Below are 115343 nucleotides of genomic sequence, written 5' to 3'. Positions count from 1 at the left end.
GGCGTAATAGGTGCAAAATCCATTGAGCTTGCTTGTAATTCTTTCATCATTATCACCCTCAATGCTGACTGTGCGAATACGGAGCACTCCCGGCTGGTAATCGTGCGTCAATATACAGAGATTTATAGGTATACCCTTCATACATCGAGTTTCAGGTGTGTTGGCTTTATTACTCGCCCTATCCCTGGGCCTCGCCCCCGCAGCGTTCAAATCTGCTCCTGGGGATTCGCTGCGTTGCCGCCGTCCTGCAATTCTCGAATATTTTTTCTACCACTATTCTCAATCCGTTATGGCAAGAGAACATCGCTATTTACTTTAACCGGGCAGCCGCTTTGTAATGATCGTTGCGCCGCGATAGCAACGCGTTGTGCAATAAATGCGTCCTCTCCCGTACAGGCAATAGGCACGTTATCCATTACCGAGCGAATAAAACAGTTAATTTCTGCTAAATAAGCCTCCCGGTAACGGGAATGAAAGGTTGGCAATGGGTTGCTGGTTTGGCAGCTTTCGCTATTAAAATATTTAATTGATGAGTTATTGATATTATCGGCGTACGCCATGCCGTCGGAGCCAAAAACTTCCACCCGTTGATCATAGCCGTAAACCGCACGCCGGCTATTATCGATTAGCGCATAGCCGCCATTTTCAAAGGTGAGAATAATCGCCAGGGTATCCACGTCGCCAATATTCTGTAAAGTGGGATCGATTAACGTTGCCCCTTTCACAAAAACCTCATTGATATTATAACCCATCATAAAGCGTGCCATATCAAAGTCATGCATGGTGAAGTCAAAGATAAGGCCGCCGATTTTCTTGATCAGATCATGCGGCAGCAGATCGGGATCCCGGGAGGAAATTTTAACGATTTGCGGCTGGCCAATCTTGCCCGCACGCACCATGTCGTACAGCTCGCGGAACTGCGGATCAAACCGCCGGTTAAAGGCCAACTGTAATTTCACTCCGGCCTGTTTAACCGTACGCAATACGGCTAATGCCCCCTCTTCCTCCGTACTCATACTTAGCGGCTTTTCGCAAAATATATGCTTGCCCATCTCGGCCGCCGCCGTGATAATCTGCTCATGCGTGTCGGTGGAAGTAAAAATAAATACGGCCTCAATATCAGTTCTTGCCAAAAGTTCCCGGTAGTCTTTATAACGCACGCCGATATTCAGCATGTCAAGCCAGCCACCGATACTGTCGACAAAAAAATCAGATACGGCAATAATATCCAATTCGGGTATTTTCAGCATATTCTCTATATGCATTTTACCCACTCGCCCCAATCCGATAATACCACAACGAAGCTTTTTCATGACAACCCCTTAATTACCTATTTTAAAGTTAAACCTTAACCCTGATGTAAAAAATAAAAATATACGCAGGAATCACTCCGCGAACGTCATTCAGTTCGATACAGACTAATGGCAAAGGGAATAATTCATGTGCCCGCGTTAATCTATGCAGGTATGAATACCCCTTTGTTTTTTATAGTGGTCAGAGAGAAATCCATTCCAATAATTTTTAGCAGCAGTGCGCTACCGTGCCGACTCACAGCACGGGCGTTAATTCTCTGCCAATTACCCCGGTACCGGGAAAACGTCATGTGCTTTACGCTTAACCCGGTTTCCGGCCTACGTCTAATATTGGCGCGCCTGGCCGATGTATTCATCCAACATGCGCGCTACCGCCTGAATGCGCTCGCTGCGCGATACCCGGGCGCCGCCCACCCGCCACCAGCTCAAATATTTATGCACCATCGTTTTGGGCAACACTTTTATGTCGATCAACGTTGATACCGTCTGGCGCAGGGCATCTTCCAACGCATGGTGTAACTGTTCCCACGTAGTCACACGGTAGCTCTTGCAGCCATAGCCTTCGGCTATTTTGGCGAAATCGACCGGAATCAATCCCCCTTCCTGGCGGCCGCTCTCTTCACTGTGGAAGCGGAACTCGGTGAAAAAGCTATCCATGCCGTGTTCCATCTGCAAATTGTTGATACAGCCATTGGTCATGTTATCCAACAGGACGACCGTGATCTTTTTCCCCATCTGCACCGAGGTCACCAGTTCGGAATGGAGCATCATGAATGAACCGTCCCCGACAAACGCGTATACATCGCGCTCCGGCTGCGCGATCTTGGCACCCAACGCCGCGTTAACTTCGTAGCCCATGCAGGAATAGCCATACTCCACGTGGTAGTCATTGCCGCCACGGCTTTGCCAGACACGCTGCAGATCGCCTGGCAGGCTACCGGAAGCGGCGACGACCAAGGCATTTTCCGGCAACGAATTGTTCAATATGCCAAGTACCCGGGATTGGGTAAGGAAAGAACGGGTCAGCGCATGAAACTCCGCATATACCTGTTGCCGATCCAAATGGTCATCAATTTCAGGCACAAACTCCGCGCCGGTATATTCAACGGCGTATAACCGTTGGACTTCAGTCAGGTATTGCCTGCGGGCATCGACGATCTGTTCGCCCCAGGCCGCACGGTATTGCCGTTCTGCCAGCCCCTCTTTCAGCATATCCAGAGCGACGCGCGCATCCCCTTGCAACTGAACGCCGTCAAGTTTGAGTGCATCAAAGCGGCTAACGTTAATATTCAGGAAGCCCACGTTCGGGTGTTGGAACATCCATTTCGAACCGGTCGTGAAATCGGTATAACGGGTTCCTACGCCAATAATCAGATCTGCTTCGCGCGCCAGCAGATTGGCCGCCAGCGCACCGGTTTCGCCAATCCCGCCTACGTTCAGCGGATGTTCAGAGGCCAGAGCCCCTTTCCCGGCCTGGGTTTCCGCAATCGGTAACTGGAAGCGCTCGGCGAACTGCAACAGCGCCTGCTCCGCCTGGGAATACTTCACGCCGCCACCACAGATAATCAGCGGCCGTTGGCGCGTGGCCACCAGCGCCAACGCATCCACCAGCATCGGGGCCGTGGGCGCATGCCGCTCCAGGCGGAAAACCCGCTTGGCAAAGAAGCTTTCCGGGTAATCGTAGGCTTCCCCCTGAACGTCCTGCGGCAGGCACAGGGTTACCGCGCCGGTATCCGCCGGATCGGTCAGCACGCGCATGGCGTTGATACAGGCGCTCATCAGCTGTTCGGGCCGGCTAATGCGATCCCAGTAACGGCTCACCACCCGAAATGCGTCGTTGGTGCTCAGGCTTAGATCGTGTTCCTGTTCTATCTGCTGCAATACCGGATCCGGCTGGCGTGTGGCGTAAACGTCGCCGGGCAGCAACAGCAGTGGTATACGGTTGGCGGTCGCGGTGGCGGCCGCGGTAATCATATTGGCCGCGCCAGGCCCCACCGATGACGTACAGGCAAAAATCTGCCGGCGTAACTGCTGTTTGGCAAACCCAGTGGCAACATGCGCCATGCCCTGTTCGTTTCTTCCCTGGTGCACGCTGAGCTGCCCGCAGTCCTCTTCAAGCGCTTGCCCCAGGCCCATAACGTTGCCGTGGCCAAAAATCGCGAAAATACCTTTAACGAATTTGATTTCATGCCCATCAACTTCAATGTACTGATTATCAAGAAAGCGCACTAACGCCTGCGCCATGGTCAACCGAGTTGTTTTCATGAGTTCCACCCGCTTTTTCGCCGTTCAACGGTGCGCCTGCCAGCGCAGCACTCCGGCCCCAGAATAAAGGTTTCATAGCCGAGTGCGATTATATATCTGAACTTTTCGTTTTTTGAATTATATAGAATTAAAATTTCATTTATGGGAAGAGGATCAAAAAAATGATGAAAAAATCATCATGCGGGTGTTTCATGGATGGCCTAAGGGGTTGCAATGCAACAAAAACCACATTTACTGTCATAAAAACAACAAATTAAACAAAAACAAACGCAACCAGATGTCACTATTAGCTACGTAACGCCATTGATGAGTTTTGTGATCGCCATCAAAACAAACATGCACAAGTACGTTTCACTTATATTGAAAATGAAATAAAAAATCCTTAACATGGGTAAAAACACGCCATCTTCTGATGAGGATTTGATCAATGAACAACGTACAAAAAAAGCTGGACGTTATTTGCCTGGGGCGGATCGCGGTTGATCTGTACGGCCAGCAAATTGGCTCACGGCTCGAGGATATGGGGACGTTTGCCAAATACCTGGGGGGCTCATCTGGGAACGTCGCCTACGGCACGGCGATCCAAGGGCTGCGCTCCGGTATGCTGGCCCGGGTTGGGGATGAACACATGGGGCGTTTTATTCGCGAAGAGCTGACCCGCGCCAGCGTCGACACTCAATATCTGATCGTTGATAAACAGCGGCTCACCGCACTGGTGCTGCTAGGGATTAAGGATCAGGAGACCTTCCCGCTGATCTTCTACCGCGACAACTGCGCCGATATGGCGCTAACGCCGCAGGATATCGATGAAGATTACATCGCTTCGGCGCGCGCGCTGGCCATTACCGGTACCCACCTTTCGCACCAGAACACCCGCGCCGCCGTATTAACGGCGCTGGAATACGCGCAGAAACATGGCCTGCGCCGGGCGCTGGATATCGACTACCGGCCGGTGCTGTGGGGTTTGACCTCCCTCGGCGATGGGGAAACGCGTTATATCGCTTCCGAACAGGTCACCCGCCAGCTACAAGAGGTATTGCACCATTTTGATCTGATTGTCGGCACCGAAGAGGAGTTCCACATCGCCGGCGGCAGTACCGATACCCTGGCAGCCCTGCGCCGGGTGCGGGAACATACCGGCGCCACGTTAGTATGCAAACGTGGCGCACTGGGGTGTTCAGTATTTGAAGATGATATCCCGGCGAACTGGCAACAGGTGAAACTGCACAGCGGGGTGCGCGTGGAAGTGCTCAATGTGCTCGGCGCCGGCGATGCTTTTATGTCCTGCCTGCTACGTGGTTACATGAACGATGAAGGCTGGGAGCAAGCCTGCCGCTACGCCAACGCCTGCGGGGCGCTGGTGGTATCACGCCATGGCTGTGCGCCGGCGATGCCGACGAAAAAAGAGCTGGACGATTACCTGCTGCGCGAGCACACAATTCGCCAACCCGACAAAGACCCGCGTCTTAATCACCTGCACCGCGTCACCACGCGTAAGCAAGCGTGGCCGGAGCTGTGCGTGTTTGCTTTCGATCACCGCAAGCAGTTGGTGGATATGGCGCATGAAGTCGGCGCCAGCGAGCAGGCGATCCCGCGCCTGAAAGCGCTGTTGCTGGCAGCTGCACGGCAGGCTGCCGACCAGGCAGGATTAAAGCATAACAGCGGCATTTTGGCAGATACCACCTTCGGCCAGGCGGCGCTTAATGCAATAACCGGCCAGGGATGGTGGATCGGCCGCCCGATCGAGCTGCCAGGTTCACGCCCACTGCGCCTGGAGCATGGCGATATCGGCTCGCAACTGATCGACTGGCCGCTGGAGCACGTGGTGAAATGCCTGCTGTTTTATCACCCACAGGATAACGCCGATCTGCGCCAACAGCAGGAAGCCTTGATCGATGAGGTCTACCACGCCTGCTGCAAATCCGGCCATGAACTGCTGCTGGAAATTATTCTGCCGGCAAACGCCACCGACCAGGATGAGCGCTACTATGCCCAAATTGTCGAGCACTTTTACCAACTGGGCATTCAGCCAGACTGGTGGAAACTGCCGGCACAAAGCGCGGAAAGCTGGCATGCCATTGCCCGGCTTATCGACCAGTACGATCCCGACTGCCGCGGTATCCTGATTCTGGGCCTTGATGCGCCGGAAAGCACACTGAAGGCCGGTTTTGCCGCCGCGGCGGATGTCCCCTGGGTGAAAGGGTTTGCCGTAGGGCGCACCATCTTCGCTGAACCATCGCGCCGCTGGCTGGCGCAGCAAATCACCGACGAACAACTCATTTCCGCAGTGAAACAAAAATACCTAACGCTGATTGGCTACTGGCGGGAATTCCGCCCTGGCGCTCAACGCTAGTTCCCCGGCCGCCGTCAGCCATTTTTGTGCTGATAGCGGCTTTCCTGCCTCTTCCTCTCCCGGCCCCGTTAAACGAAAGTCAGCAACGAAAGCGTTATATTGATCTTGCGCAGAACATAACCGTATGGATGCGTTGGCAAAGGATACAAGCGCCGCGGCGGTTTGCGGCGGCGCATAGGGAGGGCGACTAACGCGGGGTGTTAAGGAAGGGCCGGGTTTTACGTGCGCCGATATCAAAAACATCGCGCGCCGCCATCTGCCAATAACCGGGATTAAACAGTTCCAGCGAACAAATGCCGTTATAGTTCATCGCCTGCAGTTCGCGGCTAAGCGCCGCCAACGGAATAACGCCGTTGCCAGGAAACAGGCGGTGGCAGTGGTCCAGGCTTTCCAGCGGCAAATCATCCGCATCATCAATATGGTAGACGAAGATTTTCTCAACCGGCACCTGACGCAATAGCGCCGGCTGTCGCCATTGATCGTGCAGATACAGATTAAATGCATCAACCACCAGGCCAACGTTTGGGCGATCGACAATGTCGATAATTTCCAGCGCCAACGGCAGGCTGCCGACACAGCAACCGACACTGCCAATCGGCTCGAAGGCTAAACGCACGCCGTACTCATCGGCATAATCGGCAAGTTCGTTCAGGCGCCGGACGGAATCGCGCACCACATCCTTAAGCGGCCAACGTTGCCCCGGACAAATCGTCGGCACCACCACCAAACAATCGCCGCCGACGCTGCTTGCGGCGGTGCATGCGAAAGCCAACGTATCGAGCTTTTCCTGCCACATGGCCGTATCACAAAAATTGATGTTTTCCAGCGAATTGTAGCCATAGGGCTGCAGATGGCTGGTCGCGAAAAACGCCGCCAGTTCGGCCAGCGAATGCTGCACCAGATAAGCGCTCAACATATCCAGGCGGATCTCAATATAGTCATAGCCATACGCTTCAGCCAGGTGAATATCCTGCTCCAGCGTCGAGCACCCCAGACAGGTTGCCTGATTAAACCCCAGTTTCATGGTCGCCTCCTTTTAACTCGCCCAGACCAGTGTGGATACGCTGCCGGGGGCAAGCTGCAGCGCCGTTTCCCATTCGCCCTCCACCACCCGGCAGGAGCGTATTTTTTCATCGCGGTTATAGATCACCAGCACGCGTCCACCGCCAGGATTAGTGAAGGCCACCTCTTCCAACGCCGCATCGTAAGCCGACGACAACACCACGCGCGCACCGGGGTGCACATAGCGGCTGAAATGGCCGATGGCGTAATAAGAATGGTTGCGCCGCAGTTGGCCTGTCTGCGTATCATATTGCAGCGGCGCTTCGCACAGATTGCCGTGATGGTTGGGCCCGCCGGCGCCGTTCAGCAACAGGTTCCAGTCGATAAAGCCGGTGCAGCCCGCCTTGAAATTGCCGATCATGTCGTGCAGATAGGTGGCGGCATGGCGGGCCTGGCTGCCGGCGCCCGTTTCCATCGGCACGCACCCCTCGGAAAACAGCAGTTTTTTATCGGGGAAGCGCCGGGCAAGATGTTGGATCTGGGAAAAGTGGTCGCCGGTGTACCAGTGGAAAGCCAGTCCATCCAGCCCCGCCTGGGCGGCTGGATCGGCAAAGGCCTGTTCCGCCCACTCCACCAAACCATCCTTATCGTGATCCCAGATATAGATCGCGACATCATCCAAACCGTGGCGCGCCAGTGCCGGGCGCAAATGCTGAAGTGCAAACTCGGTTTCCTGCGCCACGCTGTACAGGCAAGACTCCCACGGCTTGACTGCCACCGGCTCGTTCTGCACCGATAACAAACGGATCACGATGCCCATGCGGCGATATTCCAGCAGGTACTGTGCAATCATCTCCGCCCACGGCCCATATTCTTCCCGCCGCAGTTGGCCGCCGCCGTTCATGCTACCGTTGGTTTTCATAAAGGCCGGCGGGCTCCAGGGCGATGCCATCAACACCAGCGCAGGATTAACGGCCAGCGCATCGCGAATCAACGGCATCAGGTTGGCCCGATCGCGTTCGAACGCCAGCCGCCCTTGCGTAATGTCCGCTGCGCATTCAGCATAGGCATAGTTGCCCAGTGAAAAATCACAGCTTTGAATCGGTATGCGCGCCAGGCTGTAACCATGGCTCTGCGGGCCGAAATACCATTGTAATAACTGCGTTTTTTGCGCCAGCGGCATGGCGTTGTACACCACGCCGGCGCCTTCGGTGAAGCTGCCGCCAAACCCATCAATGCGTTGCTGCGGGTGCTGTGGAAAGACATTGATCGTCTGCTGGCCGTCACTATCCCGGCGGCGAAACGCCACGGGCCGCTCAACCAGGAAGCGTTGGTTTAGCAAGTCAGAGGTAATAATTCTGCCGTTCATAGGAAGGGTTCTCGGGTTAACAACAAAGAAAACAGGATGGGCATCGCGCCCATCCTTACCTGAGGTTTATTGGTAAAAGGCGGGTTTTTCCGGCAGTTCGATCAGCTCGGTATTACCAGTCTGCTGTGATTTAACGCAGGCGTCGGCGGTCACGGCGGCCAGGTAGCCATCCCAAGAGGTCGGGCCGGCCGGTGGCTGATTGGCGTTAAGGCGATCGAAGAAATCCTGGAATTCGATATCGTAAGCTTCGATAAAGCGCTGCTTCCAGTCCACCAGAATATCGGTACTGTATTTGGCCCCTTTACGCACCGCCACGCTGGCAACGGTAGGCAATTCCGCCATCCCCTTCTCGCCGGTCACATCGCAGTGAATGTCATAGCCATACTGGGAATTGACGAACACTTCCACCACGATATTGACGCCTTTGGTGGTCTCCATCACCACCACCTGCGGATCACGCAGTTTGCCATTATCGCTGGTCACCAGGCTTGACTGCCGCGGGAAGTAGACTTTGACGTTCTTGTAGTCATCGTCCAGTAACCAGTGCAGCACGTCGATTTCATGGATCAGCGTTTCATAGATCGCCTGCGGCGTTTTATATTCCGGCACCGTGCTAGCGTTGTAATGGCGGCCATGCACCATCAGCGGCAGCCCGATTTCATTGCTGTCGATGATCTGCTTGAGTTGAACATAGCCGGTGTCGTAACGGCGCATAAAACCAATCTGCACCATACGCTTGCCGGCCTTGCGCTCTGCTTCGATCACGCGCAGGCAATCTTGTGCGGTCACCGCCAGGGGTTTTTCACAAAACACATATTTATTGGCGTTGAGCGCCGCAACCGCAATATCGGCATGGCTTTCGTTAGAAGCGGTGATGACCACCACTTCCACATCGTTATCCCGGATAAGATCCTGATAGTTTTTATAGTCTTTTGCCTTTAAGCCAATGCTATCCAACGCCGCCTGGGCCCTGCCTTCAACAATATCGCAGACGGCAACCACATCCACCCCGGAAACCGTATTGGCCAGTCTTCTCAAATGATCGGAACCGATTTTACCAATACCGACAATACCTGCTTTTAATGACATGGTGATATACCTCATGTTAAATTAAAGATATTTACGCAGTAATTCATTAATATGCTTACGGCCTTTTATTGCATATTCGAGCGGGTTATAAACCTTTGGGTCCTGCTCTGCTTCAACAACGACCCATCCGTGGTATTGATGTGCAACCAAATAATCTAATACTTCTTCAAAATTAATATCCCCGTCGCCAGGGACGGTAAATAATCCATTTAAAAAAGAACCAAGAAATGATTTATGGCTGGCGCGGCAAGCCTGCAGTTGCTCATTACGAACATCTTTAAAATGTACGTGTGCAATGCGATCGAAATACTTTTTCAACAACGGCATCACTTCACCGTCGGAAACATAAATATGGCCGGTGTCATACAGCAGATGTACATATTTTGCATCAGTCCCTGCCATCAGGCGATCCACTTCCGCCAGCGTTTGCACCCCGGTTCCCATATGGTGGTGGTAGGCCAATTTGAGATGATGCATTTGCGCCACTTTGCCCAGTTCATTCAATCCCTGGCACAGCAAAGCCCATTCGTCATCACTAAAGTCCGGTTTTTCCGTATAAACGCATTTATCCGTGCCCTGAATACTGTAGGACTGCTCCGACACCACGGCCACATCCGCATTGACCGCTTCCAAAAATGCGCAATGCTTTTCAAATGCTTTCTTTGCCGCGGCTATCCCGTCACGAATAATATACGAGGAGAACCATTGGGCAGGAATTTTCATTTCCCGCAATGCCAGTTCCTTATTTAATTCATTCGGATCCTGTGGATAGCATCCGCCAACCTCCGTGCCGGAGAAACCGGCGATGCGTGCATCGCTTAAAATTTGCTTATAGGTATTTTCCTTACCTATTTCCGGAATATCATCATTGCGCCAGCCAATGGGCGCGATGGCCCACGCTATCTCTTTACCCACGCTATACATGGTGTTCCACTCCTGTTTAATAAGGATTAAATGACGTGCTGGAATTATTCCACTGGGGAATGCATTCATTCGCCGTTTCTAAGATGATTCAATTTTATTTTTTTCGGCGTAGAAAAACTTTATCTATCTTGCTGTGTTTAATCGGGGAAATATCGATTCATATCACAAAAAGACCCGCACAAGTTTACGATATTGCGTTGCCGGCACGGCCGTGCTAGCGAGGGCGTAAAAAAGGGCGAAACTATCGCCCTTTTTTAATACCTATACTCGAAATAAGTCGAGTTGCAGGACAAAAACGCAAAAGCGTTTTTGAACAGCGCTCACGCTGGCCCCGAAGGGGTGAGGCCCAAGGAGAGGCCGAGTAATAAAGCCAACGCACCTGCAACTTGAAGGCGGCCCAACAGCCGCCGACTCATGCCCGCAGATTGGCTTTGCGGTAATCTTTGCGGTACTGCCCCGGCGTTTTACCTACCTTGTTCTTAAAATAATTCTGAAAGTGGCTCAGGTTGCTAAAACCCACGCGGTAAGCAATCGACGTAATTTTTTCATGGCCCCCCTCGGCGGTGGTCAGCAGTGACTGCGCCTCGCCCAAGCGCCGCTTGATCAGGTAGTCCATCGGGGAATAACCGTAGCGTTTTTTGAACTCGTGTGAGACATAAAACGGGCTGACATTAAACCGCAGGGCCAGGGTTTCCAGCCGGATTGGCTCGTGGAAATTGAGATCGATATAGTTTTTGATACAGGCCGGCAGGCTTTCACCGCGGCGAGCGGCACGCCCATCGGGCTGCGGCAGAATATTACTGTCAATATACGCCAGGAGCACTTTCATCAGCGATTGCGCCATCACAGGGCCATTCACCGCACCGTGGTTAAGGATCATAAACGTGGCGTTCATCAACATAAAGATGGTGTCGTAATGGTGGTACAGCGGGTAGACCGGCACCACATCATCCGGGATCAGCGCATTCAGCCGCAGCCCTGGCTGGGACAGGTTATTGATGCCGCAACAGATAGTGCCGATCGGCCGATCCTTTTCCAAATATTCATCATGCACCACCTGGCTGTTATAAATCACCAGATCGCCCTGGCGCACCGGGTAGGTGCGGTTACCGATAAAGTATTCACCTTCGCCGTCAGTGATCAGAATGATCTCGACGGTTTCTGGGTGCATATGCATGAAACGGGAAAAAGGTCCGGCGTTTTCACTGACCCGGCTGGCATAGGCCAGAAAAGGTTGGGATTTGATTTCACGGCCACTCTGACAGAAACATTGACGCATCATCATTTTCCTCTGGTTTACCGGCATTCGGCATCGGCGCTGCCTGGGCGCCCCTTGCCGTAGCAAAGCGATAACCGCCCGTTACGCGGCGGTAGCCCGATCAGGCATAACGCGGTGTAGAAATAGAACTATCGTTTCATCATGCCCAAACCCGCGGCCACACTGGGTTCAGGCTATTTACTCTCCACCTCCCCCGCCATTTCGGTTGAATTTTTCTACCATTAATTTTCAAATGAAACTGATATGCAGATCATAAAAATCAGACCACGGGGAACATTTACCTTCCCCCTGAGTGGGGAAAATCGCAAACATAAAAAATAAATTAAACAAAATCAATAAATTAAAAATTAAAAGAAATATAGCGCCTGCTATATAAGCCAACTAAACCACGAAACTCGGTTTGGATCACATTAAAATAAAATTCCATAAAAAAATATTTGAAACATTTAATCCATAATTTTACAGTAAAAGCCATCGGACTGGGCCTGGCAAATACTGTCTGGCATACCTGGCCCGCAACCGGTAAGGGAAGGACAAGTCACTTCATCAGTTTATGGTTCAAAAGGTAAATACAGATGGAAACAGTCGGTAATTTTATCAATGGCAAAATCTGCCTGAGCAGCAGCAATGAAACGTTGCCCGTGACCAACCCGGCCACGGGAAAAACGATCAGGCTGGTGACTCAAAGCAGTGAACAAGAAATGCAACAGGCCATCGGCTATGCGCACCAGGCTTTTCCTGCCTGGAGTAAAACCACCCCGCTACGCCGGGCGCGCATTCTGTTTCAATTCAAGGCGCTGCTGGAACAGCATCGCGATGCTCTGGCGGAGCTGATCGTCAGCGAACATGGCAAGGTGTACTCTGACGCACAGGGTGAAATCACGCGCGGCCTGGAAGTGGTAGAATTTGCCTGTGGCATCCCACATCTGATCAAAGGTGAGTATTCCGCCAATGTGGGTTCAGGCGTAGACAGCTTCTCATTAATGCAGCCGCTCGGCGTGGTTGCAGGCATTACGCCATTTAACTTCCCGGCGATGGTGCCCATGTGGATGTTCCCCATCGCGCTGGCCTGCGGCAATACCTTTGTGCTCAAGCCGCCTGCGCCAGTGCCCTCTGCGGCGATACGCCTTGCAGAATTGCTGAAGGAAGCGGGGTTACCCGATGGCGTATTCAACGTGGTGCATTGCGGCAATGAAGCGGCCAGCCTGCTGACGCGCGATCCACGGATCCAGGCGGTCAGCTTCGTTGGCTCCTCCGGCGTGGCGGAACACATCTATAAGACGGCAAGCGCCCATGGGAAACGCGTTCAGGCTTTTGGCGCAGCCAAAAATCACGCTATCGTCATGCCGGACGCCGATCTGGACGCCACGGTCAATGCCATCATGGGAGGCGCCTTTGGCTCAGCGGGTGAGCGCTGTATGGCGCTGCCGATTGTCGTGGCCGTCGGCGACGATACCGCCGATAAGCTGATCGCCAGGCTGAAACCGCTCATCACCGCACTGCGTATCGGCCCCGGCGATCTGCGTGGTGAGCAGGAAAACGAAATGGGCCCCGTGGTTTCCCGTGCGCATCAGCAAAAAGTCGTGGGATATATCGACAAAGGGGTAAGTGAAGGCGCGACTCTGGTGATTGATGGTCGGGATTATCAGGTGGATGGTCACCCACAAGGGTTCTTTGTCGGCGGCACGCTGTTCGATCACGTCACGCCCGCCATGACCATTTATCGAGAAGAAATTTTTGGCCCGGTGTTAGGGATTGTGCGGGTAGCCGATTATGAAACCGCCATCAGCACCGTCAACGGCCATGAATTTGGCAACGGCAGCACCATTTTCACCAGCAACGGCCACTGTGCGCGGGAATTCGTGCAGGCCGTCGAAGCCGGTATGGTTGGCGTGAATATCCCGGTGCCGGTGCCAATGGCCTTCCATTCCTTTGGCGGCTGGAAGCGCTCCGTCTTCGGCGCGTTAAACGTACATGGCCCGGATGGCGTGCGTTTTTATACCCGAATGAAGACGGCGACCGTCCGCTGGCCCAGCGGCCAACAGACCGTTTCCGAATTCAGTATGCCAACGCTGGGTTAACCAGCAGATACAGAGGAGGAACGTATGGCAACTTTGCTCAGTAAATGCCCTCCCGAAGGTAAAGGGCGTATCCAAAACATTACGCCGCAAAGTGCGGGCTGGGAATACGTCGGCTTTGAGGTTTACCGCCTGAATGCCGGGCAAGAGCTGAACCTGCCCGCAGACGACCGAGAACGCTGCTTAGTCCTGGTTTCCGGCCTGGCAAGCATCGCCACTGCGGCCGGCACCTTTGAACGCATCGGCCAACGCATGAGCCCGTTTGAACGCATCCCGGCCTATTCGGTGTATTTACCCCATCATAGCCCGGCCCAGGTTACCGCCGACACGGAGCTGGAGCTGGCGGTATGCAGCGCCCCCGGTGACGGCGGCCTGCCCGTGCGTTTAATTACGCCCGATCAGGTCGGCGTGGAACTGCGGGGGAAAGGCCGTAACCGGCGGCTGGTGCACAATATCTTGCCGGATGATCGGCCGGCCGATAGCCTGCTGGTAGTCGAAGTTTATACCGATGAAGGGGACACCAGCTCCTACCCAAGCCACAAGCACGATACGCCGATTGAAGGGGTGGAAACCTACCTGGAGGAAACCTATTACCACCGTTTTGATCCGCCGCAGGGCTTCTGCCTGCAGCGCGTTTATACCGACGATCGCAGCCTGGATGTCTGTATGGCGGCCTACGATCGCGATGTGGTGCAGGTACCCAAAGGCTACCACCCGGTGGCGACCATTGCCGGCTATGATAACTACTACCTGAATGTCATGGCCGGGCCAGTGCGCCAATGGAAGTTCAGCTGGGAGAAAGATCACGCCTGGGTGAACTCTGCGGCCTACCCGCGGGGTAAATAAACAACCGTTTCATTGATAATTCCACCGGTCGGCCCATGGCTCATTCATCATGACCCATGGGCCTTTTTGCGCCGCTAGCCCGGCGAACAGTGTGTGTTCATCCACCGGGAAAGGCTGTCGCAAGTCAATGGGCTAGCGAGTTATCTGTACCAGTGGATTATCCTGCAGCGAGAACCAACAAATCAGACGGGTAGCGGAACCGATAGCGAAACCTGCTTCGCCGTGGCCCAGACACCCGCCTGATTTGTTACTTAATACGTTGTCATCAACAGGTTTCACCCGCTGGTTCAGAACGCATGCTTAACGCGGCTAAATGTTGCTCTTATACTGCTTGGCCATAACGACTTGTTCCATTTTCTCTAGTGAGATGCCTTTGGTTTCAGGGATATAGCGGCAAATAAACCAGTAGCATAGGCCGCAACATACGGCAAATACCCACATCGGGAAAGCGCCGTGGAAGGTCGAGTACAGGTACGGGTGCTCATTTATCATCGGGAAGCCCTGCGACACAACAAAATTGGCGACCCACATACAACCGACGGAAATACTCATGCCCTGCGAGCGCATACGGTTTGGGAAAATCTCCGATACCAGCACCCAGGTGCCGACACCCCACGACAGCGCATAGAACACCATGAAAAATAGCATCCCGAAGAGCGCCAGATAGCCGGTTGCCTTGGTGTATAAGGCAAATGAGGTGATCAACAGGCCAACGATGGCGCCCAGGGTACCAAAACGCATCAGCGACAGGCGCCCCATTTTATCCATGATCATCGCCCCGATGATCGAGCCGACAAGCTGTATAACACCGATCCAAATCGTCTGGAACAGGGCTTCCTGCGCATTGCCCGTCACTTCACGCAGCACCATCGGCGCGTAATACATCATCACGTTAACGCCGGTAACCTGTTGCAGCATGGCGATACAGCAACCGATCATCAGGATGTAGCGCACATTTTTATCCTTAAAGTTCAGCTTTTGTACGCTGTCTTGCTGATCGATGCTGACAGACTCTTTGATTTCCTGCAGCAGGTTCTCCGCGTGTTGCGCATTCGACATGCGGGTAAGGATCGCCAGAGCGTCTTTTTCACGCCCCACCATCACACACCAGCGTGGCGATTCGGGAATGAGAAAGACCAAGATGCAGAATAACACGCAGGGAACAACGCCGGAGGCGAACATATAACGCCACCCCATATCAATCAGCCACTCCGTGGTGGCCAGGCTGGCAATCTTATAGTTCACATAGAAGATCAGTATCTGGCCGAAGACGATGGCGAACTGTTGCATGCTCAGTGCGCGCCCACGCATATCGCGCGGCGACACCTCCGACATATACATCGGCGACACGGTTGCCGCCAGCCCAACCGCCAGCCCGCCAATAATGCGGAAGATAACGAATTGCGTGAACGTGGCGGCTATTGAGGTACCAACGGCAGAGAGGGTGAATAGCAGGGCGGAAATAATCAGCGCTTTTTTGCGCCCATAGCGTTTGGTCAGGATACTGGCGGCAAACGCCCCCACCACACACCCCAGGATGACCGAAGAGACAGCCCAGCCGGTTTCGCTGGGTGTAAGACTGAAGTAAGACGTTAAAGAACCGATAGCGCCGGAAATAACCGCCGTATCGTAACCGAACAGGATGCCGCCGAGTGCTGCGATACCACAGATACTCAATATGTACCCTGTCTTATGTTGATGTTTTGTGGATGACATAAGAACTCCAAGTGTTGGTCTTTACTTACTGCGCCCAAAACGAGGGTTAAAACAGGAACATCATGAAAAACAACAGAAAACATCATTTAGCTTTAACCCCCCAAGGTGTTTCATCAGAACAGGCTAAACATAACTTTTATTTCAAATAAGATTAATAATAAAATATTTGTTTTGTTATCAGACTCACAAACTTTAGGGAGGCCACAAAGCCATATTTTATTAACCAATTGAATTTAATAAAAATAAAACCAACAAGTTCGTAGTTAAACGATCAAGCAGCAGGACTAGGTGGCAAAATTGAGAGAGATTTATTGAATTTTAATGAAAATTAAATTCTATTTAAGTAAAAGTGGGGAAAACGGTCTGGCAAGGAAATGCACCCGAAAAAGACAGCAACCACGCATATCCGCCGGCGATAACTTACACCGCAGCGCAATGGTCAAACATGACAAACAGCGTCCCGGTTCGTTCCCTGCCTTCCATCAGTTAGCAAGGCATAAACCAGCACCAAATGCCGAGCTAAGGGAAAGCCGTAGCCAGTGGCCACAGGGTAACACCATCCAGGCTAGCGCCCACCAATCACTACCGTAGGCTGCACTTCACCACCGCCACCTTCCCAGAAACAAAATCACATTTTGGTGGTTTCGTGATCCAGATAAAAAAATATTTATTTCATAATTGATAAAAACAGATCATAGATTCCATTAAAAAAGTAAATTTATATCACCGCTACCCATCTGGGTTGCCTATACGGAGATTAATGAAAATGTCGAACGACATCAGATATAACTCTATGTACGTCTACATACTGTGCTGTGTAGCCGCACTGGGGGGCCTTATGTTCGGTTATTCAACCGGGGTAATTACCGGGGTGGTGGTACCGATACAGAAATTTTATAGCCTCAATCCAACCGAAACCGGTTGGGCCGTTTCCAGCGTGATTGTCGGCTGTATTTTTGGCGCGCTGGCCGGCGGCAAGATCGCCGATCGCTGGGGGCGCAAAACGGCGCTGTTGATCATGGCGGCGATTTTTATCGTCTCTGCGCTTGGCTCCGGGCTGGCGGAAAGCTTCACCGCCTTCTCCGTCTCGCGTATTCTTTGCGGTTTCGCTGTCGGCATGGCGGGCACCGCATCGCCCATGTATATGTCAGAGCTCTCCCCAGCAGCTATCCGCGGCAAAGCGTTGGGCATTTACAACATCTCAATCGTGCTTGGTCAGGTAATTGTTTTTATTGTGAATTTCATGATTGGCAAAGCAATGACGGAAACGCTTTTGGTAGAGCATGGCTGGCGCACGATGCTGCTCACCCAACTGGTGCCTTCTATCGCTATGCTGGTGATCACGCTGTTTCTGCCGGAATCCCCTGCCTGGTGCGCCAGGAATAACAAAGGCGAGAAAAGATCGCTTCAGGTGTTGGCGCGGGTTTATCCCGGCTACAGCGCCAGCGAAGTTCGCGGTGTATTCGACACCATGCGCAGCCAAAAAACAGAGCCAGGCGAAGCGAAAAACCTCAGCCTGCGGGCATCGCCGGTATTGAAATACATTTTAATCGTCGGCTGCTGCATCGCCGTGCTTCAGCAATTTACCGGCGTTAACGTTATGAACTATTATGCGCCGCTGGTTCTGCAAAGCAGCGGCAGTGGCCCCAACACGGTGATGTTTCAAACGATCTTTATCGCCGTATGTAACGGGGTGGGCAGCGTCATCGGCATGATCCTGTTCGATCGCCACGGCCGCTTGCCAATCATGAAAATCGGCACCATCGGATCAATCATTGGTCTACTGATCGCCTCCTATGGCTTGTATAACCATGACACCGGTTATATCACCATCTTCGGCATGCTGTTCTTTATGCTGCTGTTCGCCGCCAGTTGGAGCGTGGGTTGCTGGGTGCTCATTTCTGAAATATTCCCGGAAAGAATCAAAGGCATTGGTATGGGGCTGGCGGTTAGCCTGATGTGGATCGCCAATTTTCTTATTTCGCAGTTTTTCCCGGTTATCAACGAGAACGCCTTTTTACAGGCCCAGTTCGGCGGGGCCTTCTCGATGTGGATATTCGTGGTCTTTAACCTGGTCTGCTACATCTTCATCGCCCGTTACGTGCCTGAAACCAAAGGCGTATCGTTGGAAGATATTGAACATATCGCCACGCTTAAACTGCAACAGCTGCGCGGCAAGCACGCTACCACCGCTGAATTAAAATAGCGCTGCGTGCCGGGGCAACGCGATGATTCTAATGGATCACCGCGCTGCCCTACCGCACGTACGGGTTTGGCACAGCATCAAGCAGATTAATTAGCCAACGTTGGTCAACGCCAGGGAAACCGCCAGCGTTTGCGCCAGGCACATGGAAGCGACCTGGGAGCGGAAGCCATCCACCTGCGCCTCGCGCACCACAAAACACACGTCGCTGAAAGCGGCCAGCGGGCTAACCTGGCTGTCGGTAATCGCTATCTGGCGCGCGCCGCGCTTCGCCCCCAGCGCCACCAGTTCGATGGCTTCCTGGGCATAAGGCGAATAACTGATGGCGATCACCACATCATTAGGGCTGACCATACTCAATTGCTCAGAGAACATGCCGCCAAGACCATCGATCAGGAACGCCCGGCGTTCCAGGTGCCGCAGGGCATAGGTCAAATAGCTGGCGACGCTGAATGAACGGCGCAGGCCAATAACATAAATATTTTCCGCCTGCGAAAGCAACGCGACCGCCTGATCGAGCATTTCCGGCTTGATTTGGGCTGGAAGCTGTTGCAGCGCCTGGGTGTTCACCATGGAAAAAACGTTCAGGATCTCCGCCGGTTTTTCCGGCGCGGCGTTCCCTTCCTGTGCGGAAGTCTGGCGGAACAGGCGGGCGCGCTCCGTATAGCTGACCGTCTCTTCCATCAGGTGCTGGCGGAAAACCTGCTTCATCTCGTTGAAACCGCTGAAGCCAAAAGCATTGGCAAAGCGAATCAGCGTCGACGGAGGAACGTCGGCATGCTGGGCAATGGATGCCACCGTATCAAAAGCCACGCTGTTGCTGTTGTCTAATATATAGCGCGCGACCTGTTTAAGACGTTTGCTCAGCGTATCGTAACGGCTACGGATATCTTCCTGAAGTAAAGACAGTTGCGTTTGGTTATTCGGCATGGCGGTGCTCATGTGGAAATAAAATAAAAATTTCGCATGACAACCATTCTAGCAAATATGGGCGAATTTTCATTCGAAATTGGGCGAGTATTGACTGAATTGTGAAACGGGGCGCAGCCCGCGCAAATAAGCCAGGCTGAAGCTAACTCGGTGCCGGGCAACGCAACGGCGATCCCGGCACCAGGGCAGGCGCTTACACTCCGCCCTTTTCTTCCTGTGTTTCTTTGGCTTCGATCTGGCGATACCAGCGCGGATGGTGCTTCTTCGCCCAGCGGCGGCTGACCTTGCCTTCAATCATGCCTTTTATCGAACCTTTCACCCAAAAGGCCATGTACATATGAATCAAAATGGCATGGATCAGCACGATGCCCGCCGTGGCGTGGATCAACAGCGCAATGCGGATCCACACAATCGGGAAGAACGGCGCAAAATACGGCCGCCAGATAATCACCCCGGTGACCAGCAGCACAAAAATCATGCTCATGATGCTCCAGAACATCATCTTCTGCCCGGCATTGTATTTGCCGACGTCCGCCACCTTGTGCTCATTGCCTTTCAACACCTCGACGATGCCTTTGATCCACGGCAGATCTTCCTTTTCCGGGATGTTATGTTTTACAAAGCGGAAAAACATAAACACCAGCGCCAGGAAAATCACCACGCCGAAAAACGGGTGCAGAATGCGCCCCATCTGCGGCGTGCCGAAGGTTTCCGTCAGCCACTGCAACGTGGGGAAGAACAACGCAATCCCCGAGAGCGCCACCAGGAAGAAGCAGATCACCACCGTCCAATGACAGGCGCGATCGATGAACCGGGTGCGAACAATCATCTTGCTTTTACTCATGACCATTCTCCTCATCGTCATCCTCGGTCTCATTGTTTGGCCCAATGCCGATGTAGTGGAAAATCAGGCTGGCGAAGGTGGCGATAAAGCCTGCGGCCGCCAGGGGTTTCAACACGCCTTTCCACAGGTTGACCGGCATAGCGATCTGCGGCTCTTTGGGCAGGTTGTGATAAAGCTCCGGCCGATCGGCATGGTGCAACACGTACATCACATGGGTGCCGCCCACGCCCTGCGGGTTGTAAACGCCGGCCTGTGCATAGCCGCGCTTTTGCAGATGCGCAACGCGTTCCGCCCCCAGATCCAGCATGTCTTGTTTGCTGCCAAAGTGGATGGCGCCGGTTGGGCAGGTCTTCACACACGCCGGCTCCTGCCCCACGGTAACGCGGTCGACGCACAAGGTGCATTTATATACCCGGTGATCGTCCGGGTTCAGGCGCGGGATGTTGAACGGGCAACCGGCGATACAGTAGCCACAGCCGATACAGTGCTCAGACTGAAAATCCACAATGCCGTTGGCATACTGAATAATCGCCCCGGCTGAAGGGCAAGCCTTCAGGCAGCCCGGCTCGGCGCAGTGCATGCAGCCGTCTTTGCGGATCAGCCACTCCAGCTTGCCGTTCTGCTCGGTTTCGCTAAAGCGCATCAGCGTCCAGGATTTGGCGCTCAGATCGGCTGGGTTATCGTAAACGCCGGTGCAGTGCCCCACCTCGTCACGAATGTCGTTCCATTCCGAACAGGCCACCTGGCAAGCCTTGCAGCCAATGCAGATAGAAACGTCAATCAGCTTGGCGACTTCTTCCTTATGGGAACGGGCCTGCGGCGGCGGCGTCATCGCATTGGTGGCCGAACGTTTGATAATGTCTTGGGATTGCATGGACATAAATTCGGCTCCTTACACCTTTTCCACGTTCACTAAGAAGGCCTTATACTCCGGCGTCTGCGAGTTGGCATCGCCAACCGACGGCGTCAGGGTATTGGCCAGGAACCCCTTGCGGGTTTCGCCTTCAAAGCCCCAGTGGCAAGGAATACCGATCGTTTCCACCTCACTGCCGTTAATCAGCAGTGGCCGAATACGCTTGGTTACCACCGCTTTCGCCTTGATAAAACCGCGTTTAGACGAGATGCGAACTTCGTCGCCCTGGGCGATGCCTTTGCGGCTAGCCAGCGCTTCGCCGATCTCGATAAACTGCTCCGGCTGAACAATGGCGTTTAGCCGCGCATGTTTGGTCCAATGGCGGAACAGCTCGGTGATCGAATACGTCGTGGCGACATAGGGGAACTCCTCCGCACGCCCCATATTTTGCAAATCGTCAGCAAAAATACGCGCGGCTGGGTTGGAAACCACAGCCGGGTGCAGCGGGTTGGTGCCAATCGGCGTTTCAACCGGTTCATAGTGTTCCGGGAACGGGCCGTCGTTCATTTTATCCAGCGAGAATAAACGGCCGACGCCTTCCTGGTTCATAATAAACGGCCCGACGCCGCTGCCTGGCGCGGCCTGGCTGTAATCCGCCACGTCAAACCCCACCCATTTGGCGCCGTCCCAGCGGATGATTTCGCGTTTGGCATCCCAGGGTTTGCCCTGCGGATCCACCGATGCCCGGTTATACAGGATGCGGCGGTTGGCCGGCCATGACCAGGCCCAGCCGGGCGTGCAGCCCAGCCCGGAAGGATCGCTGTTGTCGCGGTTATCCATCTGGTTGCCTTTCTCCGTCCAGCTCCCGGCATAAATCCAGCAGAAGCTGCTGGTTGAGCCGTCCGCTTTCAACTGGGAAAACGCGCTGATCTGCTGCCCCTTTTTCACCACCACATTGCCAGCGGCGTCGGTAATATCCGCCAGGGCTTTGCCGTTGGCTTCGCGGGCGATCTCTTCCGGGGTAGGATCGGCCGGATCATGGTAATCCCAGGCCATATTCAGCACCGGTTCTGGGTTGGCGCCACCTTCCCGGCGATACATGTCGCGCAGCCGGGTAAACAGGCGGCCGATAATCTTGCCGTCGTGCAACGCCTCACCCGGCGGCTCCGCCGCCGCCCAGTGCCACTGCAGCCAACGGCCGGAGTTGGCGATCGAGCCGTCTTCTTCAGCAAAGCAAGAGGACGGCAAGCGGAACACTTCGGTCTGGATGTCCGCCGGATTAATGTCATTCATCTCACCGTGGTTCTGCCAGAAATTGGAAGATTCCGTCACCAGCGGATCGATCACCACCATGTATTTCAGCTTCGCCAGCGCCCGCGCCGATTTATTCTTATCCGGGAACGCCGCTAACGGGTTAAAACCCTGAACGATATAGCCGTTCATTTTGCCCTGGGCCATCAGCTCCGCCTGCGTTAATACGTCATACAGGCGATCCCACTTCGGCAGCCAGTCATAGCCCCACTGGTTTTGCGCGCTGGCCTTATCACCCCAAAAGCTTTTCATCATGCTGACGAAAAAGTTGGGCGTGTTGTGCCAGAAGTTGACTTCGTTCTGCCCCAGGCTGGCCGGCGTGATTTGCGTGATATAGCTCTGGTAATCGGCCTGCTTTTCAGAAGGCAACGGCATATAGCCGGGAAGGTTGGTGGAGAGCAAGCCCAGATCGGTATAGCCCTGAATGTTCGAGTGGCCACGCAGCGCATTGACCCCACCGCCGGGCATGCCGATATTGCCCAACAACAGCTGCACCATCGCCGCACAGCGGATAATCTGTGCGCCGCCGGAATGGTGCGTCCACCCCAAGGCATACAGAATGGTTGCAGTACGGTCGGGGGCGCTGGTTTCGGCCAATAACGCGCAGATTTTCAGGAAGTCGTCTTGCGGTGTGCCGCACAGACGGTTGACCAGCTCGGGCGTGTAACGGCTGACATGCTGTTTCAACAGGTTCCACACGCAGCGTGGATCGGTCAGCGTGCTATCACGCCGCGCATAGCCTTGTTCATCAAGCTGATAGAACCAGGTGTGTTTGTCATATTGCCGTTTTTCTGCGTCGTAACCGCTGAACAGCCCATCGTGGAAGGTATAATCCTCCCGCACCAGGAAACTGGCATTGGTGTAATTCTTCACGTACTCCGATTGAATTTTATTATTTTCAATCAGATAGTGAATCACGCCCAGCAGGAAAGCGGCGTCGGAGCCGGCACGGATCGGCGAATAGAGATCCGCCACGGCGGCGCTGCGGTTAAAGCGCGGATCCACCACTACCACGGTGGCGTCATTTTGCGTTTTCGCTTCTATCACCCATTTAAATCCCACCGGGTGCGCTTCCGCCGCGTTGCCGCCCATGATCAACACCAAGTTGGCATTTTTAATATCGACCCAGTTGTTGGTCATCGCACCGCGGCCAAAGGTGGGCGCCAGGGCTGAAACCGTCGGGCCATGGCACAAACGGGCCTGGCAATCGATCGCCACCATGCCGAGCGCGCGGGTGAATTTTTGATCCAGCAGCCCGGTTTCATTACTGGCGGCCGAAGAGCACAACATGCCGGTGGTCGTCCAGCGGTTGACGGTAACGTTCTGCGCATTCTTTTCAACAAAGTTGGCGTCGCGATCGTCTTTCATCAGGCGGGCGATGCGTTCAATCGCCTCCTCCCAACTGATGCGTTGCCAGCGATCGGTGCCGGGCGCGCGGTACTGCGGATAGCGCAGCCGGTTTTCACTGTGAATATAATCCAGCACCCCAGCCCCTTTCGGGCACAGTGAGCCGCGGCTCACTGGGTGATCCGGATCGCCCTCCACGTGGAAGATGCTCTCGCGCACGTTCTTGGCCCCATCCCCCATGCTATAGAGGATCACCCCGCAGCCCACTGAACAATAGGTGCAGTTGTTTCGGGTTTCTTTTGAACGCAAGAGTTTATATTGGCGCGTTTCGGCTAACGCGATTGAGGGGGTGAATCCAAGGGCGGCGACGGTTGTACCCGCCATCCCGCCGGCACAAATCCTAAAAAACTGCCTTCTGCTTACCCGCATCGGGCTCCTCCATGCTTACATTCAAATGAAGCTCATACAATGTGGGCACGTATTACCCACGTAAATTAAATGGCTAAAAGACCTTTTATTTTGTATGACAATGGTAGCACGAAGCGGGTTTTGATTTGGCGCAAATAATTACGCTATTCAAGCAAAAGGTGACTTACAGCACACCTTCATCACGATGGCGAGCAGCGGCGGGCCGAAATGAGATTAGCCAGCCCCGAGGGGCTGGCGTGCTTTATACATTGGTGGAAAGATAACGCCTGAATAACCCGGCTCAGTTCACCCCGCGGGCGGCGCGGCTGACTGCCTCGCCCAGTTGCCATACCGCCATGGCGTAGTGGGTACTGTGGTTATAGCGGGTAATCACATAGAAGTTCGGCAAGCCAAACCAATATTGATAGCTGCTGCCCATATCAAGGCGCAGCAGGCTCACCTCTTGCTCCCCGGCCAGCGGGCTCTGCGGGGTTAAACTGGCCTCACGCAGGGCGGCAACGTTATAGCGTGTCTTAAAGCCGTTTGCCAACCCTGGCGCCTGGCCGTTAGCGGCCACCGCCACGCCGGCACCCGGCTGCCAGCCATGCGCTTTAAAGTAGCTAGCCACGCTGCCGATAGCATCCACCGGATCCCACAGGTTGATATGGCCATCGCCGTTAAAATCAACCGCGTAGTTCTTGAATGACGAAGGCATAAATTGCCCATAGCCCATGGCGCCGGCATACGAGCCGCGCAGATCCAACGGATCGTCTTGCTCAGCACGGGCCATTAACAGGAATGTTTCCAGCTCGCTGCTGAAAAACTCGGCGCGGCGCGGGTAAGCAAAGGCCAGAGTCGCCAGAGCGTCGATGATGCGCGTTTTCCCCATCACGCGCCCCCAGCGGGTTTCCACCCCAATAATGCCGACGATAATTTCCGGCGGCACCCCGTATATTTGCTGGGCACGCTGCAAGGCGTCCTGATACTGGTTCCAGAACACTACGCCGTTTTGAACATTATCCGGCGTAATAAATTTGCCGCGATAGCGGAGCCACGCGCCGTTCGGGCCGGATGGCGGCAACGCCGTCGGCGCCTGCTGATCCATCAGGCGCAATACCCAATCCAGTTGCTTGGCCTGCGCCAGCACGTCGTGCAGTTGCTGGCGCTCAAAACCATGTTCCCGCACCATTTTATCGATAAAGCGTTCCGTCGCCGGATTAGCGGCGAAATCCCCGCTCAGCGGGCTAACACTATGCTCTGGCGTCAGCAGAAAGCCCTCATTTTTAGCCGCCGCCGTTTGCGGGGAGGCGATAGTTGGTTTTGGATTGCTGCTGCAGGCAGCCAGCAAGGTGATCAAAGGTAAAAGAGCAGCCAGGTGACGCATCGGATATCCATCGTAGCCATGCCAGTGAGAGTAAGCGTTATGTTAATGCATTGTTCGGTGTGAACAAACTGGATTCTGCCGCGGGCGATAAGGCCAAACCTCAACGCTAGGCTGTGTCCCGTAATAATGCGTGAGTGCCGCTGGCGGTCATTGGGCTGCGCGTCAAGGCGCAAGCCGTGCGGTTTGGCGGGCCCAAATAAACGGCGAGCAACGCAGAAGCGCAGCCCAATGGCCCCAGCCCGGAGGGTCGTGCCCCCAAAGCCCGTCCTCTGCGTTATCGGGCTTGAACATAGGCCCACTATGCCCTGCGCCCTCTGCCTTGATGACGGGCTTTGGACGCAACGACGGCACCACGACCTATTGCGGGACACAGCCTAGATAAATGAGCATTGTTGCCGCGTTAACGCCCGCCCCGCCGATTATAAAATACCGGCTGGCGCAGGCTGCTCCACCACGGCTAGCGCACGGTCCATCAGACAGGAAATGGTTAAGAAACCATCAATAAATGTGATCAAATACACAGTATTGAAATCATTCCGGCATTGAGAGTACATTAGCGCCGATCCTGCCGTGGCTCACGTTAACCTCAAGGACAAGGAAACACGGCAACAGGGTGATTTGCAGCCGCAGGCATTGTTGTTCCTGATTTGAACAACCACCGGCAGGCCGCTGATAACCCATAAAATCTCAGCACAACAATCGGGATCGTTGCTGGCGAGGAACTCCAAACGGGAGTTATTCAGTGAAATATTTTTTGCTGGGCGTGTCGTTTATGCTGGTTGCATGGGTTGGCACCTTCATGTTTATGGTCTCCTGACCGGCTAATCACCAGGCAAGGGGCATTCAGCCCCTTTCAAATGTAAAAAACCCCAAGGTTAGCCCCCTGGGGTTTTTTATTGCCGGCCGCTGGCGGCCAATTATTTCTCGGCGGCGGCCGTGCTGTGTTTCGCCCCTGGCTTGAGCAGCCCGTCTGCGCGGAACATCGCTTTAATCCCGCGCACCGCCTGGCGAATGCGATCCTGGTTTTCGATCAGCGCAAAGCGCACGTGATCGTCGCCGTAATCGCCAAAGCCGATGCCCGGCGACACGCAGACTTTCGCCTCCGCCAGCAGGCGTTTGGCGAACTCCAGCGAGCCCATGTGCGCGTAAGGTTCCGGGATTTTCGCCCACACATACATCGAGGCTTTCGGGTTTTCCACCATCCAACCGGCTTCATGCAACCCTTTCACCAACACGTTGCGCCGCTGGCGATACTGCTCGGCAATATCCAGCACGCACTGCTGGTCCCCTTCCAGGGCGGCGATGGCCGCCACCTGCAGCGGGGTGAACGTGCCGTAGTCGTGGTAACTTTTGATGCGCGTCAACGCGCTGACCAATTCCTGATTGCCCACCATAAAGCCGATGCGCCAACCCGCCATATTGTAGCTTTTCGACAGCGTGAAGAATTCCACCGCGATGTCTTTGGCGCCGGGCACCTGCATGATCGACGGGGCTTTCCAGCCGTCGTAAACGATATCGGCATAGGCCAGATCGTGGATCACCAGCACGTTATATTGCTTCGCCAACGCCACCACGCGCTCAAAGAAATCAAGCTCGACGCACTGCGCCGTTGGGTTGGACGGGAAGCCGAGGATCATCATTTTTGGGCGCGGGATCGTCTCGCGGATGGCGCGCTCCAGCTCACCAAAGAAATCGCCGCCTTCCACCAGCGGCACCGAGCGCACCTGGGCGCCGGCGATCACGGCGCCGTAAATATGGATCGGGTAGCTCGGGTTTGGCACCAGCACGGTATCGCCATGATCGAGCGTTGCCAGCATCAGGTGCGCCAGCCCTTCTTTTGAGCCGATAGTGACAATGGCTTCGCTTTCCGGATCGATCTCGACCTGATAGCGATCCTGATACCAGCGCGAAATTGCGCGGCGCAGGCGCGGGATGCCGCGTGAGGTCGAGTAGCCGTGGGTGTCGTCGCGCTGGGCCACGGTGCAGAGTTTTTCCACAATATGCGGCGGCGTTGGGCCGTCGGGGTTACCCATGCTGAAGTCGATGATGTCTTCACCACGCCGGCGCGCAGCCATCTTCAGTTCGGCGGTGATGTTGAATACGTAAGGGGGGAGACGTTCGATGCGCGTAAAACGACGCGGACTGTGATTATCAGCCATAGGTTCCTCGGGGATACGTTAGCGCCCGGACCGTCCGAGCGACGCTGGCCACCGTTTTCGTGGCCGGAAACTGAACATAACGCAGCGCGGCTGGGCTGTCGAGTCCCAGAAACATAATTTTACCTTGTCGCTTGCCGCTATGCCGGCGGCACCGTTTATGCGATCGCGCCAGCAAAACGAAAAAAGAGGAAGTTTCAAATGAAATATATCTCTTTATTTTCCTCAATAATTGCAGACAATCATTAACAGTGAGACAACAAAAACGCAACCCACTGCCGCCGCAGACATTCAACGGCAACCTAAGGAGAACATCATGTCATCCCTACAGATTGACGATATCCCCAGCGCAATAAAAACCGTTAAACAGCAGCTACGCCAGGCGCTGCCGAACTACCGCGAGGTGTTTGTGGCGCTGGAAGACAACATCCGTCAGCAGGTGGCGCAAATCCGCCGGGAACTGGCCAGCGGCGAAAACCCGGTGCCGCAGCTCAACGCCGAAGACATCCTGCAAAACCGCGTCACCGACCAGCAAAAAGCGCTGATAAAACAACGCGGCTGTTGTGCTATTCACGGCGTGTTCCCCGCGCAGCAGGCCGCGGCCTGGAACCAGGAAATCGGTGATTATCTGGCGCGCAACAACTTCGTCGAACGGCTGAAAAACGCCGCCGAAGATAACTACTTCGGCAAGCTGGCCGCCAGCAAGCCACAGATCTACGGCATTTATTGGTCAAAACCGCAGGTGGAAGCGCGCCAGCATGAGCAGATGCACGCCGTGCAGGTGTTCCTCAACAGCCTGTGGGAAACGCAAAGCAACGGCAAACAGCATTTTGATCCACAGCGCGTGGCTACCTATGCCGACCGCACGCGCCGCCGCCCGCCCAACTCCTCATCGCTGGGGCTGTCGCCGCACGTCGACAGCGGCACCATTGAGCGCTGGCTGGATGAAAACTTCCGCTACGTTTACCGCCATGTCTTTTCCGGCCACTGGCAACAGTACGATCCCTTTGCCGCGGACGGCCGTACCGAAGTGCGTGAAATCGCCTCCCCCGCGGTGTGCTCGATGTTCCGCACATTCCAGGGCTGGACGGCGCTCACGCCGCAGCGCACCCACGCCGGCACGCTGAATCTGGTGCCCATCGCCAACGCCATGGCGTATATCCTGCTACGCGCCCTGCAGGATGACGTCGCCGAGGACGATTTGTGCGACGCGGCGCCGGGACGTGCGCTGTCGATCTCGGAAAAATGGCATCCCCTTTTGCTTAGTGGGATTTCCCCAATTCCCGATCTGGAGCCTGGCGATACGGTGTTTTGGCATTGCGACGTGATCCACGCGGTGGAAAACGAGCACCATGGCGAATTCGACAGCAACGTGATGTATATCGCCGCGGCGCCGGGCTGTGCGAAAAACGACGCCTACCTGCAGCGTCAGTTGCCAAGCTTCCTGGCCGGCCGCACGCCGCCGGATTTCGCCCCTGATGATTTTGAAGTGGATTTCATCGGCCGCGCCACCGCCGATCTGCTAACGCCGCTGGGCAAAGCGCAGTTAGGTATGCAATAACCCGCGCCGTGCGGCGGTTTGCCCGCCGCACGCTCTCATATATACTCGCTTTCTCTTTTTGCTACAGCGAGAGCGCCCTGTGCACCCGTTTTTTGAAATGCTGCTTGCGGTGTTTGATCGCGCCGCCCTGATGTTGATTTGCCTGTTCTTCCTCACCCGCACCCGGCTGTTCCGCCAGCTATTGCAGAAAGAAGAACACACGCCGTTGGAACTGGCGGCGGTCACGGCCATCTTTTCGTTGTTCGCCCTGTTCAGTACCTATTCCGGCATCAACGTTGAAGGCTCGCTGGTTAACGTGCGGGTGATCGCCATCATGGCCGGCGGCATTCTGTTCGGCCCGTGGGTTGGCATCATCACCGGGGTGATCGCCGGGCTGCATCGCTATTTAATTGATATTGGCGGCATTACGTCGGTGCCCTGCCTGATCACCAGCATTATCGCGGGCATCAGCGCCGGCTATATCAACCTGAAGGTGAAAAAAGAGCAGCGCTGGCGCGCCGGGATCGTCGGCGGCATGCTGTGCGAAAGCCTGACTATGCTGCTGATTGTGCTGTGGGCAACCCCCACATCGCTCGGGCTGGATATCGTTTCCAAGATTGCGCTGCCGATGATCCTGGGCACGGTGTGTATCGGCCTGATCGTGCTGCTGGTGCAAAGCGTGGAAGATGAAAAAGAAGTGATCGCCGCCCGCCAGGCCAAGCTGGCGCTGGATATCGCACGCAAAACCCTGCCCTATTTCCGCAACGTTAACAGCGAAGCGCTGGCCACCATCTGTGAAATTATCCGCCATGACATCAAGGCCGACGCGGTGGCTATGACCGATACGCACCAGGTGCTGGCCTACGTCGGAGTTGGTCAGGAGGCCTACCCCATCGGGCGCGAAGGGCTCAGCCGCGTAACGCGCGAAAGCATCCGACACGGCAAAATCATCATCAAAAACAACCTGGAAAACCCGGCCACACCGCAGATCCACTCGCAGTTGGTGATCCCGCTGTGGGAAAAGGGCAACGTGTCCGGCGCGCTGAAAATTTACTACTGCCACGCGCACCAGATCACCAATACGCTGAAGGTCATGGCCGTCGGCCTGTCGCAAATCATCTCCACCCAGATGGAAGTTTCGCGCATTGAACACCTGCGCCAAATGGCGGATAAAGCGGAAATGCGCGCGCTGCAAAGCAAAATCAACCCCCACTTCCTGTTCAACGCGCTGAACGCCATTTCCTCGTCGATTCGCCTGAACCCGGATACCGCGCGCCAGTTGATTATCAACCTGTCGCGCTACCTGCGGTACAATCTTGAATTGAACGACGAATTTATCGATATCCGCAAAGAGCTGCACCAAATCCAGGACTATATCGCGATTGAACAGGCGCGCTTCGGCAGCAAGCTGACGGTGATTTACGACATCGATGATGATGTTTCTGTGCGCATCCCCAGCCTGCTGATCCAGCCGCTGGTAGAAAACGCCATTGTTCACGGTATCCAGCCCTGCAAAGGTAAAGGGGTGGTGGTGATCGCGGTGAAAGATCAGGGGGAATGCATCCGGATCTCGGTAAAAGATACCGGCAATGGTATTGAGCAGCAGGTGATCGACCGCGTTGCGCGCAACGAAGTGCCGGGCCATAACATCGGCCTGCTGAACGTGCACCATCGGGTTTCACTGCTGTACGGCAAGGGGCTGTGTATTCGCCGCCTGGAACCGGGCACCGAAATTGTGTTTTATGTCACCAGAAACGGCAGCAAACTGCAGACAGAAACCGCGGGGGCACAACCATGAAAGCCATTATTGTCGAAGATGAATTCCTTGCGCAGGAAGAGTTGAGCTACCTGATAAAAAAGCACAGCAATATCACCATTGAAGCCACCTTTGAAGATGGCCTCGACGTGCTGAAATACCTGCAAAACCACCAGGTGGACGCCATTTTCCTGGATATCAATATTCCCTCGCTGGACGGGGTGCTGCTGGCGCAGAACATCAGTAAATTCGCCCACCGCCCGGCGATTATTTTTATTACCGCCTACAAGGAACATGCGGTTGAAGCCTTCGAGATCGAAGCTTTTGACTACATCCTCAAACCGTACCATGAGGCACGCATCGTCACCATGCTGCAAAAGCTGGAGGCGCTGCACAGCCGGCAGGCCGCCAGCGGTGCGGAACAGGCCCTTCCGGCCGGCCGCGGCGGCCACAGCATCAACCTGGTGAAAGATGAACGCATCATCGTGACGGATATCAACGATATCTACTATGCCGCCGCCGATGAAAAGGTCACGCGGGTATATACCCGGCGTGAAGAATTCGTCATGCCAATGAACATCACCGAATTTTACAGCAGGCTGCCGGAAGAACATTTTTACCGCTGCCACCGCTCCTACTGCGTCAACTTATCGAAGATCCGCGAGATCGTTCCGTGGTTCAACAACACCTATATTCTGCGGCTGAGCGACCTGGAATTTGAGGTGCCGGTCAGCCGCAGCAAAGTGAAAGAATTCCGTAAACTAATGCGTATTTAATCCATTATCTGTGTGGCGGGCCACGGCGATCGTCGCGATCGTGGTGATGATCGTGGTCGTGATAATCCCGGTGCGGCGGGCGGTCACGCCATCCGCGCGGTGGTGGCGGTGGCGGCACGTAATAGACACGTGGCGGCGGCGCATAATAATAGCCGTCACGCGGCGGATAATGCCGGTGCCACCAGCGAGGTTCACGCCAGCGCCCCCCATCCCAGTAATAGCCACGGTTGTCACGATCGCCGATATGCAACGATATGCCTGGCACACTCACACCAATGGAGATATCCGCATGGCTGATCATTGGCCATGGCAACAGCACGGCCAGTAATAGCAATACTTTCTTCATTCAGTTGTCTCCTGCATTGCGGACACGGTCCGGTTGCAGACAACATAGTGCCGCGCCCTGCGCCGCTCTATAGGAACAATACCAATTTACGTCTTGGCGCCCCAATCTTCACATTTTGCATACAATTCACCGCCGCCGTCGCCCAATAAATTGTTGATATGTTTGATGTAGATCACATGTCAACGGCGGTATTTCGCGCCCTTTTAGGCCCCAAATCGGCACTTCATGCAGCCTCTGATGCATTTCATTCCTCTGCGGCGGCAGCTCATTCCCGAACCGGCATTCCATACCGGCGCCCCCTTTATAATAAGCCCATACCGCGGGGCTTTCGCAGGCTACCCGCCCCGAACCACCCGCCGCTATTCCGGCGCGTTATTACAGAGGAAGGAGACCGGCCGATGAGCATCAAACCGGTAAATCGTAGCTTAATCGTTTTTGGCACCATCATTTGCCAGATGGGCCTGGGCACTATCTACACCTGGAGCCTGTTCAACCAACCGCTGGTGGATAAGTTCCACTGGGGGCTGGGCGATGTGGCCACCACGTTCTCCATCACCAGCTTCTTCCTGGCGTTCTCCACGCTGTTCGCCGGCAAGCTGCAAGAACGTTTCGGCATCCGCAACCTGACCCTGGCGGCCGGTGTGCTGGTTGGCCTGGGGTTGATCGCCAGCGCCTACGTCAGCTCACTGACCATGATTTACCTGCTAGCCGGGGTGATCGTCGGCCTGGCGGTGGGGATCGCCTATATTTCCACGCTATCGAACCTGATCAAATGGTTCCCGGCCAACAAAGGGCTGATTTCAGGCATTTCGGTCGGCGCGTTCGGCTGCGGCAGCCTGCTGTTTAAATACGTAAACTCCGCGCTGATCGCCGGCGCCGGCGTGTCTGCGGCATTCTTCTACTGGGGCGCGATCATTATGGCGCTGATCGTTTTCGGCTCGCTGTGGTTGAAAGAGCCGGCCAGCACCCAGAGTGCAGCGGGCCAATCCAGCGCACCGCGCAGTGATTACAGCGTGCGCCAAATGTTGGCGACCAAAGAAGCCTATCTGCTGTTCGCTATTTTCTTTAGCGCCTGCATGAGCGGCCTGTACCTGATCGGCATTGTCAAAGACATGGGTGTGCAACTGACCGGCATGGATTTGGCCACCGCGGCCAACACCGTTTCCGCCGTGGCCATCTGCAACACCGCCGGCCGCATCATCCTGGGCACGCTGTCGGATAAAGTCGGCCGCATGCGGGTGATCAGCTTCACCATGCTGGTTACCATTCTGGCAGTGGTTGCCCTGAGCGTCTTCCACCTCAGCCATACCGCTTTCTTCCTGTGCGTGGGCGCCGTGGCCTTCTGCTTCGGCGGCAACATTACCGTTTTCCCGGCCATTATCGGTGACTTCTTCGGGATGAAAAACCACAGTAAGAACTACGGCATCATTTATCAGGGGTTTGGGCTAGGCGCCATGGCGGGTTCTTTCATCGCCAAATACTTCGGCGGCTTCCACGCCACTTTTATTGTGATTACGGCGCTGTCCATCGCCTCGCTGCTGATTACGCTGTTCATTAAGGCGCCGCACGGCAGCAGCGACAAAACGCAAAGCGGCGAACGCCCGCAGTTGGCGCAGGCTAACGCCTGATTCGAACGCGCCAAAAAAAAGGATGCGGCCAAACGGCGGCATCCTTTTTCTTTTGGGTAACGGCCAGCGGTTACAAATGCATCCCCAGCGTCTGGCGCAGGTGGGCGCCGGCGCCCAGCAACCCCGGCTGCGCATGGGTAATCATGAACACCGGAATCGGGTGGACATAATCCTTAAAGCGCCCTTTATCCTCAAATGCGGCGCGAAAGCCCGAAGCCTTAAAAAACGCCATAAAGCGCGGCACGATGCCGCCGGCAATATAAACGCCGCCGAACGTCCCGAGATTCAGCGCCAGGTTGCCGCCAAAACGCCCCATGATCACGCAAAACAGCGACAGCGCGCGGCGGCAATCGGTGCAGCTGTCTGCCAGCGCACGCTCGGTGACGTCTTTCGGCGCCAGTTTTTCCGGCAGGCGGTTGTCCGCTTTAACGATCGCCCGGTAGAGGTTCACCAGCCCCGGCCCCGAGAGCACTCGCTCGGCCGAAACATGGCCGATTTCGGCGCGCAGCACCTCGAGGATCAAATCCTCCTCTTCGCTGTTCGGCGCAAAATCCACGTGGCCGCCCTCGCCCGGCAGGCTAACCCAGCGCCGGTTGACGTGCACCAGGTGGGACACGCCAAGCCCGGTGCCGGCGCCATAGACCGCAATCGGCTTGCCCTTTTGCGGTTGGCCGCCGCCGAACTGGATCACGTCGTCATCGACCAGCATCGGAATCGCCATCGACACCGCGGTGAAATCATTGATGACTTCCAAATGATTCAGCCCCAGATTGGCCTTCATTTCCTTGATCGAAAATGCCCAGGTATGGTTGGTCATGGCCACCCAATCTTCGGTGACCGGGCAGGCAATGGCGATACAGGCATCCTGCACCGCCACGTCATGTTCTTTCAGGTATTGGCGAATAACCGCTTCCAGGCTATCAAACTCCAGGCCGGAATAGGTTTTCGCCTGGGTAATGGCACCCGTCGCCACGGTGCATAACGCCAGCCGAGCGTTGGTACCGCCGACATCCCCAACGAGGGCATAGGTCATCAGTGTGTTCTCCGCAAAGTAAATACTCCCCACACTGTAAAATCCCGCCGCGAAAACAACAATCACCATCCGCAGGCCAACCATTCAATAGCGATCTAGATCACAAAAACGGTTCAGCAAATCGCTACCCGCTGCGGATTGAAACAAATTGCGGCAAAAAAACGCCGTGGGTTTGGTTGTTAACCGTGAGACAACATTGGCACAATCGGCAGGTATTATCACTTTGCGCCGCCGGCGAATGCCGGGTGCGCACGCCGGTATTTCAACACTCCGTTGTCCGCTTAACAAGGAACCTGCATGCTGCATCCCCGTGCCTATGCCATGTTGGCGTTCGCCCTGCCCGCCGTCGTCATCGGCGCCGCCTCCAGTCTGGTTTTGATGATGTTGCTGGCCGCCACCGGCGCGCTGCGATCTCTGTTATGGCAGCATCTCCCTGCGTTGCTGCACATTGCGCCCGGCAACGCCGGCTGGCCGCTGATTATCCTGCCGGCAACCGGTATGGCGGTTGGGCTGGTTATTCGTTATCTGCCGGGCCACGCCGGGCCGGATCCGGCGGCTGAATCGTTGATCGGCCCGCCGCTGCCGCTTGGCGCGTTGCCCGGCCTGGTGCTGGCGATGGTGCTCGGCCTGGCCGGTGGCGTCAGCCTGGGGCCGGAAAACCCTATCACCGCCATTAACATCGCGCTGGCGGCCGCGCTCGGCAGCCGCCTGTTGCCCAATGTACCGAAGATGGACTGGATCATCCTCGCCGCCGCCGGCACCCTCGGCGCCCTGTTCGGCACGCCGGTGGCGGTAGCGCTGATTTTTGCGCAAACGCTGGGCAACGCCAGCGAAGCGCCGCTGTGGGAACGGTTGTTCGCCCCGCTGATGGCCGCCGCGGCCGGCGCCTTCACCGCGCAATTCTTTGCCGCCCCACAGTTCGCCTTAACGCTCGCGCCCTACGATACGCCCCGGCTGGGGGACGTTTTCAGCGGCGCGATTGTCACGCTGATCGCCGTCGCGCTTGGTATGATCGCCGTCTGGTGTTTTCCGCGCGTGCACCGCGTATTCAACACGCTGCGCAACCCGGTGCTGAGGCTGGGTTTAGCCGGCCTGGCGCTGGGAGGATTGAGCCTGGTGGGTGGCGATCTGACGCTTTTTAGCGGGATGAATGAGATACAGCGGTTGGCCGGTGACGAGAGCCTGTCAGTTCACACGTTGCTGGCGATCACCGTGGCGAAACTGGCGGCGTTAGTGATCGCCGCCGCCTGCGGCTTTCGCGGCGGGCGGATTTTCCCGGCGCTGTTCATCGGTGTGGCGCTAGGGTTGATGCTGCATGCGCACGTGCCGGCCGTGCCGGCGGCGATCACCATTTCCTGCGCCGTGATGGGGTTAGCGCTGGTAGTCACGCGTGAGGGGTGGCTAAGCCTGTTTGTCGCGCTCGCCGTGGTGCCGGATCTGCACCTGTTGCCGGTATTATGCTTGGTGATGCTGCCCGCCTGGCTGGTGCTGGCGGGCAAGCCGCTGATGCTGATTAACACGCGCCGCCCGCCCCACGACGACTAGGCCAGCGCATACTCCGCGGCGGCGTGCGCATGGATGGCGGTGGTGTCGAACACCGGCACCGCCGCATCCTGCGCCCCGACCAACAGGCCGATTTCCGTGCAGCCAAAGATAATCCCCTGCGCGCCCTGCTGTTCCAGGCGGTGAATAATCTGGCGGTATTCCTCGCGTGAAGCGTCGCGGATCTCCCCGCGGCACAGCTCATCATAAATAATGCGGTGCACAATCTCGCGGTCGGCCGCCGCCGGCGTCACCACCTCAATGCCATGTTGGTCCCGCAGGCGCCCGCGATAAAAATCCTGCTCCATGGTAAAGCGTGTGCCCAATAGCCCGACGCGGCGGATCCCTTGCTGGCGCACCTGTTGCGCAGTGGCATCGGCGATGTGGATCAACGGCAGGCCGCTGGCCTGCTCGATCACGTCCGCCACATTGTGCATGGTGTTGGTACAGATCACGATGGCCTCGGCGCCGGCGGCACGCAATGACGCAGCCGCAGCGGCCAACAGTTGGCCGGCGCCGGCCCAGTCGCCCTGGTGCTGCAGCCGCTCGATTTCCTGAAAATCCACGCTATAGAGCACGAGTTTAGCCGAATGCAAGCCGCCTAGCCGCGCCTTCACCTGTTCGTTGATCATGCGGTAATACGGGATGGTAGACTCCCAGCTCATGCCACCCAGCAAGCCCAATACTTTCATTACTCTCCCCTCGGCTCCATCGAATATACCGCCGATCTTACCTGAGGCATGCCGGGCTGACGATGCCTTATTTCGTGCCCGAGTTGATCGGTGCGCGCGCTTCGAACCAGCGCTGGCGCACGGTGTCATACAGCCAGTTGTAGAACATGGTGTACGGCAGGAAGAACAGGAAAAAGCCGATCTCCAGTATAAACGCCCGCAGCAGGGGAATATCCAGCATCCAGGCCGCGATGGGCACACCGATCAATACAAAGCCCCCTTCAAAGCCAAACGCATGCAACACCCGCACTTTCAGCGTACGCGCCACCCGGTTTACCGGCCACAGGCGATCGAACGCGGTGTTGTAGACCATGTTCCACACCATCGCGAGCGTCGACAGCATCACCGCCAACGCCCCAACCTGCAGCATCGGGCGGTTGAGCAGCCACGCGCCCAGCGGGGCGAAGATCAACAAGGCAATGGCCTCGAAGCCGACGGCATGAATAATACGCTCAATGAAAGACTTGTTTTGCAGTTGCATACATCACCTGTTTTCTGACTATTAGGGTTAAAGCCAGGTGATTATCATCGCTTTTTCGGGTAGGTTAAAAATAGGTTCCATCGATATAGTAGATAGATCATGCGTTATTCCCCCGAAGCATTACAGGCGTTTGTCGAGGCCGCCGCCCTTGGCTCGTTCTCCGCGGCGGCCCGTAAGCTGCGCAAGAGCCAGTCCACCATCAGCACCGCTATCGCCAACCTGGAAGCCGATCTGGCGCTGACGCTGTTCGATCGCCAGGGGCGCCAGCCGGTGCTGACCGCCGTTGGGCGCAAGGTGCTCAGCCAGGTGCAGGAAATCCTCGCCGCCAGCGAACGGCTTGACGCGCTAAGCATCCGGCTGGCGGGCAATGTCGAACCACGCCTGACCATCGTCTTTTCCGATACCTACCAGCCCAAGCACCATGACCGGATGATGATGAATTTCGAACAGCGCTATCAGGATATTGAACTGGAGTGCATGATCGCGGAAGACGGCGACGTGCTCGATCTGCTGCAGAGCGGCCGCGCCCATCTGGGCATGGTCGAAACGCAGAAAAACTACCCGCCGGATATCGCCTTCGCCCGTCTGCCTAACCAAACAGAAATGGGATTGTTCGTTGCCCGTCAGCACCCGCTAGCGCAGCTTTCCGCCCCCACACCAGAGCAGTTGGCCCGCACCCGCCAACTGTATCTGAATACCTATACCGGCACCGAAGCCGCCAGGCCGGGCGGGCCGGTGTGGTCGGCGCCGAGCTACCTGATGCTGCTGGAAATGGCGGAACAGGGCTTTGGCTGGGCGGTGCTGCCGCGCTGGCTGGTGCGGCAATACAGCCATGAAAAATTGACCGAGCTGCGCCCACGCGGCTGGCCGAAGATGATCTCAGTGGATGTGGTATGGTCGAAACTCACCCCGCCGGGGCCGGCGGGATATTGGTTACTGGAGCAATTGCTGGATAGCGCCTAGATCGCCGAATTGCGTGCACTCATGGAGCGCGACACCATATCCAACAGGGGTGGAATATCCATCTTCGGCAGCACCACTTCGATAAACGCTAACTGCGCACAATCCGTCGCTTCGCTCAGCGCCTGGCGCAGCTGTTGCCGATCGCTCGCGCGCAGGATCTTGCAGGGCTGCTCCCCGGCCAGCGCCTGCGGCAACTGCGCCCAGTTCCACGGCGCAATGTCGTTATAGGGTTGCTGCGGCCCGTGGATCGCCCGTTCAACCGTATAGCCGTCATTGTTGATCAGGAAGATGATCGGTTTCAGCCCGTAACGCAGCATCGATCCCAGCTCCTGGGCGGTCAACTGCGCGGAGCCATCGCCGATCAGCAGCAACACCCGGCGCTCCGGCTGCGCCATGCCGGCGCCAAACGCCGCCGGCAGCGTATAGCCAATCGAGCCCCACAGCGGCTGGACGATAAAGTGGCAGCCGGACGGCAGGTTCAGGCTCGCGGCGCCAAAGCTGGACGTGCCCTGTTCGGTCAGAACAATATCTCCCGGCCGCAGGAAATCCTGCATTTGGCACCAGAACCCTTGCTGATCCAAGCGTGGCGTGCCGGGATCCGGCAGCGGCGGGCGCGCGATCACCGGCAGTTGCCAGCGCGGCGCCAGTTCCAGCGTGAGCTGATGCAATGCCTTGATGGCGGCATGCATGGGAAGTTGGCTGAACAGCTGCCGGCCGACCCGCGCTTCAAACGGCTGAATATCGATACATTTTTCGGCCGGCAGATCGTGGCTGAAACCAGCGGTAATCGCATCGGAAAAGCGCACGCCGACGTTAATCACCACTTCGGCGCCTTCGATCGCCTGCTTCACCTGCGGCGCGCTGGGTGCGCCTGCATAAGTCCCCACGAAATAAGGATGGCGCTCATCCAACACGCTTTTGCCCATCAGCAACGTGGCGTGCGGCATATCCACCTGCTGCAGCCACTGCGCCAGCAGCGGCGCGGCGCCAAAACGTTCGGCAAGGAAATCCGCCAGCAGTGAAACCCGGCGCGCCGGCTGCAATTTTTCCCGCGCGGCGGCGATAAACGCCTGCAACGCGGCTTCACACAGGGTGGGTTGCCGCGGCGCCAGCGGCACCGGCTGAACCGCCGGCAACGGCGCTTCGGCCACGTCGCTCGGCAACAGCAGATACACCGGGCGGTGTTCAAACAGGGCGGTGGCCAACAGGCGATCGATTTCGCTCGCGGCGTTCTCCACGGTCAGGCTGGCCTGGGCCACGGTCACTTCCTGCGCCATGCGGGCAAAGTGACCAAAATCGCCATCCCCCAATGAGTGATGCACCAACTCGCCCGCGTGCTGCACCCGCAGCGACGGCGCGCCCACCACGTGGATCACCGGCAGGTACTCGGCGTAGCTGCCGGTGACGCCGTTTACCGCGCTCAACTCGCCCACGCCAAACGTGGTCAGCAACGCCGCTGCCGGCTTACAACGCGCATAGCCGTCGGCGGCATAGGCGGCGTTAAGCTCATTGGCACACCCTACCCAGGCGATATGCGGGTGCGCGACCACATGATCGAGAAACTGCAGGTTGTAATCTCCTGGTACCCCAAAAAAATGATCAATGCCTATCTCGACCAACCGGTCAAGAAGGTAGTCAGCTACCGTATAGTTATTACTCATGCGCCTCACCTGTCATCAAATAGGTTTCGGCTGCCCACGCATCTGATCCCAAGCCCGGAGGTTACGGTTTTTGCAAGACACCGCAGCGGCCACAGGCCAGCGCAGTAACAGTCATCAGTAGTAAGTATCAGAGTTCTGACGCAAATTTCGAACATTCCCGGCAAAAAGCCACTGGCAAGCAGGCGTTACATCCCTGCTCGCCCGGCAGGCAAACCGGCAACCGCATTAAAAACATTAATAATCCCAGCGTGTTCAAGCGTGATCGCGCACGCATTCCAACCCCGGTGTAAACGCATACACTCAGGCGGTTGCCGATTTAACAGGAGAGAAATGATGGTGTATCAGGCAAATGCGTTCCGTTATCAGGATATGACCTACCGCCGCTGCGGGCGCAGCGGCTTAAAGCTGCCCGCCGTTTCCCTGGGGCTATGGCACAACTTTGGCGACACCAGCCCCAACGAACAGGCGCGCAGCCTGATATGCCACGCTTTCGATCTGGGCATTACGCATTTCGATCTGGCCAATAACTACGGCCCGCCGCCCGGTTCCGCCGAACAAACGTTTGGCCGTATCCTCAACAGCGATCTGCGCCCTTACCGCGACGAGCTGATTATCTCGACCAAGGCCGGCTACACCATGTGGCCGGGGCCATACGGCGACTGGGGCGCCAAAAAATATCTGGTCGCCAGCCTGAATCAAAGCCTCAAGCGCCTGGGCGTGGAGTACGTCGATATCTTCTATCACCACCGCCCCGATCCGCACACGCCGCTGGAAGAAACCCTGGCCGCGCTGGATCTGCTGGTGCGCCAGGGCAAGGCGCTGTATATCGGGCTATCTAACTATCCGCCCGAGCAAGCGCGCCGCGCATTCCGCATTCTGCGCCAGCTTGGCACGCCCTGCGTTATCCACCAGCCCAAATACTCGATGTTTGAACGCGGCGCCGAAGCGGAGCTGCTGGGCGCGCTGCAGGAAGATGGCGTGGGGGCGATTGCTTTCTCGCCGCTGGCCGGCGGCGTATTAACCGATCGTTACCTGCAAGGGATCCCGCAGGACTCGCGCGCCGCCAGCGCCAGCCCGTTCCTGAAGCCGGAAAGCCTGAGCGCGGAAAAGCTGGAAAAGGTGCAGCGGCTCAATCTGCTGGCGCAGCAGCGCGGGCAAAAGCTGGCACAGATGGCGCTGGCCTGGGTGCTGCGCCACGCCGGTATCACCTCGGTATTGATTGGCGCCAGTAAAACCAGTCAAATTGACGATGCGATCGGCATGTTGGCCCAGCAGGGCTTCAGCGAAACAGAGCTTCGGCAGATAGATGATATTCTGTTGTAATCGATTACAACCCCACCGAACTATACGCCTGGGTACTTACTGATTTGCCGCCTTGAGGCATCCTGAATGATTTTGTTTATCCAAAATTTTATCGGCGATCATGCCTCTGGGCACGCAAATAGCATGCGAAATGATTAACATCTTGATTCTTGATGCTTTCACGTACTAAATTTTGTACTAATTCCAGTATAATTTCTCATATTTGCCAAGGAAGTCTCGTTTTTACACCCGGCGTTACATAAAATGACAGCCGAAACTCAGCCCGCCTCAAATTTGGAGCAAATATGTCCCATATTGCGCACTTTGCGTTAGCGTTGGTGGTTGTCGCGTTCCTGGCACTGGTGGTGTGCCGCGATCGTAAAAGCATCCGCATTCGCTATATCATTCAACTCTTGGTTATTGAAATCTTACTGGCTTACTTTTTCCTGCATTCGGAAGCTGGTTTGGGTTTTGTGAAAGGATTCGCAGGACTGTTCGACAAACTGCTTGGATTCGCAGCACAAGGGACGGATTTCGTGTTCGGCGGTATGGGCGATAAAGGCCTGGCCTTCTTCTTCCTGAAGGTACTTTGCCCGATCGTCTTTATTTCTGCATTAATCGGTATTCTGCAATACATCAAAGTACTGCCTTTTATCATCCGCATCATCGGTACCGTCCTCTCAAAAATTAACGGCATGGGCAAGCTGGAATCGTTTAACGCGGTAAGCTCCCTGATCCTTGGCCAGTCTGAAAACTTTATTGCCTATAAAGACATTTTGAGCAAGATGTCGGAAAAGCGCATGTACACCATGGCAGCCACCGCGATGTCGACGGTTTCCATGTCGATTGTCGGCGCCTATATGACGATGCTGGATGCCAAATTTGTCGTGGCGGCGTTGGTACTGAACATGTTCAGCACCTTTATCGTGCTTTCCCTGATCAACCCTTACGACACCAGTAAAGAAGAAGAGCTGCATCTGGGCAACCTGCACGAAGGCCAGAGCTTTTTTGAAATGCTGGGTGAATATATCCTGGCAGGTTTCAAAGTCGCGATTATCGTTGCCGCTATGCTGATCGGCTTCATTGCGTTGATCGCCGCCGTCAACGCCCTGTTCAGCGCCATCTTCGGCCTGAGCTTCCAGGAAATTCTGGGCTACGTCTTCTACCCGTTCGCCTGGGTGATGGGTATTCCGAAGCATGAAGCGCTGCAGGTCGGCAGTATCATGGCAACCAAACTGGTTTCCAACGAATTTGTCGCCATGATGGAATTGCAGAAGGTCGCGACCGAACTGTCACCACGCAGCCAGGGGATCCTCTCCGTGTTCCTGGTGTCCTTCGCCAACTTCTCGTCCATCGGTATCGTTGCCGGCGCCATCAAAGGCCTGAACGAACACCAGGGCAACGTGGTTTCCCGCTTTGGCCTGAAGCTGGTTTACGGTTCTACCCTGGTGAGCATCCTGTCGGCTTCTATCGCCGGCCTGGTTCTGGGTTAACCGCCCCCGCATCACGGATGTTGCCCCCTGCCAGGCGTTGCGCCTGCAGGGGGTTTCTTTTTAGCACGCAAAAGCCGCATTACCACACTCAACGGCCAGATGAGCCGGCGCCCCCTGCTTTAATCGCCATCTCTTCCGCGGGTATCGGCCCCCCTATCCGCCACATTCGGCATTAGCGCCGGGCCACAGTGTCCCTTAATCCGCACACTTCTCTGGGTAATGTGTTAGTGAATTCACACTCTCCAGCGTTGCTTCTACTGTCGCCCGACGGTTTTTTATATAATTTTTCAAAAATAAATCCATGGTAATTTTATGGTAAAGTCGAATGCGAATATTTTTGAGCGAAAACGGTATTTCGTGCCCGTGGGGTTGTTGTTGTTTATTCTTCTTCTTGGCTGCGGGTATTTTTTCCTGCGGGTATTTTTTTCTACCGTTTCTGACGCAGAGAGAATGCGGCTGGAAATGTATAAGGCAACCTTATATTCCACACTAGAACAATATAACTACTTGCCCTTTCTGTTATCCCAGGATCGGTTGATTCATACGCACGTCATTTACCCCAATCCAGCATCGCTGGAAACAGTGAATGTTCGTCTTGCCAGCTTCAATAAAGCATTACGCACCACCGCGCTTTTTATCGTTGATGCCAAGGGGCAAGCGATAGCCTCCAGCAACTGGCAGGAGCCAGGCAGTTACGTGGGGCAGGACTACAGTTTCCGCCCCTATTACACCCAGGCGATGGAAGGCCGGCTGGGGAAGTTTTACGGCATTGGCAGCACCACGCTGCGCCCGGGCTTTTTTCTTTCCTTCCGTATTGAACATGAGGGGCATATCGCGGGGGTCATGGTGGTAAAAATCAGCCTGAATGATATTGAGCACGCTTGGTCAGAAGGCCCGGATAATATTTATGTTTCTGATGAGCATAGCGTTATATTTTTAAGCGTGAATCCGCATTGGCGGATCAAATCGTTACATGCGCTCCCGCCTAAGGTCCTGGAGAAATTTGAAGAGACAAAGCAATATAATATTAGCGCGGTTAAAGTAGTAGAAAATTACCCCTGTTTTGATTTTCATGGTATTAAATTATTTAACCTTAATAAATCGCAGAGTTGTTTATTCCCTCGCTATTATCGGCAAACGGTGGCGATTCCGGAATTCCACTGGGAAATGGCCTCTGTCTCTTCGATGAAAAATGTCTATCTGGTAACGGCTATTGCCGCCGCGGTGATACTGATTGCCTACCTGTTTTTATTAATGCTGTTTAAATATCTACGCATGCGGATACGGGCACAAAATATTCTGGAGAAAAATAACGAATACCTGGAGCGGGAAGTCGGCGCCAGAACCCGCGCGCTGAAAGGCATTAATCAGCGATTGCTCCAGGCAATGAAGGAGCGCATTGAAGCAGAGCGTACTTTGCAGCACACGCGCAGCGAACTGGCCGAGTCCAGCAAGCTGGCGGCGCTGGGGCAAATGGCCACCGAGCTGGCCCATGAGCAGAACCAGCCGCTGGCGGCGCTCCATGCCTTAACCGACAACGCACGCAAAATGTTGGGGCGCCATATGTACGCCGAGGCGGATCAGAACCTGCGTTACATCATTACGGTGATTGAACGTATGACGCAAAACATCTCGGAAATGAAGTCTTTCGCCAGCCGCCATCGGGTACCGAAGGGCAACGCCAACGTAATAAAAGCCCTGTATAACGCGGTGGCATTGCTAAGCCATAACCTGAAAAAAAACCGCGTTGAGCGCCGTATTAATATTTCGTCGTCGTCGCTGATGGTCGGTTGCGACGGGCACGGGCTGGAGCAAATCTTCAGTAACCTGATCATTAATGCCATCGATGCGATGGAAAATCAGCCGGTCAAGCGGCTGGATATTACTATCCGGGAGCATGACGCGCAGGTGATTGTCGCCATTAAAGACACCGGCCCCGGGGTGCCGCCGGAGGTGCAAAGCCGCATCTTCGAACCGTTTTTTACCACCAAACGCCGGGGAATGGGCCTTGGGCTGGCGATTGTCAGTGAAATCGTCACCAGTTCACACGGAACCATCAGCGCGAACAATCACCCGGATGGCGGCACCGTGTTTACCCTCGTCTGGGCGGAATGGAGAGAGCAAAATGAAACAGCGTCTTCCTGATATAAAAATAATTTATGTTGAAGACAGTGATGATGTGCGCTTTGCCTGCGAACAGACGATGATGCTGGCAGGATATCAGGTCATTGCGCTGGCAAATGCGGAACAGGGGCTACAGGCAATAGAGAAAGAGCCGTATGCCATTGTCGTCACGGATGTTCGCCTTCCCGGCATATCAGGGCTGGAGCTGTTGAACCGCGCGCGGGCGCGGGACAGCGATCTGCCGGTGATTCTGATCACCGGGCATGGTGATGTGGAAATGGCCGTTGAGGCGATGCGCAACGGCGCCTACGACTTTATTGAAAAACCGTGCAGTTCGGAAAAACTGCTGGAAGTGGTGGGGCGCGCCGTTGAAAAACGGCGGCTGGTGGTGGAAAACCGCCAGCTTAAAAATACCCTGCAGCAGGAGAAAGGGCCGCTGCTGATTGGCCGCAGCCCGGTGATGAATGAGCTGCGCGATATGCTGATGCGCATTGCCGGCACCGGCGCAGATGTACTGATTCACGGTGAAACCGGGTGCGGCAAAGAGGTGGTGGCCCGCGCACTGCACCACTGGAATAATACCGCCCGCGGCCATTTTGTGGCGCTGAACTGCGCCGGTTTGCCGGAAAGCTTGTTTGAAAGCGAGATATTCGGCCACGAACAGGGAGCGTTTACCGGTGCGATGAAGCGGCGCATTGGTAAAATCGAGCATGCCGACGGCGGTACGCTGTTTCTTGACGAAATTGAAGGGATGTCGCTGGCGATGCAGGCCAAGCTGTTGCGAGTGTTGCAGGAGCGAACCCTCGAGCGGCTGGGCGCCAACCAATTGATCCCGGTGAACTGCCGGGTGGTGGCGGCTACCAAGGTCGATCTGTTGCAACTGGGCGAACAGGGGAAGTTTCGTCTCGATCTTTACTATCGGCTGAATGTGGTGACGCTGCGCATCCCGCCGCTGCGCGAACGGCGCGAAGATATCCCCGAACTGTTTTACTGGTTCGCCAGCCAGGCGGCGCAGAATTACCATCAGCCGCTGCCGGAGATTTCACCGATACTGCTGGCGTGGCTGCAGGCCCAAAGCTGGCCGGGTAATGTCCGGGAACTGAAACACACCGCCGAGCGTTTTGTGCTGGGGCTGTTGCGCCCTCCCCAGTCAGTCTCCATCAACCAGCAGGAAGAGTGCGGCCTGAACGCCTGTATTGATGCCTTCGAGAAGAAACTGATTGAGGATATGCTGCGCCAGACCGGTGGGCAGGTTAGCCTGACGGCGCGGCAGCTGATGCTGCCGCGTAAAACATTGTATGACAAACTCAATAAGCACCAGATACATCCGCAGGCGTTTCGCGCTGCGGAATCCACCGGTTAAGCGTTGGCCATCAGCGGAACGTGCAGATCGATCCCGTTCCCGGCATAGCGATCGCTGATCCACTGCCACAGCGCCGGCGGCAACGTGATGCTGGCGCTGTGCGCCGCACGCATCGCCGCTTCCGGCATGCCGGGGTAAATCACGCGTTCAATCCCCGGCTGTGGCTTGGTTTCCAGTAAATAATCAATGAAATCATTCACTTTATCCTGAGACTGTGCTTTGCCGCAGAACCGGTTCGGATCGACCAGCAGCGCAAACAAGTGGTTATGGGCCGAGCCGGTAGCGCTGTGATCCTGTGCGATGGTATCCCCGCCGGAAAGTACGCCGGCCAGCAGTTCAATCATCAACGCCAGGCCGAAGCCTTTATGCCCGCCAAACGGCAACAGGGCGCCGGCGTCGTCGGCGAACAGCACCGCCGGATCGTCGCTCGGGTGGCCACCGGCATCGATGAGCTGGCCGGGGGCGACACGCCGCCCCTGTTGTGCCAGGATCCGCGCTTTGTTAAGCGCCATACTGCTGGTGGCGAAATCCACCAGTACCGCCGGGCGCCCATCGGCCAGCGGCCAGGCAAAGCAGAATGGGTTCGTGGTCAGGCGCGCCTGTGCCCCGCCCCAAGGGGCGACCAGCGCCGCGCGCCCCGTGACATTGCTGACGGCGAACAGGCTAAGCCCGGCGTCCGTGGCCATCTGCCCATAGTGGCCGAGCCGCCCCAGATGATGGGCATGGCAGAGGGTCATCAGGCAATATCCTTCCGTGCCGGCTTTGTCGATAGCCGCGCGCATCGCCACCTTGGTGGCGTGCTGGCCAAAACCGTTACGGGCATGAAAGCGCAGCAGGCCGGCGCTTTCAGTCAGTAAATCCGGGCGGGCGTTGGTGGTGACATCCCCCCGGGCAATGTTGTCAAGGTATTTGGGCAACAGCGAGACGCCGTGGCTGCTGTAGCCGTGGCGGTCAGCTTCAATCATGTGCTCCGCAACGTCCTGCGCGATATCCGGTTCACACCCGCTCAATTCCAGCAGGCCGGCGGTTAACCAACGAATTTTCTCAATAGCGATTTCCATCTGATTATCTCCTGTTACATCAGGCCCAGAAATTTCCACCAGGTGGCGGCGAATACCAGCAGCATCAGGTAACCGGCGAGGGTCAACACCAATCCGATGCGGGTGAACTGGCGGGGGGTGAAGGTGTCGGTTCCCAAACAAACCATGTTCTGCGGCGCGTTAATCGGCAGGATGAAGCCAAAGCTGACGCTGAAGGCCAACAGGATCGTCATCCCCGCCGGGTTAACGCCGGCGCTTTCCGGCAGGCTAATCAGCAGGCTGATCAGAATAGGCAACAGAGCGGCGGTCAGCGCTGTGGCGCTGGCGAACCCCAGGTGAATGACGATCAGAAACGCCGCGAGAATCGAAAAGATGGTGAAGGCCGAGAGGGATTCCAGGCCAAATCCTTTCACCACATAGTTCGCCATCCAGGTCGCCGCCTGGGTATCCAGCAGCGTCGAACCGAGGCTAATCCCGATGCCGAACATCAACAGCGTGCCCCACTGGACGCGTTTTTCTACGTCTTTCCACTGCATCACGCCGATGCCCGGCAGCAGCATAATGGCCAGCCCGACCAGGGTGACGGAGGTGGTATCGATACTGTGCAGTTTCCCGCCGGTTGACCAGAAGACCAACAGCAGCAGCGAAATCACAATCAGCCGTTTCTCCTTACCCGTGGCCGGCCCCAGATCGGCCAGGGATTTTTTAATCGCATCGATGCCCCCTTCGACGGTTTCGGTTTCCGGCGGCAGTAATTTACGCGCCAGGAAGTAGAGAATTACCGACATAGCGATACTCCACGGCGCCCCAGCCAGCAGCCAGTCCAGCCAACTGATGGCGTGCTCGGCGCCGAGGGTTTTGTGGATAAACCCCATGGAAAGCAAGTTTTGCGCGGCGGAGGTCTGAATGCCGACGTTCCAGATACTGGTCGCCTGAGCGATGACGATCATCATGGCGGCGGCCATGCGTGAATGTTTATCCACCTTAAACGCGGCGATCACACCCATCATGATCGGCACTACGCAGGCGGTACGGGCGGTGGCGCTGGGCACCACCAGGCTAAGGACGATGGTCACGACAATCGCGCCAATCAAAATACTGCGGCTGCTGGCGCCGATTTTCGACATGGTAAAGAGTGCGATACGCCGGTCCAGGCCGGTAATGGTCATGGCGGCGGCGATGAACATTGCGGCGGCCACCAGCGCGAGCGCCGAGTTTGAGAAGCCGGACAGCGTCATTTTCAGCGCTTTTGTCGTGCCAAGCAGGACATCCGGGTTATTGATATCCGGGGCAAACCCCACCAGGAAAATGATCAGCGCCGAAATGGTGATCGCGCTGGCGGTATAGTCCATCGCTTCGCTAATCCAGACAATGATCGCGAAGACCAGAATAGCAATCATGTTTTTCCCAGCGATGGGCAAATCCGGCCCCAGAGGGAGAAGCATGATGATGGCAGCGGCAAAAACGGCAATCCATAGCCCGGGATGGGGTATGGACCATTTTTTATCCGGCATATTGGATGAAATACTGGACATAGTGACCTCGTTAATTGGAAAGAAATATTCGCTTTCCTATTGCAGGCCGTGTGCCAGATATTTTATGAATATAACCAATTGATTTTTATTTATTTAATTAAAAATCTCGCTCAAATATTGCGTGGGTTTCCGCACAGTGAAAATAAAGTGCGCCATCCGGCGCACAGGTCAAACCTGTGCCCGCTATCACCGCGTTGCAAACCAAACGCCGCCGCGTTTTCGCCAGAAAAAACAAAGGGCCAAAACGGAATGTTGGCCCTTTGGGTAGAACGTGCGCCCGTTGGCGCTTATTTGCCGGCTAAAATAGCCCCCAGCGTGCTGCCAATCTGCGCCGGATTGCGCGTCCAGGCGATGCCGGCGCGCTCAAAGGCGCGGAATTTATCTTCCGCGCCGCCGCTGCCGCCGGAGATGATCGCGCCGGCGTGGCCCATCCGTTTGCCCTTCGGCGCCGTGACGCCGGCAATGTAGCTGACCACCGGCTTGGTCATCTCATGGCGAATGAACTCTGCCGCCCGCTCTTCGGCGTTGCCGCCGATTTCGCCGATCATAATTACCGCATCGGTATCCGGGTCATCCTCAAACAGACGCAGCGCGTCAATGAAGTTGGTGCCGGGAATCGGATCGCCGCCGATGCCGATACAGGTAGACTGCCCCATGCCCAGGGCGGTGGTCTGCGCCACCGCTTCGTAGGTCAGGGTGCCGGAACGGGAGACGATACCGATACGCCCCGGCCGATGGATATTTCCGGGCATAATGCCGATTTTGCAGGCGCCCGGCGTAATGATGCCGGGGCAGTTCGGCCCGATCAGGCGCACATCCGGGTAGCAATCCAGCAGGCGCTGGGCGCGCAGCATATCCAGAGTCGGCACGCCTTCCGTGATCACCACGATCAGCTTCACGCCGGCCTCTACGGCTTCCACAATCGAATCGAACACAAACGGCGCCGGCACATAAATAACGCTGGCGTCGGCCTCCGTGGCCGCCATCGCGGCCTTCATACTGTTGAACACCGGCCGTTCCAGATGGTACTGCCCGCCCTTGCCCGGCGTGACGCCGCCGACAATCTGCGTGCCATAGGCGATAGCCTGCTCTGAGTGGAAAGTCCCGTTCTTGCCGGTGAACCCCTGAACCAAAACCCGCGTTTGTTGGTTAACTAAAATACTCATGCCACCTCCTGATTCAGCTGTTCAATAATGAGCCGCGCCGCTTCATCCAACGCACTGGCGGCCTGTACCGGCAAACCGCTGTCAGCCAACAGTTGCTGCCCGATGGCCGCGTTATTGCCAGAAAGCCGCACCACGACCGGCAGCGTGACGCGTTCCTGTTCCAGAGCATGAATAATCGCGTTGGCGATCATGTCGCAACGCACGATGCCGCCAAAAATATTGACCAGAATGCCCTTCACCCGGGCGTCCGAGCAGATCAAGCGGAAGGCTTCGGTAACCCGTTCCTGGGTAGCGCCGCCGCCGACGTCGAGGAAATTAGCCGGCTCGGCGCCGTAGAGTTTGATGATATCCATGGTGGCCATTGCCAGCCCGGCGCCGTTCACCATGCAGCCAATATTGCCGCCCAGCGAAACGTAGTTAAGCTCCAGCTCCGCGGCCTGGCGTTCCCGGGGATCTTCCTGAGTTTCATCACGCAGCGCGTCCAGTTCCGGGTGGCGGTACAGGGCGTTATCGTCCAGCGAAACTTTGGCATCGGCGCACATCAGTTCGCCGTTCTCGCGGATCACCAGCGGGTTGATTTCCAGCAGGGCGAAATCGCAGGCGTGAAATGCGCGCCAAGCATCCTCCACCAGGCGGCTGAAGGCGGCCCACTGGGCTTTTTCCAGCTGTAGCACGGCCAGCAGTTGGCGGATATGGCAAGGTTGTACGCCGGTTAGCGGATCGACGTGCACTTTGCCGATTTTCCCCGGCGTTTCCCGGGCGACCTGTTCAATCTCCACGCCGCCTTCCGGGCTGACGATAATCGTGGTCCTCTGGCTTTCGCGATCCACCACCATGCCGAAATACAGCTCCTGGCGCACCGGGTAGATATTTTCCCCCACCAATACGCCGCTCACGTACTGCCCCTGCGGCCCGCTCTGGTAAGTGACCAGATGAGAGCCAATAAGCCCTCCGGCAAAGTTTTGCGCTTCCTGCACATCACGGAAGACTTTAACCCCGCCGGCCTTGCCGCGGCCGCCGGCGTGAATTTGCGCTTTCACCACCGCGCCCTTGTCGCCATGGGCAACCTGTTGCCAGGCCTGCGCAAGCTGGCTGGCGTCGCTGATAAAGACTTCCCGCGGCACGGGAAGGCCCGCGTTGGCAAGCAGGCCCTTGGCCTGGTACTCATGAAGATTCATTCCTGTTTCTCCTGGTGCATTAAGGTGTTAGCCATGAATGGCGCGTTTATCCGCCGCCAGCGCAGCCTCGTGCAGCACTTCGCTGAGCGTGGGGTGCGCGTGCATCGTCAGTGAGAGATCCTCCGCCGAGGCCTGGAATGTCATAGCCATCGTGATCTCGTTGATCAGCTCTGAAGCCTGGGGGCCAATAATCGCGGCGCCGACCAGCCGATCGGTGTCTTCCCGCACATACAGCGTGCAGCGACCGCTATCCCGCCCCAGCGCCAGCGCCCGGCCGTTGGCGCCGAAAGGCGCGCTGCCTTTTTTGATCCCGTCCGCCAGCTGGGTTATGCCCACCCAGGCCACTTCCGGATCGGTATAAATCACCGCGGGAATCGCGGACAGATCGATCGGCACCACCGGTTGCCCGGCGATGGCGTCGGCCACCTGAATGCCTTCATGCATCGCCTTGTGCGCCAGCATCGGGCCGCGAACCAGATCGCCTATCGCCCACAGGCCCGGTTGCCCGGTGCGGCACAGCTCGTCCACGGCGATCCCGCCGCGCGCATCTTTGGTCAGTCCCAGCGCCTCGGTATCCAGTTCGCCGCTATTGGGCTCGCGCCCGACGGCAACGATCAGCTTATCAACGGTGGTTTGGTGGTCTTCGCCCCCCTGTTGCCAGTGGAGAACCAGGGCTTTACCGCGCTTCTCGACGCGCTGCAGGGCAACGCCGAATTCCATAGCCATGCCGCCGGCGGTCAGCGCTTTGCGCACTTCGCCGGAAAGGCGTTTCTCCAGCGCCGGCAGGAAAACGTCGGCCATCTCCAGCAGCGTGACCTGCGCCCCCAGCCGCTGCCAGACGGACCCCAGCTCCAGGCCAATCACGCCGGCGCCGATTACGCCGAGCCGCGCCGGGCAGCTTTTAAGCGCCAGCGCGCCGGCGTTGTCGAGAATACTGACATTGTCCACCACGACGCCGGGCAGCGCCCGCGGCCGCGAGCCCATCGCCAGTATGACGTGCCTGGCCTGTAGGGTTTGCGGTGCCGTCGGCTGGCTGAGAGAAAGCTGCCAGACGCCGTCCTGGCTGCGCTGCGGTGTGGCGCGGCCGTGAAAAAACGCGATGCTGTTGCGTTCGAATAGCAGGCGGATGCCCTGGGTCAACCGGGTTACAATGGCATTTTTACGCGCCAACATGGCCGCTACATCCAGCTTCGCTCCGCTCACGCTGATGCCGTGGGCGGCGCCTTCATGCTGTAGCGCATGGTACAGTTCGGAAGACTGGAGCAACGCTTTGGAAGGAATACAGCCCACGTTCAGACAGGTGCCACCTGGGGATGGCTCCCCCTGTGGGCTGGCGTAATCATCAATACAGGCGACCTTCAGCCCATGCTGAGCGGCGCGAATTGCCGCCACATAGCCGCCAGGGCCGGCGCCGATGACCGCCACATCGTAAAGGGTACTCATGGTGATTTCCTTTTAAAGATCCAGTAAAAAACGTTCCGGCGCTTCCAGCAGCCGACGTATCAATACCAGCGCCTGTACCGCTTCCTGTCCGTCGATAATGCGGTGGTCGTAGCTTAGGGCCAGATACATCATGGGCCGAATCACAATGGCGTCGTTCTCCACAACGGCGCGCGGGGTGATGGCGTGCATGCCCAAAATGGCGGACTGCGGCGGGTTAATGATCGGCGTGGACATCATTGAGCCGAACGTACCGCCGTTGGTGACTGAAAAGGTACCGCCCTGCAGCGCTTCAAGAGGCAGTTTGCCGGTGCGGGCCAGGGTGGCGTAATCAGCAATCTGGCGCTCAATATCGGCAATCGACATGTGCTGAGTGTCGCGCAGTACCGGCACCACCAGCCCGCGGAGGCTGCTGACGGCAATGCCGACGTCACAATAGTCGTGCCAGATAATCTCCTGCCCATCGACGCTGGCGTTGAGAATGGGAAATTCACGCAGAGCATACGTGGCGGCCTTCACGAAGAACGACATAAACCCCAGTTTTACGCCGTGTTTTTCGGCGAAGCGCTCTTTCCAGCGTTGGCGCAGCGCCATCACTGGCTGCATATTCACTTCGTTGAAGGTGGTCAGGATGGCGTTTTCGCGCTGGGAGGCGAGCAACCGTTCCGCCACGCGGGCGCGTAGCCGGGACATCGGCTCACGGCGCACGCCACGCGCCACGGGGGCTTCCACTGCCACCGGCGCGGGCGCGCTGGCTGACCTGTTTACCGCTGCGGCGGCGCGCGCCACGTCTTCTTTTAATACCCGGCCGCCGTTGCCGCTGCCGGCCACCTGTTCCGGCGCAATGCCCTGGCGCAGCGCTTCCTGACGCGCTGCCGGCATCACCGGCGGCGCGGCCGACGGTGCCGGTTCGGGGGCAGCAGGCGCCGGGGCCACATCAGCCGCCACGGCGGCAGCGGCCGTCTGCGGCTGCAGATGGGCCAGCAACTGGCCGGATGCCACGGTGGCCTCCTCCGGGCAGACAATATCGCTAAGGATGCCGTCCTGTGGGGCCGGGATCTCAAGGATCACTTTGTCAGTCTCCAGTTCAGCCAGCACTTCATCACGCTTAACTGCCTCTCCGGGCTGCTTACACCAGCGGGTCAGGGTACCTTCGGCAACGGATTCAGGAAGTTGTGGGGCGGTAATTTCAATCATTGTTCTGCTCCCGCAGTTATTTTTTTCTCCACTTCCTGCATGCCTGGGACAAACGCGTCGTTGAGGAAGTCGGTGATTTGCTGGCGATGTACTGCGCCATAGCCTGTGGCCGGTGCAGCGGCGGCCGGGCGGCCCGCATAGCGCCAGCGGCCGCCCAGGGAGAGCGCGACCAAGTGATGATGAATCTGCCGCCAGGCGCCCTGGTTTTCCGGCTCTTCCTGTAGCCATACCCAATGCTGGCAGTGGCGTAACGGCGCCAGCAAGGCGGCAAGCGCTTCGGTCGGGAACGGATAGATCTGTTCGAGGCGGATAATGGCGACGCTGTCATCCAGGCCGCGCTGCTGGCGGGCATCCAATGCGTCGTAATACACCTGGCCGCTGCAAAGGATCACCTGCCGGATCTGTTTTGCCGGCAGGTTGAGCGGATCGCCAATCACCGGGCGGAAGCTATCGTCGGTGAAACGGGCGAGCTCACTCATTGCGGCTTTGGCGCGCAACAAACGCTTGCTCATCAAAATAATCAGCGGTTTGCGCATCGGGCGTATAACCTGGCCGCGCAGCAGATGGAACATCTGGCTGGATTCGCTGGGCATCACCACCTGCATGTTGTTTTCCGCACACAGTTGGAGCCAGCGTTCCGGGCGCGCGGACGAGTGCTCCGGCCCCTGCCCGTCGTAGCCGTGAGGCAGTATGATGGTCAGCCCGCTGTAGCGCTGCCATTTGGTTTCGCCGGAACAGACGAACTGGTCGATGGCGACCTGAGCGCCATTGGCGAAATCGCCAAACTGGGCTTCCCAGATAGTCAACGCGTCTGGGGCGCTGGTGGAGTAGCCGTATTCCCAGGCCAGCAGCGCCTCTTCATTGAGCACGGAATCAATCACCTCAAAGGCCGCCTGTTGGGGGCTGATGTGTTGCAGCGGGATGTAGCTGCCGGCCTGCTGCTGATCGTGCAACACCGCATGGCGATGGCTAAAGGTGCCGCGGCCGGCATCTTCACCGGAGAGGCGAACCCGGTAGCCTTCTTCAACTAGGGAGGCCCACGCCAACGCTTCCGCCATGCCCCAGTCTACCGGCTGGTCGCCCAGGGACATCGCCCTGCGCTGCGCCAGTTGGCGTTTGACGGTGGGGTGCACGGTGAATCCAGGCGGTACGCAAGACAGCGTGTCGCCCCAACCGGCGATCCGTTCACGGGATACCTGAGTGCCAGTAATCGGGCGCCAGCCATGCTGATCGAACGTGTCCCAGCGGTGGCTGGTATCCTGCTGGCGGTTTTCCGCGGCGGGGTTATCCAGCCATTCCCGGGCCGCCGCCACCATCTCCACGGCCTGTTGCTGGCTTAGCACGCCCTGCTGAACCAGTTTATCGGCATAGCGGCTGCGCACGCCGGGATGGCTATCGACGGCCTGGTACATCTGCGGCTGCGTCAGGCGTGGCTCGTCGCTTTCGTTATGGCCGTGTCTGCGGAAACACACCAGATCGATGGCGATATCTTTATGGAAGGTCTGACGCCACTCCGCCGCCAGGTTCATAGCCCGGCAAACCGCATCCACGTCATCGCCGTTGACGTGCAGCACCGGCATGCCGGCGCCTTTGGCGATATCGGTACAGTAGCGGAATGAGCGCATATCCTGCGGCTGGGAGGTGGTAAAGCCGATCTGGTTGTTGATCACCAGATGTACCGTGCCCCCGGTGGTGTAACCGCGGGTGGCGGCCAGGGTGAAGGTGGTCTGGTTGACGCCCAGCCCACCCAACGCGGAGTCGCCGTGGATCAACAGCGCGGCAACCTGTTGGCGAGCGGCGTCGCTGCGCCGATCCTGGCGGGCCCGAACCTGGCCCTGCACCACCGGGTTGACGATCTCCAGGTGCGAGGGGTTACAGGCCAGCGACAGGTGCATGGCGCCGTGCGCCGTTTCAATATTTCTGGCGTAACCGAGATGGTATTTAACATCCCCGGAGCCGGGCAACTGCGGCTGCTTGCCTTCAAATTCGGCGTACAGCAGAGCGGGAGATTTACCCATCACGTTAACCAGGACGTTCAGCCGCCCACGGTGCGCCATACCGATCACCAATTCCTCCACTCCCAGGCGGCTTAGCTGCGCGATCAGGGCGTGAATAGCCGGAATGGTGCTTTCGCCGCCTTCCAGCGAGAAGCGCTTTTGCCCGACATAACGGGTGTGCAGGTAACGCTCAAGGGCTTCAGCACGGGTGAGAAGTTCCAGGCGCGCCAGTTTCTCGGGCGCCGTGGCCGCGGCGGGAGCCGATTGTTCTATCCGGCTCATCAGCCAATCAATTTCACCGGCATCTTCCAGATGCATCACTTCGTAACCGGTGGTGCCGCACCAGGCCGTTTGATACAGGGAAAGGATCTGATGCAGCGGCATGCTGGCCTGTTGGCCGCCAAAGGTGGCATCAAAGGCTTGCTGCATATCCGCGGCTTCCAGCCCCCAACTTTGCGGATTGAGCTGCCGGATTTGCGGGACAGGCTGCAGCCCAAGCGGATCGAGACGTGCGTGCAGGTGGCCTTTGTGACGGATCGCCTGCGTGAGCAGAGTAACGGCTATCTGTTTTTTCAGCGCCGATGCGCAAACAGGTTGTTGCGCGGCCGCGTTACTGCCAAGGGGATTGGCGCTTTCAGTTTGTGCAAAGAGTTGCTGCCAGTCTTCCGCGAACTGTTCCGGGGCATCGAGCCAGCGCCGGTATTGTTGGTCAAGAAAGCCGGCATTTTCTCCGTTAAATAGCGCCGCAGAATACAGAGAGGGTGATTCCATCTTTTTCTCCTTATGGTTATCGGGAAAAGCGAATAACACCCCTGGCTTTGCAGAATTCATACCAGAATGGAGAACTATTTAATTATTTGAAAAATAGATGATTTATTGGATTTTTATCGGGTGGATATGGCGGAAAAGGTGACAGTGGCGGGTGGGCTGAGCGGAACGAAGCACAGCCATACGCTGGCTGGGTGCTGTTTCCGCACGCGGTAGAAGGCGCTTGTGGGGTTGCCAAGGCGGGCGCGGAAACAACGGTTAATGCGCGCTGCCGTGTGTTGGCGTTGATAAAATGAAAAAAGCACCGAAGAGAGACTCATTCGGTGCTTATGTCCCGCCTGATTTCCCGTTCAGCATCAAGTCTTGCTTGAGTGAATGAACGGCGCTAATACCCAGGCCGGCTTTCTAAATTTTGGTGGAGCTAAGCGGGATCGAACCGCTGACCTCTTGCATGCCATGCAAGCGCTCTCCCAGCTGAGCTATAGCCCCACAGATGTGGTACACATTAACCGGTGTTTACGGTATCAACCAACCCTGCCTGAGAAGAAAGGTTGGTGGAGCTAGACGGGATCGAACCGTCGACCTCTTGCATGCCATGCAAGCGCTCTCCCAGCTGAGCTATAGCCCCGTTCCACAATCACTTTGTGCTGTGAACGGGGCGCATGATATGAAACCCGATAAACCATGTCAACGGCTAAATTGAATTCCACCTTCAAGCGCTGAAAAAGCCGCCAAATCAGGGCATTTAATCACAAATGCGCCGCCTGCGGCTGAGAGTGTCGGCGGCATTCAGCCGCCCAGTTTTTTGCTGGTGACGTGCTTGACGGATTGATAGGCGGCCAGCCCCCAGGGCCCCAGTTCACGGCCGATACCGCTGCCCTTGGTGCCGCCCCATGAGGTTTCGACAAACACCGCCTGCGGCGAGTTAATCCACACATGCCCCACATCCAGCGCATCAGCCACCCGCTCGGCACGCGCCGTGTCGCCGCTAACCACGGTGGCCACCAGCCCATAGTCGCAGTCGTTGGCCTGGCGGATGGCGTCGGCTTCGTCGCTAAAGCGCCGCGCGCAAATCACCGGCCCGAAAATTTCCTCCCGCCACAACCGGCTGTGCGCCGGCACGTCGGCGTAGAACGTCGGGGCAATAAACCAGCCGGGCGGCGGCAGCGCTTCCCCACCCGCCAGGCACTGCAGTTGCTCATCGCGCGCAACGGAAAAATACGCCTGCACCGTGTTCCATTGCCGCTCGCTGACCATCGGCCCCATTTCGACGTCATCAGTGTGGGGATCGCCAACCCGCAGCGCCTGCAACGCCGCCGCCAACCGGGCATATAACGCATCGGCAATCCCCTCCTGCACCAGCAGCCGCGAGGTGGCCGAGCACATTTGCCCGGCATTCCAACAGATGCCGGCGACGATCCATTCCACGGCCTGCGGCAGATCGCAATCGTCGAACACCACGATGGGCGACTTGCCGCCCAATTCCAGCGTTACCGGCAGGCAACGCTGCGCCGCAGCGTGCATCACCGCACTGCCGGTGGCGGTGCTGCCGGTAAATGACAGTTTGTCGATGCCGGGATGCTGGCACAGCGCTTGGCCGGCGTTGCCATCACCGCTGAGGATATTCAACACGCCGGGCGGCAGGCCAAGCTCATGGGCGATGACGCCATATTCCAGTTCGGCCAGCGGTGCGATTTCGGAGGTTTTCAACACCACGGTGCAGCCGGCGGCCAGCGCCGGCGCGATTTTCCAGGCGCTGGTCACCAACGGGAAATTCCAGGGCACCACCAGGCCAACCACGCCCAGCGCCTCGTAGCGCAGACGTGCCGTAAAGCCAGGTGCCGGCAGTTCAACGCCGGCGTTCTGGCGCGCGTCCAGCGTTTCAGTCAGGCCGGCATAGTAAGCAAAGGTCGCGATGGCATCATCAATGTCCACCTGTGCTTCATGGCGCGGCTTGCCGTTATTGCGCATCTGCAGCTCAACCAGCGCGGCCTGGCGCTGGCCAAGCTGCTCGGCAAAGCCACGCAACAGGCGCGCACGCTCGGCGGCCGGCGTTTGCCGCCAGGCCGGGAGCGCCGCACGGGCGGCGCGCACTGCGTTATCAATATCCTCCGTTGACGCACTGGAAACCTCGGCCAATGGCCGGCCCTGCGCCGGTTCGAATACCGTGATGGTCGGCCCACGGCCCTGGCGCCATTCGCCGTTCACATAGAGAGGATAAGTCATGGCAACAGCTCCGTAATTTCCGGGTTATTCAGGCTGGCCTGTGGCGCATAGCGCGCTGTGCGGTAAACCGCCGCCGGCTCCGGGAAGATACGCAATAAGACGAGATAGGCCAGCGCCGCCAAGCCCAGCGTCACCGGCAGGCTGATATCAATCCCCCCGGCCAGCTCGCCCAGCGGGCCGACGAATTGCCCGGGAATATTGACCAGGCACAGCCCTATCCCCGCGCTGGGGATCCAGGCGCCAAGCCCACGCCAGTTCCAGCCATGGTGAAACCAATAACGCCCACCGCGCTGACCACGGGTGAAGACCTGCAGATCGTCCGCGTGGTAGAAACCGCGGCGCTCAACCAGCCCGATAATCATGATCACCATCCACGGCGTGGTGCAGGTAACGATCAGCACGGCGAAGGTGGAAACGCTCTGCACCAGGTTAAAGGCAAAACGGCCGATAAAAATAAACAGAATGGCGGCCACGCCGATCAGCAGCGTCGCCCGCACGCGGCTAAGCAAACGGGGGAACATGCTGGACATATCAAGCCCGGTGCCGTAAAGCGCGGTGGTGCCGGTGGACATGCCGCCGATGATCGCGATCAGGCAGACCGGCAGAAAATACCAGGCAGGTGAGACCGCCAGCAGCCCGCCAACGTAGTTGTTATCCGCCAGATACTGCGGCGCGTGGGTGGCCACCACCGTGGCGGAGCACAGCCCAAACAGGAACGGGATCAGCGTGGCCAACTGCGCGGCAAACACCGCCCCCATAATCCGTGTCTTGGGGGTGCTACGCGGGATATAGCGCGACCAATCCCCCAGAAAAGCGCCGAATGAAATCGGGTTGCTCATGGTCAGCAGTACCGCGCCGATAAACGCGGCCCAGAAGCCTGGCGCACCCAACGCCACGCTGCCGCTAAAGCCGGAATCAAAGGTGCCGCTGAAGGCAAAGCACCCCAGCAGGAACATCAGGCTGGAAGCGAAGACGGCGATTTTGTTGACCCACAGCATAAAGCGAAAGCCATAGATACACACCGTTAGCACCAGCACGGCAAAAACGCCGTAGGCCAGGCCAAGCGACACATCATTTTCGGGCACGCCCAACAGGCGGCGGGCGCCGCCGATCAGGGCATCGCCCGAACTCCAGACCGAGAGCGAAAAAAACGCCACCGCCGTCAGCAGCGACAAAAAAGAGCCCACGATGCGCCCGTGAACACCAAAGTGGGCGCCGGAAGACACCGCATTGTTGGTGCCGTTAATCGCACCAAACACCCCCATCGGCGCCAGGATCAGCGCCCCCACCACGACGCCGATCAGGATAGCCATCAGGCCGGCCTGGAAAGACAGCCCGAATAGGATAGGAAAACTGCCAAGCACCGAGGTAGCAAAGGTATTGGCGCCGCCAAAGGTCAGGCGGAAAAGATCCAACGGCGTGGCGTCACGCCGATCGTCAGGTATTTGCTCGACCCCGAAGGTTTCGATGGACATGGTTGACTGTGACATAATTACCTCTGCTTGCTTCAGGGGCTGCGCCGTTATTTCAGTTGCAGGCCGACAGGTGCTCGTGGCAGGCCAGCCAGCCCTGCGGCGTGCGCCTGAACACAATGGTTTCAATCTCGTTCAACAGGCTCTCCTGCCCAGCAATCCTGATCCGGGTAGCGACGTTATGATGGAATACCGCCGCATCCCCATGCACCTGCACGTGTGCGTTGCTGGAAACGCAGCTCAGCACGCTGAAGCCCGCGTTTTGCCAGGCCGTCCACTGCGCCAAATAGGCGGTGCGGCTCAGCAACGGCGCTTCCAGGGTGTGCAGGATAAAGGTGGCGTCTTCGGTGAAGGCGGCAAAATAAGCCGGCGTGTCGTTACGGGCAAATGCCGCCACCAGGCGCTGCGCCGCGGCCTGTACCTCATTAACCTGGCTCATCGCTGCACCACGCCCGGCAGCACACAAAGCATTTCATAGAGCAGATTGGCCCCCATCTGGGCGGTCATGCCGCTGATATCATACGGCGGCGACACTTCCACCAGATCGCAGCCCACCAGTTGCAGCCCCCGGCAGCCGCGCACAATTTCCAACCCCTGTATTGAGGTCAAGCCCCCAACTTCCGGCGTGCCGGTGCCGGGCGCCCAGGCGGGATCCAGGCTGTCGATATCGTAGGAAAGGTATACCGGGCCGTCGCCCATCTGGGCGCGTATATCCGCCATCAACGGCGTCATGCTTTGGTACCAACACTGTTCAACCGGGATCAGACGGAAGCCCTGATCGACGCCCCACTGAAAGTCTTCACTGGTGTATCCCTGCGCGCGCTGGCCAATCTGCACCACGCGTTTGCAATCCAGCAGCCCTTCTTCAACGGCCCGGCGGAAGGTGGTGCCGTGGGCGATCTTCTCGCCAAACATCTCATCATTGGTGTCAGTGTGGGCATCGACGTGAATCAAGCCAACCGGGCCATGCTTTTTCGCCAGGGCGCGTAGGATCGGTAAAGTGATGGTATGGTCACCGCCCAGCGTCAGCGGGATCAGCGGCCATTTGTTAAGCTCGGTGTAGTAGTCTTCGATGATATCCACCGACTTCAGCAGGCTATAGGTATTGATCGGCACATCCCCCAGGTCCCCCACTTGCAGGGAATCGAACGGCGCGGCGCCGGTGGCCATGTTATAAGGGCGAATCATGACCGATTCGCTGCGAATATGGCGCGGCCCGTAACGTGTGCCCGCACGCTGGGAAGTGCCCAGATCCAGCGGAATACCGACAAACGCGGCGTCCAGGCCCTGCGGCCCGCTGCAATAAGGCAGGCGCATCATGGTTGCACGCCCGGCAAAACGCGGCATTTCGTTGCCGTTCTGAGGTTGGTGATATTGGTTTTCCATCGTTGCTGTCTCCCACATCAACTGTTGCCGGTCATTACCGGCCCGATTAGTAGGAAAATAGTGCGATAGATGGCGGGGATTAAAAAATAGCAGAATACAAAAAATCAGTTCAGTAATTTGAAAACTAAACGCGCCACTTATTTTTGAAAACCGGCTGATATTTATCAGAAATTATGGCGTCTTCCACAGCGGCTTTTTTGGCCCTGCAAAGCCGTTTTTAGGGCAGATAATGGCCGCAAGGACTGCCCGACAGGCATAAAAAAACCCCGCGGATGGCGCCGCAGGGCTTGTGGCACAACCACTGGCTATCAGGCTTGCGCTTCGCGCGCCGCTATAAAGGCCAGTGCCAGGTCAATACGCTGTAGTGAACGCGCCTGGCCAACGGCATGCACGGTCACGTCCACGCCCGGCGACTGGCCTGCGCCGGTTACCGCTACGCGCAGCGGCATGCCGACCTTGCCCATCCCCACGCCCAGCTCATCGGCGGTGCCCTGAATGGCGTTATGCACGTTCTCCGGCGACCAATCGGCGATCGCCGCCAGCTTGGCGCGCACCACTTCCAGCGGTTGGAGCGCAACCGGGCGCAGGTGTTTCTTCGCCGCATCGGCGTCGAATTCAGTGAAATCCTGATAGAAATAAACGCAGGAAGCGGCCATTTCCTTCAGGGTTTTACAACGTTCGCCCAGCAGCTTGACGATATCCTTCAGCTCCGGACCATTGCGGGTGTCGATCCCCAGTTGCTCAACGTGCCACGCCAGGTGCACGGCAACCTGTTCCGCCGGCAGGTGGTTAATGTAGTGGTGGTTCAGCCACTGCAGCTTTTCCGTATTGAAAGCGCTGGCTGATTTGCTGATGGCTTCCAGCGTGAAAAACGCTTTCATTTCTTCAATAGAGAAAATTTCCTGATCGCCGTAGGACCAGCCCAGGCGAACCAGATAGTTCAGCAGCGCCTCCGGCAGGTAGCCGTCGTCACGGTACTGCATCACCCCAACCGCGCCGTGGCGCTTGGAGAGCTTTTTACCGTCGTCACCCAGGATCATGGAAACGTGGGCGTATTCCGGCACCGGCGCGCCCAGCGCTTTCAGGATGTTGATCTGGCGCGGGGTGTTGTTGATATGGTCTTCGCCGCGGATCACATGGGTGATTTCCATATCCCAGTCGTCCACCACCACACAGAAGTTATAGGTTGGCGAACCGTCGGTGCGGCGGATGATCAGATCGTCCAGCTCCTGGTTGCTGAATTCGATCGGGCCACGGATTTTGTCGTTAAAGATAACCGAGCCTTCCTGCGGGTTACGGAAGCGCACCACATGCGGCTCATCAGCGTTGTGAGTGCACTGGCCGTCGCGGCAGCGGCCGTCGTAACGCGGCTTTTCGCCGTTGGCCATCTGCTGCTCGCGCAGCGCTTCCAGCCGCTCTTTAGAGCAGTAGCAGCGGTAGGCCGTGCCCTGCTCCAGCATTTGATCGATCACCGAGTTATAACGATCGAAGCGTTTGGTCTGGTAATACGGGCCTTCGTCCCAATCCAGGTTCAACCAGTTCATGCCATCCATAATCGCATCGATGGCATCCTGGGTTGAGCGCTCCAGATCGGTATCTTCAATGCGCAGCACAAACTCGCCACCCGCGTGGCGGCTGTATAACCAGGAGTAAAGCGCGGTACGGGCGCCACCGACGTGCAGGTAGCCGGTTGGGCTAGGTGCAAAACGGGTTTTGATTTTCATTGGGATCACTTGCCTTATTACGCAATGCGCGCCGACGGATGCCGACACATGCTCGGAATTGAAAAAAGTGGGCAACATTGTACCACCACGGGGCAATTCCTCAACGCCGACGCAAGGTTGCCCGCCGGAATTTCATCTAAATTCCGGCGTGATTACGCCGTTAAAGTGCAAATAATCGGCGCCGCCGGCGATAAAGTTCGCAGCCTGTCTAAATTTGCGGCGAACGGTTGAAATCATTTTAAAAAGCGTTGACTCACATTGAACTATCCCTATAATGCGACTCCAACAAGACGGGGCGATTAGCTCAGTTGGTAGAGCATCTCCTTTACACGGAGGGGGTCGGCGGTTCGAGCCCGTCATCGCCCACCATCTTGTTAAGCATTGAGTATGAGGGTGATTAGCTCAGTTGGTAGAGCATCTCCTTTACACGGAGGGGGTCGGCGGTTCGAGCCCGTCATCACCCACCATCATAACTCATGCAAACCCGGAAGCCCTGAAGTGGGTGATTAGCTCAGTTGGTAGAGCATCTCCTTTACACGGAGGGGGTCGGCGGTTCGAGCCCGTCATCACCCACCACTTCTGCGGGTCGTTAGCTCAGTTGGTAGAGCAGTTGACTTTTAATCAATTGGTCGCAGGTTCGAATCCTGCACGACCCACCAATGTAAAAAAGCGCCCTAAAGGCGCTTTTTTGCTATGCGCTGAACCCAACGTTCGAACTACGGAGCCACCTGCGGCGATAGCCCGAAGGGCGAGCAACGCGCATTATCCAGCACCCCCCCCCCATTCATCTTCCAGGGATACCTTAGGAATCCGGGGAAGTAAGGAAACCGTATCACTGGCAACAGGATACGGTTTTTTTTTCGTCTGTATGCGCCCTTCCCTGCGCTGGGGAAGCCCCCCAGATTACCGGACGAAGCAAAGAAAATAGCCTTGTTGCCCCCCTTTTCTCTGGTCTAAAGCATACAGATTAGCTTGATCGCTATTCGTTATGTTATAACATATCAAAATCAAGTGAAAAGGATAAGGAAGGCGGAGTATGAACACAGATAATCGTATTCCCGTTACCGTTCTGACCGGTTTTCTGGGATCAGGTAAAACTACGTTGCTGAACCATATTCTCAGCCAGCAGCACGGCTTACGTGTGGCCGTGATAGAGAATGAGTTTGGTGAAATCGGTATCGACGATGCGCTGGTCATCAATGCCGATGAAGAAGTTTTCGAGATGAACAATGGTTGCATCTGCTGCACGGTGCGGGGCGATCTGATCCGTATCCTGAACCGACTGATGCGACGCCGCGATAAGTTTGACCGTATCCTGATAGAAACCACCGGGATGGCAAACCCCGGGCCCGTTTCACAGACCTTTTTCATTGATGATGAAATCAGCGCCGCCCTGCGTCTTGACGGCATTATCACGGTGGTGGATGCCAGACATGCCGGGTTACATCTGGACGACAGCAGCGAACTTCGTGAGCAGATTGCCTTTGCCGATGTACTCCTGCTGAACAAGGCCGATCTGGTCACGCCCGCTGAACTCGACGAGCTGGAGACGCGCCTGCGCGGCATGAATGCTCTGGCGCGTCTCCATCGCACCGTTAATGCAGATGTGGATATCCCAACGGTTCTGGACATCGGTGGGTTTGATTTGCAGCGTGTATTGCAGGAGCGCCCGCAGTTCCTGGATCCAGAATATCCTTTCGAGTGGGCAGGTGTCTGGCATCTGCCGCCAGGCGAGGCCGAACTGCATTATGCCACTGGCCCTGATCCGTTGATTGGCGCCCTGTTCACTGCCGTACCAGGCCGTGATGAGGAGGCCTTTACGCAGCTTATCGAGCAGGCGGATAAGGCATTTGCCCGTAGCAGCCTACGGGATGAAGTGGATGAAGCACTGGCGCCATCGCACCGGGTGGTTTCGCTGCAGGTGCCGGAAACCGGCACTCAGACGATCAAACTGACGCTCCCCGAAGAGGGGGACTATGCACTGGTGACCGAACACCTGCCTGACGAATTTGATCTCGCACTGTACCGCAATGGCGTGGCGCAAAAGCCTGTCATATCCCGTGCTTTCAGCGCAGCACATAGCCATGACGAGGAAGTCACGTCCGTCGGTATTACCGTGGAAGGCGCGCTGTCGGAATATAAATTAAACAACTGGTTACGTTTGCTGTTGTCATCGCAGGGGCAGGACATCTTCCGTTCCAAGGGGATCCTGAATCTGGCAGGGAAAAACCAGCGGGTGGTTTTCCAGGGGGTGCATATGCTGATGGATGTCGACGTTGATCGTGACTGGAAAGCCGGTGAACCGCGGCGTAGCGAGCTGGTCTTTATCGGCCGCAATCTAGACCGCCAGATGCTAATTCGTGGGGTGCAGGCATGTCGGGCATGACAGGTAGCGCGGACCCCCGACAACAGTTAGTTCCAGTGTGGATTGCTCACGAACATGACTATATCAACCTGTTAGTTTGGTCACCGACGGGGCGGCTCATGGCCTGTGCCAGCGCAGACGGTGGAGTTGCGGTGTACTCCGGCGATGACGGGCGTTTGCTATGGCGGCATTCGGCACATGGATTAGGTACGACGGCACTGGCCTGGTCGCCGGACGGGCAGAGACTGGCCAGCGGAGGCCAGGACGACCATATCGTGATATGGGAGCCGGTGACCGGAGAGCCATCGGGATGCTGGCAAGCGGGCCGCGGCTGGGTGGAAAAACTGGCATGGTCATCTGATGGTGTGCTAGCCAGCATCGCCGGTAAGGAACTCAAACTGTGGAATGAACGGGGCTCGCTGCAACAGGCGTTTGAACCCGTGGGCAGTACGCTGACAGGGCTTGAATGGATGCCGGATGGCAGCCTGCTGACATCATGTTACGGTCAGGTCAGCCACTGGCATCCAGGCAAAGCAGAGCCTGTGCGGAATTATTTCTGGAAGGGATCACTACTCAGTCTGGCCGCCAGTCCGGATGGTGTGTGGATAGCCGCGGGCAGCCAGGAAGGTATCGTGCAGTTATGGGCAAAATCCGCCGAAAAATCGTGCCAGATGAGTGGCTACAACGCAAAGGTTCGCCATCTCTGCTGGAGCCATGATGGTCAGTTGTTTGCGACCAGTGGTGGCGAGGAGATACTGATCTGGGATTGCAGTGGTCAGGGGCCAGAAGGCACAGAGCCCGACTACCTGCCGGTACATCAGGGAACGATAACGGCGCTTTCATTCAGCCCCGTCAGCAAATGGATTGCCAGCGGTGCGGAGGACGGTAGCCTGTTTCTTTATGATGCGGCAAGCCGTCGGCAGTTGGCGATTCTGGTGGAAAACGAAGCAGTAAGCGCCCTGTGCTGGCATCCAGAGGGGGAATATCTGACTGCAGGTTATGCCGACGGAACGGTCAAATTGCTGCAGTTGGCCGGTCACCGTGGAGAAAAGATCAATGGAGTGAATACGGAAATCAAGAAGGAACAATGTGAAGCGCAACACCTTAAATAGCCTGATAGCCAAAGATGATTTGGCTACTGCGGAAAGTGTTCTCAGCGTCAATATCCAGTCTCTGGCGCGGCCTGGTGGCGGGGAGTTGCTTTCAGCCATTCGTTTTGAGGCCAGAGCCGGAGAATGTATGGCCGTTATCGGGCCTAACGGCAGCGGTAAAACCTCTTTACTGCGGGCGATCAGTCAGGAACTAACATCCCTGAAAGGCGAAATTCGGCTGCTGGGCCGTTCTCTGTCTGCGTTGTCCCGCCAGCAGCGGGCCAGACAGATTGCTGTCCTGGCGCAAAATGATATGCCCGATATGCGGCTGACCCTTGAGGACTATGTGGCACTCGGGCGTATTCCTCATGCGCGGGATGTACCGCGCAGTGTGCATGATGCGATTGTAACCCGGGCCATTAAAGAAACCGGATTGCAGCGGTTATGCAGGCGGTCACTGTCGGCGCTTTCCGGTGGCGAAAGACAACGGGCGGCGCTGGCACGGGTACTGGCCCAGACACCAAACCTGGTGTTACTTGATGAACCCACCAATCATCTTGATCCCCCTGGGCGGGTGGAACTGCTTTCTCTGGTGAAAAGTAAGGGGATCACGGTAGTGGCGGTACTGCACGATCTGTCACTGACGGAATCCTTTGCTGACCGGGTACTTCTCTTGTCGCAGGGACGGTCAGTGATCTATGACACCCCGGAACGGGTACTGGTATCCGAATATCTTTATCCCGTCTTTGGGTTGACCAGTTTTACCGTAGCGCATCCCGGCACAGGGAAAGCGTTGCGTATTTTTGAAGTGCCGCACTGCGCGTAAATTAATTTCTAAGAGCCCATGATGAAAAAACTGCTTGTTAGCTTGATGGCGGTGATGTCAGTTTCAGTCGCCAGTGCTGCTGATTTTCCTGTCACTATTGAAAGTTGTGGAACGCCGGTAACGTTCACTGCCCCCCCGAAAAGGGCCATTATTAACGATCTCAATCTGTCAGAAATGGCGTTCGCGCTGCATTTGCAGGATCGTATCGTCGGGCTGACCGGGATCAGTGGCTGGTACAAGATGACGCCAGAATTTAAACAGGCGATGGGCACAATCCCGGAACTGGCGCCGAAGTATCCCACCCTGGAAACATTACTGGCGGCAGAGCCTGACTTCTTTTTTGCCGGCTGGAATTACGGTATGAAAGTGGGCGGTGAAGTGACGCCAGACACACTCAGCAAATATGGCATCAGGACATTTGTGCTGAGTGAGAGCTGCGTGTTCACCGCGGCACACAAACATAAAGCCACGATGGATCTGCTGTATAACGATGTACTGACGCTGGGCAAGATTTTTGGCAAACGAGATGAAGCACAGGCACTGGTGAATGGCTGGAAAAGGACGCTGAGCGAACTCCCCAAACCGGCGCAAGGAACACGTCCGTTAAACGTCTTTGTCTATGATTCAGGCGAGGACAAGCCATTTACCAGCGGCAAATATGCGATGCCCACGGCCATTATTGAAGCTGCAGGTGGTAAAAATGCAATGGAGGCGCTGGATACCAGTTGGGGAACCACCTCCTGGGAAAATGTGGCTGCGGCTGAACCGGATTTCATCATCCTGCTGGATTATCAGACTGGCAGTGGCGCGGATGCGCTGCGCCGCTTCCTGGAAAATCATCCGTTAATGAAACTGACACCGGCGGTACAGCATCAGCGTTACCTGAAACTACAGTATGCCGAACTGACGCCGGGGCCGGCCAACGTTAACGCCGTGGAAAAACTAGCGCGGGCAATGTATCCGCTGGCGGCAAAGTAATGTCTGCGTTGTCTCGTTATCACTGGGCGATGTGGAGTGCAATAGTGGTATTGCTGGGGCTGATGTTGCTCAGTATTGCCACCGGTACGGTATCACTGCCGCTGATGCAGGTGCTGGGGGCGCTAAGGCTGGCGGACGTGCCGGTGTCTGACATGGTCAGCAGGATTGTGACGGATTTACGTGTGCCGAGGACGCTACTTGCGGTGCTGACTGGGGCGGGGCTGGCGATGGTGGGTGCGTTGTTACAGACCACCACCCGTAATGATCTGGCCGACCCTTTTTTGTTTGGGCTGTCATCCGGCGCGTCAGCGGGGGCGGTACTGGTGATCACCCGCTTTGGCGATCGGCTCGGTGCATTAACGCTTCCCGTATCGGCATTTGTTGGTGGTGTCTGTTCCGCCATCGCAGTGATGTTGCTGTTTCATTTTAAAAAGCAACGTGGGGCAGAGCATCTGGTTCTCTGCGGGCTTGCCATCTCTTTTTTGTTCGGGGCGCTGACCAGCTATCTCATTTTTTCCGGCGATCAGCGGGCGGCCAGCGCCGTGTTGTTCTGGTCGCTGGGTGGTCTGGGGTTAGCCACCTGGGATAATCTGCCCTTCGCCATGTTCAGCCTGGTTCTGCTGAACGCCTTTGTCCTGTTGCGGTGGCGTTCGCTGGATGGTGTGCTGGCCGGAGAACAAACCGCGCTGTCGCTGGGGATTAACGTCAGCCGCCTGCGAATGGAGATTTTTCTCTGTTGCGCGCTGGCAACGTCTTTTCTGGTGGCGTTAACCGGTGTGATTGGTTTCGTCGGCCTTATGGTGCCTCATGTGTGTCGGCATTTTTCGGGCGTTAAACATCTGCTGTTGCTGCCACTGTGCGGCGTATGGGGCGCGGTTCTGCTGTGTGGCGGAGACATTGTCAGCCGGACGCTCCTGGCTCCGCAGGAACTGCCCATCGGCATTATCACAGCAGGCATTGGCGGTCTGTTTGTCATTACCCTCCTCGCCAGATCCCCGTCATGAGAATGGGCCTACTATTAGGCTCCGCTTTTGGTGTTATGCTCTGTGCATTGTGTCGTGTTATTTACACGTATCTCATCACAGGCGATGAACGATGACAGCTAAAGAACGAAACACGCAGAGCGTGACAATGGCGGTGGAGCGAACCTTGCTTGCCCGGGCGCGTGAAGCTGGCATTAACCTGAGTGCCACCCTGGCTGTTGAGCTTCGCCAGCATGAAGCGAAAAAATGGCAAGAACAGAACATGGAAGCAATCGAAGCATTAAATCGTTTTCATGATGAACAGGGTTGTTTCAGCGATGAATACAGGACGTTTTAACAATGCAATTCACTGTATATGGTAATACTGGGAAAAGCGTCATTTACCCTCTATTGCTCAATGTCACGAGCGATATTATTGGGCAGTTAAACCGTCGGATAGTGATCCCTTTATTGCCTGTTGAAAAGTTTCCGGGAGGGCGCCGCCCGTTTGCAAAACATCGCTGAAAATGCACCGGATTTATCGTACCCCAGATCCGGCGCACCTGTTTTAATCAGGCAGCGAGCGTCGCCCCGCCGTCAATCACGATATCCTGCATGGTGATATGGCTGGCGAGATCAGAAGCCAAAAACAAGATCGCCTCGGTAACCTCACGCGGCTGGGCTATTTTGCCCAGCGGGATCCCCAGCTTGAACTGTTCGGGGAAGCCGTTAATGGTCTTCTGCTCGCCGCTTTCGTCCTGCCACATCCCCCGCTGCATCGGCGTATTGGTCGAACCGGGCGAAACAATATTACTGCGCACGCCATACGGCGCCATCTCCAGCCCAACGGTCTGGCACAGGCTGCGTAACGCCGCTTTGGATGCGCAATAAGCCGCCATGCCCACGCGCGGCACGTGCGCCGCATTGGACGCAATGCTGACAATGGCGCCGCGCCGCTGGCGGCGGAACACCGGCAGCGTATGGCGGAACAGGTTGAACGCGCCGCCGGCATTAACCGCCAGGCACGCCAGCCAATCCTCGCTGCTGGTTTCATCCGTCAGCCCCATGCGCAAAATGCCCGCGCCGTTGACCAGTACGTCCAGCCCATCATGTTCGGCCAGCAAACGGGCACACGTGCAATCAACCGCCGCCGCATCGGCAATGTCCAACAGCTCGGTGCGGAACGGGTAATCGTCATCGCCGAAATGGCGATCAAAGCCGATAACTTGCGCCCCGGCCTTCACAAACGCACGCGCGGTATCCAGACCGATGCCGGCGCCGGCGCCGGTCACCCAAACGCGTTTACCGCTGAAATCCCACTGGCTCATCAGGCGTTCCCCCCAGACAGTAATGCCCACCAGGCGTCGATGGTCGGATTTTTCGCCAGGGCGACAAAATCGATATCGCTGCGGATTTTGCGCCAGCGGGTTGCCAGTTCCATAATGCGCACCGAATCCAAACCGTAATCGATCAGGTTCTCATCGTTACCCATCTCTTCGCTGTCCTCATCAAGCAGCGGCAGGATCTGTTGGCGCAGCGCATCTTTGCTGGCGATGCCGGGCAACAGTTCGGCGGTGGTCACCACCCGGCCGCAGCGGCCGGCGGCATAGCGCAGCGCCATCAGATGCTCGTCACGTGAAAAGTCAGCCAATGCGTCCGCCACCATAAAGGGTTGGATATCGCGCATGAAGGCGTCCAGCGCCGTGGTCAGGCAGCCGATATGGGCATAAACACCGCAGATAATCAGCTGATCGCGGCCGGATTCCCGCAGGATCGCTTCCAACGGCGAGCGCTGAAAGGCGCTGTAGCGCCACTTGGTCAACACGGTGTCATCATCCTGCGGCGCCAGCGCCGCCACCACCGCCTGCTGATCCGGATGATCGTTCAGGCCCGGCCCCCACATATCGTTAAGCAACGCGCGATCCGCATCAGACTGCTGGGTGGGCTGCGCGGTGTAAAACACCGGGATCCCCTGCTGTTTGCAATAACGGCGCAGGTTGGCGATGTTTTCCACCACCTGTTTGATTAACGGGCTGTCTTCCCGCCAAAAGTTCAGGAAATATTGCTGCATATCATGAATCAGCAGCGCAGCTCGTTGCGGCTCAACTACCCAACCCACCTTATTCGCAGGCAATTCTTCCCGCGTCGGCAGTGCATAATCGTCAATTTTAGGAATGGCCATCACTACTCTCCTTGGGCCGTTGGCTGTTGCTGCGCTTCCAGGCTTTGGCGCAGCAGTTTTTTATCCACTTTGCCGACCGGCGTTAGCGGCAGGCTGTCTACCAGCACAATGCGGTCCGGCAACTTAAAATCGGCCACGCCCAGCTCACGCAAATGGCGGCGCAGCACCACCGGCTTCAGGGGCCGGGTAGCAATCACATAGGCACAGCTCTTTTCACCCATCAGGGCATCCGGCATAGACACCAGCGCGGCGTTGATCACATCCGGGTGGCGCAGCAGCAGGTTTTCCACCTCTTCTGCGGCAATCTTTTCCCCACCGCGGTTGATCTGGTCTTTCTGCCGCCCCTGCACCTTGATATAGCCGTCTTCGGTGATACTGATCAGATCGCCGGAGCAGTAAAAGCCGTTTTCGTCAAAGGCGCTGGCGTTGTGCTCCGGGCTTTGGTAATAACCGCGGAAGGTATACGGCCCCCGCGTCATCAGGCGGCCAACGGCCCCCGGCGGCAGCGGGTTGCCCTCATCGTCGGCGACCCACACCTCATCGCCCGGCGACATCGGTTTGCCTTGAGTGGTGAACATATGCGGTTCGTCGTCGTCCAGCAGCGTGTAGTTGACCAGCCCTTCCGCCATGCCGAAGACCTGCTGCAACTGGCAGCCGATCTCGGCGGGAATACGCGCCGCCAGCGTTTCGCTCAGCTTGGCGCCCCCCACCTGCAACAGTTGCAGGCTGGCCAATGCGGCATTGCTGCCCCACTCTTCTATCGCCTGCAGCCACAGCGTCACGGCCGGCGGCACCAGTGCGGTTACGGTGATCCGGTGCTGTTCAATCAGCCGGAAACACTGCGCCGCGTCTGGATCGCTGGCGAACACGGTTAACCCGCCCACGTAAAACACGCCCAGTACGCCCGGCGAGCTCATTGGGTAGTTGTGCGCCACCGGCAACGCGCACAGGAAGCGGGTCTGCGCGTCAAAACCACACACTTCGACGCTGCGGCGAATACTGTAGTAATAGTCGTTGTGGGTTCGGGGGATCAGTTTCGGCGTGCCGGTGCTGCCGCCGGAAAGCTGGAAAAAGGCCACCTGATCGGCGGCGGACGGTGCGGCGACAAAGCCCTGGCTGTCTTCTTCCATCCAGGCGGCAAGCGCGCGCGCATCGCCCTCGGCATGGTGTAACCCCACCACGCGCAATGACAGATGGCGGCTGCAAAAGACCGCCAGCACATCGTCATCGGCAAACAGCGGGTGGCGGCGATCGGCGATCAGCAAGCTGGGGCGAATCTGCGTGGCGTAAGCATCAAGCTCGCTGCGCTGGTGGTTGGGCAGCGCATTAACCGGCACCACGCCAATCTTCAACAGGGCAAAAAACACCACGTAAAACTCAACGTCGTTGCCCAACTGCACCAGAGCGGTATCGCCGGCTTGCACCCCACGGCGCTGCAACGCCGCCGCCAGGTTGGTGGAATACTGCGCCAGTTGGCGGTAGCTTAGGCTGCCACGGGCATCAATCAGCGCCGCCGTGTCATTTTCAGCCTGCCGATCGAGAATGTCGGTCAGCGGCAGATCAAGCCAATAACCGCACTCGCGGTAGCGGCGGGCAAACTCTTCGGGCCAGGGGGTAAAAGCAATGCTCATTATTTTTATCCTTGGTTCAAACCGAATGCACGCAGGATTGTGCTCAGTTTGACACCGGTTTCACGCCATTCGGATTCGGGCAAGGAGTCCTGCACTATGCCTGCGCCGGCAAACAACCTCACCTGCTTGCCATCCACGGTGCCGCAGCGGATGGTGACCACCCATTCACCGTCGCCGTTGGCATCACACCAACCAACGATGCCGCCGAACAGTCCACGGTCAAAGGGTTCCAACTGTTTAATCAGTTCTGCCGCCGCGGCCGTTGGCGTGCCGCACAGCGCAGGCGTTGGGTGCAACAGGCAGGCCAGCGACAGCGCGTTTTCCGTTTTATCCGCCACTTTGCCGTCAATCGGCGTTGACAGGTGCCAGAGCGTCGTGGTGCTGAGCAATTCCGGGGCGGCGGGGATATTCAGAACCTGGCTGCGTGCGGCCAGCATGCGGCGCATGCCTTCGGTCACGATCTGGTGCTCGTAGCGATCTTTTTCCGACGCCATCAGTTGTTGGCGCACCTCGCGATCGCGCTGTGGATCGGCTTCCCGCCGGGTTGAGCCCGCCAACGGGTTCGAGTAGAAGCGATCGCCCTCTTTGCGTAACAGCAATTCCGGGCTGGCCCCCAACAGCGCGCCGGTGGCCAGCGGCACGTGGAAATGAAAGCCGTGCGGGTTCTGGGTAATAATACGCGCCATCAGCGCATGCCGGTCCACCGGGTGGCGGGTTTCAATCTCCAGCAGCCGTGAAAGCACCACCTTATCCAACCGCCCGCTCTTCATTTGTGCCACCGCATCGCTGACCATCTGCATGAACACCGGCTGTGGCGGCACTTCAAGCTGGCTGGCGATTTCCGGCGCGCTGCCGTTGGCCGCTGCGGCAGCGCCAAATGCGCGTTCGCGCTCAAACCAGTGAACGTGTTGCGGCACAAACAAGGCCGAAGGCTGGTGCGTGTCGAAGGGGATAGCGCCACATAACACCGGGTTGCTAACTCCGGCTAACCGCGCTTTGGCGAATGCCTGTTGCACCGCCTGTTGAAATACACCGCCAATCTCTTCACCGCCAAACGCAGGCAAAGCCATCGCAGCCACGCAGCCTTCCGTCCTCAGGCTCCGATAGGGCGAAGAGAAAAAGAAGCCGGAGGCCAGAGGTAAAGATGCCGCCTCTGCACGCTCATCATCCCTGCTAAACGGTTCCCTATGATTGGCACCACTCATGGCTATATCCATCGGTACACCTTTATCCTTTCATCAACGAAAATCACCGATAATAATGATTATCATTTATGTTAATCGCGCGCTAAATTACCTGTCATGATTTATCATGTCAACCAACAGTAACCCCTTCTCTGCGCCTGAATTATCAGGTAAATATTAGGGTTTTCGCCTATTTCCCCGCAATGTTGCGCGATACGGAAAGCTGGCCTTGTAACCGCTCACCCGGGTGGTTTACGCGATCGCATCACCGGGCGGTGGAACAAAAAATCAACACCTATGCAACTTGCCTTTATGGCGGACACATATATTTTTTATCAGTGGTAGATATAACTCTTTAATCTAAAAGGACACATTTCGATGAACAAAATTCTGCTGCTGGCGGCGGCGCTGTTCGGTTTCCTGGCGTTCAACAGCAGCTATGCTGCCGGCCCAGCCTGGCCGCGTACCCTGCAAACCACCCACGGCAGCGTTACGCTGGATCACCCGCCGGCGCGCATCGTTTCCACCAGCGTGACCGTTACCGGCACCCTCTTGGCCATTGACGCGCCGGTGATCGCCAGCGGCGCCGCCACGCCCAATCAGCGCCTGACCGACCCACAGGGCTTTTTCCGCCAGTGGGCGGATATCGCCCGGCAGCGCGGCGTAAAACGCTTGTATATCGGCGAGCCCAACGCCGAAGCCGTTGCCGGTGAAGCGCCCGATCTGATCATCGTAGCCGCCACCGGCGGTGATTCCGCCCTGCCGATCTACGATCAGTTGAAGGCCATTGCCCCGGTGCTGGTCGTCAACTACGACGATAAAAGCTGGCAAGAATTGGCCCAGGAGCTTGGCCAGGCGACCGGGCACGAAGCACAGGCCGCCAACGTGATCGCCGCGTTCGATGCGCAAGAAAACGCGCTAAAACAGCGGATGCAATTGCCGCCCCAGCCGGTTTCCGCGCTGGTGTTCCGCAACGACGGCAAGGCGGCCAACCTGTGGACCGCCGAATCCTCACAGGGGAAACTGTTACAGCAGCTTGGCTTTACCCTGGCAACGTTGCCGCCAAAATTAAGTACCAGCACCAGCATGGGGATGCGCAAGGACATCATCCAACTGGGCGGGGAAAACCTGGCCGCCGGGCTGAATGGTCAAACGCTGATGCTGTTCGCCAACGATGAAAGCGACGCCCAACGCCTGATGGCCAACAGCCTGCTGGCGCATCTGCCGGCGGTACAGAACCAGCGGGTTTACCCACTGGGCAATGATACCTTCCGCCTGGATTATTACAGCGCCAGCAACCTGCTGACGCGGCTGGAAAAGCAGTTTACTTCCCACTGACGGTTAACGGCGACGTTTCCTCCGGCCTGTGCAGGGTAACCTGCCGCAGGCCGGTCATCGTCACTAACAGCAGCACACCCAGCAGCGCCGCCCCCAGGCCGAAACTGGTGGCGGTCATCGCCGGCAGCATAAAGGCCCCCATCGCCCCCAGCAACAGCGCGCCCAGCGCATCGCCCACCACGTTCTGCGCCGTCCACAGGCCGTTAATCCGGCCCAGGAACGCATCCGGCGTCAGGTTCTGAATCAGCCCGTATTGCAGCAACGAATTCACCGCGCTCAGGTAGCCAAATACCACTAGGCACACCAACGCCAGGCTATACCACGGCATCAGGCCGAACAGCGCAATCGCCACAAAGGCACCGATGGCGGTCAGCAGCATCATCCAGCCAGGGCGCGCCACCTGCGCCACTCGCCCGCTGGTAAAAGCGCCCAGCGCCGCGCCGAGCGGCACCGCGGAATACATAAAGCCCAGGTAGGACGCGCCGATATGCCAGCTTTCACCCACGGCGGGATAAATGACGCGCACCGCGCTGGCCATGGTCAGCAACGCCCCGATCAGCGCTACCATGCCAATCACTTTGTTTTGGAATAAGAAGGCAAAACCGCTCACCAGTGCACGTAACGGGTGTTCACGCGGCTGCGGTGGTGGCATCAATTGCGGCAGGCTAAGCAACGGCACCAGCGTCAGCAGGGTGCCCAACGCCGCCAGGCCATAGTTCCAGCTCACCCCGGCGCTGGCGATCACGACGCCGCCCACCGCCGGGGAAAGCACCGAACCAAACCGCACCGTCAGCATACTGATCGCCCCGGCCTGTACGATATTTTCTCGCCCGACCAGCGCAGGAGTGGCCGCCAACAGAGCCGTGACCCCCACAGCGCCGAAAAAACCGTCCCACACGGCGAGCAGGTAGATCACCGCCAGCGAAGGCGATGGCAAGGCGGCGTTAACGCACAGGCCGATAAAGCCAATGCCGCAGGTCGTGCGGGCAAACAGGATCAGGCGGCGGCGCTCATAGCGATCCGCCAGCACGCCGCCCATCAATAGCCCGGTAAACATCCCGCCGCCGGCGAACGTTACCGCAAGCCCCACCAGCAGCGTTGAACCGGTTAATGCCTGAATTTGCACCGGGATGGCGATCGCCATCAGGCCCAGAGCCAAAATAGAAATAAAACGCGCACAGAACACGGCGCGAAAGGCACGGTTAGTTCTCAACAGGCTAAAATCGAGCAAAATAGAGGGTTTATTTTTATTCATTGGTATTTTCACCACAAATTCCAGGTTGTGCGCCGCAATGCCATGACGCGGGCGCTGCAATCATTTGGCGACTCATGCTACCATAGACGGACACAACCAATAATGATAATAACTATCATTGATGTTCAGTTTGATAATGGGATGTCATGTTTCGGCTTACACGCAACAATACCTCTCTTCCACCTCCCCTCGCCGCGGGGTCTTACGGCATGCCCGGTTCTTCCCGTACGTTTCGCCGCCGGTTTTATGGCCTGCTATTGGCCGTTTTGGCGCTGCTGCTGGTGGCGGTGCTCAGCCTGGCGCTGGGCGCAAAATCCATCCCTTTTGATACGGTGATTCAGGCGTTGTCCGGCCAATGCAGCACGGCGGACTGCGTGATCATCACCGAATCCCGGCTGCCGCGGACGTTGGCCGGTATTTTGGCCGGCGTGGCGCTTGGGCTGGCGGGCGCATTAATGCAAACCCTCACCCGTAACCCGCTGGCGGATCCTGGGATCCTCGGCATCAACGCCGGCGCCGGCTTTGCCGTGGTCTTGGGGATCACCTTTTTTGGCGCGGTCAGCGTTGGCCACTACCTCTGGTTCGCCTTTGCCGGCGCGCTGCTGGCCTCCCTGCTGGTGGCGCTGATCGGCGCGCTGGGCGGCAGCACCATCAACCCTATCCGCCTGACGCTGGCCGGCGTGGCGCTGGCCGCGGTGCTGGAAGGGATGACCTCGGGCATTGCGCTGCTCAACCCGCTGGTGTTCGATCAACTGCGTTTCTGGCAGGCCGGTTCGCTGGATATTCAAAATATGCAGGTGGTGCGTGCCGTGGCTCTGCCCATTGTGCTTGGCACCCTGATCACGCTGTGGATGAACAAGGCGCTCAACAGCCTGAGCATGGGCAATGAACTGGCCACCGCCCTCGGCACCGGCATTGTGCGCACCCAATTGCTCGGGCTGCTGGCGATCACGCTGCTGTGCGGCAGCGCCACCGCCGCCGTGGGCCCGATTGCCTTTGTGGGCCTGATGATGCCGCACATCGCGCGCCGCCTGTCCGGTTCGGAGCTACAGTGGATGTTACCGTGGACGCTGGTGCTCACGCCGATTTTACTGCTCAGCGCCGATCTGCTCGGCCGTTTTCTGGTGCCGGGCGAACTGCGCGTTTCCGTCGTCACCGCCCTGCTCGGCTCGCCGATGCTGATTGCGCTGGTGCGCAAACGCCATCTGTTCAGGAGGGGGAGCTAATGTCGATGCTGGCTGCCCGCCTGATGATAACCAAACGCCCATTGCGCGCCTCCAGGCCCCTGCTGACCGCGCTGGTGTTGGCGCTGGCCTGTGTTGCGCTGGCGGTCTATGCGCTCGGCTCCGGCACGCTGGCGCTCAGCGCCGGCCAGGTGATTGACGCGCTGCGCGGCGAGGGCCCAGCCAATCTGCTGGTGATCGTTAACCAGTGGCGGCTGCCGCGCGTCGTCATGGCGCTGGTGCTGGGGGCGGCGCTGGGGCTGAGCGGCGCCATATTCCAGTCACTGCTGCGTAACCCGCTCGGCAGCCCGGACGTGATCGGCTTTAATACCGGCGCGTATACCGGGGTGCTGATCACCGTGGTGCTCTTCAACCAAAACGTGCTTGCCATTACCGGCGGCGCGCTGGCGGGCGGCCTGCTGACCGCCGTGCTGATTTACCTGCTGGCCTGGCGCGACGGCATGGAGGCTTTTCGGCTGATTATCGTCGGGATTGCCGTGCGGGCGTTGCTGGTGGGGGCCAATACCTGGCTCATCATCAGCGCGTCGCTGGAATCGGCCATGACCGCCGGGCTCTGGAGCGCCGGCTCGCTCAACGGCATCACCTGGGCGAAAAGCCTGCCGGTGCTGGCGATCATCGCCCTGTGCTGCCTGCTACTATCGATACTGGCGCGCCGCATGCGCCTGCTGGAAATGGGCGACGATACCGCCTGTGCCTTGGGCGTGCCGGTAGAACGGGCGCGCATGCTGCTGTTGCTGATCGGCGTGTTATTAACCGCGGCGGCGACCGCCGTGGCCGGCCCCATTTCTTTTATTGCGTTAGTCGCGCCGCAGATCGCCCGCCGCCTGTGCAACAACCGCTGCGTGCTGTTGCTGACGACGCTCACCGGCGCCCTGTTGCTGCTGGCCGCCGACGTTACCGCACAGCGGTTGTTTACGCCTTACCAACTGCCGGTGGGCGTGCTGACCGTAAGCCTGGGCGGCATTTACCTGATTTGGCTGTTAATCCGTGAGTCACGAAAAAAATGAGTGCTGATACCCTGTTGCCCGCGCCGCTGCGCGCCGAAAACCTGACGCTGAGCTACGATAAGAAAATCGTGGCGCAAAACCTGTCGGTTTCCATTCCCGAAGGCGAACTCACGGTGATCATTGGCCCCAACGCCTGCGGGAAATCCACGCTGCTGCGCACCCTGAGCCGCCTGATGCAACCGCAACAGGGCGCAGTCTGGCTCAACGGCAAGCTCATCGGCGAATACGCCACCAAAGAAGTCGCCCGCCAGCTTGGCCTGTTGCCGCAAACCTCTATCGCACCGGGTGATATCACGGTGTTTGATCTGGTGGCGCGCGGCCGTTACCCGCACCAGGGGCTGTTCAGCCGCTGGCGCCCGGAAGACCAACAGGCGGTGGAAGAAGCGATGCGCGCCACCGGCGTGGCCGAACTGGCGGAACAGGCGGTGGATACGCTCTCCGGCGGCCAGCGGCAACGGGTGTGGATCGCGATGGTGCTGGCGCAGCAAACGCCGTTGCTGCTGTTGGACGAACCCACCACCTGGCTGGACATTACTTACCAGATCGAGCTGCTGGAGCTGATGCGCCAGCTTAATCGCGACAAAGGCTACACTCTGGTGGTGGTGCTGCACGATCTGAACCATGCCTGCCGCTACGCCACGCACCTGATCGCCATGCGCGGCGGCAAAGTGGTAGCAGAGGGCGCGCCGAAAGACATCGTCACGCCGGCGTTGATTGAAGAGGTCTATGGGCTGCCGTGCGTGATTATTGACGATCCAGTTTCACACACGCCGCTGGTGGTGCCGCTGGGGAAATAACGTCGCTAAAGCAACGGGGGCCATAAAGGCCCCCGTTGTTGTTTAAGCGCCGGATACACCTTACAGCGCCCGCAACACCCGGTTCAATAACGGCCCCAGCACATTAAACGACGCCGGCGACACAATATCCACGTGTGCGCAGTCCAGTTCGTGCACCTGCAGCGCATCCACATAGCGCGCCCAGGTTTGCTGAACGTCCATACCCTCCTGCAAGGTGCGTTTGGCCACAAACAGCGTCGCCGTGCCGTGGAAACGGGCGGTACGGGTGCGGGAAAGCAGCCGCACCGAATCCGCATAGTTGGCCTCAATGTGGTCAAACATCACCGCACGGCCTGCGCCCAACGCCGGATCGAGCGTACCTTCCGACACCGCCAGGAACTGTTCACGTTCGCGCTGCACTTCCTTCAACACGTTGTCATCCAGCATAACGTCCCAGTTTTGGGTTTCCGGCGGGTAGGTATCCAACAGCCCCAGGAACGCCACCCGCTCCCCTCGCGCCTGCAGGCGCGCGGCGATCCCCTGCGCCAGCGTACCGCCCAGCGAATAGCCGATAAAATGGTACGGGCCGTGCGGCTGCACCCGCAGCACGGTGGCCAGATGCGCCTCAACCACCTGATCCATATCTTCGCTGGCCGCCAACGGCCCATCGGGACGCGGCGACTGAATGCCGACCAACGACCAGTGTTGGTCAAGATAGCGCGGCAATACGCTGAACTGCCAGGAAAAACCGGAAGCCGGATGCAGGCAGAACAGGATCGGCCCATCGGTGATCCGCAGCGGCAACACGCTGTCGAAGCCGCTACGCTCGGCCTCTTCCTGCGAACGATCTTCCGCCAGCAGTTGCGCCAGTTGCTCCACCGTCGAGGCCACCATCACCTGCCCCACCGCCACCGCTTTGCCCAGATCGCGGCGCAGTTCCGCCGCCAGGCGCATCGCCAGCAGCGAATGGCCGCCCAGGGCAAAGAAATCATCATCGGCAAAGACCTGTTGACGCTGCAACAAGCGTGCGAACACGGCGGCGATCGCCGTTTCCAGGCCCGGCGCCGGCGGCCGGCCGGCCTTGCGCGCCTGGAGCTGCGGCTGCGGCAACGCCTTGCGATCCAGCTTGCCGTTGGCGCTCAACGGCAGTTCGTCCATTTCGACCAGCGCCACCGGCACCATATGCGGCGGCAAACGCTCAGCCAACGCCGCCCGCAACGCCGCCAGATCCAACCGCACATTCGGCTGCGCCACCAGGTAACCCACCAGTTGGCGGGCATCGCCGGCAGCACCCGCCGGCGCACCCTGCAACACCAGCGCATGCGCCACCGCCTGGCGCACGCCCGGCAGCGACAGCAACGCATGATCGATATCGCTCAGCTCAATACGTTGGCCGCGGATTTTTAACTGATCGTCACTGCGGCCGAGGTATTCCACTTCGCCGCCCGGCAGCCAGCGCGCCACGTCGCCGGTGCGGTACATGCGCCCGCCGTTGCCATACGGATCGGCAACGAAGCGGCTGGCGGTCAGATCCGGCCTGCCAAGATAGCCCTGGGCCAGTTGCACGCCGGTCAGATACAGATCGCCAGCGACACCCGGCGGCACCGGCCGTAGGCGCGCGTCCAAAATACGCAGGCCGGTATTCCACACCGGCAGGCCGATCGGCACGTGACTGCCGGTCACCCGGGCCAGCGATTCGCCATAGGCCGGATACCAGGAAACATCCACCGCCGCTTCCGTCGGGCCATACAGGTTATGCAATGGCACCGCAGTGCGGCTCTGCCATTGGCGGCACAGCTCCGCCGGCAGGGCTTCGCCGCTGCAGAATACCTGCCGCAGCGAGGCGCAGTGGCCCACCGCCTGTTCAGAATCCAGCGCGGCGACAAAAGCCGCCAGCATGGAAGGCACAAAGTGCATGGTCGTGACGCGGTATTTGGCGATCAGGCCTTGCAACTGGTGCGGATCGCGGTGGGCCTCCGGCGGCGCCATCACCAACTGCGCGCCCACCATCAGCGGCCAGAAAAACTCCCACACCGATACGTCAAAACTGCACGGTGTTTTTTGCAGCACCACATCGCCGGCGCCGATGGTGTATTGATGCTGCATCCACAACAGGCGGTTGACGATCGCCTGGTGGCCGACCAATACCCCCTTCGGCCGCCCGGTGGAGCCCGAAGTGAAGATAATATAAGCCGCGTGCTGCGGCGTAGGCCCGGCGATCGTCACGCCGGCTGCGTGATCAACCGGCAGCAGCGCGGCATAAATCAGCATCTCGCCTTTGCCGGCAAACCGCGCCTGCTGCAGCGGATCGGTGACGATCAGGCGCGGGCTGGCGTCTTCCAGCATCATGCTCAGGCGTTCATCCGGGTAGCCGGTATCCAGCGGCAAATAGGCCGCCCCGGTTTCCACAATCGCCATCAGCGCCAATGAAAGGTAGACCGAACGCGGCAACGCCACCGCCACGATGTCGCCTGGGCGCACGCCCTGCGCCACCAGTTGGCGCGCCAGCGCGCGCACTTGTTCGCGCACTTCACGGTAGCTGAGTTGCAACAGCGGATCGGCCAACGCCGGGGCATCCGGGGTTTTCTGCGCCTGCTGTGCCAGCAGGCTGCTGAGGGTTTCGGCCGGCAGCGGGTGGGCGGTATCGTTAACCCGCGCCAACAGCGCATGGTCCTGCACCGTCAGCAGATCGGCCTCGCCAATCGGCAACGCAGGGCGCGCCGCAAACTGGCTGAGCAACAGCGGCAGGCGCTGCAAATGCGCCGCCAGCTCCTGGCGGGAATAACGGTCCGCACTGGCCAGCAGCTCTACCTTCAACGCGCCGTCCTGGCCGATGAACAGCGCGATTTCCAGATCCCGTACCGGCCCGGAAGCCAGATCGTGGGTAACGCCCTCAATGCCGTTAAAGTCGAGCTGGTAATCAAACATTTTAAAATTGAACACCGTGCCGTACAGCGGCTCAGCGTCGCCGACATGGCCCAGATCGCGCTGCACCTGTTCGGCGTCATAGCGCTGGTGCCGGCGCACGCTTTTCAGTTCGCGGCTGATACTTGCCGCGGCTTCACCCAGCGAGGCCTGCGGCTCAAGGTGCATTGCCATCGGCAATACGTTGATCACCGGGCCGGCGGCGCACAGCGCGGCCGAGCCAGTACGGCGCATGAAAATAAACCCTGCGCTGAAACTGGGTTGGCCACTCAGGCGCGATACCCACACGGCCAACAACGCTACCGCCATATCCGCCGCGGTCAGATGCTGCGCCTGGCCGGCCACGGCCAGCGCGGCGAACGCCGTTTTATCACACTGCAAATCCAAACGGTGAATACGCGGCGTGGGCACCGCCCCCGCCAACGGCTGTGGGCTGATGGTGGCCGCCGGCGGCAACTGGCGCGCTTTTTTCAGCCAAAAATCGGCGTCGCGTTGCCGGGCCGGCGATACCTGATAGGCCTGATACTCCGCAACCACCTCGCTAAAGGGAGTAAACGGCGCCGGCGGCAGGGCATCGCCCCGGCACAAATGGCTGTAGATCGCCGCAATGCGGCGGGCAATGGCCGTGAAGCTAAAGCCATCCACCAACATGTGGTGATAACGCTGATACCAATACCAGCGGTCATCGGCAAGCCGCATCAGCACATGGCGATACAGCGGTTTGCCGCTACTGGCGCGCAGATCGCCAGACAGATCAATCTCCATCAACGCCCGTGCGGCCGCCGGCGCGTCAGGTGAAGCGGCCAGATCGACAAACTCTGGTTCAATCAAGGCCTGCGCCGGGTCATAGATCTGTACCGGCACACCGTCACGTTCGCTAAAACGCAACCGCAGCGTATCCACTTCACTCAGCCCCTGCCCGATCGCCGCCAGCAGGCGTTCTTTATCCACAGCTCCCTGCAATTCAATATAGTGTGCAACGGCATAAGCATTGCCGTGCGGGGAAAGCTGATCGGCTACCCAAATACCAGGCTGCGCCGCCACCAACGGCAATTCACCGGCGGCCGCCTGCCCGGCAGGCAAAATAGCGTTTTCTCGCACTACGATCTCCCGTTGTTGGTTTACCTGTTCAATGCATGGCCAGACGATAGCGGCCGGATGTCCGGCCAGTGCTGCGCCAGCCATTCATCACATTGCGTACGCGTTGCCGGGCCGAACGCCACCGTCCACCCGTTTGGGATAGCGTTGGCATCGAACCACAGGCTGTATTGCGCTTCGTGGTTGCAGAGCACCAAACTGGGCTGCTGCGGATCGTCAAACGGACTCTGTTTTTCCATCTTGTTCCCCTTGCCGTGCTGAAACCTGGGAGGACATGCCGCCCTCAACCACCCGGTACTGCACCGCATGCCCGGCGCTGCGCAACAGCGCCGCCATCTGCGCGCTAAGCTGATGAACCAGCGTTTCTTTATCAAGACAGGGAATAAAGCAGTCGCTGCCGGGCGATTTTCATCTACCAGCGTAGATTCCCAGCATGTTGGCTGGCCAGTAACGCGTTGCTTGCTGACGGTGTTGCTCTATTCAAAACGCCTATCCACTGTGTAATTAGCCCCGGTGAACGGTTGGCCCACCCTGGCCGTGGGGCTTGCCGAAACAAACGGTGAGCCGGAAATACTATTGATAGTTATTTGCATTTGCAATAGTGTGTAAAGGCTCAGTAAAGCAGACCGGCATTCTGGCCGGCCTCCAACACCCAATAGAGTGCCGTTTTGCGTCTCGGCCTTTGGGATTTTGTTCCTGGCAAAATAAAAATAACCGGCTCCCCCTTCCGCTGGCGTTTAGCCACAGTCGTCGGGAGATGGCGAGTTGGTAGGAAATTCAAAATGAACCGCAAATTATCTCGTTATTCGTTAGCCACAATCATTGGGTTAGGGTTGGGCGCGCCCGCCTTTACCCAAGCCGCACAAACTAATGGCGATCCGGCCGAAACGGAAAATACCCCTTTGGCCACACAGCAAAAAAAGACCCAGGGTGAAGAAACCCTCGTGGTTACCGCCGCCCGCCAAAACCTGCAGGCGCCGGGCGTTTCCACCATCACCGCCGATGAGATCCAAAAACGCCCGCCGGCACGCGATATCAATGAGCTGATCCGCACCATGCCTGGGGTTAACCTGACGGGCAACTCCACCAGCGGCCAGCGCGGCAACAACCGGCAGATTGATATCCGCGGTATGGGCCCGGAAAACACCCTTATCCTGATCGACGGTATGCCGGCCACCAGCCGCAATTCGGTGCGCCAGGGGTGGCGCGGCGAACGCGATACCCGCGGCGATACCGCCTGGGTGCCGCCAGAAATGATCGAACGTATTGAGGTGTTGCGTGGCCCGGCCGCGGCGCGCTACGGCAACGGCGCTGCTGGTGGGGTGGTCAATATCATCACCAAAAAGCCCGGCAACGATCTGCATGGCTCGTTGAACGCCTATTACAACGTGCCGCAGCATAAAGACGAAGGCGCCACCCGCCGCACCGACTTCAGCCTCTCCGGCCCATTGAGCGACGTACTGAGCTTCCGCCTGTTCGGCGGCTACAGCAAAACCCAAGCCGACGCCTGGGATATTAACGAATCGCATAAATCCGAACGTGTGGGCACCTACAGCAGCAGCATTCCCGCCGGGCGCGAAGGTGTGGTCGACAAAAACATTGATGCGATGCTGCACTGGGACTTCGCGCACCTGCAGTCGCTGGAGTTTGAGTATTCTTATGGCCGCCAGGGCAACCGCTATGCCGGCGATACCCAGAACACCAACACCAACGCCCTGGTACAGAGCAACTACGGTAATGAAACCAACCGTATCTACCGCGAAACCTTCAGCCTGAACCACCGCGGCGCCTGGGATAACGGCATCAGCACCAATAACTATATTCGCTTCGAGCGCACCCGCAACACCCGCCTGAACGAGGGGCTGGCCGGCGGTACGGAAGGGATTTTCGACACCACTAATGAAGGCTACGGCACCACCAAGCTGGACGATTTCCTGGCGCACAGCGAAATCAGCGTGCCGTTTGAACTCGGCGTAGCGCAAACCGCCACGTTGGGTACCGAGTGGAACCAGCAGCGGATGAAAGACGGCTCGTCTATCGGCCAAGCGCTGGAAGGGACCAGAACCGGCGGCGCAATTGATGGGGTCGATAGCACCAATCGTAACCCTTACGCTTCCGCACACATCTTCTCGCTGTTCGCCGAAGACAATATCGAGCTAACCGACAGCACCATGCTAACGCCGGGCCTGCGTTACGATCTGCATTCCGAAGCCGGCAACAACTGGAGCCCGTCGCTGAACCTGTCGCAGGAACTGGGCGAGAACTTCACCCTGAAAATGGGTATCGCCCGTGCCTACAAAGCGCCGAACCTGTTCCAGAACAACACCAACTACGTGTTGTATAGCGCAGGCCAGGGCTGTGCCACCAGCGACGTCAGCACCGGCTGCTACCTGCTCGGCAACAAGGATCTGAAGGCGGAAACCAGCGTTAATAAAGAGATCGGGCTGGAGTTCCATCAAAACGGCTGGCTGGCCGGGGTGACCTACTTCCGCAACGATTACCGTAACAAGATCGAAGCCGGCAGCACCCGCATCGCCAGCAGCAGCAGCGGCACGGCGGTTTACCAGTGGGAGAACGTGCCGAAGGCGGTGGTGCAAGGGCTGGAAGGCACGCTGAACGTGCCGGTCAGCGAAACCGTCACCTGGAGCAACAACGCCACCTACATGATCGAGAACGAGAACAAAACCACCGGCGATTACCTGTCGGTGATCCCGAAGTTCACTATCAACTCGACGCTAAGCTGGCAGGCAACCGAGGCATTGTCGCTGCAATCGACCCTGACCTGGTACGGCCGGCAGAAACCGAAGAAGTACAACTATCAGGGCAAAGCGGCCGTCTGGCCTGAAACCCGTGAGGTGAGCCCTTATGCGGTCGTCGGCGCCAGCGCCACCTATGAGGTGAACAAGAACGTCAGCCTTACCGCAGGTATCGACAACCTGTTCGATAAACGCCAGTTCCGCGCCGGCAACGCGCAGAACGTGGGTAACCCACTCACCGGCGCGGTTAACATCGCCGGTGCAGGCGCGGCCACCTACAACGAACCGGGGCGCACCTTCTATATGAGCATCAATAGCCACTTCTGATGGTGGAAGGTAAGTAAAAATTCAGATGCCGGCCAAAAGGCCGGCATTTTTTTTGCCCGTCCATCGCGGCGGGAAACCTAGAAAGGTGATATCAATAACAGGGAAAGTCAGGATACGACGGGGCTAAAATGACGAACCCGCCGTGACCGGCGGGTTCAGGGATGGAAACGCAGATCAGATCATCTGGCTGAAGTTCATCTGCGCCATCAGTTTGTAGTTATCGGAGTAGTCCACAGGGATGGCAACCACCACCGGCCCCTGGATATCCATCGCTTTACGCAGCACCGGACGCAGTTCTTCCACCGACGCGACGTTAAAACCAACCGCACCGCAGGCTTCAGCATACTGTTTGAAATCAATCGGCCCAAACTCAACGCCAGATTTACGATCGTATTTTTTCACTTCCTGCATTTCGACCATGTTATAGGCGTTATCCACCCAAACGATGTGCACGATGTTGGTTTTCAGGCGTACCGCCGTTTCCAGCTCCATGCTCGACTGCATAAAGCCGCCGTCGCCCGAAATGGAAACCACTTTATCGCCCGGGCGCACCAGCGCTGCACCGATAGCCCACGGCAGCGCCACACCCATGGTTTGCTGGCCGTTGGAGATCAGTAACTGGCGGGCACGGAAGCTGTAAAGATAACGGGCAATCCAGATATGGAAGCTCCCCATATCCACACACAGCGTCACGTCATCGCTGACCACGTCCTGCAGTTCCTTCACGATACGCAGCGGGTGAATCGGCATACCGCCGCGGCGAGCCGCACGCTCGGCCAGTTCGGTGCGCTGGCGGCCGAGATCGCTGAGGATATTTTCCACTTCGCCTGGGATCTGCAACACGCTCTGGAACGATTCCGTCAGCGCATGGAGCGTGGCGCTGATGTTGCCGATCAGTTCCACATCCGGGCGGTAGCAGGTATCGATTTCCGATGGCAGCACATCGATGTGCACCAGTTTCAGGCGATGCTGGCTATTCCACATGCACGGATCGTATTCGATCGGGCCGTAACCCACGCTGACCACCAAATCCGCTTTCTGCAGCAGTTGGTCGGCAGGCTGGTTGTTGAACAGCCCCACACGGCCGGCAAAACGGGCAAAATGATTCACATCGATGGCGCCGGCCGCCTGGTAGGTCCCCACCACCGGCATTGCGGTGCGGCACAGCAGATGGCGCACCGCGTCGCTGTTTTCCGGGCGGCTGGCTTGCAGGCCAAGCAGCAGCACCGGGCATTTGGCTTCTTTAATCAGTTTCACCGCAGACTGAATGTCTTCGCCGGCGGCAGCGCCCATGCGTGGCACGCGGCAACCCGCCAGCACCGGGCCGGTGGTCGGTTCATTGACAATATCCATCGGCAGGCTGATGAAAGACGCGCCGGGGCGGCCAAACTCTGCGCTACGGAAAGCGTTAGCAATCACCTCGGAAATGGCCTCGCCCACGTGCACTTCGGCGCAGTACTTGGTGATCGGCCGCATCATGCTGACGGTATCCATGCTCTGGTGGGTTTGCTTCAGGTTATCTGCGCGTTTAACCGCACCGCCGAACGCTACTACCGCATCCCCTTCGGACGTTGCCGTCGCCAGGCCGGTCACCAGGTTGGAAGCCCCTGGCCCGGAGGTGGCCAGCGCGACGCCCGCTTTACCGGTCAAACGGCCAACCGCCGCTGCCATAAACGCCGCGTTAGCTTCGTGGCGCACCACTACGGTTTCAATTGACTGTGAGTCCACCAGTGAATCGAATACCCGGTCGATCTTCGCACCCGGTATACCAAAAACGTGTTTTACTCCCTGCGCTTCCAGGTTCTTTACCACTAAATCAGCGCCACACTGCCAATTGTTATCCGTATTTACCTTTGCCATGGTTCTCTACCTCCTAAAGAAAAAACGACTGCCAGAATTGCCATCGCAGATGGCACAGGAGTACTTAGCCTTCGGCAGCACGTATTGCACGGTCCAAATCCTCTGGGCAGAGGTCGGCGCGCAGAAAATCCGCATCTTGCGGTAACTGAAGATTAAGACGGGTGATCACCCCAAACTGCAGGCGGCCACGTTCAAGCTGGTAATCCAGCACGTGGCCGCCGCCGCTGCGATCATCGGTAACGAAATGTTCGTGGTAACCGGCTACCGTAACCCCCTGCATATAATCAGGCGAACGGAAACCGACCAACGAGCCCTGGCGCTGTTTGAATGAAAAGATAGGCTGTTCTTCGATCGCTTCCAGCATGTGTTTATAAGGCCTTTCCTGGCGGGGGACGGTGCGCGTTTCTACCGAGCTGAACTCACCGTCGATACGCAATGCGCAGAACACATTGGGGGAATCGATTTGCTCATCAATACACTGATGTAGCGCATCTTTGGTGATAGGGTGAGTAAACTCCTGCGTGACGGTGGGTTTGAAAAAGGTGACTACGGCAAACGGGGTTTTCTGATCCAAGCTGGCGGGCCGGGCGCTGCCATCGGCGCGCAGTTGGTGAATCTCCTGATCAAAGGCAATCAGTTCGCCATCAAGATGATTGAAAGTCCCCAGGCCGAAATCGCCATGTTTCAACAACTCAGCGATCGTAACGTCTCCCTCGTACACGCCGCTAAGTAAGGCACTCATCAGCGAGATCTGATAAATCTCACCTTCACCGGTGCTCACTCGTTGTTTGGCGAAGCCCTGCGCCAAATGCTGGGCACAGGAACAACCCTGGTTATGGTTCATGACTTACTCCTCCACCAGTGTGAAGCACGATGCATCACACGTTCGAAAATGCGCATCAGCTGCAATGCGCTAACTTGTCACTGCCAAAGGGCTGTCGATTGACTCGATTCAGCCTGCTGCGACAAAAAAACCGGTTGCGGCAACCGGTGACACGCGAAACCAACAAATAATTAGCAAGATTAATGAATTGCTAATCATTGCCATTTGCATAGCGTCTGATTGAACGATTTATCTGGTGTTGGAGCAGAGCGAATACCGCTGATGAAAGGCTAAACCGGCGGTCAATTTATTACAGGCACTGTAAAAACCGCGCGAGTATTCATTATTTTCTGCACGGCACAGCTGGCGTTCGGTAACCCCCGTCCACCAGATGCCTGCAAGGGTAGTCGTTTTACATTAACCAGAGAACCCTATATTCATAAGAAACGCTTTTGCATATAATGCAAAGATGAATGACGCACGCTATGCAGAACATCTGCCAATTTTTATCGAAGTTGCCCAACACGGCAGCTTCTCCGCGGCGGCCCGCAAGCTGGGTATGGTCCCCTCATCGCTGGTCCGTCATATCGATTCGCTGGAAAACCTGCTGAATGTCACCCTGTTTATCCGCTCAACGCGCGGCCTGATGCTGACCGACGCCGGCAAACTGCTGCAGGAACGCGCCACCCAGATACTGGCTGACATCATTGATATCAAAGCCGAGCTAAACTCACTGAGCGACAGCCCGCAGGGGATACTGCGCATCAGTTGCCTGCCGACCTTTGGCAAAAACTACATCCTGCCGCTGCTGCCGGAATTGGCGCACCGCTATCCACGTTTGTCCGTCGATCTTGATCTGACGGAACAGCAGACCGATCCGACGCAAGAGTTGCTGGACGCGACGATCCGCATCGGCGAGCAGAAAGACAGCGGGCTGTATGCCAGCCATATCGCCACCCAACGCTGGATGATGTGCGCCAGCCCGGCCTACATCGCCCGCCATGGGCAGCCAGCCACCCTGGCGGAACTGCCGCGCCACCGGCTGATCGCCCGATATCACCGGCAAGAGCCGACCTGCTGGGCGCAGATCCTCGATAGCTCGCTGATGAGCCAATGCAATATGGTATTACGCTGTGATGACTTCACCGCCCAGCGCCAGGCGGCGTTGCTCGGGATCGGGATCACCTTCTTGCCCAACTGGGTGGTCGGGCCGGATATCCAGGCCGGCAAGCTGCAGAAAATATTGGACGATCCGCGCGGTGAGAAACAGGGGATCTACCTGCTGCGCCCACTGGCGAAAATCTCCGCCAAGCTGGAGGCCTTTATCCACCTGCTGCAACACAGTATCGGCCAGCCGCCCAGTTGGGAATGACGTGCAACGGCGGCCCTTGCCCGCCGTTTAATACTCGCCCTGGCGTTGCCGCTGCTGGGCCAGCAGCGCCGCCTGCCGGCGCACCACCTGCCAGATCACCTCTGCCGCCGGCGTCAGGGAACGGTTTTTACGCCGCACCAGCATCAGCGCGCGGTTAATTTCCGGCTCGAGACGGCACACCTTGAGCTGCTCCCCTTCCGGCAATGGCAACGCCAGCGCCGGGAAAATGCTGATGCCGATGCCGGCGGTCACCATGGGGAAAATCGTGGCCGGATGGCCGATTTCCTGCACCACCTGCGCCTTAATCCCCTGTTGGCGAATCGCCTGGTCAATCAGCGGCCGGCTGCCGGAGGCATAGTCCTGCAACACCAGGCGGCAACCGTTTAATGCCGTCCAGTGCACCACCGCCTGGCTGGCGAACGGGTGATCGCGGCGGCACAGCAGCAAAAACGGCTCATACAGAATCGGTTCACAGTCCAGATCCACCGCCTGCACCGGATCAACCACGATACCGAAATCCACTTCAGCATTGCGGATGCTGCTCAGCACTTGCTGCTGGGCCTGATCGCGCAGCAGGATGCGAATATCCGGGTACTGCTTCTCGCCGGCAGCAATGCACTGCGGCATCAGATGGGCGGAGATGGTCTGGCTGGAAGCCACCCTAACGGTGCCGCTGCGCTGCACGCCAAAGCTGCGCACATCCAGCAACGTTGCCTGCAGCTCGTCCAACAGCCGTTCAACCTGGTGCGCCAGCCGCTGCCCGGCATCGGTCAATATCACCTCGCGCGTGGTGCGATCCAGCAAACGCACGCCGATCTCCGCCTCCAGCTCTTTCACGCTGTGGCTTACCGCCGACTGCGTCAGGCCTATCGCCTCGCCGGCGCGGCTGAAACTGCCATAGCGGGCAATGGTGACAAAGATCCGCAACTGCTTAAGGGAGTAATTCATGTTTTTTATTCATAAATGAATTAAATAAATCAATTTTATTATTATATCGCAGCGCGGGAAAATAGCCGCCATAATATTCACTGCCGAGAAGATTCGATGAGATTTTTACCCGATCGCTTTACCCTGACGCTGCTCACTACCGTGCTGCTGGCTTCGTTCCTGCCGGCGCGCGGCGAGTTTGTCGGCTGGTTGAATATCCTCACCATCGCGGCTATCGCCCTGCTGTTTTTCATGCATGGCGCCAAGCTGTCGCGCCAGGCGATCCTCGCCGGCAGCAACAACTGGCGTTTGCACCTGTGGGTGATGTTCAGCACCTTCGTCATTTTCCCGCTGCTTGGCATCCTGTTTAAATGGTGGTCGCCGGTCAACGTCAGCCCGGAACTGTATAACGGTTTCCTCTACCTGTGCATTCTGCCGGCCACGGTGCAGTCGGCTATCGCTTTCACCTCGCTGGCGGGCGGCAATGTGGCTGCCGCTGTCTGCAGCGCATCGGCCTCCAGCCTGCTGGGGATTTTCGTTTCGCCGCTGCTGGTCGGGCTATTGATGAATGTCCACGGCGACACCGGCAGCCTGCGCCAGGTGGGCACCATTGTATTGCAACTGCTGGTGCCGTTTATTGCCGGCCACCTGTCACGGCCGCTGATTGGCAACTGGATTGAACGTAACCGCAAGCTGATCGGCAAAACCGACCAAACCTCGATCCTGCTGGTGGTCTACGCCGCCTTTAGCGAAGCGGTGACGCACGGCATCTGGCACCAGGTGGGGATTGGCTCAATGGCGTTCATTGTGTTGGTCAGCCTGGTTTTACTGGCTATCGTGCTGGTGGTAAATACCTACATGGCGCGCAAGCTGGGCTTTAGCAAAGCGGATGAGATCACGATTGTATTCTGCGGCTCGAAAAAGAGCCTGGCTAACGGCATTCCGATGGCGAACATTCTGTTCCCGGCATCGGTGGTCGGGGTGATGGTGCTGCCGCTGATGGTGTTCCACCAGGTACAACTGATGACCTGCGCGGCGCTGGCCCGGCGCTACCAGAAAAAACAGCAGGCCGGCCAGGCAACGCCGGCGCCGCAAGCGGCGCCTCGCCAACGTGCGTAAAGCAACGCAGTTGGAAATAATCGGGCCGCGCCTTAACGCAGGCTGGGCCCTATAAACGGCGGCCGATGCAGAAGCGCGGCGCCACTCAACCGCGTTTTAACGGTTTGACCAGATGATCGAGCCCCTCGATTTTGATCGCCAATGTCATTTCCATCAGCATGCCGAGTTTGCCCTGCGGGAATTCGCCCTTACGGGCGAACCACAGCAGATACTCTTCCGGCAAGTCGATCAGCACCCGCCCCTGGTATTTACCAAACGGCATCACCGTATTGGCGATCTCGATCAGGTTCTCTTTTTCCATCAGTCACCTAGCAGGCGGAGCATCTCCGCTTCGTCGATCACCGCGATCCCCAGCTCCTGCGCTTTCGCCAGTTTGGAGCCGGCGGCTTCGCCGGCGATCACCAGATCGGTTTTCTTCGACACGCTGCCGCTCACTTTCGCCCCCAGCGCCGCCAGGCGATCTTTCGCCTCATCGCGGGAAAGCAGGCTGAGTGAGCCGGTCAGTACGATGGTTTTACCGGCAAACGGGCTGTCGATCTCTTCAGCCACCACCAACGCCGGCATCGGCCAGTTAATGCCGATCTCCGGGCTGAGCAGCTCGTCGATCACCTGCTGGTTATGCGCTTCGGCAAAGAAGTTAACCACATGTTTGGCCACCACTTCACCCACGTCCGCCACCTGTTTCAGCGCCTCTTCATCTGCGGCGCGCAGTTTTTCAAGCGCGCCGAAGTACGCCGCCAGGTTGGCCGCCGTCGCTTCCCCCACCTCGCGGATCCCCAACGCATACAGGAAACGGGCAAACGTGGTCTGCTTAGCCTTTTCCAGCGCGTTGACCAGGTTCACCGCCGACTTCGGCCCCATGCGATCCAAGCCGGTCAGAATGCCAGCAGACAGGCGGAACAGATCGGCCGGCGTTTTGACGTACTCTTTTTCCACCAGTTGCTCGATGATTTTGTCGCCCATGCCGTCGACGTCCATCGCGCGGCGCGAAACAAAATGCTTCAGCGCTTCTTTCCGCTGGGCGGCACAGATGAGCCCACCGGTGCAGCGCGCCACCGCTTCCCCCTCTACCCGCTCCACGTCTGAACCGCAAACCGGGCAGTGCTGCGGGAAAACAATGTCGCGCGCATCTTGCGGGCGGCGATCTTCCAGCACCCCCACCACCTGTGGGATCACATCGCCGGCCCGGCGAACGATCACCGTGTCGCCAATACGCAGCCCCAGGCGCTCTATCTCATCGGCGTTATGCAGCGTGGCATTACTGACGGTCACCCCGGCAACCAATACCGGCTCCAAACGCGCCACCGGCGTTACCGCCCCGGTGCGGCCAACCTGGAATTCCACATCACGCACGATGGTAATCTGTTCCTGCGCCGGGAATTTATACGCGGTGGCCCAGCGCGGCGCGCGGGCGACAAAGCCGAGCTGTTCTTGCAGATCGATATCGTCGATCTTCACCACCACGCCGTCGATATCGAACCCCAGATCGGCACGGGTTTGTTCCACCTGGTGATAAAAGGCCAGCACCTCGTCGCTGCCGGTACACAGCTTAACGCGATCGCTCACCGGCAGCCCCCAGGCTTTGAACTGCATCAGGCGCTGCCAGTGGCTGCGCGGCAGCTCGCCGCCTTCCAACAGCCCCACCCCATAGCAGAAAAAGGTCAGCGGGCGCGTGGCAGTGATGCGCGGATCCAACTGGCGCAGCGAGCCGGCGGCGGCATTGCGCGGGTTGGCGAACACTTTGCCGTCTTTGCGCCGCGCTTCTTCGTTCATTTTCTCAAAGCCCGCCTGTGGCATGAAGACTTCGCCACGCACTTCCAGGCGGCGGGGAATATTCGCCCCGGACAGGCGCAGCGGGATAGCGCGAATGGTGCGCACGTTGGTGGTAATGTTCTCGCCGGTGGTGCCGTCGCCGCGGGTGGCGGCACGCACCAGCACGCCGTCTTCATACAGCAGGCTGACCGCCAGGCCGTCCAGCTTCAACTCACAGCAGAAGGTCAACGGTTCACTGCTTTTAAGGCGATCCTGCACCCGCTTGTAAAACGCCAGATAGCTGTCTTCGTCAAAGACGTTGTCCAGCGACAGCATCGGAATTTCGTGCCGCACCTGTTCGAAGGCGCTCAGCGGCGCCGCCCCGACCCGCTGGGTAGGCGAATCCGGCGTGATCAGCTCGGGATGCGCCTCTTCCAGCTCGCGCAGCTCGCGCATCAGGCGATCGTATTCCGCATCCGGGATCTCCGGCGCATCAAGCACGTGATATTGATATTCATGGTGGCGCAGCGCAGTGCGCAGTTGAGTGATCTGTTCGATTATGGGTTCCATGGCTCACCATCAAAGATAAAAAACCCCCGGCGGGCGGGGGTTGATGATTAGGCGTTATTCAGCGCGCGCAACAGGCCGGTCAGGCGTTGTTTTCCAACACTTCGCGAATGCGCGCTTTATAGGTTTCCAGCTTTTGCGGGGTCATCATGCGGCGCTCATCGTCCAATACCACCCCGCCCACGTCGTCAGCAATACGCTGCGCCGACTGGAGCATCAGCTTGAAGTTCTGGTTGGCGTCACCGTAGGACGGCACCATCATAAACATGGATACGCCCGGCGTGGAGAAATCGGACATGGTGTCGGGATCAAACGAACCCGGCTTGACCATGTTCGCCAGGCTGAACAACACCGGGCCGCTGCCGGCCGGGTTCAGATGGCGGTGGAAAATGTTCATCTCGCCGAACTGGAACCCCGCCTGCAATACGCTCTGCAACAGCACTTCACCGCCAATCACGCCGCCCTGATGGGCCGCAACGTGCAGCACCAAAACGGTTTCCATGCGTTTGACCGGTTTGGCCGGCGCCTGCGGTTCAGCCGCCGGTTCAGGCTGCGGCTGGTGATGCGCAGGTTCGCTATATGGCTGGCTTGATGGCGCGCTGGCCGGCAGATCGTCAACGCGCGGCTCACGGCGCGCCGTTGCGGGCTGCTGCTGCGGTGCGTCATCGTCCTCATCGTCTTCCGCATAGGTATCCAGCAGCACGTCGTCATAATCCGGGCGGCTTGAAAGCGGTGCCGGTTTCTGCGCCGGTTGGCCTGCCGAAGCAGGTTTGGACGCAGGCACGGATTCTTCGCGGGCGGCATCGAAATGCCCCAGCTGTGGTTCACCCTGTGGATGGGCAGGGCGCACGCGCACCTCCCCTACCCCATCGTCGAGATCGTCAATTGGGGACGGTTCACGCTCTTTTTTAGCGCGTTTAGCTGGGCGATCGCGGAAAAGCGAAGAGCGTTCCTTACGGCTGGTCCAAAGACCATGTAATAACAACGCTATTATGGCGATCGCGCCAACAACGATTAATATCAGACGCAAATCCTGCATCATTGCTATCTCTGTTGTTCCAATACATTGCCACCGCGGCAAACATTCACTCATTAACTCTATTTGCCCGCGCAGACAAGTGCAAGTCCGTGCTGAACTTTATGCCAATAAAGATGATTATACTGCCTTTTTTTGCTGTTTTTTCAGCCAATGCGCCGCTAGCCAGTAGAAAATCATCCCGATATGATAGCGAAGCCTGTTCAGACAATGAGATAACTTAAGATATGTCCTATTCGCAGCAACCTGTAAAACCCACCAGCGGTATCCACTATTTTGCCGAAGGATGGCGGCTGATTTCCCGCCCTGGCCTCAAACGCTATGTCGTGATGCCGTTGTTGGTCAATATTCTGCTGATGGGCTCTGCCTTTTGGTGGTTATTTAGCCAGCTGGGCGGCTGGATCCCGCAGATAATGAGTTACGTGCCCGATTGGCTGCAGTGGCTGAGCTACGTGCTGTGGCCGCTGGCAGTGATTTCCGTGCTGCTGGTGTTCAGCTATTTATTCAGTACCCTGACCAACATCATTGCCGCCCCGTTCTGCGGCCTGTTGGCGGAGCAATTGGAAGGCCAGTTGACCGGGCACCCACTGCCGGATACCGGCGTGATGGGGTTGCTCAAGGATGTGCCGCGCATTATGGCGCGTGAATGGCGCAAGCTGATGTATTACCTGCCGCGCGCGCTGGCGCTGCTGGTGCTGTACTTTATTCCGGGCGTCGGGCAAACGCTGGCGCCGGTGCTGTGGTTCCTGTTCAGCGCCTGGATGCTGGCGATTCAATATTGCGACTATCCTTTTGATAACCACAAAATCAGCTTCGCCGACATGCGCCAGGCTTTGCGCCAACATAAGGGCGACAACCTGCAGTTCGGCGCGCTGGTCAGCCTGTTCACCATGGTGCCCATCCTTAACCTGGTGATTTTGCCGGTGGCGGTATGCGGCGCGACCGCCATGTGGGTCGATCGCTACCGCGCGCAATTCGTCCGCGGATAGCCGCGGCGGCGCTGAAGGCTTAAACAAAGGGCACCACGCGTGCCCTTCTTATTGTGCTTAAAACTTATTTCTTAAGAACATATAGATATACCAATTCTTTACTTCCCTGAACCGCACGTTAGCGTATGCTTTTCAACGTTCCCCAAAATTTCATAGAGTTAAAGGACGGGCTATGAGTAAAATATATGAAGACAATTCATTAACAATCGGCCACTCGCCGCTGGTTCGTCTGAACCGTATCGGCAATGGGCGCATTTTGGCAAAGGTTGAATCACGTAACCCGAGCTTCAGCGTCAAATGCCGCATCGGCGCTAACCTGATTTGGGATGCAGAAAAACGCGGTATCCTTACTCCTGGGAAAGAATTGGTTGAACCGACCAGCGGCAACACCGGCATTGCACTGGCATTTGTCGCCGCCGCGCGCGGCTACAAGTTGACGCTGACCATGCCGGAAACCATGAGCATTGAGCGGCGCAAGCTGCTGAAAGCGCTCGGCGCCAACCTGGTGCTGACCGAAGGCGCCAAAGGGATGAAGGGTGCTATCGCCAAAGCGGAAGAGATTGTGGCGACCGATCCGAACCGCTACATCATCCTGCAGCAGTTCAGCAACCCGGCTAACCCGGAAATCCATGAAAAAACCACCGGCCCGGAAATCTGGGAAGATACCGACGGCAACGTTGACGTCTTTATCGCTGGCGTGGGCACCGGCGGTACCCTGACCGGCGTCAGCCGCTATATCAAAAAAACCAAAGGCAAGGCCATCACCAGCGTGGCGGTGGAACCGACTGATTCCCCGGTCATCACGCAGGCGCTGGCAGGTGAAGAGATCAAACCAGGGCCACACAAAATCCAGGGCATCGGCGCCGGTTTCATCCCGGATAACCTGGATCTGGATCTGGTCGACCGCGTTGAGCGAATCACCAATGACGAAGCCATCAGCACGGCGCGCCGCCTGATGGAAGAAGAAGGCATTCTGGCGGGGATTTCCTCCGGTGCGGCCGTTGCCGCCGCGTTGAAACTCATCGAAGAGCCAGAGTTCGCTGATAAAAACATTGTGGTGATCCTCCCCTCTTCCGGTGAACGCTATTTGAGCACCGCGCTATTCGCGGATCTGTTCACCGAACAAGAACTGCAGCAGTAACCTTATTGCGCACAAAAAGTCCAAAAAGCACCTTTCGGGGTGCTTTTTTGTGGGCTGGATCAAACTTTATAGCAGTTAACGATTGATTTTATGCGCTGGCTTTAGTATTTAACCGGGCAATTATTTCGATGCGGAAAATTAATCACCCAAAAACCCAGTTTCAGGCTGAATCGATTTACTTATTTGTCGCTTCGGTATAAAACACGGCATAATGGGAAACTGATTGAAACGACGCCGAACGCCAGATTTTTTTTGATCTGAAATGTCTAACCCGTCGTTTTCTGTTGCATCAAAGCTCGCCCCTGTACCATAGTCAGGCGCTAACCAAGCAAGCTAAAGTACAGCCGATGGGCTAGACTTTAGCTCCACAACATTAATCCAAATAAGTTGGGGAAACATCAATGTTCCAGCAAGAAGTTACTATTACCGCTCCAAATGGCCTGCATACGCGCCCAGCCGCTCAGTTCGTCAAAGAAGCCAAAGGTTTCACTTCTGACATCACCGTAACCTCCAACGGCAAAAGCGCCAGCGCCAAGAGCCTGTTCAAACTGCAGACCCTGGGGCTTACTCAAGGAACGGTAGTAACAATTTCCGCAGAAGGTGAAGACGAGCAGAAAGCCGTTGAACACTTGGTAAAACTGATGGCAGAGCTTGAGTAATCAGCCCGTCTTTTTAGTTTAAACCAGTCAAGAGTAAGGTAGGGTTATGATTTCAGGCATTTTAGTATCACCGGGTATCGCTTTTGGTAAGGCTCTCTTACTAAAAGACGATGAGATTGTCATCAACCGGAAAAAAATCTCTGCTGATCAGGTAGAGCAAGAAGTCTCGCGTTTTCTGGCTGGCCGCGCCAAAGCGGCTGAGCAATTGGAAGCGATCAAGACCAAAGCTGGCGAGACCTTCGGCGAAGAGAAGGAAGCGATCTTCGAAGGCCACATCATGTTGCTGGAAGACGAAGAACTTGAGCAGGAAATCATAGCCCTCATTAAAGATGACTTGGTCTCCGCTGATGCCGCGGCTTACACCGTGGTCGAAGGCCAGGCCAAAGCACTGGAAGAACTGGACGATGAATACCTGAAAGAACGTGCCGCAGACGTACGTGATATCGGGAAACGCCTGCTGAAAAACATTCTCGGCATGGCAATCGTCGATCTGGGTTCCATTCAGGATGAAGTCATCCTGGTTGCCAGCGATCTGACCCCGTCAGAAACCGCACAGTTGAACCTGGACAAAGTGCTGGGATTCATTACCGATCTGGGTGGCCGTACGTCCCATACCTCCATCATGGCCCGCTCTCTCGAGCTGCCTGCGATTGTGGGTACCGTCAACATCACCAAACAGGTCAAAAACGGCGACTACCTGATTCTGGATGCGATTAACAACCATATCTACGTTAATCCAACCGCTGACGTCATTGATAAAATGAAGGCGGAACAGAACCAGTACGTTACCGAGAAAAACGATCTGGCCAAGCTGAAAGATCTGCCGGCCATCACGCTCGACGGCCACCAGGTTGAAGTTTGCGCCAACATCGGCACCGTGCGTGACGTAGCAGGCGCAGAGCGCAACGGCGCAGAAGGCGTCGGCTTGTATCGTACCGAATTCCTGTTCATGGACCGCGACGCACTGCCAACCGAAGACGAGCAGTTCCAGGCTTACAAAGCCGTTGCGGAAGCCATGGGCTCCCAGTCAGTGATCGTCCGTACCATGGACATCGGCGGCGACAAAGATCTGCCGTACATGAATCTGCCGAAAGAAGAAAACCCGTTCCTGGGCTGGCGTGCAATTCGTATCGCGATGGACCGTCGTGAAATCCTGCATGCTCAGCTGCGCGCAATCCTGCGTGCTTCTGCGTTCGGCAAGCTGCGCATCATGTTCCCGATGATCATCTCGGTTGAAGAAGTGCGCGATCTGAAAGGCGAGCTGGAAACCCTGAAGGGCCAGCTGCGCGAAGAAGGCAAAGCGTTTGACGAAAGCATTGAAGTCGGCGTGATGGTCGAAACGCCAGCCGCCGCCGTCATCGCTCACCACTTGGCGAAAGAAGTCGACTTCTTTAGTATTGGGACAAACGATCTAACCCAGTATACTCTGGCAGTAGATCGCGGCAATGAGCTGATTTCTCATCTCTACAACCCGATGTCCCCATCAGTGCTTGGCCTGATCAAACAGGTTATCGACGCGTCTCATGCCGAAGGCAAGTGGACCGGTATGTGCGGCGAACTGGCCGGTGATGAACGTGCTACGCTGTTGTTATTGGGCATGGGGCTGGATGAGTTCAGCATGAGTGCGATTTCAATTCCGCGCATCAAGAAAATTATTCGTAATACGAATTTCGAAGATGTGAAGGCGTTGGCCGACCAAGCTCTGGCACAGCCAACGGCGCAAGATCTGATGAACTGCGTGAGCAAATTCATTGAAGAGAAAACGCTCTGCTAAACGGCCCAAACACTGGAACGCCGCCCAATTTAATGCTTAGGAGAAGATCATGGGTTTGTTCGATAAACTGAAATCTCTGGTTTCTGATGATAAGAAAGACACGGGCACTATCGAGATCGTTGCTCCGCTTTCTGGCGAAATCGTCAACATCGAAGATGTGCCAGACGTAGTATTCGCAGAAAAAATCGTTGGTGACGGTATTGCCATCAAACCAGCCGGCAACAAAATTGTTGCACCGGTTGACGGTACTATCGGTAAAATTTTTGAAACCAACCACGCGTTCTCTATCGAATCCGACAGCGGCATTGAGCTGTTCGTGCACTTCGGTATCGATACCGTTGAACTGAAAGGCGAAGGTTTCAAACGCATCGCTGAAGAAGGCCAACGCGTCAAGAAAGGCGACGTTGTGATTGAGTTCGATCTGCCGCTGCTGGAAGAAAAAGCCAAGTCTACCCTGACGCCGGTGGTTATCTCCAACATGGATGAGATCAAAGAGCTGATCAAGCTTTCCGGCAACGTTATCGTTGGCGAAACCCCGATCATTCGCATCAAGAAGTAATTTGCGAAAGGCCATGGGGCTTGGCCCCATGCATAAAAAAGCCAGTCGTTCATCGACTGGCTTTTTTTGTTGCCCCGCCGCCAACGGCAAAACGGGGCCGGTAAAAATGGTTAACGCACGCGTTGGTTAACCGCCTTATGCCTGTTGCTGCTGCCAGCGAGGTATGCGCAAGGTAATCACTAATCCCCCCTGCTCCGCGTTGCGGGCGTCAACTTGCCCACCGTGCGCCAACACCACCTTACGGGTTATCGCCAGCCCCAGCCCATAGCCCTTGCCGGACATCGACGATTTTACCCGCACGAAGGGATCAAAAATGCTGGAAAGCTTCGATTCCTCAACGCCTGGCCCCTGATCGCTGACCTCAATCTGAAACTGCTGATCGATCCGCACCAACGCCACCGTTACCCGCTGCCCCTGCGCAGAAAAGCGCAGCGCGTTGCGCACGATATTGTCTACCGCCCGCCGCATCAGTTCCGCGTTGCCCTTCACGGTATATTCCACCGCAGAATCCGCCAGCAAGACAATTTCCACCCCGGGAATCTGCGCCTCATAACGCGCGTCGCTCACCACCGCTTCCACCAGCCCATAAAGATCGAAATACTCTTCATCCGGCAGGCTATTGTTTTCAGCACGTGACAGCGTGAGCAGCTCGCCGATCATCTTATCCATCCGGCCGGTTTCATGCTCAATCCGCTGCAAGGCATTCTCAACCCCTTCCGGGTTTTGTCGGGCAAGGCCGATCGCCAACTGCAGGCGCGCCAACGGCGAACGCAGCTCATGAGAAACATCATGCAGCAGTTGCTCACGCGCGCTGACCAACAATTCCAGGCGTTCCGCCATCGCATCAAAATCACGCGCCACTTCAGAAAGCTCATCGTGCCGCCGCCGCATAGACGGGAATAGCCGCACCGCCAGATCGCCTTGCGACACGCGATCAAACCCGCGGCGCAGTTGACGCATCGGCAGCACCAGGTTCCAGGCCAACACGGCGCTGAACAATAGCCCGCCAATGCCACCGACCAGCAGCATCGGTTCTGGAATATTCAAAAGATGGCCACGCCTTTCAGAACGGTATTGTTGGCGCAACCCTTCCAGATCGTAACGCAGCAAATAGCCGTGCTTTTCCGCCCCCTGGCCGTATTCAACGTAACGCTGCGGGGTGCGAACGGCCGGCGGCGCATCGCCCTCGGGCGCTGAAATGGGTTCAACGGCATCCGCCGGCGGGCGTTCAGCCGGCTGCACGCTAAAGAAACGCCGATCGTCATCAGGCCAATCGGCCAGCATCATATCTAACGCCGGCATACCGCCGTTGTGCAATATCGCCGCCGCCGATGTCATCTGCAGGTTCGCCATCCGCCGCGCCACTGCGTAATCCGGTGGCTCATGGCGGTTGTCATACAACGAAAACGCCACCCACAGCGCCTGGGTGATAATAATGAACGTCAGCCAAAAACCGAACAGGATCTTCCAGAATAATCGTCCGCGCATGCGCATTACCTGATGCGGTAGCCGATGCTGCGCACCGTTTCAATACTGAGCGTATTGCCCGGCAGCACGCTCAACTTCTGACGAATGTTGCTGATATGCACGTCCACGCTGCGATCATAGGCTTCACGCGGGCGGCCGAGCCCTTGCTCCGACAGTTCATCCTTCGACACCACGCGTTCGGGCGAACGCAGCAGCAGCTCCAGCAGGTTGAACTCCGAGGCCGTGAGATCAAAGCTTTTGCCACACCACTCGCTGATACGCGTTGAGGGGTTAAGCTGCAGATCGCCAAAGATAATCGGCGCGTCGCTGTCGACCTCTTCCGGCTGCTCCTCCACGCGCCGCAGCACCGCGCGCAGGCGTGCCACCAATTCGCGCGGGTAGCACGGTTTCGGCATGTAATCATCGGCGCCCATCTCCAGCCCGATGACCCTATCGATATTATCACCCTTCGCCGTCAGCATAATGATCGGTAGGCGGCTCTTTTTACGCACGTCCCGCAGCACATCAATGCCGCTCATATCAGGCAGCATGATGTCGAGGATCATCGCGGTATATTCACCGGACAGCGCTCCTTCCACCCCGGCTTTGCCGGTTAAAACGAGCGAGGCGTTAAAGCCCTCGGCCGTCAGGTACTCACGCAGCATCGTGCCCAGTTCCAGATCGTCATCGACCAACAAAATTTTCATGCTTTGCTCCTATACATATTCGCGCTATTCTCCCGACAATCTGCCTACTTCGCAGCCGGTTTTACCTTATTCTTACATATTCCTTAGCGCCACTTAACTTCTGCCGGGACGCTGGCGCGTTAAATTAGTACATAAAGACTTTTACCGTGTTCAACACAAGGAAAAAATGTTGTTATGCCACTGGCCAAACGTTCGAAACTGTACCTGATACTGTTGGTTATTGCTGTATGTGCAGCGCTGTTCAGCTACTTTATTTTATTCAGAACGCCCGACGCTCCCCGTTATATCACCGCCGTCGCGCAAACGCGCGATCTGGAGCAAACGGTGCTGGCCGATGGCACCATAGAAGCGCAAAAGCTGGTCAGCATCGGCGCCCAGGTTTCCGGGCAAATCAAAGTGCTGAGTGTTGCCCTCGGTGATAGAGTGCACAAAGGGCAACCGGTCGCTGAAATTGACGATCTCACCCAGCAGAATACCCTGCGGGATGCGCAGGCCGCGCTGAAAAACGTGCAGGCGCAACGCGCGGCCAAACATGCCGCATTACGCAATAACCAGTTGGCCTTCGAGCGCCAGCAAAAAATTCTGGCGCGCGGCCTTGGCGTACAGGCCGATTATGACAGCGCCAGAGCCACCCTGGACGCGACCCTTGCCGACATCGAAGCCCTTGATGCCCAGATAGCGCAGGCACAGATTGCGGTCAGCACCGCCCAGCTTAACCTCGGCTATACCAAAATCACCGCCCCGATGGACGGCACCATTGTGGCGATCCCGGTGGAGGAAGGCCAGACGGTCAACGCCGTGCAAAGCGCGCCCACCATCGCCAAGGTCGCCAAATTGGATACCATGACCATTAAAGCGCAGATTTCCGAGGCGGACGTCGTGAAGGTCAAAACCGGCATGCCGGTCTATTTCACCATCCTCGGCGAACCCGACAAGCGCTATCACGCCACCTTGCGTGCGGTAGAGCCGGCGCCGGACACGATCAACGACGATACATCGACATCCAGTAGCAGCAGCAGTTCCAGCAGCAGCTCATCGTCTTCCAGCAGCGCGATTTACTACAACGGCCTGTTTGACGCCGCCAACCCGGACGGCGCATTGCGTATCTCCATGACGGCACAGGTATATATTGTGCTGCAGCAGGTGAAAAATGCGGTGGTAATCCCCGCCACGGCGCTGCATGGCGATTGGATACAGGTGGTGGACAGCCAGGGCGGCATTGAACGGCGCCCGGTGAAAGTCGGCATCAACAACAACATTGACGCCCAGATTATCAGTGGTCTCCAGGCCGGCGAAAAAGTCATTATCAGCCAGTTGGGGGGAAGTACGGCAAGCAACGGCCACATGGGCCCACCGCCGATGGGGATGTAAGCATGAGCGCACAACCCCTGCTGCAACTAAGCGGCATTACCCGCCGTTTCAAGGCCGGCGAGCAAACCGTGACGGTGCTGAATAACATCAATTTGACGATCAACCGCGGCGAAATGGTGGCGATCGTCGGCGCCTCCGGCTCTGGCAAATCCACGCTGATGAACATCCTCGGCTGCCTCGATCGCCCCAGCGGCGGCGATTATCGGGTGGCCGGCCGCAGCACCGGGCAATTGGATCGCGATAGCCTGGCCGAACTGCGCCGTGAACATTTCGGCTTTATCTTCCAGCGCTATCATTTGCTGCGGGATCTCACCGCACGCGGCAACGTTGAAGTGCCCGCCATTTACGCCGGCTACGCGCGCGTAGCCCGGCAGCAACGGGCGGAGGATCTGCTAAAGCGCCTGGGGTTAGGCGATCGCCTGGATTACCACCCCGGCCAGCTTTCCGGCGGCCAACAACAACGCGTCAGCATCGCCCGGGCGCTGATTAACGGCGGCGAGGTGATCCTGGCGGATGAGCCCACCGGCGCGCTGGACAGCCGCAGCGGGCAGGAAGTGCTGTCGATCCTTAAAGATCTGCACGCCCGCGGCCACACGGTGATCCTGGTTACCCACGATATGCAGATCGCCGGCAACGCCCAGCGCATTATCGAGATACACGATGGCGAAATCGTCGCCGACCGGCAGAAAACGCCGCCGGTGACCGCCCTGCTGCCGAAAAAGCCCGACCACACCAGCAGCCCTTGGTTGGCACAGCGCGACCGTTTTCTCGAAGCGTTCAAAATGGCGTTGCTGGCGATGGCGTCGCAGCGCCTGCGTACCCTGCTGACCATGTTGGGCATTATCATCGGCATTGCCTCCGTGGTTTCCGTCGTTGCGCTGGGCAAAGGCTCACAGCAGCGTGTATTGGCCGACATCAGCGCGATGGGCACCAGCACGCTGGAGATATTCCCCGGCAAGGATTTCGGCGACATGCGCTCCGCCGCCATCCAAACCCTGCGCGCCACCGACGCCGACGCGTTGGCACAGCAGAACTACGTGCACAGCGTCACGCCAAGCCTGTCTACCTCCACCACCCTGCGCTATGGCAACCGCTCGGTCAGCGGCACGGTCAATGGCGTTGGCGAGCAGTATTTCCTGGTGCGAGGATACGATATCGACAGCGGTATGGCGTTCAACCGCACCAGTGTTGAACACCTGATGCAGGAAGTGGTGATCGATGAAAACACGCGCGATAAGCTGTTCCCTGCCGGTAAAAACCCCATTGGGGAAGTGCTCCTGCTGGGCTCCCTGCCCTGCCGGGTTATCGGTGTGGCCGCCAAAAAACAGAGCGGTTTCGGCAGCGATGAAAATCTGAATGTGTGGATCCCTTACACCACGGCGATGAAACGCATGCTCGGCCAAAGCTACCTGAAAAGCATCACGGTGCGGGTCAACGACGATATCGATCTGAGCACCGCGGAAGACGGCATTACCCGCCTGCTGACCCAGCGCCACGGCAGCAAAGACTTTTTCGTGATGAACACCGACAGCATTCGCCAGATGATCGAGAAAACCACGGCGACCCTGACCCTGCTGGTATCGATGATCGCGCTGATCTCACTGATTGTCGGCGGGATCGGCGTCATGAATATCATGCTGGTCTCGGTGACGGAACGGACGCGTGAAATCGGCGTGCGGATGGCGGTGGGCGCCCGCGCCAGCGATATCATGCAACAATTCCTGATTGAAGCGGTGCTGGTGTGCCTGCTGGGCGGCGCGCTGGGGGTGCTGCTCTCGCTGGGGATTGGCGTCTTGTTCGGCCAGTTCAGCAGCCGCTTCGGCATGGTGTATTCGCTGGGTTCGATCGTCGCGGCTTTTGTCTGTTCGACGCTGATTGGCGTAATTTTTGGCTTTTTCCCCGCCAAACGCGCCGCGGCGATGGATCCTATCCATGCGCTGGAAAGGGAATAACCCGATGATCGCGGGGCGGCGCTCATTGCTGCCCCGGTTCAGGTTTTAATTAAAGACCCCAGTGGAAAGGTAACGATCGCCGCGATCGCAGATTATCGCCACCACCAGGCTGCCAGGGTTGGCCGCCGCAATCTGCAAGGCCCCGGCCACGGCACCGCCGGAGCTGACGCCGCAAAAGATGCCTTCGCGCTGCGCCAGCAGCCGCATGGTCTGTTCCGCATCGATCTGCGCCATATCCAGCACCTGATCAACCAGTTCCGGGCGGAAGATGCGCGGCAGATAGGCTGGTGGCCAACGGCGAATACCTGGGATGTTGCTGCCTTCCGCCGGCTGCAGGCCGATAATCCTCACCGCGGGGTTTTGGCTTTTCAGGTAGCCGCCAACCCCGGTAATGGTCCCAGTGGTGCCCATGCTGGAAACGAAGTGGGTGATGCGTTGCTGCGTTTGCCGCCAGATTTCCGGCCCGGTGGTGGTGAAATGCGCATATGGGTTATCAAGGTTGTTGAACTGATCCAATACCTTACCCTGCCCCTGCTGCTGCATGTGCAGCGCCAGATCGCGCGCGCCTTCCATCCCCTGATCGCGGCTGACCAGGATCAGCTCCGCACCGTATGCGCGCATCGCCGCCTGGCGTTCGATGCTCATGTTTTCGGGCATCAGCAATTTGAGGGAATAGCCTTTGAGTGCCGCGATCATCGCCAGCGCGATGCCGGTATTGCCGCTGGTCGCTTCGATCAGCGTATCCCCCGGCGAAATCTCGCCGCGAAGTTCCGCCTGTTGGATCATCGCCAACGCGGCGCGGTCTTTGACTGAGCCGGCGGGATTGTTACCTTCCAGCTTAACCCACACTTCGCTGTTCAGCCCTGCGACCAGGCGTTGTAGTTTTACCAGCGGGGTATTCCCGATGCATTGTTCCAGCGTTGTCACTCTATCTGCCTGTATCAACCGTTTTGGACGGTTAAAATTATCAGGCGCTTTTCGCTAACGCAACAGGCTGCAACAATTGATTACCGGCGTACAGGCGCGCATTGAGGCTGCCGACAAAATAGCGACTGCCACGCTCTGGGGTGCCGTTGCCTTCCGGCAACACCACGCTGATCGGCTCCTGGTGCCAGCCGAGCGGCTGCACCACCAGTTGCCAATAGTGGCCACGCGGGCTGATTTCCAGCACCTGCACCGGCAATGGGCAGCGAACGCTGCTTTCCGTGCTGATTTCCATTTCCCACGGGCGCAGGAACAGTTCAACCGGCCCCTGGTGCATCGGTTGGAACGACAGCGGCCACTGATGGGCGCCGACAAACAGTTGCGAACCCCGGATTTCGCCGTTAAGGCGGTTAACCTCACCCATAAACTCCAGCACGAAGCGGGTGGCGGGTTCGCGCATGATATCGCTCGGCGCACCGACCTGTTCAATATTGCCCTGGCTCATCACCACGATGCGATCGGCAACTTCCATCGCCTCTTCCTGATCGTGCGTCACGAACACACTGGTGAACTTCAGCTCTTCATGCAGTTGGCGCAGCCAGCGGCGCAGCTCTTTACGCACCTGGGCATCCAGGGCGCCGAAAGGCTCATCCAACAGCAGGATCTGCGGTTCCACCGCCAGCGCACGGGCTAGCGCCACACGCTGTTTCTGCCCGCCGGACAGCTGCGAGGGGAAACGGTTGGCCAGATGGGCCAGTTGCACCATTTCCAGCAGTTGCTGCACTTTTTGTTTGATCGCCGCCGCATTGGGGCGCTCACGGCGCGGCAGCACCGTCAGGCCAAACGCCACGTTATCGAATACGGTCATATGGCGGAACAGCGCGTAGTGCTGGAACACAAAGCCAACCTGACGATCGCGCGCATGCACCCGGCTAACGTCGGTGCCGTGGAAGCTCAGCTTACCGCCGCTTTGGCTTTCCAGGCCGGCGATAATGCGCAGCAAGGTGGTTTTGCCCGAGCCGGAAGGCCCAAGCAACGCCACCATCTCACCGGAAGGAATATCGAGCGTGATATCGTTCAATACCTTGGTACGACCGAAATATTTATTGATGCTGTTAATCTCAATGCTCATTATTTGCCTCCCGATCGCGCCGTATGTTCTGGCGTTCCAACCGCCACTGCAGCGCACTCTTCAAAAATAGGGTCACGATTGCCATCACGGTCAATAACGCAGCCGCCGTAAAGGAGCCGACGGTGTTGTAATCCTGCTGCAATAACTCAACCTGCAGCGGCAAGCTGTATGTCTCACCGCGGATAGAACCAGAAACCACCGATACCGCGCCGAATTCGCCAATGGCGCGCGCGTTGGTCAGCACCACGCCGTACAGCAGCGCCCAACGGATGTTCGGCAGCGTGACGCGGCGGAACATCTGCCAGCCGGATGCGCCAAGCAACACGGCGGCTTCGTCTTCCTGGCTGCCCTGGCTAAGCATCATCGGCACCAGTTCACGCACCACAAACGGGCAGGTGACGAACACCGTGACCAGCACCATGCCCGGCCAGGCGAACATCAACTGGATATCATGCGCATCCAGCCAGCCGCCCAGCAGGCCGTTGCTGCCGTAAAACAGCAGGTAAATCAGCCCCGCCACCACCGGCGAGACGGCAAACGGAATGTCGATCAGCGTCAGCAACAGCTGGCGGCCCGGAAAGGTGAACCGCGTCACCAGCCACGCCAGCAGCGTGCCGAACACCAGGTTGACCGGCACCGTGATCAGCGCGATCAGCACCGTCAGCCAAATCGCATGCAGCATGTCCGCATCAAGCAGGTTGCGCCACATTTCGCCGGCACCCTTGGAAAAGGCCTCGGCAAAAATCGAAATCATGGGGATCACCAGCAACAGCAGCGAAAACAGCATGCCAAGGCCGATCAGAACCCATTTGCCCCAGTTGATGCCAGGGCGCTCAACGCCATTGAAGGCAGTTACATCAGCCATCAGTGCCCCCCGATGCGTTTGCCAAAGCGGCTTTGCAGCATGTTGATGCTAAACAGCAACAGCAGCGACGCCGCCAGAATCACCGAGGCGATAGCACTCGCCGCCGGGTAGTCAAATTCCTGCAACCGCACAAAAATCATCAGCGAGGTCACTTCCGTTTTCCAGGCGATGTTGCCGGCGATAAAAATCACCGCGCCGAATTCGCCCAGGCTGCGGGTGAAGGAGATCGCCGTGCCGGCCAGCAGCGCCGGCGCCACTTCCGGCAACACCACACGGCGGAAGCTCTGCCAACGGGTTGCCCCCAGGGTTTCCGCCGCTTCTTCATACTCCGGCCCCAACTCTTCCAACACCGGCTGCACGGTGCGCACCACGAACGGGATGCTGGTAAACGCCATCGCCACCGCAATCCCCAGCCAGGTAAAGGTGACCTTGATATCAAAGTGCGCCAGCCACTGCCCATACCAACCCGTGGTGGAAAACAGCCCCGCCAGCGTTAAGCCCGCCACCGCGGTGGGCAACGCAAACGGCAAATCCATCAGGCCATCAAGCAACGCACGGCCAGGGAAACGATAACGCGTCAGTATCCATGCCATCAGCATGCCGAATACGGCATTGAACAGGCTGGCAACCGTCGCCGACAGTAAGGTGACTTTGTAGGCGGCCACCACCTGCGGGCTGGTGATCACTTCCCAATATTGCGCCAGGCTCATCTGCGCCAGTTGCATCACCAACGCGCTGAGCGGCAGCAGTAAAATCAGGCAGACATAAAACAAACTGCTGCCCAGGCTAAGGCCAAATCCGGGCAATACCCGTTTACTGGTGGACGACAACAACATTACTTATGCCCTGCTGCTAACAACCGATCCAGTTCGCCGCCGGTGGCAAAATGCGTGCTCATCACCTGCGGCCAACTGCCAAACTGATCTTCCACCCGGAACAGCCGGGTGTCAGGGAACTGATTTTTTGCCGCGTCCATCGCCTTCTGGTCATACACGCGGTAGTAGAAACTGGTGATCACTTTCTGAGCCGCCGGGCTGTAGAGGTAATTCAGGTAGTCTTTGGCCGCCTGCTCGGTGCCGTTACGCTGCACGTTGCTGTCCACCCAGGCCACCGGGAACTCCGCCAGAATATCCACCGGCGGCACAATCACCTGATAGTTATCTTCACCGTACTGCTTACGGATGTTATTCACTTCGGATTCGAAGCTGATCAGCACATCCCCGAGGCCGCGTTCCACGAAGGTGGTGGTCGCGCCGCGCCCGCCGGTGTCGAACACTTCGACGTTTTTCAGGAACTGGGTCATAAACGCGCGGGTTTTGGCCGCGTCGTTGCCGTCAGCCTGGCTGGCTGCGCCCCAGGCGGCCAGATAGGTGTAACGGCCATTGCCGGAAGTTTTCGGGTTCGGGAACACCAACTTGACGTCGGTACGCACCAGATCGTCCCAGCTCTTGATGCCTTTCGGGTTGCCTTTACGCACCAGGAACGCCATGGTGGAATAAAAAGGTGAACTGTTATTCGGTAAACGCGCCTGCCAGTCGGCCGGGATCAGTTGCCCGCGATCGTGCAGAATCTGCACATCGCTCACCTGGTTGTAGGTCACCACATCCGCGCGCAGCCCCTGCAGGATCGCCAACGCCTGCTTTGACGAGCCGGCGTGCGATTGTTTGATTGTCAGCGTGTCGCCCGGATGCTGTTGGTTCCATTGTTGTTCGAACCCCGGATTCAACGCGGCAAACAGCTCACGGGAAACGTCGTAGGAGCTGTTGAGCAATTCAGCCGCAGAAACGCTACCGCTGGCCAACAATGCGGCCGCCAGCCATCCTTTCAGCATCAGATTCTTAACCCGTGTTGTTTTCATTATTCACCTTATCACTGTGTCAATCCGTCGAACTTTCGCCCTGATGATGAAAGACCCGCCCCGCTGATGGCGCCAGGCACGGCGACGGGAACAAACCTAGTGTATTTATAACTGAGTGAAGACCTGTAACGCTTTTATATACCGTTTAGTGATTTTCAAGCATGAAATGCTATAAGAGGGAAAGGCGGAGGTTTATTCGGGAAGGAATTTGCCGCCGGGCGCAAGCAAACAGCCCCGGCGGAACAGGCAATGATGCCCCGCAATCGCACGATTGCCGAGCATGGCCTGTATTACAGTGACAGCAGGCGCGTCAGCGAAGGCGCAAAATAGTAGCTGCCGCTTACCGCGCGGCTAAAGCGCAGCATCTGGTCGCGTTTACCGTCCAGATCGCCGAACATGCTCAGCAGTTGCTGTTCGATATTATGCAAACGCGCGCAGTAAGCAATAAAGTACAGGCCGTGTTTGCCGCTGGCGGTGCCGTAAGGCAGGCTCTGGCGCAGGATTTTCAGCCCTTTGCCATCCTCTTTCAGATCGACCCGGCTAACGTGGGAAGTGTCCGGGCGCTGATCGGCAGGCAACTCTTCGCTGTCGGCCTTGGTGCGACCAATGATTTGCTCTTGCTGTTCGGTCGAAAAACGCTGCCACTGGCGCAGATTGTGTTCATAGCGCTGCACCAGCACATAGCTGCCGCCTTCGTCTTCTTCACCGGCGCCAATCACCGCGACTGCCGGGCGCTTCTCACCCTGCGGGTTTTCGGTGCCGTCAATAAAGCCGCTCAGATCGCGATCTTCCACCCAGCGGAAACCGTGGGTTTCTTCTTCCACCCTGATGGCATTGCCGAAAGCCGCCAGCGCGGCCTGCGCCAGCGAAAAGTTAACGTCATGACGCAGGGATTGAATATGGATCAGCATATCGCGCTGGGTGGCCGGCGCCAGCCCTTTGCCCAGCGGGGTGAACGGTTTGAGTTCACGCGCGCCCTGGCCGCCGGAAAGATCGCGCCAAACGTCATAGCCGAAGGCGATTACCGCGCCCAGGCCCGCCTGCGGGAACTGCTGCTGCAATTCCGCCAGCGCCTGGCAAAACTGTTTGCACCCCTGGCGCAAATCGGCGAACTCGCCCTGAACCATGGCTTCCATAAAAATGCCAAAACGGCAGTGTTCCAGCAAAATGCCGCTCTGAACCTGTGTCATGTTGTTATCCTCATACCTAAACGGGCACAGGTTCGCAGTTCTGGGCTGCTCCCCTGCCAAAAAAATACGCGCTATCATAACGTATGCTGGCAGGATTGACTTGCCTGAACGCAAAGAAAAAGGCGTTAATCAATGCATTACGGGCTAACGTGGCGTTTTATTGCGCTTTGGCATGCCAGATAATCTTGCTGACGGTCCAGGTTTTCAGCGTGTCATCCGGTGGGATAATGCTCTGGGGGCCGGCCCATTTACCATCAAAGATGTAGGTCACGTAGCGGCTTTGCGGCGCCACGCACTCCACTTTACCGGCATCGTCCCCTTCCGCAGGCTTACAGGCGCCAAAGGCTTTGCCGTACATATCGCCAAACGCCGTGCCCAACTTGCTGCCCCATTCGGTGGCGATTTTACGATCCATCACGTCCACGCGTTGCACCCGGCCTTTGGCTTCGCCGGTAATGACCAGCTTCACCTCATTGCCCTCCATCGCCTGATAATAAGAGATAATCTGGCCGTTGCTGGTGGCCATGCCGCTGCGCAGGCGGTAATTATCGTTCAGGCCGTCATTGACCGCCGTTTCAGACATCGGCGTGCCGGCCGTGATACCGCCAACGCCTTTGTCGCTGACCTTCAGGCTGCTGCCGAACCAATTCCAGGGGGAAAGGCTTGACCAGGAAAAATCAGACAGCGTCGAACAGCCGGTCAGTAACAGCGGCAGCCCTAACAGCAGTGGGCGAATACTACTCATTTCATCACTCCTTAACATCGCGTGGCAAAGCTGCGGCCTTGCCGCATTCGGCGTTTTTCCGCGTGCCAGCCTCTCACAACTGCACGCCAGGCGCCATAGGTTGCGTGTTTGGAGTACAGAAATAGAGAAAAGTGCCGCAATAGGGCTCACGCTTGCGCAGCCCACGGGGCAAAACAGGCCCTCAGGCGCGGGCTACGCCACAGATAAACCAGCGCCAGCACGTCCAGCAGCGCCAATAGGATCCCCAGCCCGGCGGCATCCTCCCCCTGCTGCCACAGGCTATAGAGCACGCCGGCCAGCGCCGCCAGGCCGGCGACCAACAACACCCAATAGCTCGCCTGCCAACAACGCGGCCAGCGCTGGCGCCGCCCGCACAGCAGGAAGGCCAACACCGCCGGCAGCCCCATCAGCATGCCGAACCAAAAAGACTCGCGATCCGGGTAGAAGATGCGCAGCAGCCCTTCGCCCTGTTGGCTGGAAGCACCGGCGATCACCAGCAGGATCCAGGTACGCGCCTGTAAAATTAATATGCCCCAAAACCAGATCGGCAAACGCAAAACGCCGTGCCGATCGTAATCATCCGGGGAAAAATACCGTGGTGAAACCTTCACGCCGTATTCCTTGCTCAAGAGGCTATTACCAGTAGGCAGCGCTCCGCAGCGCCTTGGGCGCCATGGCCTATTGCGGGGCACAACCCCGTATTGCCAGATGGAGGTAAACCTGCGTTTTTTCAATCCGCAGGCTTAAGAAGCGCTTAAGATCCGTATGTTCTAATCCTTCTCAACAAACGGCCCCGACCGACGGGGTGTACGTTCACTCAAGCAAGAAGGATGCTTCATTATGACAAAATTCACTCTGGCCGCTTTACTGACTATTTTCGCCCTGCCGGCTCTGGCGCAGCAAGGGGGTTTTTCTGGCCCCGGCACACCGCAGGCGCAGCCTGCCGCCACGCAGCAGGGCGGCTTCTCCGGCCCCGGCGCAGCCCTGACCAGCGTTGATAACGTCAAATCATTGAACGACGACAGTTGGGTCACGCTGCAAGGCAACATTACCCAGCGCGTGGGGGATGAT

The 115343-nt window shown here is 57.5% G+C and carries 92 protein-coding genes, 6 tRNA genes and 1 pseudogene (2 of these 99 only partly in view); 42 read left to right on the top strand and 57 right to left on the bottom strand.

Going from position 1 to position 115343, the window contains the following annotated elements:
• The 3 genes from ACN28Q_RS19710 to iolD form a co-directional block, all read right to left on the bottom strand.
• A protein-coding gene (locus ACN28Q_RS19710) for an MFS transporter (RefSeq protein ID WP_095849111.1) crosses the window boundary here: on the bottom strand, positions 1–47 show its 5' end (the start). It extends 1183 nt beyond the left edge of the window; only the first 47 of its 1230 coding nucleotides appear in the window; its start codon is at positions 45–47; its stop codon lies beyond the left edge, outside the window.
• 240 nt (positions 48–287) lie between these two features.
• On the bottom strand, positions 288–1313 hold the full coding sequence (iolG, locus tag ACN28Q_RS19705; protein ID WP_095847892.1) for an inositol 2-dehydrogenase: 1026 nt from the start codon (positions 1311–1313) through the stop codon (positions 288–290).
• A gap of 324 nt (positions 1314–1637) precedes the next feature.
• Entirely contained in the window at positions 1638–3578 is a 1941-nt protein-coding gene (gene iolD, locus ACN28Q_RS19700; RefSeq protein ID WP_095847891.1) for a 3D-(3,5/4)-trihydroxycyclohexane-1,2-dione acylhydrolase (decyclizing), read from the bottom strand.
• Positions 3579–4005: 427 nt separating this feature from the next.
• On the opposite strand from iolD, the gene ACN28Q_RS19695 reads away from it, so the two are divergent.
• Entirely contained in the window at positions 4006–5931 is a 1926-nt protein-coding gene (locus tag ACN28Q_RS19695) for a bifunctional 5-dehydro-2-deoxygluconokinase/5-dehydro-2-deoxyphosphogluconate aldolase (protein WP_095847890.1), read from the top strand.
• 187 nt (positions 5932–6118) lie between these two features.
• Here the strand turns inward: ACN28Q_RS19695 and ACN28Q_RS19690 are convergent, their stop codons facing one another.
• From ACN28Q_RS19690 to ACN28Q_RS19670, 5 genes are all read right to left on the bottom strand, one after another.
• Positions 6119–6955 (bottom strand): sugar phosphate isomerase/epimerase family protein, encoded by an 837-nt coding sequence (locus ACN28Q_RS19690; protein WP_095847889.1) that lies wholly within the window; start codon positions 6953–6955, stop codon positions 6119–6121.
• Positions 6956–6967: 12 nt separating this feature from the next.
• A complete protein-coding gene (locus tag ACN28Q_RS19685; RefSeq protein WP_095847888.1) occupies positions 6968–8302 on the bottom strand; it encodes a glycoside hydrolase family 30 protein in 1335 nt (444 codons plus the stop codon).
• 66 nt (positions 8303–8368) lie between these two features.
• Complete coding sequence (gene iolG1 / locus ACN28Q_RS19680; RefSeq protein ID WP_095847887.1) at positions 8369–9391, bottom strand: inositol 2-dehydrogenase IolG1; 1023 nt, start codon at positions 9389–9391, stop codon at positions 8369–8371.
• A 21-nt stretch (positions 9392–9412) separates the two neighbouring features.
• Positions 9413–10315 carry a myo-inosose-2 dehydratase gene (gene iolE, locus ACN28Q_RS19675; protein WP_095847886.1) on the bottom strand — a complete coding sequence of 301 codons (903 nt, stop codon included), beginning with the start codon at positions 10313–10315 and terminating at the stop codon, positions 9413–9415.
• Between the two features lie 412 nt (positions 10316–10727).
• Positions 10728–11543 carry a helix-turn-helix transcriptional regulator gene (locus tag ACN28Q_RS19670; protein ID WP_095849110.1) on the bottom strand — a complete coding sequence of 272 codons (816 nt, stop codon included), beginning with the start codon at positions 11541–11543 and terminating at the stop codon, positions 10728–10730.
• Positions 11544–12169: 626 nt separating this feature from the next.
• Between ACN28Q_RS19670 and ACN28Q_RS19665 the strand changes: the two genes are divergently transcribed.
• Both ACN28Q_RS19665 and iolB read left to right on the top strand, forming a co-directional pair.
• Positions 12170–13675, top strand: coding sequence for a CoA-acylating methylmalonate-semialdehyde dehydrogenase (locus tag ACN28Q_RS19665; RefSeq protein ID WP_095847885.1), 1506 nt, complete (start codon positions 12170–12172; stop codon positions 13673–13675).
• A gap of 24 nt (positions 13676–13699) precedes the next feature.
• A complete protein-coding gene (gene iolB / locus ACN28Q_RS19660) occupies positions 13700–14518 on the top strand; it encodes a 5-deoxy-glucuronate isomerase (RefSeq protein WP_095847884.1) in 819 nt (272 codons plus the stop codon).
• A 309-nt stretch (positions 14519–14827) separates the two neighbouring features.
• Here the strand turns inward: iolB and ACN28Q_RS19655 are convergent, their stop codons facing one another.
• On the bottom strand, positions 14828–16234 hold the full coding sequence (locus tag ACN28Q_RS19655; RefSeq protein ID WP_095847883.1) for a sugar porter family MFS transporter: 1407 nt from the start codon (positions 16232–16234) through the stop codon (positions 14828–14830).
• Positions 16235–17000: 766 nt separating this feature from the next.
• Between ACN28Q_RS19655 and ACN28Q_RS19650 the strand changes: the two genes are divergently transcribed.
• On the top strand, positions 17001–18440 hold the full coding sequence (locus tag ACN28Q_RS19650) for a sugar porter family MFS transporter (protein ID WP_095849109.1): 1440 nt from the start codon (positions 17001–17003) through the stop codon (positions 18438–18440).
• Positions 18441–18530: 90 nt separating this feature from the next.
• Here ACN28Q_RS19650 and ACN28Q_RS19645 read toward each other — a convergent pair whose 3' ends face one another.
• The 5 genes from ACN28Q_RS19645 to mltB form a co-directional block, all read right to left on the bottom strand.
• The gene (locus tag ACN28Q_RS19645) at positions 18531–19367 is read right to left on the bottom strand and encodes a MurR/RpiR family transcriptional regulator (RefSeq protein WP_095847882.1); all 837 of its coding nucleotides are present in this window, start codon (positions 19365–19367) and stop codon (positions 18531–18533) included.
• Between the two features lie 193 nt (positions 19368–19560).
• Positions 19561–20211, bottom strand: coding sequence for a formate dehydrogenase-N subunit gamma (fdnI, locus tag ACN28Q_RS19640; protein WP_183096557.1), 651 nt, complete (start codon positions 20209–20211; stop codon positions 19561–19563).
• Positions 20204–21091 (bottom strand): formate dehydrogenase subunit beta, encoded by an 888-nt coding sequence (gene fdxH / locus ACN28Q_RS19635; protein WP_095847880.1) that lies wholly within the window; start codon positions 21089–21091, stop codon positions 20204–20206. The genes fdnI and fdxH overlap by 8 nt, the downstream gene beginning before the upstream one ends.
• Before the next feature lie 12 nt (positions 21092–21103).
• Entirely contained in the window at positions 21104–24151 is a 3048-nt protein-coding gene (fdnG, locus tag ACN28Q_RS19630; protein WP_095847879.1) for a formate dehydrogenase-N subunit alpha, read from the bottom strand.
• 280 nt (positions 24152–24431) lie between these two features.
• On the bottom strand, positions 24432–25514 hold the full coding sequence (gene mltB, locus ACN28Q_RS19625; RefSeq protein ID WP_095847878.1) for a lytic murein transglycosylase B: 1083 nt from the start codon (positions 25512–25514) through the stop codon (positions 24432–24434).
• Positions 25515–26256: 742 nt separating this feature from the next.
• On the opposite strand from mltB, the gene ypdK reads away from it, so the two are divergent.
• Complete coding sequence (ypdK, locus tag ACN28Q_RS19620) at positions 26257–26331, top strand: membrane protein YpdK (RefSeq protein WP_121525611.1); 75 nt, start codon at positions 26257–26259, stop codon at positions 26329–26331.
• A 100-nt stretch (positions 26332–26431) separates the two neighbouring features.
• Here ypdK and alaC read toward each other — a convergent pair whose 3' ends face one another.
• Entirely contained in the window at positions 26432–27673 is a 1242-nt protein-coding gene (gene alaC / locus ACN28Q_RS19615) for an alanine transaminase (protein WP_095847877.1), read from the bottom strand.
• A 313-nt stretch (positions 27674–27986) separates the two neighbouring features.
• Here alaC and ACN28Q_RS19610 point away from each other — a divergent pair, with 313 nt between their 5' ends.
• From ACN28Q_RS19610 to ACN28Q_RS19600, 3 genes are all read left to right on the top strand, one after another.
• Positions 27987–29231, top strand: coding sequence for a DUF1479 domain-containing protein (locus tag ACN28Q_RS19610; protein ID WP_095847876.1), 1245 nt, complete (start codon positions 27987–27989; stop codon positions 29229–29231).
• A 97-nt stretch (positions 29232–29328) separates the two neighbouring features.
• Positions 29329–31008, top strand: coding sequence for a sensor histidine kinase (locus tag ACN28Q_RS19605; RefSeq protein WP_095849108.1), 1680 nt, complete (start codon positions 29329–29331; stop codon positions 31006–31008).
• On the top strand, positions 31005–31742 hold the full coding sequence (locus ACN28Q_RS19600) for a LytR/AlgR family response regulator transcription factor (RefSeq protein ID WP_095847875.1): 738 nt from the start codon (positions 31005–31007) through the stop codon (positions 31740–31742). The genes ACN28Q_RS19605 and ACN28Q_RS19600 overlap by 4 nt, the downstream gene beginning before the upstream one ends.
• A 4-nt stretch (positions 31743–31746) precedes the next feature.
• Here the strand turns inward: ACN28Q_RS19600 and ACN28Q_RS19595 are convergent, their stop codons facing one another.
• Positions 31747–32088, bottom strand: a complete 342-nt coding sequence (locus ACN28Q_RS19595; protein WP_095847874.1) for a DUF2502 domain-containing protein — start codon at positions 32086–32088, stop codon at positions 31747–31749.
• Between the two features lie 398 nt (positions 32089–32486).
• Between ACN28Q_RS19595 and ACN28Q_RS19590 the strand changes: the two genes are divergently transcribed.
• Positions 32487–33716: an L-lactate MFS transporter gene (locus tag ACN28Q_RS19590; RefSeq protein ID WP_095847873.1), complete on the top strand. Its 1230-nt coding sequence runs from the start codon at positions 32487–32489 to the stop codon at positions 33714–33716.
• Between the two features lie 70 nt (positions 33717–33786).
• Here ACN28Q_RS19590 and glk read toward each other — a convergent pair whose 3' ends face one another.
• Positions 33787–34752 (bottom strand): glucokinase, encoded by a 966-nt coding sequence (gene glk / locus ACN28Q_RS19585; RefSeq protein ID WP_095849107.1) that lies wholly within the window; start codon positions 34750–34752, stop codon positions 33787–33789.
• Between the two features lie 294 nt (positions 34753–35046).
• Here glk and ACN28Q_RS19580 point away from each other — a divergent pair, with 294 nt between their 5' ends.
• Positions 35047–36294: an ion channel protein gene (locus tag ACN28Q_RS19580; RefSeq protein WP_095847872.1), complete on the top strand. Its 1248-nt coding sequence runs from the start codon at positions 35047–35049 to the stop codon at positions 36292–36294.
• Here the strand turns inward: ACN28Q_RS19580 and ACN28Q_RS19575 are convergent.
• Together ACN28Q_RS19575 and ACN28Q_RS19570 are read right to left on the bottom strand one after the other, a co-directional pair.
• Complete coding sequence (locus ACN28Q_RS19575) at positions 36291–36983, bottom strand: aspartate/glutamate racemase family protein (RefSeq protein ID WP_095847871.1); 693 nt, start codon at positions 36981–36983, stop codon at positions 36291–36293. The genes ACN28Q_RS19580 and ACN28Q_RS19575 overlap by 4 nt on opposite strands.
• 67 nt (positions 36984–37050) lie before the next feature.
• Positions 37051–37503, bottom strand: coding sequence for a multidrug/biocide efflux PACE transporter (locus ACN28Q_RS19570; RefSeq protein ID WP_095847870.1), 453 nt, complete (start codon positions 37501–37503; stop codon positions 37051–37053).
• 99 nt (positions 37504–37602) lie between these two features.
• Between ACN28Q_RS19570 and ACN28Q_RS19565 the strand changes: the two genes are divergently transcribed.
• Positions 37603–38466 (top strand): LysR family transcriptional regulator, encoded by an 864-nt coding sequence (locus tag ACN28Q_RS19565; protein WP_095847869.1) that lies wholly within the window; start codon positions 37603–37605, stop codon positions 38464–38466.
• Here the strand turns inward: ACN28Q_RS19565 and ACN28Q_RS19560 are convergent.
• Entirely contained in the window at positions 38463–40127 is a 1665-nt protein-coding gene (locus tag ACN28Q_RS19560; protein ID WP_095847868.1) for an alpha-keto acid decarboxylase family protein, read from the bottom strand. The genes ACN28Q_RS19565 and ACN28Q_RS19560 overlap by 4 nt on opposite strands.
• Before the next feature lie 333 nt (positions 40128–40460).
• Between ACN28Q_RS19560 and ACN28Q_RS19555 the strand changes: the two genes are divergently transcribed.
• The 4 genes from ACN28Q_RS19555 (at position 40461) to ACN28Q_RS19540 (ending at position 46409) form a co-directional block, all read left to right on the top strand.
• Positions 40461–41450 carry an aldo/keto reductase gene (locus ACN28Q_RS19555; RefSeq protein WP_095847867.1) on the top strand — a complete coding sequence of 330 codons (990 nt, stop codon included), beginning with the start codon at positions 40461–40463 and terminating at the stop codon, positions 41448–41450.
• Positions 41451–41734: 284 nt separating this feature from the next.
• Complete coding sequence (locus ACN28Q_RS19550; protein WP_095847866.1) at positions 41735–42922, top strand: NupC/NupG family nucleoside CNT transporter; 1188 nt, start codon at positions 41735–41737, stop codon at positions 42920–42922.
• A 312-nt stretch (positions 42923–43234) separates the two neighbouring features.
• Complete coding sequence (locus ACN28Q_RS19545) at positions 43235–45067, top strand: sensor histidine kinase (RefSeq protein ID WP_230469426.1); 1833 nt, start codon at positions 43235–43237, stop codon at positions 45065–45067.
• Positions 45048–46409, top strand: a complete 1362-nt coding sequence (locus ACN28Q_RS19540) for a sigma-54-dependent transcriptional regulator (RefSeq protein WP_095847864.1) — start codon at positions 45048–45050, stop codon at positions 46407–46409. Before ACN28Q_RS19545 ends, ACN28Q_RS19540 begins: the two co-directional genes overlap by 20 nt.
• Here the strand turns inward: ACN28Q_RS19540 and ACN28Q_RS19535 are convergent.
• From ACN28Q_RS19535 to gltX, 14 genes are all read right to left on the bottom strand, one after another.
• A complete protein-coding gene (locus tag ACN28Q_RS19535; protein WP_095847863.1) occupies positions 46406–47470 on the bottom strand; it encodes an Ldh family oxidoreductase in 1065 nt (354 codons plus the stop codon). The two genes, ACN28Q_RS19540 and ACN28Q_RS19535, sit on opposite strands and share 4 nt — an antisense overlap.
• Positions 47471–47484: 14 nt before the next feature.
• Positions 47485–48984, bottom strand: coding sequence for a DASS family sodium-coupled anion symporter (locus ACN28Q_RS19530; RefSeq protein WP_095847862.1), 1500 nt, complete (start codon positions 48982–48984; stop codon positions 47485–47487).
• A gap of 287 nt (positions 48985–49271) precedes the next feature.
• Positions 49272–50150: a succinate--CoA ligase subunit alpha gene (gene sucD, locus ACN28Q_RS19525; RefSeq protein ID WP_095847861.1), complete on the bottom strand. Its 879-nt coding sequence runs from the start codon at positions 50148–50150 to the stop codon at positions 49272–49274.
• On the bottom strand, positions 50147–51328 hold the full coding sequence (gene sucC, locus ACN28Q_RS19520) for an ADP-forming succinate--CoA ligase subunit beta (RefSeq protein ID WP_095847860.1): 1182 nt from the start codon (positions 51326–51328) through the stop codon (positions 50147–50149). Before sucC ends, sucD begins: the two co-directional genes overlap by 4 nt.
• A 27-nt stretch (positions 51329–51355) precedes the next feature.
• A complete protein-coding gene (gene lpdA, locus ACN28Q_RS19515; RefSeq protein ID WP_095847859.1) occupies positions 51356–52771 on the bottom strand; it encodes a dihydrolipoyl dehydrogenase in 1416 nt (471 codons plus the stop codon).
• Between the two features lie 12 nt (positions 52772–52783).
• Positions 52784–53965, bottom strand: a complete 1182-nt coding sequence (gene odhB / locus ACN28Q_RS19510; protein ID WP_095847858.1) for a 2-oxoglutarate dehydrogenase complex dihydrolipoyllysine-residue succinyltransferase — start codon at positions 53963–53965, stop codon at positions 52784–52786.
• Positions 53962–56733: a 2-oxoglutarate dehydrogenase E1 component gene (locus ACN28Q_RS19505; protein ID WP_230469425.1), complete on the bottom strand. Its 2772-nt coding sequence runs from the start codon at positions 56731–56733 to the stop codon at positions 53962–53964. The genes odhB and ACN28Q_RS19505 overlap by 4 nt, the downstream gene beginning before the upstream one ends.
• Before the next feature lie 410 nt (positions 56734–57143).
• Positions 57144–57219, bottom strand: a tRNA-Ala gene (locus tag ACN28Q_RS19500).
• Positions 57220–57282: 63 nt separating this feature from the next.
• Positions 57283–57358 (bottom strand) — tRNA-Ala (locus tag ACN28Q_RS19495).
• A gap of 161 nt (positions 57359–57519) precedes the next feature.
• Positions 57520–58956 (bottom strand): aldehyde dehydrogenase family protein, encoded by a 1437-nt coding sequence (locus tag ACN28Q_RS19490; protein WP_095847856.1) that lies wholly within the window; start codon positions 58954–58956, stop codon positions 57520–57522.
• Positions 58953–60446: a purine-cytosine permease family protein gene (locus ACN28Q_RS19485; RefSeq protein ID WP_095847855.1), complete on the bottom strand. Its 1494-nt coding sequence runs from the start codon at positions 60444–60446 to the stop codon at positions 58953–58955. The genes ACN28Q_RS19490 and ACN28Q_RS19485 overlap by 4 nt, the downstream gene beginning before the upstream one ends.
• 37 nt (positions 60447–60483) lie before the next feature.
• Positions 60484–60867, bottom strand: coding sequence for a YybH family protein (locus ACN28Q_RS19480; RefSeq protein ID WP_095847854.1), 384 nt, complete (start codon positions 60865–60867; stop codon positions 60484–60486).
• On the bottom strand, positions 60864–61814 hold the full coding sequence (speB, locus tag ACN28Q_RS19475; protein ID WP_095847853.1) for an agmatinase: 951 nt from the start codon (positions 61812–61814) through the stop codon (positions 60864–60866). Before speB ends, ACN28Q_RS19480 begins: the two co-directional genes overlap by 4 nt.
• A 308-nt stretch (positions 61815–62122) precedes the next feature.
• The gene (gene gltX / locus ACN28Q_RS19470) at positions 62123–63538 is read right to left on the bottom strand and encodes a glutamate--tRNA ligase (protein ID WP_095847852.1); all 1416 of its coding nucleotides are present in this window, start codon (positions 63536–63538) and stop codon (positions 62123–62125) included.
• Between the two features lie 48 nt (positions 63539–63586).
• Between gltX and ACN28Q_RS19465 the strand changes: the two genes are divergently transcribed.
• From ACN28Q_RS19465 to ACN28Q_RS19410, 12 genes and pseudogenes are all read left to right on the top strand, one after another.
• The gene (locus tag ACN28Q_RS19465; RefSeq protein WP_095847851.1) at positions 63587–63769 is read left to right on the top strand and encodes a hypothetical protein; all 183 of its coding nucleotides are present in this window, start codon (positions 63587–63589) and stop codon (positions 63767–63769) included.
• A 62-nt stretch (positions 63770–63831) separates the two neighbouring features.
• Positions 63832–63907, top strand: a tRNA-Val gene (locus ACN28Q_RS19460).
• Between the two features lie 22 nt (positions 63908–63929).
• A tRNA-Val gene (locus tag ACN28Q_RS19455) sits at positions 63930–64005 on the top strand.
• Between the two features lie 33 nt (positions 64006–64038).
• A tRNA-Val gene (locus ACN28Q_RS19450) sits at positions 64039–64114 on the top strand.
• Between the two features lie 7 nt (positions 64115–64121).
• Positions 64122–64197: transfer RNA gene (locus ACN28Q_RS19445), tRNA-Lys, on the top strand.
• A gap of 377 nt (positions 64198–64574) precedes the next feature.
• Entirely contained in the window at positions 64575–65924 is a 1350-nt protein-coding gene (locus ACN28Q_RS19440; protein ID WP_095847850.1) for a CobW family GTP-binding protein, read from the top strand.
• Positions 65912–67015, top strand: a complete 1104-nt coding sequence (locus ACN28Q_RS19435; protein WP_095847849.1) for a WD40 repeat domain-containing protein — start codon at positions 65912–65914, stop codon at positions 67013–67015. The genes ACN28Q_RS19440 and ACN28Q_RS19435 overlap by 13 nt, the downstream gene beginning before the upstream one ends.
• A complete protein-coding gene (locus ACN28Q_RS19430) occupies positions 66993–67820 on the top strand; it encodes an ABC transporter ATP-binding protein (protein ID WP_095847848.1) in 828 nt (275 codons plus the stop codon). The genes ACN28Q_RS19435 and ACN28Q_RS19430 overlap by 23 nt, the downstream gene beginning before the upstream one ends.
• Positions 67821–67841: 21 nt before the next feature.
• Positions 67842–68798 (top strand): ABC transporter substrate-binding protein, encoded by a 957-nt coding sequence (locus ACN28Q_RS19425; RefSeq protein WP_095847847.1) that lies wholly within the window; start codon positions 67842–67844, stop codon positions 68796–68798.
• On the top strand, positions 68798–69802 hold the full coding sequence (locus ACN28Q_RS19420) for a FecCD family ABC transporter permease (protein WP_095847846.1): 1005 nt from the start codon (positions 68798–68800) through the stop codon (positions 69800–69802). Before ACN28Q_RS19425 ends, ACN28Q_RS19420 begins: the two co-directional genes overlap by 1 nt.
• A 91-nt stretch (positions 69803–69893) precedes the next feature.
• Positions 69894–70118: a type II toxin-antitoxin system CcdA family antitoxin gene (locus ACN28Q_RS19415; RefSeq protein WP_095847845.1), complete on the top strand. Its 225-nt coding sequence runs from the start codon at positions 69894–69896 to the stop codon at positions 70116–70118.
• 2 nt (positions 70119–70120) lie between these two features.
• Positions 70121–70267: pseudogene (locus tag ACN28Q_RS19410) on the top strand (CcdB family protein); the annotation flags it as partial.
• A gap of 65 nt (positions 70268–70332) precedes the next feature.
• On the opposite strand, the gene dhbA reads toward ACN28Q_RS19410, so the two are convergent.
• Genes dhbA through ACN28Q_RS19390 form a run of 4 tightly spaced genes read right to left on the bottom strand, consistent with a single transcriptional unit; the run spans position 70333 to position 74790 of the window.
• Positions 70333–71088, bottom strand: coding sequence for a 2,3-dihydro-2,3-dihydroxybenzoate dehydrogenase (gene dhbA / locus ACN28Q_RS19405; RefSeq protein ID WP_183096678.1), 756 nt, complete (start codon positions 71086–71088; stop codon positions 70333–70335).
• On the bottom strand, positions 71088–71942 hold the full coding sequence (locus tag ACN28Q_RS19400) for an isochorismatase (RefSeq protein WP_095847844.1): 855 nt from the start codon (positions 71940–71942) through the stop codon (positions 71088–71090). The genes dhbA and ACN28Q_RS19400 overlap by 1 nt, the downstream gene beginning before the upstream one ends.
• 2 nt (positions 71943–71944) lie before the next feature.
• A complete protein-coding gene (locus ACN28Q_RS19395; protein ID WP_095847843.1) occupies positions 71945–73573 on the bottom strand; it encodes a (2,3-dihydroxybenzoyl)adenylate synthase in 1629 nt (542 codons plus the stop codon).
• A 5-nt stretch (positions 73574–73578) separates the two neighbouring features.
• Positions 73579–74790 carry an isochorismate synthase gene (locus ACN28Q_RS19390; RefSeq protein WP_095847842.1) on the bottom strand — a complete coding sequence of 404 codons (1212 nt, stop codon included), beginning with the start codon at positions 74788–74790 and terminating at the stop codon, positions 73579–73581.
• 345 nt (positions 74791–75135) lie between these two features.
• Here ACN28Q_RS19390 and fepB point away from each other — a divergent pair, with 345 nt between their 5' ends.
• Positions 75136–76095 carry a Fe2+-enterobactin ABC transporter substrate-binding protein gene (fepB, locus tag ACN28Q_RS19385; RefSeq protein ID WP_095847841.1) on the top strand — a complete coding sequence of 320 codons (960 nt, stop codon included), beginning with the start codon at positions 75136–75138 and terminating at the stop codon, positions 76093–76095.
• On the opposite strand, the gene entS is transcribed toward fepB, so the two are convergent.
• Positions 76082–77350 (bottom strand): enterobactin transporter EntS, encoded by a 1269-nt coding sequence (gene entS / locus ACN28Q_RS19380; RefSeq protein ID WP_095849105.1) that lies wholly within the window; start codon positions 77348–77350, stop codon positions 76082–76084. The two genes, fepB and entS, sit on opposite strands and share 14 nt — an antisense overlap.
• Before the next feature lie 146 nt (positions 77351–77496).
• Here entS and fepD point away from each other — a divergent pair, with 146 nt between their 5' ends.
• Genes fepD through ACN28Q_RS19365 form a run of 3 tightly spaced genes read left to right on the top strand, consistent with a single transcriptional unit; the run spans position 77497 to position 80398 of the window.
• A complete protein-coding gene (gene fepD / locus ACN28Q_RS19375; protein WP_095847840.1) occupies positions 77497–78576 on the top strand; it encodes a Fe(3+)-siderophore ABC transporter permease in 1080 nt (359 codons plus the stop codon).
• Positions 78576–79601 (top strand): iron-enterobactin ABC transporter permease, encoded by a 1026-nt coding sequence (fepG, locus tag ACN28Q_RS19370; protein WP_095847839.1) that lies wholly within the window; start codon positions 78576–78578, stop codon positions 79599–79601. The genes fepD and fepG overlap by 1 nt, the downstream gene beginning before the upstream one ends.
• The gene (locus tag ACN28Q_RS19365; protein ID WP_095847838.1) at positions 79598–80398 is read left to right on the top strand and encodes an ATP-binding cassette domain-containing protein; all 801 of its coding nucleotides are present in this window, start codon (positions 79598–79600) and stop codon (positions 80396–80398) included. The genes fepG and ACN28Q_RS19365 overlap by 4 nt, the downstream gene beginning before the upstream one ends.
• A gap of 60 nt (positions 80399–80458) precedes the next feature.
• On the opposite strand, the gene ACN28Q_RS19360 is transcribed toward ACN28Q_RS19365, so the two are convergent.
• Both ACN28Q_RS19360 and ACN28Q_RS19355 read right to left on the bottom strand, forming a co-directional pair.
• A complete protein-coding gene (locus tag ACN28Q_RS19360; RefSeq protein ID WP_413541192.1) occupies positions 80459–84355 on the bottom strand; it encodes an enterobactin synthase subunit F in 3897 nt (1298 codons plus the stop codon).
• Between the two features lie 68 nt (positions 84356–84423).
• A complete protein-coding gene (locus tag ACN28Q_RS19355) occupies positions 84424–84639 on the bottom strand; it encodes an MbtH family protein (RefSeq protein WP_095849104.1) in 216 nt (71 codons plus the stop codon).
• Positions 84640–85182: 543 nt separating this feature from the next.
• Between ACN28Q_RS19355 and ACN28Q_RS19350 the strand changes: the two genes are divergently transcribed.
• Positions 85183–87483: a TonB-dependent siderophore receptor gene (locus ACN28Q_RS19350; protein ID WP_095847836.1), complete on the top strand. Its 2301-nt coding sequence runs from the start codon at positions 85183–85185 to the stop codon at positions 87481–87483.
• 174 nt (positions 87484–87657) lie between these two features.
• Here the strand turns inward: ACN28Q_RS19350 and alsS are convergent, their stop codons facing one another.
• Positions 87658–89343 carry an acetolactate synthase AlsS gene (gene alsS, locus ACN28Q_RS19345; RefSeq protein ID WP_095847835.1) on the bottom strand — a complete coding sequence of 562 codons (1686 nt, stop codon included), beginning with the start codon at positions 89341–89343 and terminating at the stop codon, positions 87658–87660.
• A gap of 64 nt (positions 89344–89407) precedes the next feature.
• Positions 89408–90187, bottom strand: a complete 780-nt coding sequence (gene budA / locus ACN28Q_RS19340; RefSeq protein ID WP_095847834.1) for an acetolactate decarboxylase — start codon at positions 90185–90187, stop codon at positions 89408–89410.
• A 448-nt stretch (positions 90188–90635) separates the two neighbouring features.
• Between budA and ACN28Q_RS19335 the strand changes: the two genes are divergently transcribed.
• On the top strand, positions 90636–91538 hold the full coding sequence (locus tag ACN28Q_RS19335; protein ID WP_095847833.1) for a LysR family transcriptional regulator: 903 nt from the start codon (positions 90636–90638) through the stop codon (positions 91536–91538).
• A gap of 27 nt (positions 91539–91565) precedes the next feature.
• Here ACN28Q_RS19335 and ACN28Q_RS19330 read toward each other — a convergent pair whose 3' ends face one another.
• On the bottom strand, positions 91566–92486 hold the full coding sequence (locus tag ACN28Q_RS19330) for a LysR family transcriptional regulator (protein ID WP_095847832.1): 921 nt from the start codon (positions 92484–92486) through the stop codon (positions 91566–91568).
• A 96-nt stretch (positions 92487–92582) separates the two neighbouring features.
• Here ACN28Q_RS19330 and ACN28Q_RS19325 point away from each other — a divergent pair, with 96 nt between their 5' ends.
• Positions 92583–93584, top strand: coding sequence for a bile acid:sodium symporter family protein (locus ACN28Q_RS19325; protein WP_095847831.1), 1002 nt, complete (start codon positions 92583–92585; stop codon positions 93582–93584).
• 85 nt (positions 93585–93669) lie between these two features.
• Here the strand turns inward: ACN28Q_RS19325 and ACN28Q_RS19320 are convergent, their stop codons facing one another.
• From ACN28Q_RS19320 to zipA, 3 genes are all read right to left on the bottom strand, one after another.
• On the bottom strand, positions 93670–93885 hold the full coding sequence (locus ACN28Q_RS19320) for a DUF3820 family protein (protein WP_095847830.1): 216 nt from the start codon (positions 93883–93885) through the stop codon (positions 93670–93672).
• A complete protein-coding gene (ligA, locus tag ACN28Q_RS19315; RefSeq protein ID WP_095847829.1) occupies positions 93885–95906 on the bottom strand; it encodes an NAD-dependent DNA ligase LigA in 2022 nt (673 codons plus the stop codon). The genes ACN28Q_RS19320 and ligA overlap by 1 nt, the downstream gene beginning before the upstream one ends.
• Before the next feature lie 79 nt (positions 95907–95985).
• Positions 95986–96945: a cell division protein ZipA gene (gene zipA, locus ACN28Q_RS19310; protein WP_165907060.1), complete on the bottom strand. Its 960-nt coding sequence runs from the start codon at positions 96943–96945 to the stop codon at positions 95986–95988.
• 221 nt (positions 96946–97166) lie between these two features.
• Here zipA and cysZ point away from each other — a divergent pair, with 221 nt between their 5' ends.
• From cysZ to crr, 5 genes are all read left to right on the top strand, one after another.
• A complete protein-coding gene (gene cysZ, locus ACN28Q_RS19305) occupies positions 97167–97928 on the top strand; it encodes a sulfate transporter CysZ (RefSeq protein WP_095847827.1) in 762 nt (253 codons plus the stop codon).
• Positions 97929–98100: 172 nt separating this feature from the next.
• Positions 98101–99069 (top strand): cysteine synthase A, encoded by a 969-nt coding sequence (gene cysK / locus ACN28Q_RS19300; RefSeq protein ID WP_095847826.1) that lies wholly within the window; start codon positions 98101–98103, stop codon positions 99067–99069.
• 401 nt (positions 99070–99470) lie between these two features.
• Positions 99471–99728: a phosphocarrier protein Hpr gene (ptsH, locus tag ACN28Q_RS19295; RefSeq protein ID WP_004936458.1), complete on the top strand. Its 258-nt coding sequence runs from the start codon at positions 99471–99473 to the stop codon at positions 99726–99728.
• 46 nt (positions 99729–99774) lie between these two features.
• Complete coding sequence (ptsI, locus tag ACN28Q_RS19290) at positions 99775–101502, top strand: phosphoenolpyruvate-protein phosphotransferase PtsI (RefSeq protein ID WP_095847825.1); 1728 nt, start codon at positions 99775–99777, stop codon at positions 101500–101502.
• A 49-nt stretch (positions 101503–101551) separates the two neighbouring features.
• Positions 101552–102061, top strand: coding sequence for a PTS glucose transporter subunit IIA (gene crr / locus ACN28Q_RS19285; RefSeq protein WP_095847824.1), 510 nt, complete (start codon positions 101552–101554; stop codon positions 102059–102061).
• A gap of 135 nt (positions 102062–102196) precedes the next feature.
• Here the strand turns inward: crr and ACN28Q_RS19280 are convergent, their stop codons facing one another.
• Both ACN28Q_RS19280 and ACN28Q_RS19275 read right to left on the bottom strand, forming a co-directional pair.
• Positions 102197–103549, bottom strand: coding sequence for a sensor histidine kinase (locus ACN28Q_RS19280; RefSeq protein ID WP_095849103.1), 1353 nt, complete (start codon positions 103547–103549; stop codon positions 102197–102199).
• A 5-nt stretch (positions 103550–103554) separates the two neighbouring features.
• Complete coding sequence (locus ACN28Q_RS19275; protein WP_095847823.1) at positions 103555–104235, bottom strand: response regulator transcription factor; 681 nt, start codon at positions 104233–104235, stop codon at positions 103555–103557.
• A gap of 174 nt (positions 104236–104409) precedes the next feature.
• Between ACN28Q_RS19275 and ACN28Q_RS19270 the strand changes: the two genes are divergently transcribed.
• Positions 104410–105606: an efflux RND transporter periplasmic adaptor subunit gene (locus tag ACN28Q_RS19270; protein ID WP_095847822.1), complete on the top strand. Its 1197-nt coding sequence runs from the start codon at positions 104410–104412 to the stop codon at positions 105604–105606.
• Between the two features lie 2 nt (positions 105607–105608).
• Complete coding sequence (locus ACN28Q_RS19265; RefSeq protein ID WP_165907059.1) at positions 105609–107558, top strand: MacB family efflux pump subunit; 1950 nt, start codon at positions 105609–105611, stop codon at positions 107556–107558.
• A gap of 45 nt (positions 107559–107603) precedes the next feature.
• Here ACN28Q_RS19265 and cysM read toward each other — a convergent pair whose 3' ends face one another.
• The 8 genes from cysM to ACN28Q_RS19225 all read right to left on the bottom strand — a co-directional run bounded on the left by cysM (position 107604) and on the right by ACN28Q_RS19225 (position 114883).
• Positions 107604–108485: a cysteine synthase CysM gene (gene cysM, locus ACN28Q_RS19260; RefSeq protein ID WP_095847821.1), complete on the bottom strand. Its 882-nt coding sequence runs from the start codon at positions 108483–108485 to the stop codon at positions 107604–107606.
• A gap of 40 nt (positions 108486–108525) precedes the next feature.
• Positions 108526–109614 carry a sulfate/thiosulfate ABC transporter ATP-binding protein CysA gene (cysA, locus tag ACN28Q_RS19255; RefSeq protein WP_095847820.1) on the bottom strand — a complete coding sequence of 363 codons (1089 nt, stop codon included), beginning with the start codon at positions 109612–109614 and terminating at the stop codon, positions 108526–108528.
• Positions 109604–110479, bottom strand: a complete 876-nt coding sequence (gene cysW / locus ACN28Q_RS19250; RefSeq protein WP_095847819.1) for a sulfate/thiosulfate ABC transporter permease CysW — start codon at positions 110477–110479, stop codon at positions 109604–109606. The genes cysA and cysW overlap by 11 nt, the downstream gene beginning before the upstream one ends.
• Entirely contained in the window at positions 110479–111312 is an 834-nt protein-coding gene (gene cysT / locus ACN28Q_RS19245) for a sulfate/thiosulfate ABC transporter permease CysT (RefSeq protein ID WP_095849101.1), read from the bottom strand. Before cysT ends, cysW begins: the two co-directional genes overlap by 1 nt.
• A 2-nt stretch (positions 111313–111314) precedes the next feature.
• A complete protein-coding gene (locus tag ACN28Q_RS19240; protein WP_095847818.1) occupies positions 111315–112337 on the bottom strand; it encodes a sulfate ABC transporter substrate-binding protein in 1023 nt (340 codons plus the stop codon).
• 290 nt (positions 112338–112627) lie between these two features.
• Positions 112628–113527, bottom strand: a complete 900-nt coding sequence (locus tag ACN28Q_RS19235; RefSeq protein ID WP_095847817.1) for a Dyp-type peroxidase — start codon at positions 113525–113527, stop codon at positions 112628–112630.
• Between the two features lie 157 nt (positions 113528–113684).
• Positions 113685–114272 (bottom strand): RpoE-regulated lipoprotein, encoded by a 588-nt coding sequence (locus ACN28Q_RS19230; protein WP_095847816.1) that lies wholly within the window; start codon positions 114270–114272, stop codon positions 113685–113687.
• Between the two features lie 146 nt (positions 114273–114418).
• Entirely contained in the window at positions 114419–114883 is a 465-nt protein-coding gene (locus ACN28Q_RS19225) for a DUF2919 domain-containing protein (RefSeq protein WP_095847815.1), read from the bottom strand.
• 229 nt (positions 114884–115112) lie between these two features.
• Here ACN28Q_RS19225 and ACN28Q_RS19220 point away from each other — a divergent pair, with 229 nt between their 5' ends.
• Positions 115113–115343, top strand: partial view of a YgiW/YdeI family stress tolerance OB fold protein gene (locus ACN28Q_RS19220; RefSeq protein ID WP_095847814.1) — the 5' portion only. 168 nt of this gene lie beyond the right edge of the window; the window shows 231 of its 399 coding nt (coding positions 1–231); its start codon is at positions 115113–115115; the stop codon falls past the right edge of the window.

Source organism: Gibbsiella quercinecans (assembly GCF_002291425.1).
In the GTDB taxonomy this organism is placed as follows: Bacteria; Pseudomonadota; Gammaproteobacteria; order Enterobacterales; family Enterobacteriaceae; genus Gibbsiella; species Gibbsiella quercinecans.
This window is presented reverse-complemented; position numbering and strand designations above follow the sequence as displayed.

Coding starts and splice junctions, on each gene's coding strand:
- gltX (WP_095847852.1), bottom strand. CDS start 63,538: ATGAAAATCAAAACCCGTTTTGCACCTAGCCCAACCGGCTACCTGCAC.
- ACN28Q_RS19320 (WP_095847830.1), bottom strand. CDS start 93,885: ATGGAAAAAGAGAACCTGATCGAGATCGCCAATACGGTGATGCCGTTT.
- ACN28Q_RS19535 (WP_095847863.1), bottom strand. CDS start 47,470: ATGGAAATCGCTATTGAGAAAATTCGTTGGTTAACCGCCGGCCTGCTG.
- ACN28Q_RS19605 (WP_095849108.1), top strand. CDS start 29,329: ATGCTGCTTGCGGTGTTTGATCGCGCCGCCCTGATGTTGATTTGCCTG.
- ACN28Q_RS19505 (WP_230469425.1), bottom strand. CDS start 56,733: ATGGAATCACCCTCTCTGTATTCTGCGGCGCTATTTAACGGAGAAAAT.
- ACN28Q_RS19595 (WP_095847874.1), bottom strand. CDS start 32,088: ATGAAGAAAGTATTGCTATTACTGGCCGTGCTGTTGCCATGGCCAATG.
- budA (WP_095847834.1), bottom strand. CDS start 90,187: ATGAACCATAACCAGGGTTGTTCCTGTGCCCAGCATTTGGCGCAGGGC.
- ACN28Q_RS19270 (WP_095847822.1), top strand. CDS start 104,410: ATGCCACTGGCCAAACGTTCGAAACTGTACCTGATACTGTTGGTTATT.
- ACN28Q_RS19420 (WP_095847846.1), top strand. CDS start 68,798: ATGTCTGCGTTGTCTCGTTATCACTGGGCGATGTGGAGTGCAATAGTG.
- ptsI (WP_095847825.1), top strand. CDS start 99,775: ATGATTTCAGGCATTTTAGTATCACCGGGTATCGCTTTTGGTAAGGCT.
- speB (WP_095847853.1), bottom strand. CDS start 61,814: ATGGAAAACCAATATCACCAACCTCAGAACGGCAACGAAATGCCGCGT.
- ACN28Q_RS19645 (WP_095847882.1), bottom strand. CDS start 19,367: ATGCCGAATAACCAAACGCAACTGTCTTTACTTCAGGAAGATATCCGT.
- alsS (WP_095847835.1), bottom strand. CDS start 89,343: ATGGCAAAGGTAAATACGGATAACAATTGGCAGTGTGGCGCTGATTTA.
- ACN28Q_RS19545 (WP_230469426.1), top strand. CDS start 43,235: ATGGTAAAGTCGAATGCGAATATTTTTGAGCGAAAACGGTATTTCGTG.
- ACN28Q_RS19425 (WP_095847847.1), top strand. CDS start 67,842: ATGAAAAAACTGCTTGTTAGCTTGATGGCGGTGATGTCAGTTTCAGTC.
- ACN28Q_RS19265 (WP_165907059.1), top strand. CDS start 105,609: ATGAGCGCACAACCCCTGCTGCAACTAAGCGGCATTACCCGCCGTTTC.
- cysZ (WP_095847827.1), top strand. CDS start 97,167: ATGTCCTATTCGCAGCAACCTGTAAAACCCACCAGCGGTATCCACTAT.
- ACN28Q_RS19650 (WP_095849109.1), top strand. CDS start 17,001: ATGTCGAACGACATCAGATATAACTCTATGTACGTCTACATACTGTGC.
- sucC (WP_095847860.1), bottom strand. CDS start 51,328: ATGAATCTTCATGAGTACCAGGCCAAGGGCCTGCTTGCCAACGCGGGC.
- ACN28Q_RS19530 (WP_095847862.1), bottom strand. CDS start 48,984: ATGTCCAGTATTTCATCCAATATGCCGGATAAAAAATGGTCCATACCC.
- ACN28Q_RS19275 (WP_095847823.1), bottom strand. CDS start 104,235: ATGAAAATTTTGTTGGTCGATGACGATCTGGAACTGGGCACGATGCTG.
- ACN28Q_RS19580 (WP_095847872.1), top strand. CDS start 35,047: ATGCTGCATCCCCGTGCCTATGCCATGTTGGCGTTCGCCCTGCCCGCC.
- alaC (WP_095847877.1), bottom strand. CDS start 27,673: ATGGCTGATAATCACAGTCCGCGTCGTTTTACGCGCATCGAACGTCTC.
- ACN28Q_RS19485 (WP_095847855.1), bottom strand. CDS start 60,446: ATGTCACAGTCAACCATGTCCATCGAAACCTTCGGGGTCGAGCAAATA.
- ACN28Q_RS19540 (WP_095847864.1), top strand. CDS start 45,048: ATGAAACAGCGTCTTCCTGATATAAAAATAATTTATGTTGAAGACAGT.
- ACN28Q_RS19655 (WP_095847883.1), bottom strand. CDS start 16,234: ATGTCATCCACAAAACATCAACATAAGACAGGGTACATATTGAGTATC.
- ACN28Q_RS19335 (WP_095847833.1), top strand. CDS start 90,636: ATGAATGACGCACGCTATGCAGAACATCTGCCAATTTTTATCGAAGTT.
- ACN28Q_RS19480 (WP_095847854.1), bottom strand. CDS start 60,867: ATGAGCCAGGTTAATGAGGTACAGGCCGCGGCGCAGCGCCTGGTGGCG.
- entS (WP_095849105.1), bottom strand. CDS start 77,350: ATGAATAAAAATAAACCCTCTATTTTGCTCGATTTTAGCCTGTTGAGA.
- odhB (WP_095847858.1), bottom strand. CDS start 53,965: ATGATTGAAATTACCGCCCCACAACTTCCTGAATCCGTTGCCGAAGGT.
- ACN28Q_RS19440 (WP_095847850.1), top strand. CDS start 64,575: ATGAACACAGATAATCGTATTCCCGTTACCGTTCTGACCGGTTTTCTG.
- ACN28Q_RS19565 (WP_095847869.1), top strand. CDS start 37,603: ATGCGTTATTCCCCCGAAGCATTACAGGCGTTTGTCGAGGCCGCCGCC.
- ACN28Q_RS19235 (WP_095847817.1), bottom strand. CDS start 113,527: ATGACACAGGTTCAGAGCGGCATTTTGCTGGAACACTGCCGTTTTGGC.
- ACN28Q_RS19665 (WP_095847885.1), top strand. CDS start 12,170: ATGGAAACAGTCGGTAATTTTATCAATGGCAAAATCTGCCTGAGCAGC.
- ACN28Q_RS19695 (WP_095847890.1), top strand. CDS start 4,006: ATGAACAACGTACAAAAAAAGCTGGACGTTATTTGCCTGGGGCGGATC.
- fdxH (WP_095847880.1), bottom strand. CDS start 21,091: ATGTCCATGCAATCCCAAGACATTATCAAACGTTCGGCCACCAATGCG.
- ACN28Q_RS19325 (WP_095847831.1), top strand. CDS start 92,583: ATGAGATTTTTACCCGATCGCTTTACCCTGACGCTGCTCACTACCGTG.
- ACN28Q_RS19400 (WP_095847844.1), bottom strand. CDS start 71,942: ATGGCCATTCCTAAAATTGACGATTATGCACTGCCGACGCGGGAAGAA.
- ACN28Q_RS19575 (WP_095847871.1), bottom strand. CDS start 36,983: ATGAAAGTATTGGGCTTGCTGGGTGGCATGAGCTGGGAGTCTACCATC.
- ACN28Q_RS19570 (WP_095847870.1), bottom strand. CDS start 37,503: ATGCAACTGCAAAACAAGTCTTTCATTGAGCGTATTATTCATGCCGTC.
- ACN28Q_RS19465 (WP_095847851.1), top strand. CDS start 63,587: ATGCTCGGAATTGAAAAAAGTGGGCAACATTGTACCACCACGGGGCAA.
- iolE (WP_095847886.1), bottom strand. CDS start 10,315: ATGTATAGCGTGGGTAAAGAGATAGCGTGGGCCATCGCGCCCATTGGC.
- iolG1 (WP_095847887.1), bottom strand. CDS start 9,391: ATGTCATTAAAAGCAGGTATTGTCGGTATTGGTAAAATCGGTTCCGAT.
- ptsH (WP_004936458.1), top strand. CDS start 99,471: ATGTTCCAGCAAGAAGTTACTATTACCGCTCCAAATGGCCTGCATACG.
- crr (WP_095847824.1), top strand. CDS start 101,552: ATGGGTTTGTTCGATAAACTGAAATCTCTGGTTTCTGATGATAAGAAA.
- ACN28Q_RS19230 (WP_095847816.1), bottom strand. CDS start 114,272: ATGAGTAGTATTCGCCCACTGCTGTTAGGGCTGCCGCTGTTACTGACC.
- zipA (WP_165907060.1), bottom strand. CDS start 96,945: ATGATGCAGGATTTGCGTCTGATATTAATCGTTGTTGGCGCGATCGCC.
- ACN28Q_RS19330 (WP_095847832.1), bottom strand. CDS start 92,486: ATGAATTACTCCCTTAAGCAGTTGCGGATCTTTGTCACCATTGCCCGC.
- ACN28Q_RS19610 (WP_095847876.1), top strand. CDS start 27,987: ATGTCATCCCTACAGATTGACGATATCCCCAGCGCAATAAAAACCGTT.
- ligA (WP_095847829.1), bottom strand. CDS start 95,906: ATGGAACCCATAATCGAACAGATCACTCAACTGCGCACTGCGCTGCGC.
- ACN28Q_RS19390 (WP_095847842.1), bottom strand. CDS start 74,790: ATGGATATAGCCATGAGTGGTGCCAATCATAGGGAACCGTTTAGCAGG.
- fepD (WP_095847840.1), top strand. CDS start 77,497: ATGTTTCGGCTTACACGCAACAATACCTCTCTTCCACCTCCCCTCGCC.
- ACN28Q_RS19280 (WP_095849103.1), bottom strand. CDS start 103,549: ATGCGCGGACGATTATTCTGGAAGATCCTGTTCGGTTTTTGGCTGACG.
- ACN28Q_RS19350 (WP_095847836.1), top strand. CDS start 85,183: ATGAACCGCAAATTATCTCGTTATTCGTTAGCCACAATCATTGGGTTA.
- cysW (WP_095847819.1), bottom strand. CDS start 110,479: ATGGCTGATGTAACTGCCTTCAATGGCGTTGAGCGCCCTGGCATCAAC.
- ACN28Q_RS19365 (WP_095847838.1), top strand. CDS start 79,598: ATGAGTGCTGATACCCTGTTGCCCGCGCCGCTGCGCGCCGAAAACCTG.
- iolG (WP_095847892.1), bottom strand. CDS start 1,313: ATGAAAAAGCTTCGTTGTGGTATTATCGGATTGGGGCGAGTGGGTAAA.
- ACN28Q_RS19600 (WP_095847875.1), top strand. CDS start 31,005: ATGAAAGCCATTATTGTCGAAGATGAATTCCTTGCGCAGGAAGAGTTG.
- ACN28Q_RS19560 (WP_095847868.1), bottom strand. CDS start 40,127: ATGAGTAATAACTATACGGTAGCTGACTACCTTCTTGACCGGTTGGTC.
- ACN28Q_RS19685 (WP_095847888.1), bottom strand. CDS start 8,302: ATGAACGGCAGAATTATTACCTCTGACTTGCTAAACCAACGCTTCCTG.
- cysK (WP_095847826.1), top strand. CDS start 98,101: ATGAGTAAAATATATGAAGACAATTCATTAACAATCGGCCACTCGCCG.
- ACN28Q_RS19550 (WP_095847866.1), top strand. CDS start 41,735: ATGTCCCATATTGCGCACTTTGCGTTAGCGTTGGTGGTTGTCGCGTTC.
- lpdA (WP_095847859.1), bottom strand. CDS start 52,771: ATGAGTACCCTTTACGATGTGGCGGTCATCGGCGCCGGCCCTGGCGGC.
- iolD (WP_095847891.1), bottom strand. CDS start 3,578: ATGAAAACAACTCGGTTGACCATGGCGCAGGCGTTAGTGCGCTTTCTT.
- cysA (WP_095847820.1), bottom strand. CDS start 109,614: ATGAGCATTGAGATTAACAGCATCAATAAATATTTCGGTCGTACCAAG.
- ACN28Q_RS19355 (WP_095849104.1), bottom strand. CDS start 84,639: ATGGAAAAACAGAGTCCGTTTGACGATCCGCAGCAGCCCAGTTTGGTG.
- ACN28Q_RS19415 (WP_095847845.1), top strand. CDS start 69,894: ATGACAGCTAAAGAACGAAACACGCAGAGCGTGACAATGGCGGTGGAG.
- sucD (WP_095847861.1), bottom strand. CDS start 50,150: ATGAGTATTTTAGTTAACCAACAAACGCGGGTTTTGGTTCAGGGGTTC.
- iolB (WP_095847884.1), top strand. CDS start 13,700: ATGGCAACTTTGCTCAGTAAATGCCCTCCCGAAGGTAAAGGGCGTATC.
- ACN28Q_RS19690 (WP_095847889.1), bottom strand. CDS start 6,955: ATGAAACTGGGGTTTAATCAGGCAACCTGTCTGGGGTGCTCGACGCTG.
- fdnI (WP_183096557.1), bottom strand. CDS start 20,211: ATGAGTAAAAGCAAGATGATTGTTCGCACCCGGTTCATCGATCGCGCC.
- fepB (WP_095847841.1), top strand. CDS start 75,136: ATGAACAAAATTCTGCTGCTGGCGGCGGCGCTGTTCGGTTTCCTGGCG.
- ACN28Q_RS19590 (WP_095847873.1), top strand. CDS start 32,487: ATGAGCATCAAACCGGTAAATCGTAGCTTAATCGTTTTTGGCACCATC.
- ACN28Q_RS19240 (WP_095847818.1), bottom strand. CDS start 112,337: ATGAAAACAACACGGGTTAAGAATCTGATGCTGAAAGGATGGCTGGCG.
- mltB (WP_095847878.1), bottom strand. CDS start 25,514: ATGCGTCACCTGGCTGCTCTTTTACCTTTGATCACCTTGCTGGCTGCC.
- dhbA (WP_183096678.1), bottom strand. CDS start 71,088: ATGAGCCAGTGGGATTTCAGCGGTAAACGCGTTTGGGTGACCGGCGCC.
- ACN28Q_RS19490 (WP_095847856.1), bottom strand. CDS start 58,956: ATGACTTATCCTCTCTATGTGAACGGCGAATGGCGCCAGGGCCGTGGG.
- fepG (WP_095847839.1), top strand. CDS start 78,576: ATGTCGATGCTGGCTGCCCGCCTGATGATAACCAAACGCCCATTGCGC.
- fdnG (WP_095847879.1), bottom strand. CDS start 24,151: ATGCGGGTAAGCAGAAGGCAGTTTTTTAGGATTTGTGCCGGCGGGATG.
- ACN28Q_RS19555 (WP_095847867.1), top strand. CDS start 40,461: ATGGTGTATCAGGCAAATGCGTTCCGTTATCAGGATATGACCTACCGC.
- ACN28Q_RS19435 (WP_095847849.1), top strand. CDS start 65,912: ATGTCGGGCATGACAGGTAGCGCGGACCCCCGACAACAGTTAGTTCCA.
- ACN28Q_RS19395 (WP_095847843.1), bottom strand. CDS start 73,573: ATGAGCATTGCTTTTACCCCCTGGCCCGAAGAGTTTGCCCGCCGCTAC.